107 protein-coding genes and 1 pseudogene (1 of these 108 running past the window's edge) are annotated in these 114,359 nt (G+C 60.1%); 60 read left to right on the forward strand and 48 right to left on the reverse strand.

Annotated elements, in window-relative coordinates; all coding sequences use genetic code 11:
- Window positions 1–533: 533 nt before the first annotated feature.
- Both rhtA and CAF65_RS04600 read left to right on the forward strand, forming a co-directional pair.
- Window positions 534–1,421, forward strand: a complete 888-nt coding sequence (gene rhtA / locus CAF65_RS04595) for a threonine/homoserine exporter RhtA (protein WP_085715253.1) — start codon at window positions 534–536, stop codon at window positions 1,419–1,421.
- 168 nt (window positions 1,422–1,589) lie between these two features.
- A complete protein-coding gene (locus CAF65_RS04600) occupies window positions 1,590–1,871 on the forward strand; it encodes a hypothetical protein (RefSeq protein ID WP_085715254.1) in 282 nt (93 codons plus the stop codon).
- Between the two features lie 14 nt (window positions 1,872–1,885).
- Here the strand turns inward: CAF65_RS04600 and CAF65_RS04605 are convergent, their stop codons facing one another.
- Window positions 1,886–2,446 carry a TetR/AcrR family transcriptional regulator gene (locus CAF65_RS04605; protein WP_085715255.1) on the reverse strand — a complete coding sequence of 187 codons (561 nt, stop codon included), beginning with the start codon at window positions 2,444–2,446 and terminating at the stop codon, window positions 1,886–1,888.
- Between the two features lie 94 nt (window positions 2,447–2,540).
- On the opposite strand from CAF65_RS04605, the gene CAF65_RS04610 reads away from it, so the two are divergent.
- Entirely contained in the window at window positions 2,541–3,269 is a 729-nt protein-coding gene (locus CAF65_RS04610; protein ID WP_085715256.1) for an SDR family oxidoreductase, read from the forward strand.
- Between the two features lie 36 nt (window positions 3,270–3,305).
- Window positions 3,306–3,896, forward strand: a complete 591-nt coding sequence (locus tag CAF65_RS04615) for a 2-hydroxychromene-2-carboxylate isomerase (protein ID WP_085715257.1) — start codon at window positions 3,306–3,308, stop codon at window positions 3,894–3,896.
- A gap of 90 nt (window positions 3,897–3,986) precedes the next feature.
- Here CAF65_RS04615 and CAF65_RS04620 read toward each other — a convergent pair whose 3' ends face one another.
- From CAF65_RS04620 to CAF65_RS04640, 5 genes are all read right to left on the reverse strand, one after another.
- Window positions 3,987–5,795, reverse strand: a complete 1,809-nt coding sequence (locus tag CAF65_RS04620; protein WP_085715258.1) for an aminopeptidase P family protein — start codon at window positions 5,793–5,795, stop codon at window positions 3,987–3,989.
- 65 nt (window positions 5,796–5,860) lie between these two features.
- Window positions 5,861–7,018, reverse strand: a complete 1,158-nt coding sequence (locus tag CAF65_RS04625; protein ID WP_085715259.1) for a cysteine desulfurase family protein — start codon at window positions 7,016–7,018, stop codon at window positions 5,861–5,863.
- Between the two features lie 206 nt (window positions 7,019–7,224).
- The gene (locus CAF65_RS04630) at window positions 7,225–7,839 is read right to left on the reverse strand and encodes a LysE family translocator (RefSeq protein ID WP_085715260.1); all 615 of its coding nucleotides are present in this window, start codon (window positions 7,837–7,839) and stop codon (window positions 7,225–7,227) included.
- A gap of 101 nt (window positions 7,840–7,940) precedes the next feature.
- The gene (locus CAF65_RS04635) at window positions 7,941–8,210 is read right to left on the reverse strand and encodes a hypothetical protein (protein WP_085715261.1); all 270 of its coding nucleotides are present in this window, start codon (window positions 8,208–8,210) and stop codon (window positions 7,941–7,943) included.
- A gap of 117 nt (window positions 8,211–8,327) precedes the next feature.
- Complete coding sequence (locus tag CAF65_RS04640) at window positions 8,328–8,699, reverse strand: antibiotic biosynthesis monooxygenase (RefSeq protein WP_085715262.1); 372 nt, start codon at window positions 8,697–8,699, stop codon at window positions 8,328–8,330.
- A gap of 95 nt (window positions 8,700–8,794) precedes the next feature.
- On the opposite strand from CAF65_RS04640, the gene soxR reads away from it, so the two are divergent.
- The 10 genes from soxR to CAF65_RS04690 all read left to right on the forward strand — a co-directional run bounded on the left by soxR (window position 8,795) and on the right by CAF65_RS04690 (window position 16,403).
- Window positions 8,795–9,250, forward strand: coding sequence for a redox-sensitive transcriptional activator SoxR (gene soxR, locus CAF65_RS04645; RefSeq protein ID WP_085715263.1), 456 nt, complete (start codon window positions 8,795–8,797; stop codon window positions 9,248–9,250).
- Between the two features lie 126 nt (window positions 9,251–9,376).
- Window positions 9,377–9,835, forward strand: a complete 459-nt coding sequence (locus tag CAF65_RS04650; protein ID WP_085715264.1) for a VOC family protein — start codon at window positions 9,377–9,379, stop codon at window positions 9,833–9,835.
- Window positions 9,836–10,151: 316 nt separating this feature from the next.
- The gene (locus CAF65_RS04655) at window positions 10,152–11,354 is read left to right on the forward strand and encodes a PepSY domain-containing protein (protein WP_085715265.1); all 1,203 of its coding nucleotides are present in this window, start codon (window positions 10,152–10,154) and stop codon (window positions 11,352–11,354) included.
- Window positions 11,351–11,893: a thiamine pyrophosphate-binding protein gene (locus tag CAF65_RS04660; RefSeq protein ID WP_085715266.1), complete on the forward strand. Its 543-nt coding sequence runs from the start codon at window positions 11,351–11,353 to the stop codon at window positions 11,891–11,893. The genes CAF65_RS04655 and CAF65_RS04660 overlap by 4 nt, the downstream gene beginning before the upstream one ends.
- Window positions 11,890–12,219, forward strand: coding sequence for a hypothetical protein (locus tag CAF65_RS04665; RefSeq protein ID WP_085715267.1), 330 nt, complete (start codon window positions 11,890–11,892; stop codon window positions 12,217–12,219). The genes CAF65_RS04660 and CAF65_RS04665 overlap by 4 nt, the downstream gene beginning before the upstream one ends.
- Window positions 12,216–12,791: a DUF6162 family protein gene (locus CAF65_RS04670; protein ID WP_085715268.1), complete on the forward strand. Its 576-nt coding sequence runs from the start codon at window positions 12,216–12,218 to the stop codon at window positions 12,789–12,791. The genes CAF65_RS04665 and CAF65_RS04670 overlap by 4 nt, the downstream gene beginning before the upstream one ends.
- A 35-nt stretch (window positions 12,792–12,826) precedes the next feature.
- A complete protein-coding gene (locus tag CAF65_RS04675) occupies window positions 12,827–13,753 on the forward strand; it encodes a metal ABC transporter substrate-binding protein (RefSeq protein ID WP_085715269.1) in 927 nt (308 codons plus the stop codon).
- Window positions 13,750–14,601, forward strand: a complete 852-nt coding sequence (locus tag CAF65_RS04680; RefSeq protein ID WP_085715270.1) for a metal ABC transporter ATP-binding protein — start codon at window positions 13,750–13,752, stop codon at window positions 14,599–14,601. Before CAF65_RS04675 ends, CAF65_RS04680 begins: the two co-directional genes overlap by 4 nt.
- Complete coding sequence (locus CAF65_RS04685; RefSeq protein ID WP_085715271.1) at window positions 14,601–15,500, forward strand: metal ABC transporter permease; 900 nt, start codon at window positions 14,601–14,603, stop codon at window positions 15,498–15,500. Before CAF65_RS04680 ends, CAF65_RS04685 begins: the two co-directional genes overlap by 1 nt.
- Window positions 15,501–16,403, forward strand: a complete 903-nt coding sequence (locus CAF65_RS04690) for a metal ABC transporter solute-binding protein, Zn/Mn family (protein WP_085715272.1) — start codon at window positions 15,501–15,503, stop codon at window positions 16,401–16,403. It abuts the gene before it with no gap.
- 129 nt (window positions 16,404–16,532) lie between these two features.
- On the opposite strand, the gene CAF65_RS04695 is transcribed toward CAF65_RS04690, so the two are convergent.
- The 4 genes from CAF65_RS04695 to CAF65_RS04710 form a co-directional block, all read right to left on the reverse strand.
- Window positions 16,533–16,760 (reverse strand): MbtH family protein, encoded by a 228-nt coding sequence (locus tag CAF65_RS04695; protein WP_085715273.1) that lies wholly within the window; start codon window positions 16,758–16,760, stop codon window positions 16,533–16,535.
- Window positions 16,761–16,841: 81 nt separating this feature from the next.
- Window positions 16,842–18,227, reverse strand: a complete 1,386-nt coding sequence (locus tag CAF65_RS04700) for an aspartate aminotransferase family protein (RefSeq protein WP_085715274.1) — start codon at window positions 18,225–18,227, stop codon at window positions 16,842–16,844.
- A 198-nt stretch (window positions 18,228–18,425) separates the two neighbouring features.
- A complete protein-coding gene (locus tag CAF65_RS04705) occupies window positions 18,426–19,751 on the reverse strand; it encodes an ATP-binding protein (RefSeq protein WP_085715275.1) in 1,326 nt (441 codons plus the stop codon).
- Window positions 19,748–20,428: a response regulator gene (locus tag CAF65_RS04710; RefSeq protein WP_008020398.1), complete on the reverse strand. Its 681-nt coding sequence runs from the start codon at window positions 20,426–20,428 to the stop codon at window positions 19,748–19,750. The genes CAF65_RS04705 and CAF65_RS04710 overlap by 4 nt, the downstream gene beginning before the upstream one ends.
- Window positions 20,429–20,582: 154 nt before the next feature.
- Between CAF65_RS04710 and dsbD the strand changes: the two genes are divergently transcribed.
- Genes dsbD through dsbG form a run of 3 tightly spaced genes read left to right on the forward strand, consistent with a single transcriptional unit; the run spans window position 20,583 to window position 23,916 of the window.
- Window positions 20,583–22,319 (forward strand): protein-disulfide reductase DsbD, encoded by a 1,737-nt coding sequence (gene dsbD / locus CAF65_RS04715; RefSeq protein ID WP_085715276.1) that lies wholly within the window; start codon window positions 20,583–20,585, stop codon window positions 22,317–22,319.
- The gene (locus tag CAF65_RS04720; RefSeq protein ID WP_085715277.1) at window positions 22,319–23,173 is read left to right on the forward strand and encodes a TlpA disulfide reductase family protein; all 855 of its coding nucleotides are present in this window, start codon (window positions 22,319–22,321) and stop codon (window positions 23,171–23,173) included. Before dsbD ends, CAF65_RS04720 begins: the two co-directional genes overlap by 1 nt.
- A complete protein-coding gene (gene dsbG / locus CAF65_RS04725; protein ID WP_085715278.1) occupies window positions 23,149–23,916 on the forward strand; it encodes a thiol:disulfide interchange protein DsbG in 768 nt (255 codons plus the stop codon). Before CAF65_RS04720 ends, dsbG begins: the two co-directional genes overlap by 25 nt.
- Before the next feature lie 57 nt (window positions 23,917–23,973).
- On the opposite strand, the gene CAF65_RS04730 is transcribed toward dsbG, so the two are convergent.
- Window positions 23,974–36,972 (reverse strand): non-ribosomal peptide synthetase, encoded by a 12,999-nt coding sequence (locus CAF65_RS04730; RefSeq protein WP_085715279.1) that lies wholly within the window; start codon window positions 36,970–36,972, stop codon window positions 23,974–23,976.
- 380 nt (window positions 36,973–37,352) lie between these two features.
- Here CAF65_RS04730 and CAF65_RS04735 point away from each other — a divergent pair, with 380 nt between their 5' ends.
- Entirely contained in the window at window positions 37,353–37,901 is a 549-nt protein-coding gene (locus tag CAF65_RS04735; protein WP_057396492.1) for an RNA polymerase factor sigma-70, read from the forward strand.
- A gap of 132 nt (window positions 37,902–38,033) precedes the next feature.
- Here the strand turns inward: CAF65_RS04735 and CAF65_RS04740 are convergent, their stop codons facing one another.
- From CAF65_RS04740 to CAF65_RS04750, 3 genes are all read right to left on the reverse strand, one after another.
- Window positions 38,034–39,047, reverse strand: a complete 1,014-nt coding sequence (locus CAF65_RS04740) for a GNAT family N-acetyltransferase (RefSeq protein WP_085715280.1) — start codon at window positions 39,045–39,047, stop codon at window positions 38,034–38,036.
- 75 nt (window positions 39,048–39,122) lie between these two features.
- Entirely contained in the window at window positions 39,123–39,941 is an 819-nt protein-coding gene (locus CAF65_RS04745) for an ABC transporter substrate-binding protein (protein WP_085715281.1), read from the reverse strand.
- 93 nt (window positions 39,942–40,034) lie between these two features.
- Window positions 40,035–40,661, reverse strand: coding sequence for a TetR/AcrR family transcriptional regulator (locus tag CAF65_RS04750; RefSeq protein ID WP_085715282.1), 627 nt, complete (start codon window positions 40,659–40,661; stop codon window positions 40,035–40,037).
- A gap of 176 nt (window positions 40,662–40,837) precedes the next feature.
- Between CAF65_RS04750 and CAF65_RS04755 the strand changes: the two genes are divergently transcribed.
- The 8 genes from CAF65_RS04755 to CAF65_RS04790 all read left to right on the forward strand — a co-directional run bounded on the left by CAF65_RS04755 (window position 40,838) and on the right by CAF65_RS04790 (window position 50,165).
- On the forward strand, window positions 40,838–42,640 hold the full coding sequence (locus CAF65_RS04755; protein ID WP_085715283.1) for an acyclic terpene utilization AtuA family protein: 1,803 nt from the start codon (window positions 40,838–40,840) through the stop codon (window positions 42,638–42,640).
- A gap of 12 nt (window positions 42,641–42,652) precedes the next feature.
- Complete coding sequence (locus CAF65_RS04760; RefSeq protein ID WP_085715284.1) at window positions 42,653–43,522, forward strand: SDR family oxidoreductase; 870 nt, start codon at window positions 42,653–42,655, stop codon at window positions 43,520–43,522.
- A 3-nt stretch (window positions 43,523–43,525) separates the two neighbouring features.
- Entirely contained in the window at window positions 43,526–45,142 is a 1,617-nt protein-coding gene (atuC, locus tag CAF65_RS04765; protein WP_085715285.1) for a geranyl-CoA carboxylase subunit beta, read from the forward strand.
- 25 nt (window positions 45,143–45,167) lie between these two features.
- Window positions 45,168–46,325 (forward strand): citronellyl-CoA dehydrogenase, encoded by a 1,158-nt coding sequence (gene atuD, locus CAF65_RS04770; protein WP_008020379.1) that lies wholly within the window; start codon window positions 45,168–45,170, stop codon window positions 46,323–46,325.
- Entirely contained in the window at window positions 46,322–47,119 is a 798-nt protein-coding gene (locus tag CAF65_RS04775; protein ID WP_085715286.1) for an enoyl-CoA hydratase/isomerase family protein, read from the forward strand. Before atuD ends, CAF65_RS04775 begins: the two co-directional genes overlap by 4 nt.
- 116 nt (window positions 47,120–47,235) lie before the next feature.
- Window positions 47,236–49,197 (forward strand): acetyl/propionyl/methylcrotonyl-CoA carboxylase subunit alpha, encoded by a 1,962-nt coding sequence (locus CAF65_RS04780; RefSeq protein WP_085715287.1) that lies wholly within the window; start codon window positions 47,236–47,238, stop codon window positions 49,195–49,197.
- A 71-nt stretch (window positions 49,198–49,268) separates the two neighbouring features.
- Complete coding sequence (locus tag CAF65_RS04785) at window positions 49,269–49,811, forward strand: exonuclease domain-containing protein (protein WP_085715288.1); 543 nt, start codon at window positions 49,269–49,271, stop codon at window positions 49,809–49,811.
- Window positions 49,812–49,880: 69 nt separating this feature from the next.
- Window positions 49,881–50,165 carry a pyrimidine/purine nucleoside phosphorylase gene (locus CAF65_RS04790; protein ID WP_007940055.1) on the forward strand — a complete coding sequence of 95 codons (285 nt, stop codon included), beginning with the start codon at window positions 49,881–49,883 and terminating at the stop codon, window positions 50,163–50,165.
- Window positions 50,166–50,265: 100 nt separating this feature from the next.
- Here the strand turns inward: CAF65_RS04790 and CAF65_RS04795 are convergent, their stop codons facing one another.
- Together CAF65_RS04795 and CAF65_RS04800 are read right to left on the reverse strand one after the other, a co-directional pair.
- On the reverse strand, window positions 50,266–51,072 hold the full coding sequence (locus CAF65_RS04795) for an MOSC domain-containing protein (RefSeq protein WP_085715289.1): 807 nt from the start codon (window positions 51,070–51,072) through the stop codon (window positions 50,266–50,268).
- A gap of 169 nt (window positions 51,073–51,241) precedes the next feature.
- Window positions 51,242–52,177 (reverse strand): chemotaxis protein CheV, encoded by a 936-nt coding sequence (locus CAF65_RS04800; protein ID WP_085715290.1) that lies wholly within the window; start codon window positions 52,175–52,177, stop codon window positions 51,242–51,244.
- 462 nt (window positions 52,178–52,639) lie between these two features.
- Between CAF65_RS04800 and CAF65_RS04805 the strand changes: the two genes are divergently transcribed.
- From CAF65_RS04805 to CAF65_RS04815, 3 genes are all read left to right on the forward strand, one after another.
- Window positions 52,640–53,110 (forward strand): hypothetical protein, encoded by a 471-nt coding sequence (locus CAF65_RS04805; protein WP_085715291.1) that lies wholly within the window; start codon window positions 52,640–52,642, stop codon window positions 53,108–53,110.
- A 506-nt stretch (window positions 53,111–53,616) separates the two neighbouring features.
- Complete coding sequence (locus CAF65_RS04810; protein ID WP_085715292.1) at window positions 53,617–54,510, forward strand: sensor histidine kinase; 894 nt, start codon at window positions 53,617–53,619, stop codon at window positions 54,508–54,510.
- Window positions 54,507–55,166, forward strand: coding sequence for a response regulator transcription factor (locus CAF65_RS04815; RefSeq protein WP_085715293.1), 660 nt, complete (start codon window positions 54,507–54,509; stop codon window positions 55,164–55,166). Before CAF65_RS04810 ends, CAF65_RS04815 begins: the two co-directional genes overlap by 4 nt.
- On the opposite strand, the pseudogene CAF65_RS04820 reads toward CAF65_RS04815, so the two are convergent.
- Window positions 55,150–55,515, reverse strand: a pseudogene (locus CAF65_RS04820) (lipid kinase YegS); the annotation flags it as partial. The gene CAF65_RS04815 and the pseudogene CAF65_RS04820 overlap by 17 nt on opposite strands.
- Window positions 55,516–55,741: 226 nt before the next feature.
- Here CAF65_RS04820 and CAF65_RS04825 point away from each other — a divergent pair.
- Entirely contained in the window at window positions 55,742–56,032 is a 291-nt protein-coding gene (locus CAF65_RS04825; protein WP_256578606.1) for a hypothetical protein, read from the forward strand.
- A gap of 64 nt (window positions 56,033–56,096) precedes the next feature.
- Here CAF65_RS04825 and glp read toward each other — a convergent pair whose 3' ends face one another.
- On the reverse strand, window positions 56,097–57,323 hold the full coding sequence (gene glp / locus CAF65_RS04830) for a gephyrin-like molybdotransferase Glp (RefSeq protein ID WP_085715295.1): 1,227 nt from the start codon (window positions 57,321–57,323) through the stop codon (window positions 56,097–56,099).
- The gene (gene moaB / locus CAF65_RS04835) at window positions 57,307–57,846 is read right to left on the reverse strand and encodes a molybdenum cofactor biosynthesis protein B (RefSeq protein WP_008020368.1); all 540 of its coding nucleotides are present in this window, start codon (window positions 57,844–57,846) and stop codon (window positions 57,307–57,309) included. Before moaB ends, glp begins: the two co-directional genes overlap by 17 nt.
- 81 nt (window positions 57,847–57,927) lie before the next feature.
- Here moaB and mobA point away from each other — a divergent pair, with 81 nt between their 5' ends.
- Together mobA and CAF65_RS04845 are read left to right on the forward strand one after the other, a co-directional pair.
- Window positions 57,928–58,530, forward strand: coding sequence for a molybdenum cofactor guanylyltransferase MobA (gene mobA / locus CAF65_RS04840; RefSeq protein ID WP_085715296.1), 603 nt, complete (start codon window positions 57,928–57,930; stop codon window positions 58,528–58,530).
- A 76-nt stretch (window positions 58,531–58,606) separates the two neighbouring features.
- Window positions 58,607–58,828 carry a YgdI/YgdR family lipoprotein gene (locus CAF65_RS04845; protein ID WP_085715297.1) on the forward strand — a complete coding sequence of 74 codons (222 nt, stop codon included), beginning with the start codon at window positions 58,607–58,609 and terminating at the stop codon, window positions 58,826–58,828.
- Window positions 58,829–58,912: 84 nt separating this feature from the next.
- Here the strand turns inward: CAF65_RS04845 and CAF65_RS04850 are convergent, their stop codons facing one another.
- From CAF65_RS04850 to CAF65_RS04865, 4 genes are all read right to left on the reverse strand, one after another.
- Complete coding sequence (locus tag CAF65_RS04850; protein ID WP_085715298.1) at window positions 58,913–59,803, reverse strand: pseudouridine synthase; 891 nt, start codon at window positions 59,801–59,803, stop codon at window positions 58,913–58,915.
- 71 nt (window positions 59,804–59,874) lie between these two features.
- Window positions 59,875–60,192 carry a hypothetical protein gene (locus CAF65_RS04855; RefSeq protein ID WP_008020364.1) on the reverse strand — a complete coding sequence of 106 codons (318 nt, stop codon included), beginning with the start codon at window positions 60,190–60,192 and terminating at the stop codon, window positions 59,875–59,877.
- Between the two features lie 172 nt (window positions 60,193–60,364).
- A complete protein-coding gene (locus CAF65_RS04860; protein ID WP_085715299.1) occupies window positions 60,365–60,601 on the reverse strand; it encodes a glutaredoxin family protein in 237 nt (78 codons plus the stop codon).
- Window positions 60,602–60,741: 140 nt separating this feature from the next.
- Complete coding sequence (locus CAF65_RS04865; RefSeq protein WP_085715300.1) at window positions 60,742–61,950, reverse strand: ammonium transporter; 1,209 nt, start codon at window positions 61,948–61,950, stop codon at window positions 60,742–60,744.
- A gap of 331 nt (window positions 61,951–62,281) precedes the next feature.
- Here CAF65_RS04865 and CAF65_RS04870 point away from each other — a divergent pair, with 331 nt between their 5' ends.
- From CAF65_RS04870 to CAF65_RS04905, 8 genes are all read left to right on the forward strand, one after another.
- Window positions 62,282–62,596 (forward strand): YqjD family protein, encoded by a 315-nt coding sequence (locus tag CAF65_RS04870; RefSeq protein WP_085715301.1) that lies wholly within the window; start codon window positions 62,282–62,284, stop codon window positions 62,594–62,596.
- Window position 62,597: 1 nt separating this feature from the next.
- Window positions 62,598–62,987, forward strand: a complete 390-nt coding sequence (locus CAF65_RS04875) for a phage holin family protein (protein ID WP_085715302.1) — start codon at window positions 62,598–62,600, stop codon at window positions 62,985–62,987.
- Window positions 62,984–63,325, forward strand: coding sequence for a hypothetical protein (locus CAF65_RS04880; RefSeq protein ID WP_085715303.1), 342 nt, complete (start codon window positions 62,984–62,986; stop codon window positions 63,323–63,325). Before CAF65_RS04875 ends, CAF65_RS04880 begins: the two co-directional genes overlap by 4 nt.
- 178 nt (window positions 63,326–63,503) lie before the next feature.
- The gene (locus tag CAF65_RS04885) at window positions 63,504–64,832 is read left to right on the forward strand and encodes a deoxyguanosinetriphosphate triphosphohydrolase (protein WP_085715304.1); all 1,329 of its coding nucleotides are present in this window, start codon (window positions 63,504–63,506) and stop codon (window positions 64,830–64,832) included.
- Window positions 64,833–65,010: 178 nt separating this feature from the next.
- Window positions 65,011–65,418 carry a response regulator gene (locus tag CAF65_RS04890; protein ID WP_085715305.1) on the forward strand — a complete coding sequence of 136 codons (408 nt, stop codon included), beginning with the start codon at window positions 65,011–65,013 and terminating at the stop codon, window positions 65,416–65,418.
- Between the two features lie 229 nt (window positions 65,419–65,647).
- Window positions 65,648–66,274, forward strand: a complete 627-nt coding sequence (locus CAF65_RS04895) for a response regulator transcription factor (RefSeq protein ID WP_085715306.1) — start codon at window positions 65,648–65,650, stop codon at window positions 66,272–66,274.
- Window positions 66,275–66,282: 8 nt separating this feature from the next.
- Window positions 66,283–69,924 carry a transporter substrate-binding domain-containing protein gene (locus CAF65_RS04900; RefSeq protein WP_085715307.1) on the forward strand — a complete coding sequence of 1,214 codons (3,642 nt, stop codon included), beginning with the start codon at window positions 66,283–66,285 and terminating at the stop codon, window positions 69,922–69,924.
- A 49-nt stretch (window positions 69,925–69,973) separates the two neighbouring features.
- Window positions 69,974–72,919 carry an HD domain-containing phosphohydrolase gene (locus CAF65_RS04905; RefSeq protein WP_085715308.1) on the forward strand — a complete coding sequence of 982 codons (2,946 nt, stop codon included), beginning with the start codon at window positions 69,974–69,976 and terminating at the stop codon, window positions 72,917–72,919.
- Here CAF65_RS04905 and CAF65_RS04910 read toward each other — a convergent pair whose 3' ends face one another.
- Complete coding sequence (locus CAF65_RS04910; RefSeq protein ID WP_008002666.1) at window positions 72,920–73,402, reverse strand: GAF domain-containing protein; 483 nt, start codon at window positions 73,400–73,402, stop codon at window positions 72,920–72,922.
- Window positions 73,399–74,289, reverse strand: coding sequence for an ATP-binding protein (locus CAF65_RS04915; protein ID WP_085715309.1), 891 nt, complete (start codon window positions 74,287–74,289; stop codon window positions 73,399–73,401). The genes CAF65_RS04910 and CAF65_RS04915 overlap by 4 nt, the downstream gene beginning before the upstream one ends.
- A 121-nt stretch (window positions 74,290–74,410) precedes the next feature.
- Between CAF65_RS04915 and CAF65_RS04920 the strand changes: the two genes are divergently transcribed.
- Entirely contained in the window at window positions 74,411–76,774 is a 2,364-nt protein-coding gene (locus CAF65_RS04920; protein WP_085715310.1) for a response regulator, read from the forward strand.
- On the opposite strand, the gene CAF65_RS04925 is transcribed toward CAF65_RS04920, so the two are convergent.
- The 3 genes from CAF65_RS04925 to msrB form a co-directional block, all read right to left on the reverse strand.
- Window positions 76,758–77,219: a MarR family winged helix-turn-helix transcriptional regulator gene (locus tag CAF65_RS04925; RefSeq protein ID WP_085715311.1), complete on the reverse strand. Its 462-nt coding sequence runs from the start codon at window positions 77,217–77,219 to the stop codon at window positions 76,758–76,760. The two genes, CAF65_RS04920 and CAF65_RS04925, sit on opposite strands and share 17 nt — an antisense overlap.
- Complete coding sequence (locus CAF65_RS04930; protein ID WP_008002671.1) at window positions 77,216–77,701, reverse strand: glutathione peroxidase; 486 nt, start codon at window positions 77,699–77,701, stop codon at window positions 77,216–77,218. Before CAF65_RS04930 ends, CAF65_RS04925 begins: the two co-directional genes overlap by 4 nt.
- Before the next feature lie 209 nt (window positions 77,702–77,910).
- Window positions 77,911–78,306, reverse strand: coding sequence for a peptide-methionine (R)-S-oxide reductase MsrB (gene msrB, locus CAF65_RS04935; RefSeq protein ID WP_085715312.1), 396 nt, complete (start codon window positions 78,304–78,306; stop codon window positions 77,911–77,913).
- Window positions 78,307–78,532: 226 nt separating this feature from the next.
- Between msrB and CAF65_RS04940 the strand changes: the two genes are divergently transcribed.
- Together CAF65_RS04940 and htpX are read left to right on the forward strand one after the other, a co-directional pair.
- Window positions 78,533–79,744, forward strand: a complete 1,212-nt coding sequence (locus CAF65_RS04940; RefSeq protein WP_008017190.1) for a pyridoxal phosphate-dependent aminotransferase — start codon at window positions 78,533–78,535, stop codon at window positions 79,742–79,744.
- A gap of 316 nt (window positions 79,745–80,060) precedes the next feature.
- The gene (gene htpX / locus CAF65_RS04945) at window positions 80,061–80,951 is read left to right on the forward strand and encodes a protease HtpX (protein WP_007973520.1); all 891 of its coding nucleotides are present in this window, start codon (window positions 80,061–80,063) and stop codon (window positions 80,949–80,951) included.
- A 125-nt stretch (window positions 80,952–81,076) separates the two neighbouring features.
- Here htpX and CAF65_RS04950 read toward each other — a convergent pair whose 3' ends face one another.
- Window positions 81,077–81,733: a thiopurine S-methyltransferase gene (locus CAF65_RS04950; protein WP_085715313.1), complete on the reverse strand. Its 657-nt coding sequence runs from the start codon at window positions 81,731–81,733 to the stop codon at window positions 81,077–81,079.
- A gap of 102 nt (window positions 81,734–81,835) precedes the next feature.
- Between CAF65_RS04950 and CAF65_RS04955 the strand changes: the two genes are divergently transcribed.
- A complete protein-coding gene (locus tag CAF65_RS04955; RefSeq protein WP_085715314.1) occupies window positions 81,836–82,603 on the forward strand; it encodes a class III extradiol ring-cleavage dioxygenase in 768 nt (255 codons plus the stop codon).
- 103 nt (window positions 82,604–82,706) lie between these two features.
- Here the strand turns inward: CAF65_RS04955 and CAF65_RS04960 are convergent, their stop codons facing one another.
- Entirely contained in the window at window positions 82,707–84,380 is a 1,674-nt protein-coding gene (locus CAF65_RS04960; protein ID WP_007973525.1) for a DEAD/DEAH box helicase, read from the reverse strand.
- Window positions 84,381–84,803: 423 nt separating this feature from the next.
- Between CAF65_RS04960 and CAF65_RS04970 the strand changes: the two genes are divergently transcribed.
- Window positions 84,804–85,595: a crotonase/enoyl-CoA hydratase family protein gene (locus CAF65_RS04970; RefSeq protein ID WP_085715315.1), complete on the forward strand. Its 792-nt coding sequence runs from the start codon at window positions 84,804–84,806 to the stop codon at window positions 85,593–85,595.
- A 67-nt stretch (window positions 85,596–85,662) separates the two neighbouring features.
- Here the strand turns inward: CAF65_RS04970 and CAF65_RS04975 are convergent, their stop codons facing one another.
- A complete protein-coding gene (locus CAF65_RS04975) occupies window positions 85,663–86,418 on the reverse strand; it encodes a spermidine synthase (RefSeq protein ID WP_085715316.1) in 756 nt (251 codons plus the stop codon).
- A gap of 150 nt (window positions 86,419–86,568) precedes the next feature.
- Here CAF65_RS04975 and CAF65_RS04980 point away from each other — a divergent pair, with 150 nt between their 5' ends.
- Window positions 86,569–87,915 carry a class II 3-deoxy-7-phosphoheptulonate synthase gene (locus tag CAF65_RS04980; protein ID WP_085715317.1) on the forward strand — a complete coding sequence of 449 codons (1,347 nt, stop codon included), beginning with the start codon at window positions 86,569–86,571 and terminating at the stop codon, window positions 87,913–87,915.
- Between the two features lie 87 nt (window positions 87,916–88,002).
- Here CAF65_RS04980 and CAF65_RS04985 read toward each other — a convergent pair whose 3' ends face one another.
- Both CAF65_RS04985 and CAF65_RS04990 read right to left on the reverse strand, forming a co-directional pair.
- Window positions 88,003–89,232 carry a winged helix-turn-helix domain-containing protein gene (locus tag CAF65_RS04985; protein ID WP_085715318.1) on the reverse strand — a complete coding sequence of 410 codons (1,230 nt, stop codon included), beginning with the start codon at window positions 89,230–89,232 and terminating at the stop codon, window positions 88,003–88,005.
- Between the two features lie 64 nt (window positions 89,233–89,296).
- Complete coding sequence (locus CAF65_RS04990; RefSeq protein ID WP_008017198.1) at window positions 89,297–89,512, reverse strand: DUF1127 domain-containing protein; 216 nt, start codon at window positions 89,510–89,512, stop codon at window positions 89,297–89,299.
- A gap of 95 nt (window positions 89,513–89,607) precedes the next feature.
- Between CAF65_RS04990 and CAF65_RS04995 the strand changes: the two genes are divergently transcribed.
- Window positions 89,608–90,462, forward strand: coding sequence for a LysR substrate-binding domain-containing protein (locus tag CAF65_RS04995; protein WP_085715319.1), 855 nt, complete (start codon window positions 89,608–89,610; stop codon window positions 90,460–90,462).
- Here CAF65_RS04995 and CAF65_RS05000 read toward each other — a convergent pair.
- A complete protein-coding gene (locus CAF65_RS05000; protein ID WP_085715320.1) occupies window positions 90,452–91,201 on the reverse strand; it encodes a sulfite exporter TauE/SafE family protein in 750 nt (249 codons plus the stop codon). The two genes, CAF65_RS04995 and CAF65_RS05000, sit on opposite strands and share 11 nt — an antisense overlap.
- 110 nt (window positions 91,202–91,311) lie before the next feature.
- Here CAF65_RS05000 and CAF65_RS05005 point away from each other — a divergent pair, with 110 nt between their 5' ends.
- From CAF65_RS05005 to CAF65_RS05020, 4 genes are all read left to right on the forward strand, one after another.
- Entirely contained in the window at window positions 91,312–92,268 is a 957-nt protein-coding gene (locus CAF65_RS05005; protein WP_057397244.1) for a LysR family transcriptional regulator, read from the forward strand.
- 67 nt (window positions 92,269–92,335) lie between these two features.
- A complete protein-coding gene (locus CAF65_RS05010; RefSeq protein WP_085715321.1) occupies window positions 92,336–92,797 on the forward strand; it encodes a MarR family winged helix-turn-helix transcriptional regulator in 462 nt (153 codons plus the stop codon).
- 358 nt (window positions 92,798–93,155) lie between these two features.
- The gene (locus CAF65_RS05015) at window positions 93,156–93,575 is read left to right on the forward strand and encodes an organic hydroperoxide resistance protein (protein WP_046031808.1); all 420 of its coding nucleotides are present in this window, start codon (window positions 93,156–93,158) and stop codon (window positions 93,573–93,575) included.
- A gap of 34 nt (window positions 93,576–93,609) precedes the next feature.
- A complete protein-coding gene (locus tag CAF65_RS05020) occupies window positions 93,610–94,623 on the forward strand; it encodes an alpha/beta hydrolase (RefSeq protein WP_085715322.1) in 1,014 nt (337 codons plus the stop codon).
- A 105-nt stretch (window positions 94,624–94,728) separates the two neighbouring features.
- Here CAF65_RS05020 and CAF65_RS05025 read toward each other — a convergent pair whose 3' ends face one another.
- Together CAF65_RS05025 and earP are read right to left on the reverse strand one after the other, a co-directional pair.
- Window positions 94,729–95,298, reverse strand: a complete 570-nt coding sequence (locus CAF65_RS05025; RefSeq protein WP_007983530.1) for an elongation factor P — start codon at window positions 95,296–95,298, stop codon at window positions 94,729–94,731.
- Between the two features lie 48 nt (window positions 95,299–95,346).
- Window positions 95,347–96,489 carry an elongation factor P maturation arginine rhamnosyltransferase EarP gene (earP, locus tag CAF65_RS05030; RefSeq protein WP_085715323.1) on the reverse strand — a complete coding sequence of 381 codons (1,143 nt, stop codon included), beginning with the start codon at window positions 96,487–96,489 and terminating at the stop codon, window positions 95,347–95,349.
- A gap of 124 nt (window positions 96,490–96,613) precedes the next feature.
- On the opposite strand from earP, the gene CAF65_RS05035 reads away from it, so the two are divergent.
- Together CAF65_RS05035 and CAF65_RS05040 are read left to right on the forward strand one after the other, a co-directional pair.
- Window positions 96,614–97,024, forward strand: coding sequence for a hypothetical protein (locus CAF65_RS05035; protein ID WP_085715324.1), 411 nt, complete (start codon window positions 96,614–96,616; stop codon window positions 97,022–97,024).
- A 2-nt stretch (window positions 97,025–97,026) separates the two neighbouring features.
- Window positions 97,027–97,509 (forward strand): GreA/GreB family elongation factor, encoded by a 483-nt coding sequence (locus CAF65_RS05040; RefSeq protein ID WP_085715325.1) that lies wholly within the window; start codon window positions 97,027–97,029, stop codon window positions 97,507–97,509.
- 9 nt (window positions 97,510–97,518) lie between these two features.
- Here the strand turns inward: CAF65_RS05040 and cysB are convergent, their stop codons facing one another.
- The 5 genes from cysB to CAF65_RS05065 form a co-directional block, all read right to left on the reverse strand.
- A complete protein-coding gene (cysB, locus tag CAF65_RS05045; RefSeq protein WP_008023282.1) occupies window positions 97,519–98,493 on the reverse strand; it encodes an HTH-type transcriptional regulator CysB in 975 nt (324 codons plus the stop codon).
- 113 nt (window positions 98,494–98,606) lie between these two features.
- On the reverse strand, window positions 98,607–99,110 hold the full coding sequence (locus CAF65_RS05050; RefSeq protein ID WP_008023285.1) for a universal stress protein: 504 nt from the start codon (window positions 99,108–99,110) through the stop codon (window positions 98,607–98,609).
- 95 nt (window positions 99,111–99,205) lie between these two features.
- Complete coding sequence (locus CAF65_RS05055) at window positions 99,206–100,111, reverse strand: 5'-nucleotidase (RefSeq protein ID WP_085715326.1); 906 nt, start codon at window positions 100,109–100,111, stop codon at window positions 99,206–99,208.
- A gap of 25 nt (window positions 100,112–100,136) precedes the next feature.
- Window positions 100,137–101,090, reverse strand: coding sequence for a putative 2-dehydropantoate 2-reductase (locus CAF65_RS05060; protein ID WP_085715327.1), 954 nt, complete (start codon window positions 101,088–101,090; stop codon window positions 100,137–100,139).
- Window positions 101,087–101,473, reverse strand: a complete 387-nt coding sequence (locus tag CAF65_RS05065; RefSeq protein WP_085715328.1) for a co-chaperone YbbN — start codon at window positions 101,471–101,473, stop codon at window positions 101,087–101,089. The genes CAF65_RS05060 and CAF65_RS05065 overlap by 4 nt, the downstream gene beginning before the upstream one ends.
- On the opposite strand from CAF65_RS05065, the gene CAF65_RS05070 reads away from it, so the two are divergent.
- Together CAF65_RS05070 and CAF65_RS05075 are read left to right on the forward strand one after the other, a co-directional pair.
- A complete protein-coding gene (locus CAF65_RS05070; protein ID WP_085715329.1) occupies window positions 101,472–101,915 on the forward strand; it encodes a PilZ domain-containing protein in 444 nt (147 codons plus the stop codon). The genes CAF65_RS05065 and CAF65_RS05070 overlap by 2 nt on opposite strands.
- Window positions 101,916–102,102: 187 nt before the next feature.
- Window positions 102,103–103,179, forward strand: coding sequence for a 3-deoxy-7-phosphoheptulonate synthase (locus CAF65_RS05075; protein ID WP_085715330.1), 1,077 nt, complete (start codon window positions 102,103–102,105; stop codon window positions 103,177–103,179).
- A gap of 85 nt (window positions 103,180–103,264) precedes the next feature.
- Here CAF65_RS05075 and CAF65_RS05080 read toward each other — a convergent pair whose 3' ends face one another.
- A complete protein-coding gene (locus tag CAF65_RS05080) occupies window positions 103,265–103,552 on the reverse strand; it encodes a GNAT family N-acetyltransferase (RefSeq protein ID WP_008023295.1) in 288 nt (95 codons plus the stop codon).
- A gap of 639 nt (window positions 103,553–104,191) precedes the next feature.
- On the opposite strand from CAF65_RS05080, the gene oprI reads away from it, so the two are divergent.
- Window positions 104,192–104,443 (forward strand): outer membrane lipoprotei OprI, encoded by a 252-nt coding sequence (gene oprI, locus CAF65_RS05085; protein WP_003199355.1) that lies wholly within the window; start codon window positions 104,192–104,194, stop codon window positions 104,441–104,443.
- A 123-nt stretch (window positions 104,444–104,566) separates the two neighbouring features.
- Here the strand turns inward: oprI and CAF65_RS05090 are convergent, their stop codons facing one another.
- From CAF65_RS05090 to CAF65_RS05105, 3 genes are all read right to left on the reverse strand, one after another.
- Window positions 104,567–105,541: a L,D-transpeptidase family protein gene (locus CAF65_RS05090; RefSeq protein WP_085715331.1), complete on the reverse strand. Its 975-nt coding sequence runs from the start codon at window positions 105,539–105,541 to the stop codon at window positions 104,567–104,569.
- 922 nt (window positions 105,542–106,463) lie between these two features.
- Complete coding sequence (locus CAF65_RS05100) at window positions 106,464–106,757, reverse strand: hypothetical protein (RefSeq protein WP_003226812.1); 294 nt, start codon at window positions 106,755–106,757, stop codon at window positions 106,464–106,466.
- 56 nt (window positions 106,758–106,813) lie between these two features.
- Complete coding sequence (locus CAF65_RS05105; RefSeq protein ID WP_085715333.1) at window positions 106,814–107,419, reverse strand: arylesterase; 606 nt, start codon at window positions 107,417–107,419, stop codon at window positions 106,814–106,816.
- Window positions 107,420–107,429: 10 nt separating this feature from the next.
- Between CAF65_RS05105 and CAF65_RS05110 the strand changes: the two genes are divergently transcribed.
- From CAF65_RS05110 to greB, 3 genes are read left to right on the forward strand one after another with little or no spacing between them, the layout of a single operon-like run.
- Window positions 107,430–108,113, forward strand: coding sequence for an ABC transporter ATP-binding protein (locus tag CAF65_RS05110; protein WP_007991765.1), 684 nt, complete (start codon window positions 107,430–107,432; stop codon window positions 108,111–108,113).
- Window positions 108,113–110,617 (forward strand): ABC transporter permease, encoded by a 2,505-nt coding sequence (locus CAF65_RS05115; RefSeq protein ID WP_085715334.1) that lies wholly within the window; start codon window positions 108,113–108,115, stop codon window positions 110,615–110,617. Before CAF65_RS05110 ends, CAF65_RS05115 begins: the two co-directional genes overlap by 1 nt.
- Before the next feature lie 34 nt (window positions 110,618–110,651).
- Window positions 110,652–111,149 (forward strand): transcription elongation factor GreB, encoded by a 498-nt coding sequence (gene greB, locus CAF65_RS05120; protein ID WP_085715335.1) that lies wholly within the window; start codon window positions 110,652–110,654, stop codon window positions 111,147–111,149.
- 3 nt (window positions 111,150–111,152) lie between these two features.
- Here greB and CAF65_RS05125 read toward each other — a convergent pair whose 3' ends face one another.
- The 3 genes from CAF65_RS05125 to CAF65_RS05135 form a co-directional block, all read right to left on the reverse strand.
- On the reverse strand, window positions 111,153–111,461 hold the full coding sequence (locus tag CAF65_RS05125; RefSeq protein ID WP_008001428.1) for a hypothetical protein: 309 nt from the start codon (window positions 111,459–111,461) through the stop codon (window positions 111,153–111,155).
- Window positions 111,462–111,708: 247 nt separating this feature from the next.
- Window positions 111,709–112,143 carry a DoxX family protein gene (locus CAF65_RS05130; protein ID WP_085715336.1) on the reverse strand — a complete coding sequence of 145 codons (435 nt, stop codon included), beginning with the start codon at window positions 112,141–112,143 and terminating at the stop codon, window positions 111,709–111,711.
- A 103-nt stretch (window positions 112,144–112,246) separates the two neighbouring features.
- On the reverse strand, window positions 112,247–113,668 hold the full coding sequence (locus CAF65_RS05135) for a transglycosylase SLT domain-containing protein (protein ID WP_085715337.1): 1,422 nt from the start codon (window positions 113,666–113,668) through the stop codon (window positions 112,247–112,249).
- A gap of 236 nt (window positions 113,669–113,904) precedes the next feature.
- On the opposite strand from CAF65_RS05135, the gene CAF65_RS05140 reads away from it, so the two are divergent.
- Window positions 113,905–114,359, forward strand: the 5' portion of a protein-coding gene (locus CAF65_RS05140; protein WP_085715338.1) for a TatD family hydrolase. 355 nt of this gene lie beyond the right edge of the window; only the first 455 of its 810 coding nucleotides appear in the window; its start codon is at window positions 113,905–113,907; the stop codon falls past the right edge of the window.

The following is a 114,359-nucleotide window of genomic DNA, read 5'->3' on the forward strand; positions in this document are numbered from 1 at the left end:
GTGATGCTGATAATCTGTTGACTAGCAGTCTGACTCCACAAGCACCCACACGAATTGCTTGATTCAGTTGTTAAAGAGCGGTTGGTCAAGAGCTTTTCGTCTCAACCGAGGCGCGCATTCTACAGCAGCCTCATTTGCTGTCAAGTGATTATTTTCAGAAGTTTTCAAGGAATCCTTAGCAACTTCAACCACTTGCGCTTTCGATCTCTCGTCAGCGGGAGGCGAATTCTACAGCGTTACCCGCTGCTGTCAACACCTCTTTTTCAACTTCCTTTCGGCTTCTATGACCTGAAGCAACCTGCTGCCGAAACCTGCGTAACTCATTGTTTATCAAGGAGTTTTCCGTTTCGACTGCGCCGGAAGTGGGGCGAATTATAGAGATCTGAAATCTGCCGTCAAGCACTGATTCGGGTTTTCTACCGATATGCGCAAAAACACTGCTTATATATAGACGTGCCTGTGGGGAATGCGCAGTATATTGCCCAACAGCTAGCGAAATACCCTTATTTCCTCTTTTCGGACGATGCCTCGCAATGAATGATCAGCCTCGCAGCCTAGCCTCAACTCTGTTCTCGGTTGGGCTGCTGCTCATAGCCATGGCGTCGATCCAGTCCGGAGCCTCCCTGGCCAAAAGCATGTTCTCGGTTGTTGGCCCTCAAGGGACGACAACATTACGACTGATTTTTGCCAGCGTGATCATGATGCTGATACTCCGTCCATGGCGGGCAAAACTCACCGCAAGATCCCTGCGCACTGTCATCGTCTATGGAATGGCGCTGGGCGGCATGAACTTCCTCTTCTATATGTCATTGCAAACCGTCCCGCTGGGCATTGCGGTGGCACTTGAATTCACTGGCCCATTGGCCGTGGCGATCTACGCCTCGCGTCGTGCAATCGACTTTTTGTGGATCGCTCTGGCTGCCGTCGGCTTGCTGTTACTGATCCCGACAGGAGAAGCGACCGCTGGCATCGATCTGGTAGGCGCCGGTTATGCCTTGGGTGCCGGGGTCTGCTGGGCACTGTACATTTTGTTCGGGCAAAAAGCGGGGGCCGATAATGGCGTGCAAACCGCCGCATTGGGGGTCATGATCGCGGCGCTCTTCGTCGCGCCTATCGGTATCGCCCATGCTGGTTCCGCCTTGCTGACCCCTTCATTGATCCCTGTGGCCCTCGGCGTCGCCGTCTTGTCCACAGCCCTCCCCTACACCCTGGAGATGGTCGCTCTGACCCGCATGCCTGCCAGAACCTTCGGCACACTGATGAGCATTGAGCCCGCCTTCGGCGCGTTATCGGGCTTGCTGTTCCTTCACGAATATCTCTCGCTGTCGCAGTGGATGGCAATCCTGTGCATCATTCTGGCATCCGTCGGTGCAACCATGACCATGAGCACTGCCGCCCGACCGGCAGTAGCCGCAGATTGACAACAGAAATGACACGGCTCTGGTATTTGCCGCTCAATTAGGCCATGTTTAGCCCGCACCCCAAGGCCATACCATGGACAATTTCAGATAGGGATATCGATAAGCGTCAATCGAAAGCGAATGCAGCCAGACCCGGGCACAAGATCCGGGGACGCTATAAGGACAGTAATGAAACGAATTTTGATACTGATCGCCGTACTTGCAATTGCGGGCTGCGCAGCGACATCAAAAACACAGATCAAGCACGGCAAGAAAGGGTTACACATCAACTGTTCCGGGCTGTCTTCATCCTGGGACAAGTGCTACACCAGCGCCGCCAACTCCTGCGCGCCAAAGGGATACAAAGTCATTGCCAAGTCGGGCGATGCCGTGGAAGAGCCCGGCGATTATCCGTTTGGCCTCAATCCTGCGGGTTATACCAGCCGTAGCATGATTGTCATCTGCAAATAGGCAGGGCCGTCGCGTCAGGTTCTCGGACTTGCGATCTGACGGCCAATTTCCTCGTAGCTGGACTTCAGCACGGTGCGCTGGATATCCGGACTAGCCAGCATACGCGCTACAACCAGTGCGCCAATACATTGCGACAGAATCGCCCAGGCCAGGCTGTCGCTTTGCAGAACATCCGCCCAACGTTCCTGAAGCCGACATATCCAGTGCTCTGCCTGTTGGCGGACAGTCGCGTCGGAACGGGCAATTTCCGCACCCAAAGCCGGTAATGCACAACCGGTTTCCGGATTCTCGACGTGAGACATGCTCAGGTACAGTTTCAAGCAGCGCTCAAGCTTGTCACGGTCCTGCCCTTCCCCCAATCGCGCCAGACTTTGCCCCAGCTCATGTTCGACAATGGTTGCGAACAACTCGTCTTTCGAAGAGAAGTGGCTGTAGAAGGCGCCGCCACTCAAGCCAATCGCCTTCATCAGGCCGTCCACGCCCACCGATGAAAATCCGGACTTCTTGGCCGATACAGCACTGCTTTCCAGCAGCCTTTGCCTGGTTTCCAGCTTGTGACTGGCCGAATAACGCATTGCCCTTCTCCTGAAATTGCTCACCTTGACGCCTGTCGAATCGTAGCATAACGTTCGTTTAGTTAACGATCGTTTACCAATAAGGGATTCACCCATGAATAACAAGAAGGTTGTACTGGTCGTCGGTGCAGGTGACGCCACGGGCGGCGCCATTGCCAAGCGTTTTGCCCAGGAGGGTTTTGTCGCCTGCGTCACCCGCCGCAGTGCGGACAAACTCCAGCCACTTGTAGATGCCATCAAGGCTGATGGCGGCGAGGCCCACGGTTTCGCCTGCGATGCACGTAAAGAGGAAGACGTGATCGCGCTGGTCGAACAGATCGAAAACCAGGTCGGTCCCATCGAAGCATTTGTCTTCAACATCGGCGCCAACGTGCCGTGCAGCATTCTCGAAGAAACCGCCCGCAAGTATTTCAAGATCTGGGAAATGGCCTGTTTTTCCGGTTTTCTCAACGCGCGTGAAGTCGCCAAGCGCATGGCCAAGCGCCAGCGGGGCACTATCCTGTTCACCGGCGCCACCGCAGGCATGCGTGGCGCTGCCGGGTTCGCCGCATTTGCGGGAGCCAAGCACGGCATTCGTGCACTGGCGCAAAGCATGGCCCGTGAGCTAGGGCCAATGAATATTCACGTTGCCCATGTCATAGTCGACGGCGCCATCGATACCGACTTCATTCGTGAAAGTTTTCCCGAAAAATATGCCACCAAGGATCAGGATGGCATCCTCAATCCCGAGCATATCGCCGAAAATTACTGGTACCTGCACAGCCAGCCTCGCGACGCCTGGACCTTCGAGCTGGACCTTCGCCCCTGGAGCGAACGCTGGTAACTTCTCCGACAAAACAATAAGACGAGTGCCTTGAACATGAGCAAAACCGTGGAGTTCTATTTCGACCTCGGCAGCCCCGCCACCTATCTGGCCTACACCCAGTTACCGAAGATCTGCGCACAGACCGACACCCGGTTGATCTACATTCCGCTCTTGCTGGGCGGAGTGTTCAAAGCCACTGGCAACGCCTCTCCGGTGACTGTACCGGCCAAGGGTCGCTACATGTTTCAGGATCTTGAGCGCTACGCCAAACGCTATGGCGTGCCTCTGAAATTCAATCCTCACTTCCCGATCAACACCTTGATGCTCATGCGTGCCGTAACAGGCATGCAGTTGCGCCACCCTGACCGCTTTGCTGCCTTCATCGATTGCCTGTTCAAGGCCATTTGGGTCGACGGTCGCAGCCTGGATGCACCGGCAACCGTTGCGGCAGTGCTCAGCGAAAACGGTTTCGATCCACAAGAGGTCCTGGCCCTGACCGCCGATGAAGAAGTCAAAGCCCTGCTCAAGGACAACACCGAAAAAGCCGTTAAGCGAGGCGTGTTCGGAGCCCCAAGCATGTTTGTCGACAACCAGCTGTACTTCGGCCAGGATCGACTGGATTTCGTGCTCGAAGCCTTGAGTTGAATCTCGACCGCAAACCGCCCCTTTGTCGACCATGCAGCTCAGGCGCTGGAAAAGCGCCTGAGCTGTATCGAAACAAATAGCAGCAGCCGATCAAACAGCCGCGGTGCGGGTATTCAGCCACTCCAGTGCGGCCCCCTCGACCAACGGGCTCAAGCGTTCGCGCACTTCGGCGTGGTAAGCGTTGAACCACTGTTTCTCCTCCTCGGACAACAGCGATATTTCCAGGCAACGCGTGTCGATCGGGCACAGGGTCAGCGTTTCGAACTTCAGGAACTCGCCGAATTCGCTTTTGCCCGCCTCACGGTTCATCGCCAGGTTTTCAATGCGCACACCCCAACGCCCCGGACGATAGGTGCCCGGCTCAATGGACGTGATCATGCCGGGTTGCATCGCGGTTTGCGGTGAAGGTGCGGCCTGATAGGCGATGACTTGCGGACCTTCGTGGACGTTCAGGAAGTAGCCGACGCCATGACCGGTGCCGTGACCGTAGTCGACACTTTCCGCCCAGATGGGCGCGCGGGCGATGGCATCGAGCAGCGGCGACAGAATGCCTTTGGGGAACTGCGCACGGGACAAGGCAATCACGCCCTTGAGCACGCGAGTGCAATCGCGTTTTTGCTCATCGGTCGGGGTGCCCACCGCAACCATCCGCGTGATGTCGGTGGTGCCGCCCAGATACTGGCCACCAGAGTCGATCAACAGCAGACCGTCCCCTTCGATTACCGCATGTTCTTCTTCGGTAGCGTGGTAGTGCGGCATCGCGCCATTGGCGTTGAACGCGGCGATGGTGTTGAAACTCAGCGACACATAATCCGGACGGCGCTCACGGGCGGCGGTGAGTTTTTCGTCGATGGTCAGTTCGGTGATGCGCTCGCGGCCCAGCGCCGAGTCCAGCCAGGCGAAGAATTCACACAGCGCTGCACCGTCCTGTTCCATGGCCTGACGGATGTGCTCGGCATCGGCCAGGCTTTTTTGCGATTTGGCCAGGGTCGTCGGGTTCAGGCCCTCGATCAGTTTCACCCCGTTGTCGAGGTTGTCCAGCAACCCCGCCGTGACCCGCGCCGGGTCGACTTGCAAGCTCGCGCCGCTCGGCACGGCGCGCAGTGCGGCAGCGACTTCGCTGTAATCGCGCAAGCTCACCCCGTCCTGTTCGAGGATTGCACGCAACTCGGCGCTGACTTTGCTCAAGGCGACAAACAGCGTGGCCTGTTGCTGATTGATCAGGGCGAAAGAAACAAACACCGGGTTGAACGACACGTCGCCGCCACGCAGGTTGAACAGCCAGGCGATGTCATCGAGGGTGGCGATGAAATGCCAGTCGGCACCCCGCGCCTGAAGGGTTTCACGCAGTTTGGCGAGTTTTTCGCCACGGCTGACGGTCGCCTGTGGTGGCAAGTGCTGATAGATAGGTTCGTCCGGCAGGCTTGGGCGGTCGCTCCAGACTCCGCTCAACAGGTCGATGTCGGTGCGCAGACGGGCACCACGCTCTTCAAGTTTACCGCCCAGGGTTCGTGCCGAAGCCACGGCCATGACCGCGCCATCGACCGCGACCACGCCACCTTCGGGGGTTTGCTCGGCCAGCCACTCCAGTGGCCCGGGTTGACCCGGTTGCAGCTTGACCAGATCAATGCCGCTGCCCTTGAGTTCCTTGGTCGCCTGCTCCCAGTACCGGCTGTCGGCCCAGACGCCGGCAAAATCCGGGGTCACGATCAAGGTGCCGACCGAACCATGGAAACCCGACAACCACTGGCGCCCCTGCCAGTAACCCGGCAGGTATTCGGACAGGTGCGGGTCGGCCGACGGCACCAGCAAGGCGTGAATGCCCTCCCGGCTCATCAGTTCGCGGGTTTGCGCCAGGCGCTGGGGCACCGTTCCATGGGTCGAAAGCTGCGTATTCATCGTGTCTCCTGCTAACCACTTCATCATTATTGTTGAGTGCCGATCAACGTCGGCGCTTCGTCGCCCTATTGCCAGAATGCCGGAGCACTGGCGCAGGCTGCCTTGATCAGTTGAACCGCCTGGTCGATATCCTGCTCGGTGGTGAAACGCCCGAGGCTCAAGCGGATGGTGCGACTGGCCGAGCGGGCGTCATGCCCCAGGGCCAGCAGTACATGGGATGGGGCATTGCTCGCGGAATTGCAGGCTGACGTCGCGGAAAACGCGATCGAGGCCAGCAACGCTGCCGGGTTGAACTCGCCTTCACTGAAGGTCAGGCTCAGGGTATGGGGAATGCGCCGGGTCGGGCTGCCGTTGAGACGCACGCCGGGAATGCTGTGCAATTGCTCGAGCAAGCGTTCACGCAAGCGCTCGATGACAGCTTTCTCTTCATCGAAGGACGCCGCCGCCAGGGCGAATGCCGCCCCCATGGCCACGATCTGATGGGTCGCCAGGGTGCCGGAGCGCAAACCGCCCTCATGCCCGCCGCCATGGATCTGCGCCTGCAATCGTTGTCTTGCACGCGGACCGACGTACAACGCACCGATGCCTTTGGGGCCATAGAGCTTGTGCGCGGAAAACGACATCAGGTCCACCGGCCACTGCGCGAGGTCGATCGCCACTTTGCCCGCGCCCTGCGCGGCGTCGACATGGAACAACGCCCCGCGGTCACGCACCACCTGGCCGATGGCAGGAATATCGTTGAGCGTACCCAGTTCGTTGTTGACCAGCATCAGCGACACCAGGAAGGTGTCCTCGCGCATGGCTTCGCTGACCGCTTGCGCGGTGATCAGCCCTTCGGCGTCCGGCACCAGGTACGTCACCGCTACACCGGCATCCTGCAGTTGCCTGGCGGTATCGAGAATGGCCTTGTGTTCGATCTGGCTGGTGATGACATGACCGGCGCCAGCACCGCGGGCCTGGGTCACGCCTTTGAGCGCGAGGTTGTTGGATTCAGTGGCGCCTGAGGTCCAGACGATCTGCTCGGGTGTCGCGCCGACCAGTTCGGCGACCTGGCGTCGTGCCTGCTCTACCGATTGCCGAGCCTGTTGGCCGAAAACGTGGGAGCTTGAAGCCGGGTTGCCGAAATTGCCGGTAAAACCCAGACACTCGACCATCACCTTGATGACCCGCTCATCCACCGGCGTGGTGGCGGCGTAATCGAAATACAACGGACGTTTATTCATAAAGGACTCGCAGAGCGTGTTCCGGGATCAGGAAGCTCGTGACTGTAAACGGCAAAGCGCAGCCTTGTGAGCTGCGCGCTGTTTTCAGAACGTTACCAATACCTGATCGGATGCCGTTAAAGAAGGACTACTTCATTTAATAGTGCGTAGGAACGCTCCTGAAAAGTCAGCTTAACAGGCATCGGGCAACCGGTTGAAGCAATGCGTCAGCTAAAGCTTTCGAGCATCAGCGGATAAAGCGAACCCACGAGCAGTGCAGCCATGCCCCAATTGAACAGGCGCAGCCAGCGGTGATCCTTCAGAACATTGCGCAACAGCGTGCCGCAAGCGGCCCAGACACCGACGCTCGGCAGGTTGATGATGGCAAAAACGGCCGCAATCACGATCACGTTGATGAAGTAACCCTGCATCGGCGTGTAGGTGCTGATGGCGCCAATGGCCATGATCCAGGCCTTGGGATTGACCCACTGGAACGCGGCGGCGCCCAAATAACTGATCGGTTTCGCCTCGCCCTGCGGACTCTCCGACATTGGCCCGGAATGGGCGATTTTCCACGCCAGGTACAGCAAATACGCCGCACCCACATAACGCAGCACGGTGTAGAGCAAAGGGTAAGTCTGGAACACCGCGCCCAGGCCGAAACCGACCGCCACAACCAGTACAAAGAAGCCACAAGTGATGCCGAGCATGTGCGGAATCGTGCGGTTGAAGCCGAAGTTCACCCCGGATGCCAGCAACATGGTGTTGTTCGGGCCGGGTGTGATCGAGGTGACGAGAGCGAACAGGGCGAAGCCCAGCAGCAGATCGAGTGAGAGCGTCATGGGTGGCAGTCCGTCAGGGTCGGTCAGGTGTTGACCCTATCGCACACCTTGGGCGAAACCCATGGACAGTTACGCGAAACTTGGAGCAGTACAGTTTCGCCTCAGCTTGGACGGCCGTGAAGCTGTACAGATCGCCCGGCGTTCATTTCACCCTGATTGTCGAAGCCGAACGACTTTTTCGGCTGGCCGAGCAGTTCGGCTTTTTTCGCGTGGTACTCATCGAAGGACAATCCGCGGCGGTTCAGCGCTTCCAGCGCCAGTTCCCTGCTTTCTTCAGCCGTGTAAGGGCGAAGCTCCGGGGAAACATGGCTGGCACATCCGGCGAGTACGGAGACGGCGAGCATCAGCAAAGTGGCAATCATCGGTTTCATTTCTGGCGTCCTGGCGACTGGGTTCGAGACAATGAACACAGGCTACCCGCGCCTCCCGGGCAGCAGAAATCAACGCTTTCAATAGTGGCTATCAGAAAATGGCGATCATTGCCCTGATCAGCACTGGCCCACCAGAGTGCAATGCAATGCGTTGTCGTCGCTGCGCTGCAGACTGTGGAGGACCTGGAACGATCCGAAGGTCACTGCCTTCGCCTGATGGGCGCGGATCAGCTGCCAGAAATCCAGTTCGCCGTTTTCAAAGGCTCGAAACGCAGCCTCCCCTGCTTCGCGAGTTTGCCATTGCAGAAAATTGAGTACGCGCCGGCCATCGTCGCTGGCCTGGATGCTGGCACTGAGAAAACCACGGTGCTGCCGGGCCAGATGCTCGGTCTGTGCCGACAAGGCCAATACCAGCGCAGGTTGTTGATGCGGCTCGATCTGGAACTCGATCAATTGGGTAAAGCTGCGATTCTTCTCTGAGGCTTGCATGAAATGTCCCCACTCACAGGTCAGGCGAATCTTGCGATCCGAAGGTGTGCAGGGTAAAACCTCTAGTTAACTAGAGGTCAAGAGGCAATTTTCAAATGATCACCCCGGAAAACCTGCATAAGGAGCTCACCGTCGGCCAGGTCGCGGCGCGCAGCGGTGTGGCGGTCACGGCGCTGCATTTCTATGAGTCCAAAGGACTGATCAAGAGCAACCGCAACCAAGGCAACCAGCGCCGCTATCCCAGGGAAGTGCTGCGACGGGTGGCATTGATCAAGGTTGCCCAGCGCTTGGGGATTCCTTTGGCAGAGATCGGCGAAGCGCTCAAGTCGCTGCCCGACAACCGGGCGCCGACGGCGTCGGACTGGAAAATGCTGTCGGCGCAATGGAGCCAGGAACTGGATGAGCGCATCAACCAGTTGACCCTGCTGCGCGATCGTCTCAACGGCTGTATCGGTTGTGGCTGCCTGTCGATGGAGGCTTGCCCATTACGCAACGCAGGCGATGTGCTGGGAGAACGCGGGCCGGGAGCGCACTGGCTGGAGCCGGCCTGATGGCACTTGTGTGGCATTGCTGCTCGTCGGTCGCTCGGTGAGGTGAAAGAGGCTGGCCTATATTTATTCGGCCATGTAACGGCACAGGCACTTTCCATTCACACTACAAGAACAGGGAGATCCATCATGAGCGTCAAACCCATTCCAGAGGGGTATCACAGCATTACGCCCTATCTGGGCATCAACAAGGCCGCCGACGCCATCGCCTTCTACAAGAAAGCCTTCGGCGCCATTGAAGTCATGCGCCTGAACATGCCCGATGGCGGTGTCGGTCACGCCGAACTGCGCATCGGCGATTGTCCGATCATGTTAGGCACACCGTGCGATCAAGGGCCGCTGAGCAATCCGGACAATTCGCCGTCCGTGGGTCTGCATTTGTACGTGACAGATGTCGACAAGTCCTACAAACAGGCCATCGATGCCGGCGCGACCGTTGTCTCCGAGGTCAAGGATCAATTCTACGGCGACCGCTCAGGCACCTTGAAGGATCCCTACGGGCACCTGTGGTTTCTGGCCACGCGCAAGGAAGACCTGACTCAGGAACAGATCGAGCAACGGGCGAAGGAGATGTTTGCCCAGGGTTGAAATCTTCAGGTATGAGCGGGCCTCGTCGCGAGCAGGCTCGCTCCCACATTGGGTCCCCGATCTTGCGCGGGACTTGTGACCACTGAAGGCCCCTGTGGGAGCAACTGTGCGCGGGTTGCTCCACTTCCTCTGTCACTGCCTCACTGCCTCTCGCGAAACATTTTCTTTCACTTCCCCTTTCGGGATTTCCTCTGCTCATCCGTCCTACATAGATGCAGTCCTTTCGCGTAGGCAAAAGCCACGAATGGACCTTCAGGGCGCTCATCCCTGCGAAGCCCGCAGCCGAGCTGCCTCTCATCCATGCAAGACCTCCAACATGTCAAAGAAGTCGCGTTCAAAAATCTGGTTCCTGGTCCATAGCTGGCTGGCGCTGCCGATCTGGTTTTTCGTGCTGATTGTCTGTGTGACCGGAACCCTGGCGGTGATCAGCCAGGAAATCGTCTGGCTGGCCAATCCGCAAATGCGCGCCAGCCAGCCCTCGGACGACGCACCACTGCTCAGCTATCAGCAGGTCATCGAAGCCATCAACCGGGCTGAACCGCAGACCGTGGTGCAGAGCATCAGCCGCCCCGACGAGTCGCACTTCGCCCTGGATGTCGAAGTCAGCTACCCCGACGGCCGCTCGGTGGTGATTTATGTCAATCCGTACAGCGGTGTGATCCAGGGTGTCGCGCCGGAATTCAACTTCCGCGCCTTTACCCGGGCGCTGCACGCTTGGTGGCTGGTGCCGTTCACCAATGGCTATAGCTGGGGCTGGTACCTGGTGTCGTTTCTCGGCTTGCCATTGCTGGCGTCGCTGATCACCGGGCTGGTGGTCTACAAACGCTTCTGGAAAGGTTTTTTCCACCCGACCCTGCGTATTCGCCACGGTGCACGGATTTTCTGGGGCGACTTTCACCGCTTGAGCGGCATCTGGTCGATCTGGTTCATCGCAGTGATTTCCATCACCGGCACCTGGTTCCTGATCCAGGCATTGCTGTCCGATAACCAGATTTCCATTTCCACGGAAAAGATCCTCCCGGCAATGTCCCGCGAAGCAGTGCCGCTGTCGCCCGATGGCTCGCCCCCGCCGCGTATCGACCTTGATCGCGCGATTGCAATCGCCACCCAGAGAATCTCCGGGCTGGAGGCCAGTTTCGTCAGCCTGCCGGGCAATGCCTACAGCCATCTGGATGTCGGGGGACGCGGTTGGTATCCGCTGATGTTCCAGACCGCCACCCTCAACCCGTACAACGGCGAAATCGCTGCCTCGCGCCTGATTTCGGACCGCTCGCCCCTGGAGTTCGTCACCGAGTCCATGCGCCCCCTGCACACCGGCGACTTCGGCGGCCTGTGGATCAAGTTGATCTGGGCGTTCTTCGGCCTGCTGCTGAGCATGATGGTGCTCAGTGGTTTGCTGATCTGGACCAAGCGCACGGCACTGGCCACGGCCAATGCCTTCAAGCGCGACAACAAGAAACAGCGCGGCATCACGGCGCAACCGGCCACCCGCAACGAAGCGTCGGAGGCCAACCTGTGAGCAAAGTCATTGTGATTGCACAACCCTCGCGTCTGAGCGTGTTCTGGCACAGATGGCGCTTTCACCTGAACGTCCTGTTGCTGCTGATTCCACTCGGCTTCATGCCCAAGTACTTCGCCGATGAGGCGCTGATGCGTGGCGACAGTGGCCTTGGCGAACGGGAAATCGGCGAAGTCCGGGTCGGCCCATGGAGCCTGCGGCTGGCGGAGTTGCGCAACGCCGCGCCCATGCTCGATGGCCCGGCCGGCTACATGAAGGGCTTCAACGCAGCGCTGTGTGATGCCTGTATCGGGCAGGTCAAGGCCACGTACCTGCGCATCGGCAAACCCCGCAGCCTGCGCGCGGCCGGGGTGATTTTCTTCGGCACGCCTTACCGCATGGGCGCTTCACTGCCCGTCCCGGAAAAGACCACGGCCGACGCCGAGCTGTGGATCACCATGGAAGGCTGGGACGGCGCCATGCATCAGGCATCCATTCCTTTGAGCCAGGCCTCCCCCGCCACCATCGCCTGGCTGAACAAACAAGGAGGCAAACCATGATCCCCCCTCTTCGCCCACTCAACGCCATGTTGCTGGTGTTCTGCGCCAGCTTCAGCGCCAGCGTCCTGGCCCACAACCCGATGTGTGAATGCAAGGCCATCGACGCCGAACAGATCAAGTGCACCGGCGGTTTTTCCGACGGCAGCGGCGCGCCGGGCGTAACCCTCGATGTGATCGGCTACGACGAGACCATTCTGGTGCCGGGCAAACTCGGCGCCGACTCGACCCTGACCTTCAAGAAGCCAGGCACCGAGTTCTATGTGCTGTTCGATGCCGGCCCTGGACACGTCGTGGAAATTGACCAAGCGGACATCGAGGCGCCATGAGCACTCCAACGACCCAAGTCGTGCGCCCGGCCGGGGCCGGTCACGAAACCCTCTACGTTCTGCTGCTGTGCCTGATTATTTTGGCGGTAGCTGGTTCGGTCGTGATCTGGCATGGGGAATCCCATGAGGTGAGCAGCGTCGGCAGCCATCAACTGGATGCGCGCCGTGACCTCAGTGCATCCGAGCAAGGCATCTACGCCGATTTGCGGGTGACGCTGGACGAGATCCATTTGCTGCGCCAGGAGCAGCAAACGCTGCCGACTCCCGAGGCCCTCGCCGAGGAAGGTTTTGCCCCGTTCGCCCAGGATGCCAGCGCCGTCAGCCGTGGCAACCATGCCTGGCAATTACTGGATGTCAGGGCCTACTTCGGCCAGAGCCGGACACCGACAGTCGCCGGTTCGTTTCTGCTGCGCCTGAGCGCAAACGACGATGCCGCGCCGGACATCTGGCTCAACCGCGACAACAGGCTCACGGCTCCGGCCGACCTCAGCGACGCCGCGCTCGAAAGCGCCGGCTGGCAGCAGGTCATCGCGCAATTCGATACCGGTGTGACCCGCCAGCACCGGCACTGAACCCTCGCCTTCACCCGAGAGAAGACTGCTTTCCCATGCCTATTTCAACTCAACGCTCTTTCCTGCGACTGCTGCTGGCGGGCCTGCTGGCTTGCCTGCTGCCATCACTGGTCAGCGCCGACGAAGCCAAGCGCCTGCGCATCGGCATCACCCTGCACCCTTATTACAGTTATGTGGCCAACATCGTCGGCGACAAGGCTGACGTTGTGCCGCTTATTCCGGCCGGTTTCAACCCGCATGCCTACGAACCCCGCGCCGAAGACATCAAGCGCATCAGTGGGCTGGACGTGATCGTACTCAACGGCGTCGGCCATGATGATTTCGCCGACCGGATGATCGCCGCCAGCGAAACCCCGAACGTCCCGGTGATCGAAGCCAACGAAAACGTGCCGCTACTGGCCGCCACCGGTATTGCCGCGCGCGGCGCCGACAAAGTGGTGAACCCGCACACCTTCCTGTCGATCAGCGCCTCGATTGCCCAGGTCAACAACATCGCCCGGGAGCTGGGCAAGCGCGATCCGGCCAATGCCAGGACCTATACCGAAAACGCCCGCGCCTACGGCAAGCGCCTGCGCAAGATGCGCGCCGATGCCCTGGCCAAACTGACCCAGGCACCGAACGCCGAACTGCGGGTGGCTACGGTACATGCAGCCTACGACTACCTGTTGCGTGAATTCGGCCTGGAAGTGACAGCCGTGGTCGAACCGGCCCATGGCATCGAACCGAGCCCGAGCCAGTTGAAAAAAACCATCGATCAACTGCGTGAGCTGGATGTGAAGGTGATCTTCTCGGAGATGGATTTCCCCTCCACTTACGTCGACACCATCCAGCGCGAATCCGGCGTGAAACTGTATCCGCTGTCGCACATTTCCTACGGCGAATACGCCGCTGACAAGTACGAAAAAGAAATGACCGGCAACCTCGATACCGTGGTGCGGGCGATTCAGGAGTCGGGCGCATGACCGCCAAAGAAACACTCAGTGAACCTCCTGTGGGAGCGAGCCTGCTCGCGAAGGCGTCCAGTCAGTCGCCATCATCGTTGAACGACGCACCGCAATCGCGAGCAAGTCGAATCGTCGCACCGTCGCTCCCACAGGTTCCCGGGCCGACGCTGGATTTTGCAGGCATCAGCCTGACGCTCGGGCGCACGACGATCCTCGACAACGTGACATTTCAAGTCCGACCCGGCAGCGTGCACGCACTGGTTGGCCCCAACGGCGGCGGCAAGAGTTCGCTGATCAAGACCCTGCTCGGGCAAATGCCCCACCAGGGCCGCTTGAGCCTGCAATGGTCGAGCGAGCCCGGCACCATCGGCTACGTGCCACAGGCGCTGGAGTTCGACCGGGGCTTGCCAATGACCGTCGACGATTTCATGGCTGCCATGTGCCAGCGCCGCCCGGCATTTCTCGGTTTGAGCGAACACTACGCGGCGGCGATTGGCGAGGCCCTTGAACGGGTGGGCATGCAGGACAAGCGCAAGCGCCGCATGGGCGCGCTGTCCGGCGGCGAACGGCAACGGGTGTTGCTGGCCCAGGGGTTGATCCCGTCTCCGCAATTGCTGGTGCTCGATGAACCGATGTCCGCCCTCGATGAGGCCGGCATTCAGGTGTTCGAACGATTGCTCGGTGACTGGCGAGCGGCGGGCATCACTGTGCTGTGGATCGAGCACGATCTGGAAGCGGTCGCACGCCTGGCCGATCACGTCACAGGGCTCAATCGCCGGGTGCTGTTCGACGCCACGCCGCAACAGGCGCTGACACCGGAGCGGCTGTTGACGCTGTTCTCGACCCATCCCCGGAGCCTTGCCTGATGAGTTACGAAGCTTTTCGCCTGATGGTCCAGGGCTGGGCGTCATCGGGTTATCTGCCCGAGGCGCTGGCCTATGGGTTCGTGGTCAACGCATTGCTCGCCGGACTGCTGATCGGCCCGGTACTGGGAGGTCTGGGCACACTGGTGGTGGTCAAGCGCTTCGCGTTTTTCTCCGAAGCCGTCGGTCATGCCGCGTTGACCGGCGTGGCCATCGGCATCCTGCTCGGCGAACCCTACACCGGGCCTTACGGCAGCCTCTTCGGCTACTGCCTGCTGTTCGGCATCCTGCTCAACTACCTGCGCAACCGCACCGGCCTGGCGCCAGATACCCTGATCGGTGTGTTTCTCTCGGTGTCGCTTGCCCTGGGTGCGAGCCTGCTGTTGATTCTGGCGGGCAAGATCAACGTGCACATTCTGGAAAATGTGCTGTTCGGCTCAGTGCTGACAGTCAACGGCAACGACCTGCTGGTGCTGGCCATCGTCGGTTCGCTGGTGATGGCCCTGGCGTTGCCTTTGTACAACCGCATCATGCTCGCCAGTTTCAATCCGCAACTGGCAGCGGTGCGCGGAGTGGCGGTGAAGGCCCTGGATTATCTGTTCGTGATTCTGGTGACGCTGATCACCGTCGCCGCCGTAAAGGTCATTGGTGCGATTCTGGTCGGTGCCCTGCTGGTGATTCCGGCGGCAGCGGCACGCTTGCTCAGCCAATCGCTGAAGGTTTTTTTCTGGTGTTCGGTGCTGATCGCCACCGTCAGCACGCTGTGCGGGATTCTCGTGCCGATTGTCTTCGACCTGCCAATCCCGTCCGGCGCCGCGATCATCCTCGTCGCCGGTATTACCTTCGCTCTGGCCGCCCTTGCGCGCGGCGTTGTCCCCAGCCTGAAAGGGAACCTTGGATAAATGACTTTTTCACTGCGCCAACTGACCCTCGCCGTTGCCCTGTGCGGGTTGGTCACCACAACCTTCGCCGCCGACAGCGGTAAACCGCTGCGCGTGCTGGCCGCCTTGCCGATCACTTATGGTCTCGGTGAAGTGCTGCTCAAAGACACCGATGTCAGCCTCGAACGCGCCGCCCCGGCCAACCTGCCCGGCAGCCGCCAGACCGCCTACTTCACCGGGCGTGGCGCCCCGGCGCTGGCCAAACTGGCGAACGATGCCGACGCGGTGATCGACCTGCGCTCACTGTGGCCGGATGACCCGCTGTATCCGATCTCCCGGCGCAGCAATATCCGTATCGTCGAAGTCGATGCCGCCCGCCCGGTGGATGGCGCCCTGCCCGGTATTGCCGTGCAGCCCGACAACAAGGTCGACGGGCTGAACAGTCAGCCGTGGTTCTCCAGCAATAACATGGGGCGCATGGCCGATGTGATGGCGGCGGACCTGGTGCGCCTGGCCCCCGAAGCCAAGCCGAAAATCGACGCCAACCTGGCAGCGCTCAAACAGCGTTTGCTCAAGCTCAGCGCCGACAGCGAAGCGCGCTTGGCCAATGCAGACAACCTCAGTGCGATGAGCCTCAGCGATCACTTCGGCTACCTGACCGGCAGTCTCAATCTGGAATTGATCGCACAGGACGCACGCCCCGATACCGAGTGGACACCTGAAGCGCTCAAGCAATTGGGCACAACGCTCAAGGACAATGACGTGGCGGTGGTGCTGCATCACCGGCAGCCGTCGGATGCGCTGAAAGCGGTGATTGCCGGGTCGGGTAGCCGGTTGGTGGTGTTGAGCACCGATGCCGAGGACCCGGTAGCCGAACTGGAAGGGAATGTGGATCTGCTCATCAAGGGGTTGAACGGCGTGTAACCCTGTAGGAGCTGGCTTGCCAGCTCCTACAGGTTCTGCGTCGCACATACATTTCCGGTGCACAAACTCCAGGCCTGAAAAAGCCCGCTGACTGTCACCAGTCCAGCGGGCTTCTTTTTGCGTGACGGCTCAGCCCGCCACGGACGCCTGCTCGTCCATCTTCTGTCGCAGACTCAATGGACGCATGTCGGTCCAGGTTTCTTCGATGTAGGCCAGGCACTCCTTCTTCAGCCCGCTTTTGCCTACGGTGCGCCAGCCTGGCGGCACGGCTTTGTAGTCCGGCCAGATCGAGTATTGCTCTTCGTGATTGACCACGACCTGAAAGAGGATGTCCTCGCGGTCGAATACTGACGTCATGGTGTCTCTCCATCGTTTTCGGGCGGGCTGTGCTGTGTGCGCAGCCTTTATGTAGTAGGAACGATCCGCAGGGCGGAAAATTTAAAGACTGGCGGCCAGGGCCCGGCCAAAAATCTCGGCCACGCGATCGATTTCCGCAGCGGTAATTACCAGTGGCGGCAGGAAGCGCACCACCGCACCATGGCGGCCGCCGAGTTCCAGGATCAAGCCACGCTTGAGGCATTCGCGCTGCACCAGTGGTGCCAGGCGGGCGAAGGCCGGCGGATGACCTTGGGCATCCAGCGCACCCGTCGGGTCGACCAGTTCGACGCCGAGCATCAAGCCACGCCCACGAATATCACCCAGTTGCGGGAAGTCCCGTTGCAGGATGCGCAAGTGCTCGGCCAGGCGCTCGCCCATCGCGGCGGCATGCTCGCAGACCTTGTGTTCGACCAGATAACGCATCACCGCGCAACCGGCAGCCATGGCCATCTGGTTGCCGCGGAACGTCCCCGCATGGGCACCCGGCAGCCAGGTGTCGAGCCAGTCGCGGTAGACCACCACCGCCAGCGGCAAACTGCCGCCGATGGCCTTGGACATCACCACGACATCGGGAATAATCCCGGCATGCTCGAAGGCGAACATCTTGCCGGTGCGGGCGAATCCACTCTGGATTTCATCGACGATCAGCGCGACCCCCGTCTGTTCGGTGATCCGCCGCACACCACGCAACCAGTCCATATCCGCCGGGATCACCCCGCCCTCGCCCTGCACCACTTCCACGATCACCGCCGCCGGCAATTGCACGCCGGCCTCGGGATCGTTGAGCAGGTTTTCCAGGTAACTCAGATTGGCTTTGACCCCTGCTGCACCGCCAAGCCCGAACGGGCAGCGGTAATCGTAAGGGTACGGCATGAACTGCACGCCGCTGCCAAGCAAGGCGCCCAGGGGCTTTTTCGGCCCCAGGCTGCCCATCAGGCTCAACGCGCCCTGACTCATGCCGTGATAACCACCCTGGAACGAGATCACGGTGCTACGACCGGTGGCGGTACGTACCAGTTTCAGTGCGGCTTCTACGGCGTCGGTGCCCGTGGGGCCACAGAACTGGATCTTCGCTTCAGCGGCCAGGGCAGGCGGCAGCAGACTGAACAGATCCTGGACGAACCGGTCCTTGACCGGCGTGGTCAAGTCTAGGGTGTGCAACGGCAGTTCATCGGTCAGCACTTGTTGAATGGCTTCGATCACCACCGGATGGTTGTGCCCCAGAGCCAGGGTTCCGGCACCGGCCAGGCAGTCGATGAACGTGCGGCCTTCGACGTCTTCGACGTATATGCCCTTGGCGCGCTTGAGCGCCAGGGGAATGCGTCGCGGATAGCTGCGGGCATTGGACTCCTGCCGGCTCTGACGAGCCAGCAGCGGTGATTCGTTGAATTGATAAAGCGTCTCGGCGGACGTCGCCGGCTGCTCTTCGATGGTAGCGACTGGCATCTCTCGACCCCTCAATAAGGTTTTCCTGTTCTGGAAACGCATCAGCGCTTGAGGGATTTAGGCGGTAACACGGAAACCTTTGTAGGAGCGAGCTCTGCTCGCGATGGACTCAAGAACACCGCGTTCATCCAGAAAGCACGCGTTATCGTTATCGACCATCGCGAGCGAGCTCGCTCCTACAGTGGTATGTAGCGTTTGTCAGATGGATTGCAGCGGCATCGTCAGCTCAACCCGCAAGCCGTCCGGTCGGCTATCGAAATGCAACGTGCAGCCGCAACGCTGAACGATGGCCTGGACAATCGCCAGGCCCAGGCCACAGCCTGTGCTCTGGCCGTTGCGCCAGAAGCGCTGGGTCAGGTGTTGCAAATCCTCTTCGGCAATCCCCGGCCCATGGTCGCGCACCACGAACTGCACACGATTGCCGGTGGTTTCCAGGCTTAATTCCACCGCTTTGTCGGCCGGGGTATGACGTAGCGCGTTGTCGAGCAAGTTGCGCAGCGCGGCAATCGACAGCACCGCTGGCATTTGTACAGGTGCTGCGGAGACCTTGCCCGGCACCTGAAACCTGATGCGTTGACGATCACCGCTCGCCGCGTCCTGAATCGCCAGTTTCGCCACTTGCTCGGCGTTGCATTGCACACCGTCGTCAAACGACAGACTGCCCTCGACTCGCGCCAGCAACAGCAATTGTTCGAGGGTCCGGTGCATGCGGTCCGCGCCCTCTTCGGCCCGGGCCAGGGACTGATCCCGAGCGTTGCCGTCGGTCATCCGCGCCACTTGCAGGTGGGTCTTGATCGCAGTCAGCGGGCTGCGCAGTTCATGGGCAGCGTCCCCGGTCAGGCGACGTTCGCGCTCGATAGTCTTGCCGATGCGCTGGAGCAACTGGTTCTGGGTTTCCAGCAAGGGTTGCAGCTCGCTGGGCAATGGCTGGATCTGCAAGGGCTCGAGGGAGTCGGCGCTGCGACGCATCAAGGCATCGCGCATGCGGTTGAGCGGCGCCAACCCCTGGCCGATGCCCAGCCATAGCAGGCACAGGCAGCCGAGCAAAGCCACGCCGACCGGTACCGAAGCGGCCAGCAGGATCGACATGTTCAAGGCTTCACGCTCGATCTGCCGGTCGGCGGTGGTGATGCGCAGATCGCCCCGGGCCAATGTGAAACTGCGCCACGGCGCACCGTCGATCATCTGATCGTGAAAACCCAGTTTTTCGGCCTCCAGGGTCTGCTGCGGATCGGTGTGACTGCGGGCAAGGATTTCACCGCGCAGCGAGCTGACCTGGCACGCCATGCCCCCTGGAATGTTCAGTTGTTCGGCGCTGAAGTGGGTGCCCTCGCCCTTGCTCGGCACGGGCGGCAGTTGTTCCATCAGGCCGGCGACCATGCGTGCCGACGCCACCAGGCGCTGGTCAAGGGAAAACATCATCTGATTGCGCAAATCGCTGAGCATCCAGGCCGCGGCCAGGGCCCAGATCAACGCAAATGCGGCGCCGAGCGTCAGGCTCAGGCGCAAACGCAGGCTCATCACTTCGATTCTTCTCCGCCATCAGCCGGCCCCAGGCGATAACCCAGGCCGCGCACGGTCTCGACAATGCCGTTGCCGAGTTTACGCCGCAGGTGATGGATATGGACGTTGAGGGCGTTGCTTTCCAGCTCGTCGTTGAAACCGTAGACGCTGTCCTTGAGTTGCTCGGTGGACAGCACGCGCCCACGGTTGTGCAACAAGGCTTGCAGCAGCGACTGTTCACGGCGCGACAGGTCCACCGGCTGCCCCGCGAGCGTGGTTTCGCGGCTGCTTGGGTCGTAAGTCAAAGCGCCATGTTCGATCAGGTTGACGCTGCGGCCTGCCACCCGTCGCAACAGCGTGTGCAAGCGTGCAGCCAGTTCACGCAGGTCGAACGGTTTGAGCAGGTAATCATCGGCACCGGCTTGCAGGCCATCGACGCGGTCGGTGACCGAATCACGTGCAGTGAGGATCAAAACCGGCAGTTCCAGGCCTTGATGGCGCAACTGCTGCAGCAGCTTGAGGCCGTCTTCGTCCGGCAGGCCAAGGTCGAGCACCATGACGTCGAACTCCGCGACCTTGAGCATCGCCCGGGCGGCGGATGCCGTGGCGACGTGTTCCACGGTAAGGCCCTGGGCGGTCAGGCCGGCGACAATGCCGCTGGCGATCAGCTCATCGTCTTCGCAAACCAGTACGTGCATGGGGAGCCTCGTAGAAATAAAGCCGATTAAGCCGTTGACCGATTAAGCCGACATTATGCCGCAAGAGCCAACGCCACAAGGCCGAGGCGGTTAATCATCGGTTAATCGCCACCCGCCACTGTGCATCTCAATAGCACAGGGCAAAGGCTTATCCATGCATCGTCTGTTTTTACTTTTTACCCTCATGATCGCTGGCCTGGCCCAGGCGGGAACCAATCCATTCGACACCAAACCCGAGTTTCTCCCGGTCGATAAAGCGTTCGCGTTTACCTCTGAACGCCTGGAGTCCGGTGAAACCCAATTCTATTGGCAGATCGCCGACGGCTATTACCTGTACCAGAAACGTTTGAAATTCGACGGTTTACCTGTCGCGCAGCATCCCGCGTTGCCGGAAGGCGAAGCCCACAGCGACGAGTTTTTCGGTGAACAGCAGGTCTATCGCCAGGGTCTTGAACTGAAGATCCCGGCCGGTGCCAGCGGTACGCTCAAGGTCAGTTATCAGGGCTGTGCCGATGCCGGATTGTGTTATCCGCCGCAGACGCAGGTCGTCGATCTGGGTGGCAAAGCGGCCACCGTTGCGACAAACGAAGCACCGGACCAGGCACTGGCCAGCAGCCTGCAACAACGGGCGCTGGGCTGGAGCCTTCTGGTGTTCTTCGGCCTCGGCCTGCTGCTGGCCTTCACCCCCTGTTCGTTACCAATGCTGCCGATTCTGGCCGGGTTGATCGTCGGTAGCGGCGCCACGCCCAAACGGGGATTCGCCCTGGCCGGCAGTTACGTGGTCAGCATGGCGCTGGTGTATGCGGCGATGGGTGTCCTGGCCGCCTCCCTCGGGGCGAACCTGCAAGCCTGGTTACAGAATCCCTGGCTGCTGGGCAGTTTCGCGGCGATTTTCGTGCTGCTGGCGCTGCCGATGTTCGGCTACTTCGAACTGCAACTGCCGGTGGCCGTGCGCGATCGCCTGGAAAACGTCTCGCGCAATCAACGCGGCGGCAGCCTGATCGGCGCCGGAGTACTGGGCGCCCTGTCCGGCCTGCTGGTCGGCCCGTGCATGACCGCACCGCTGGCCGGCGCCCTGCTCTACATCGCGCAAAGCGGTAACGCGTTGCATGGCGGATTGATTCTGTTCGCCATGGGCATCGGTATCGGCGTGCCGCTGCTGTTGCTGGTGACCGTCGGTAATCGCTTCATGCCCAAACCCGGTGCCTGGATGAACCTGGTCAAAGGCATCTTCGGCTTCCTGTTCCTCGCCACTGCGTTGTTGATGCTGCGCCCGGTGCTGGACGAATCGCTGTGGGTCGGTTCGTGCGGTGCGCTGCTGTTGATCGCGGCCTACAGCGCCTGGAAACAATCGGAAGGTTTCGGCCGTATCGCGCACCTGTTTGGCGCCAGTTCGTTGCTGCTCGGTTTGTGGGGCGGCCTGCTGGTGATCGGGGCGGCCGGTGGCAGTGACGATCCGTTCAAGCCGTTGCAGGTTTTCCGCGCCTCGAACCAGGCGGTGGCTGCCGTGCCTGTTGGCCACGATGCCTTCACCACCATCAAGGATCCGCAGGTACTGCAACAGGAACTCGACGCCGCGCAAGCTCGGGGGCAGTGGGTGCTGCTGGACTACTACGCCGACTGGTGCGTGTCGTGCAAGGTCATGGAAAAGCAGGTGTTCGGCAAAGCCAATGTCCTGGAGGCCCTGAACGACGTGCGCTTGCTTCGGCTGGACGTGACCGCCGACAATGCCGCCAGCCGCGAACTGCTTGGCCGTTACAAAGTGCCAGGACCACCGAGCCTGCTGTGGATTGGCGCTGACGGTGAAGAGCGGCGCAGCCAGCGCATCACCGGCGAGGTCGATGCCGATACCTTCCTGCAACGCTGGACCAACACCCGAGACGCCCATTAATGCTGACCTTCACTCTCGGCACCTTTGCCATCGCGCTTAATCATCTGCTGCTGATCAGTGCGCTGGCGCTGGCCACGTTTGTCGGCTGGCGAGTGGCCAAGCGTGGCGGCGACAACCCCGAGTCGGTGCTGTTCAGCCTGTTTCTAATGGGCATGCTGGCAGCGCGAATCGGTTTCGTGGCGGCCTATTGGGCTCACTATCACAACGATCCGTGGCAGATCATTGATCTGCGCGATGGCGGTTTCCTCGCCTGGCCAGGGATGATTGTCGTTTTGCTTGCCACCCTGTACCGCGGCTGGCGTCGCCCGGGTTTGCGCCGACCATTGGGCTTTGGCGTGGCCAGTGGCCTGGCGTTCTGGTTGTTGGCGACGTTCTCCCTGTCGATTTATGAACAAGGCACACGCCTGCCGGAAATCGCCCTGCGCAATGCCTCCGGCGAAACCGTGCAACTGGCCGACTACAAGGGCGGCCCGTTGGTGATCAATCTCTGGGCCACCTGGTGCCCGCCGTGCCGCCGGGAAATGCCGGTGCTGGAAAACGCCCAGCGACACCGGCCGGATCTGACGTTCCTGTTCGTCAATCAGGCGGAAAGCATGCAAAGCGTCGCGACCTTCCTCGAAACCCAGGGCCTGAGCCTGTCCAACGTGCTGTTCGACGGCGGCGGGCGACTGAGCCATGCCGTCGGTTCCATGGCATTGCCAACTACGCTGTTCTACAGCCCCGAAGGTCGCCTGCTGGGCAGCCATCTGGGCGAGTTGTCGGACGCCAGCCTGGCCCGCGCACTGGAAAACTTCGACACTGTACCCGCCACCTCTGCAAGGAAACTGCCATGCCCCGCCTCCGCCACCTGCTGACCCTGAGCCTCGGTGCTGCCCTGCTGCACCTGCCATCGGTGCAGGCCGAAGAATTGCCCGATGCGATCAGGAAAATCGAGGCCAAGGGCGCGAAAATCGTCGGCCAGTTCGACGCCCCCGACGGCTTGCACGGTTATGCCGCGCAATACCAGAACCGCGGTATGGCGCTGTACCTGACTCCGGATGGCAAACACGTGCTGCTGGGCAACTTGTATGACGCCGAGGGCAATGACCTGAGCAGCGCACCATTGCAGAAACTGGTGTACGCACCGATGGCCAAGGAAATCTGGGCCAAGTTCGAAACAAGCAACTGGATCGGTGACGGCAAAAAGGATGCACCGCGCGTGGTGTACCTGTTCAGTGACCCGAACTGCCCGTACTGCAACATGTTCTGGGAACAGGCCCGGCCGTGGGTCAAGGCCGGCAAGGTGCAGTTGCGCCACATCATGGTGGGCATCATCCGCGAAGACAGCCCGGGGAAATCCGCCGCACTGCTCGCGGCCAAAGACCCGGAAAAAGCCCTGCAGGAGCACGAAGCCGCTGGCAAAGGCAGCTCGCTCAAGGCCCTGAAGGAAGTGCCTCCAGTGATTCAGGCAAAACTGGCGGCCAACATGCAGTTGATGGAGGAGCTGGAGCTGCAGGCGACACCGGCGATTTTCTACATGGACGACAAGGGTAATCTGCAACAGCAGCAAGGCGCGCCTTCGCCGGACAAACTGGTGAAGATTCTCGGGCCAAAGTGACCTCATCGCCCCCTTCGCGAGCGGGCTCGCGAAGGGGGCAGTAAAGACACTAGAAAATCAAAGCCCCTCGAGTTCCGCCATCAAGTCATTCAGCCGATCCACTTTCTCCTCCGTCATATCACTGGCCGACAGGCCTTCAATGTACCCGGCCAGTTCTTCCACCGTGCTGCATTCGAACATTGCCCGCAACGGCACATCCCGTTGCAGGGTTTTCTGCACCCGCGAGGCGATTTGCGTGGCCAGCAGCGAATGCCCGCCCAATTCGAAGAAGTTGTCGCGAACGCCCACCTGCTCGACCTTCAACACCTCGGCCCAGATATCAGCCAGGGTTTGCTCAAGCTCATTGCCCGGCGCCTGATAGGCCTGACTTTGCATCTGGCCGATCTCCAGTGCCGGCAGCGCCTTGCGATCCAGTTTGCCATTGGCATTGAGCGGTAGTTTGTCCAGCCACAGCCAGTGCAGCGGCACCATGTATTCCGGTAGCTCGGCACGCAGGCGTTGCTTGATGCGCTCCAGGCATTCGGCGGGATCGAGCGCTGAATCGACAGCCACCAGGTAGCCCACCAGATGCTTGCCGTTCACCCCTTCCTGCACACCCACCGCTGCATCGCGGACTTCCGGTTGCTCATGCAGACGCGCTTCGATCTCACCTAATTCGATGCGGTAACCGCGAATCTTCACCTGATGGTCGATGCGACCGACGTACTCCAGCACACCGTCGCTGCGACGGCGGGCCAGGTCGCCGGTTCGATACAGCCGCTCCCCCGGGGCGCCGAACGGGTTCGGCACAAACACAGGGGCTGTGCGCAGCGGATCGCTGACATAACCGCGGCCGACCCCGGTGCCCGCCACGCACAGTTCACCCACCGCGCCCAGCGGCACCAGTTCCAGAGCCCCATCGAGCAGGTACAAACGGTTGTTGTCGGTCGGCGTGCCGATCGGCAGGTAGCTGCCGCGAGTCGAAGCCATATCAACGCGGAAGAACGCCACGTCATCCGAGCACTCGGCCGGACCGTAGGCATTCACCAGCCCGATCTGCGGATAACGCAACAGCCATTGATGCGCCAGTTCCGGCGGCATTGCCTCACCGGTCGGCAGCATCCAGCGCAAGCCGTCGAGGCTCATGCGCTCCTGGGCGAGCATGCCCTGGATCAGCGACGGCACACTTTCCAGCACTGTAATGCCCTGGCGCTGCACATGGGCCAGCAAGCCCTGCGGATCGTGGGCAATGGTATTCGGCACGATGTCCACCCGTGCGCCGAACAACGGCGCGGCGAGGAACTGCCACACGGAAATGTCGAAGCTTTGCGATGCAGTCTGGGCGATCACATCGGTGTCGCTCAGGTTCAGGTACGGCACCTTGCTCAACTGGTTGTTGAGCATGCCGCGCTGTTCGACCATCACGCCCTTCGGCAAACCGGTGGAGCCGGATGTGTAGATCACATAGGCCAGATTGTCCGGGCCGCTGTATACGCCAGGATTGTCCGCCGACAGCGCAAGGGCCTGAATTTCTTCCCAGACCAGCAGCCGTGGCCGATTGGCGCAGGCAAACTCGTCGAGCAGGGTCTGCGCCTGTTCACGGCACGCTTGCGTGCACACCAGCAATGGCGTGCGACTCATTTCGATGATCCGGCTCAGACGCTGGCGCGGCAGCCCCGGGTCCAGCGGCAGGTAACCAGCCCCGGCCTTGAAGCTGCCGATGATCATGCCCAGCAAATCGAGGTTGCGTTCGGCCAACAACGCCACCGGTTGATCGCACCCGACACCCGCGGCAATCAATGCATGTCCGAGACGGTTACTGCGCTGGTTCAGGTCGAGGTAGCTGTACTGCCGGTCACCACAACTGGCGGCAATGCGCTGCGGGTGCCGGGCGACCTGGCTTTCGAACAATGAAACGTAGCTCTGCTCCAGCGGATACTCGTGCTCGCTCTGGTTGCAGCCATGGATGAGGAAGTCATGCTCCTCGGCCCCCAGCAACGGCAGGTCGGCCATGTCGCCATGGAAACCCTCCACCAACGCCAGCAGCAAACGCTTGAACTCACCGAGCATGCGCTCGACCGTGGCCTCATCGAAGTAGCGCTGGTCGTAGGACAGGTGCAAGCCCAGGTCATCCCCCGGATAGCACACCGCCGTCAGCGGGAAGTTGGTGTGCGTGCGGCCCGAATCCGAGGTCGCGTTGAGGCTCTGCGCACGGTCCAGCACCGAGACTTCCACCGGGGCGTTTTCGAACACGAACAGGCTGTCGAACAGCGGCTGGCCTTTGGGCAGTTCACTCTGTTCCTGGATGTTCACCAGCGGCAGGTATTCGTATTCACGCAGTTGCATGTTGTTGTCGAGCAGACCGCTGAGCCACTGGCGCACGCTGCAACGCTGGCCGTCCTCGGGCATTTTTACCCGCAGCGCGATGCTGTTGATGAACAGGCCGACGGTGCGCTGCATCTGCGGCATGTCCACCGGACGCCCGGCCACGGTGACGCCGAACAGCACGTCGCGATCACCGCTCAAGCGCCGCAGCACCAGCGCCCACGCCGCCTGGGCGAAGGTGTTGATGGTCAACTGATGGGCCTGGGCCAGTTCGCGCAATTGCACACCGTCACGGGCATCGAGCCTTGTGTAGCGGTCGCCGACGATCATGCCGCCGCTGTCGCCGGCATGTTCGCGCAGGAACGGCCGGTCGCTCGGGATCGGTGTGGTCCGTTCGAAACCCTGCAGGTTGCTTTTCCACCACTGCCGCGCTTCGGCGAGGCTCTGATGCTGCAGCCAGCCGATGTAGTCGCGATAACGCGACACAAGCCCAAGCTGCGCTTCCCGGCCTTCGCCGAGGGCGCTGTAGAACTCGAAGAAATCGTTCATCAGCAGCGAACGGCACCAGGCATCGATGAGGATGTGGTGGTTGCTCATCATGAACCAGTAGTGCGCCGCGCCGACCCGGATCAGGCGCAAATGGAACGGTGCCTGGTTGAGCAGGTCGAACCCGGCCTCGCGTTCGGTCTTGAGCAAGGTTTGCAGCTTCGGCTCTTGCTCCGCTTGCGCGATATCACTCCAGTCGAGGTATTCGATTGGCGTGCTGCCCGGCTTGTGGATCACTTGCAGCATCTGTTCGCCGACGTTCCAGCAGAACGAGGCACGCAACGCTTCATGGCGGGCAATCACCGCTTGCCAGGCCTGGGCAAAACGTTGCGGGTCGAGTTCGCTGTTGATGCGGTAGCGGTCCTGCATGTAGTACAGGCCGGTGCCCGGCTCCAGCAAGGTGTGCAACAGCATGCCTTCCTGCATGGGGGTCAACGGGTAGACGTCTTCAATTTCAGCAGCCGGGACCGGCAGCGCATCCAGTTGCGTCTGATTGAGCTGCGCCAGCGGGAAGTCCGACGGTGTCAGGCCACCCGCGTCGTCGCACAGGCAGTGTTCGATCAGGCTGCTCAATTCACCAAGGTAGGCGTCGGCCAACTCGTCGATGGTTGACGGATCGAAGCGTTCAGCGCTGAAGGTCCAGCGCAATACCAACTCACCGCCATACACCTGACCGTCAACGCTCAGCTCGTTGGGCAACGGGGCATTGGCATCGTGGGCCGCACCGATGGCTTCATCCAGTGGACGGAACAGCGCGTCGGCACCGAAGCTCTGGTCGAACTGGCCAAGGTAGTTGAAGGTGATCGGCGCCTGCGGCAACGCCGCCATGCTGTGGCGGCTCTGCTCATCGGCGAGGTAACGCAACACCCCATAACCCAGGCCTTTGTGTGGCACGGCACGCAATTGCTCCTTGATCGCCTTGATCGACGCGCCCTGTCCGGCGGCTTCTTCGATGTTCGACGGCGTCAGACGCAGCGGATAGGCGCTGGTGAACCAGCCCAGGGTACGGGTCAGGTCGATGTCGTCGAACAGCGCTTCGCGGCCGTGGCCCTCCAGTTGAATCAGCGCCGACGGGTGACCGCTCCAGCGGCACAGCACGCGGGTCAAGGCGGTCAACAGCAAGTCGTTGACCTGGGTGCGATAGGCACTCGGCGCCTGTTGCAGCAATTGCCGCGTGCGCTCGCTGTCGAGGCACACGCTGACGGTTTGCGCATGATGGTTCTGCCGTCCGCCATCGGGGTGATCGCAGGGCAATTCTGCACCTGGCCCGGCCAGTTGCGCCTGCCACCAACCCAGTTCTTCGCGCAGGGATTCGCTGCCGGCGTAGGCCTGCAAGCGTGCGGCCCAGTCCTTGAAGGCGCTGGTTTTCGCCGGCAGTTTCACCGACTGCCGGGCGTCCAGTTGGCGATACAGGGTCTGCAAGTCATCCAGCAGTACCCGCCACGACACACCGTCCACCACCAAGTGGTGAATGGCGATAAACAAGCGTTGCTGGCCTTCAGGGCCATCGACCAGCAATACGCGCAGCAACGGCCCCTCTTCAAGGTCGAGGCTGCGCTGGGCATCGGCGAACAGGGCGGCGCATTTGTCCATGGACGCAACCCGCACCTGCCACAGCACCGGCGCGTCGGAAATCGGCTGGTGCAAAGCCTGCCACTGGCCGGCAACGCGGCTGAAGCGCAGCCGCAAGGCGTCGTGCTGTTCGATCACCGCCAGCAGCGCTTGCTCCAGGCGATGAGGTTCCAGGGCGACAGTCGGTTGCAGCAACAACGCCTGGTTCCAGTGCTGGCGTTGCGGGATGTCGGTGTCGAAGAACCAGTGCTGGATCGGCGTCAGTCGCGACTCGCCCACGATCAAGCCCTGCTCGGCGCTGACCTGCTCGCTGCAGGTTGCCACGGCTGCGAGGGTCTGCACAGTCTGGTGCTGGAACAGGTCGCGAGGGCTGAAGTGGATGCCCTGCTGCCGCGCCCGGCTGACCACCTGGATCGACAGAATCGAGTCACCGCCCAACTCGAAGAAGTTGTCGTTGAGGCCAACCTGGCCGACGTTCAGCACTGCGCACCATATCTGCGCGAGCGTAACCTCAAGCTCGTTGACGGGCGCCACGTATTGTTGGCGACCCGACTCCGGGTCCGGCGCCGGGAGCGCACGGCGGTCGAGTTTGCCGTTGGCAGTCAGCGGCATGCTCGCCAGCAGGATCAGGTGCGTGGGCACCATGTAATCCGGCAGCTGCGATTTCAAGTGTGCCTTGAGGGCTTCGCGCAATGCGGCGTGTTGCGCTTCGTTCTGTTCGGCGACGTCAGTGGCGAGGTAACCCACCAGTTGCTTGCCGCTCGGAGCATCGAGGGCCAGCACCAGCGCTTCACGAATCGATTCGTGCTCCAGCAAACGGGTTTCGATTTCGCCCAACTCGATGCGGAAACCGCGAATCTTCACCTGATGGTCGATCCGGCCAAGGTATTCCACCAGGCCATCGGTGCGTTGACGCACCAGATCGCCGGTGCGGTAGATACGCCCGCCGCCGACGACAAACGGATCGGCCACGAAGCGCTCTGCGGTCATGCCCGGACGCTGGTGATAACCCTGGGCCAGGCCCGCGCCACCCAGGTACAACTCGCCCGTCGCGCCTTGCGGCACCAACGCCAGATCACCGTCGAGAATGTAGGCCACGCGGTCGCCGATCACACTGCCGATCGGCACGCTACCGACGCCCTCTTCCAGCACTTCAGGAGCAAGGCTGGCCAGCGGCATGACCACGGTTTCGGTCGGACCGTAGGCGTTGAAGAACAGGCTCGGCTTGAACGCTGCGCGAATACGCGCCAGGTGCTCACCGGTCAGTGCTTCGCCGCCGGTGATGATCATGCGCACCGGCAAAGTCTGGTCATGGGTCGCCAGCCATTGCGCCAACTGACTGCCGTAGCTCGGCGTGAAACCGAGGACGTTGATGTGATGACGACGGATCAGCCCGCAGATTTCTTCCGCGTCCCACTGCCCTTGAGCGCGCAACACGACTTGCGCCCCACTGAGCAGCGGCACCAGCAAACGCTCGGTCGCGGCGTCGAAGTTGATCGAATAAAAGTGCAGTTCGCAATCATCGGGGCGCATGGTAAAGCGCTCGATCACGGCGCGGCAGTGCATGGCGATTTCGCCGTGGGACACCACCACGCCTTTAGGTTTACCAGTCGAGCCCGAGGTGTAGATCAAGTAGGCCTGATGTTGCGGCAAACTGATCAACGGCAGCCCGGTGGCCGGGTAATTGGACAGCGCAGCGGCGTCCTCTTCAAGGCACCAGCGGCCGACGGTCACCGGCAACTCGCCCAGGGCCTTGAACATCGCCGCATCGCTGAGCAGCAAACCGAGGCCGCTGTCTTCGATCATGTAATGCAAGCGCTCCAGCGGGTATTCCGGGTCCAGCGGCACATAGGCGCCGCCGGCCTTGAGGATCGCCAGCAAGCCGACGACCATCTCCATCGAGCGCTCCAGTGCCAGCCCCACACGAACCTGCGGTCCGACACCACGCTCGCGCAGCATCCAGGCCAGGCGATTGGCGTGGCTGTCGAGCTCGGCGTAGCTCAGGGTCTGCCCGGCGAAAGTCAGGGCCGGAGCGTCCTGGCGTATCGAGGCTTGCTCGGCGAACAGGTGATGGATGCACTGGTCCAGCCGATGTTCGCCCGCCTCGACGCCGAGGCTGTCGAGCAGACGTTGTTGTTCGTCGCACGCCAGCAGCGGCAGCTCGCTCAAGCGTTGTTGCGGATCGGCAATCAGCGCCTCCAGCAGATTGCACCAATGCCCGGCCATGCGGGCGATGCGCGGTTCGTCGAACAGATCGGTGCTGTAGGTCAGGCAGCAACCAAGGCGATGGTCGAGGTCGGTGACTTCCAGGTTGAGGTCGAACTTGGTCGCGCGGGCATCGTTGGCCAGGTACTCGACCGTCATGCCGGCCAGGGTGCGGCTTTGCTGGAACTCCCAGCGTTGCACGTTGCACATCACCTGGAACAACGGGTTGTAGGCCGCGCTGCGGGGTGGTTGCAAGGCTTCCACCAGATGATCGAACGGCAAGTCCTGATGGGACTGGCCTTCGATCACTGTATGGCGCACATGCTCGAACAGCTCGCCGACAGACATCTGCCCGTCGAGCCGGCAGCGCAGCACCTGGGTGTTGAGGAATGCGCCGATCAGCCCTTCGCTTTCCGGACGAATGCGGTTGGCGACTGGCGCGCCGATGCGCAGATCGGTCTGACCGCTGTAGCGGTACAACAGCGTCGCCAGGGCGGCGGTCATGGTCATGAACAGCGTCAGGCCATGTTGCGCATTGAAGGTGCGGACCCTTGCCGCGAGGTCGTCACTCAAGTCAAAGCGATACAACTCCCCCTGATGGCTTTGCACCGGCGGACGCGGACGGTCGGCCGGCAACTCCAGCAGCGGGTGTTCGCAGCCCAGTTGCGTGATCCAGTAATCGAGCTGGCGTTGGCGCTCGCCAGACTCCAGCCACTGACGCTGCCACACGCTGTAGTCCAGGTACTGCACCGGCAACGGCGCGAGCGGCGACTCGCGGTCGTCGACAAAGGCTTCGTACAGCGCGCTGAGTTCCCGGGCAAAGATGTCCATCGCCCAGCCTTCGGTGACGATGTGGTGCAAGGTCAGAACGAAGTAGTGTTCCTGTTCGGCGGTCTTGACCAGGCACGCACGCAACAGCGGTCCGGTTTCCAGATCGAACGGCTGGTGCGCTTCATCGTCGGCCAGTTGCTGAACCTGCCACTCGCGGCCTTCGGTATCCAGCGCGGTGAAATCCTTCCACGCCATGCGCACGCCGGTTTGCGCATGCACGTGCTGGCGGGCGACACCGTCGATGCTCGGGAACGTGGTGCGCAGGGTTTCGTGACGCAGGATCAGGGCTTGCAGTGCTGCTTCGAAACACGCGACATCGAGCACACCACGCAGTCGTGCCATGCCACCGACGTTGTAGGCCGGGCTGTCCGGCTCCATCTGCCAGAGGAACCACATGCGCTGCTGGGAATAGGACAGCGGTACCGCCTGACGGCGGTCGACTTTCTCGATGGGTGGTTGTTTGTTGGTGCTGCCGTTGGCCTGGATCAAGCGAACCTGTTCGGCAAACCTGCCCAGTTCGCTATTCTCGAACAACGTCCGCAACGGCAACTCGACGTCGCAGGCCTGACGGGTACGGGAGATAATTTGCGTGGCCAGCAGCGAGTGGCCGCCCAAGGCAAAGAAATCATCGCGCAGGCCAACCTGTGCCAAGCCCAGCACCTCGCGCCAGATACCGGCAATTTGTTGTTCCAGTTCAGTCACTGGCTCAAGGTGTTCGCGCACCTGCCACTGCGGCTCCGGCAAGGCGCGGCGGTCGAGTTTGCCGCTCGGGCCGAGGGGCATTTCCTGCAGGCGCATCAATTGCGCCGGGACCATGTATTCCGGCAATTCGGCGGCCAATGCGCTTTTCAGGTGCGCGGTTTGATTGGCCTCGTCTCCATCATTGGCCGCAGCGGTGTAGTAACCGATCAGTTGTGCACCGGCCACGGTTTCGCGCACCAGCACTACGGCTTGCGCAACGCCGTCCTGGGCTAGCAGCCGCGCTTCGATTTCCTGCGGTTCGACCCGGAAACCTCGCAGTTTGACCTGCTGATCGAGACGGCCGAGGTATTCGATCACGCCATCCGCCGTCCAGCGCGCCCGGTCGCCAGTACGGTACAGTCGCGCACCCGGCTCACCCAAGGGATCGACCACGAAGCGTTCAGCCGTCAGGCCCGGGCGGCCCAGATAGCCGCGGGCAAGGCCGATACCACTGATGCACAGTTCACCCGGCACACCAGCCGGTACCGGGTTGAGATCGTTGTCGAGTACACGGCAGACGACGTTGCCCAGCGGACGGCCAATCGGCGAACGCTCGCCATCAGCGCGGGAGCAGTGCCAATGGGTCACGTTGATTGCGGTTTCGGTCGGGCCGTAGCGGTTGTGCAGTTGCACCGCCGGCAACTGTTCCAGCACGTGGTTGCGCAGTTCGGCGGGCAACGCTTCGCCCCCGGAGAACACGCGGCGCAGGCTGGTGCATTCAGCGCTCAATGGTTCCTCGATGAACAGCGAAAGCAGCGGCGGCACGAAGTGCAGCGTGGTCACGCCATGCGCTTGAACAAGCTGCGCGATGCGGTGCGGATCGCGGTGCTCACCGGGGCCGGCGATCACCAGGCGACTACCGGTGATCAAGGGCCAGAAGCACTCCCACACCGACACGTCGAAACTGATCGGCGCCTTTTGCATCAGCACATCGGTTTCGTTCAGGCGATAGGTCTGCTGCATCCACTGCAGGCGCTCGGCCAGTGCCGCGTGGGTGTTGCCGACGCCTTTGGGCAGGCCGGTGGACCCGGAGGTGTAAATCACATAGGCGAGGTTGTCGCCCTGCAGATGCAGGCCCGGCGCATGGCTTGGCCAGTTCTCCAGATGGAGCGCGTCCATGGCTATTGCGCTGACATCCTCAGTGGCTGGCAGACGATCAAGCAATTGGGTCTGGGTCAGCAGCAACTCGACGCCGCTGTCGCTGAGCATGTAGGCCAGGCGCTCGGTCGGGTAATCCGCATCCAGCGGCACATAGGCACCACCCGCCTTGATGATCGCCAGCAGGCCTATCAGCAGTTGCGGCGAACGCTCACAGGCGATGGCCACACAGACGTCCGGACCAACGCCTTTGTCGCGCAGGTAATGAGCCAAACGGTTGGCCCGGGCGTGCAGTTCGGCGAAGTCCAGGCTACCGCCGTCCCACACCAGTGCGGTGCGCTGCGGCGTCTGGTGCGCCTGTTCGTTTAGCCATTCAGGCAGCCACTGGCTGGCCGGTGAGCACGGTGCAGTGGCCCAATCCGATTGCTGACGGTGCTCGGCAGGCGTCAACAGTGGCAGGTCGCCGATGGCGATGTTCGGTTGTTCACAGACAGCCCGCAACAGATGGCTGAAATGCTCGGCCAGGCGCTCGATGGTCGCGGCGTCGAACAACTCGCTGGCGTAGTCGAAGGACAAGGTCAGGCGACCGTTGCGGTCTTCTTCGCTATGCAACTGCAAATCGAACTTGGCTTCTCGGCTATGCCAAGGCAGCTCTTCGGCCAACAGCCCGGGCAGGCGGCGCAAAGCGCTCAGGTCCCGTTGCTGATGGTTGAACATGACCTGGAACAGACCCTGCTCGCGGGCCTGCGGGAACGCCTCCAGCATTTGCTCGAACGGCAGGTCCTGATGGACCTGGGCGTCCAGTACGGTGCGCCGGGTTTGCGCCAGCAGCTCGGCGAATGGCTGGCGTGAGTCCACCTCGGCACGCAACACCAGGGTATTGATGAAGAATCCAATCAGCCCTTGGGTTTCCAGGCGTGGACGGTTGGCATTGGGTACGCCGATGCGGATATCACGCTGGCCGCTGTAGCGGTGCAACAGGCCCTGGAATGCTGCGAGCAACAGCATGAACGACGTGGATTCATGGGCCTGGGCGGTCTGGCGGATGGCTTCGCTGAGGGCCGCGCCCAGGCGCACTGTGTGGCGTGCAGCACTGCGCAATTGTTGTGCCGAACGGGGATGGTCGGTGGCCAGGGTCAAGGTCGGGTGTTCGTCGCCCAACTGCGCTTTCCAGTAGGCCAGTTGCCGCTCGCCCTCTCCTTGCGCCAGCCATTGGCGCTGCCAGCTGCCGTAATCGGCGTACTGCGTCGGCAATGGCGCCAGCAGCGTTTGCTGGCCTTGGGAGGCCGCCGCATACAGGCGCGAGAACTCGTCGATCAGTACGTTCAGCGACCAGCCGTCAGCGATGATGTGGTGCATCGTCACCAATAACTGATGGTCTTCGTCGTCGAGGCGCACCAGCGTCACACACATCAACGGACCTTTCTCCAGATCGAACTGGGTCCGCGCTTCGTCCTCGCGGATTTGCTGCGCCCGGGCCTCACGCTCGGCGACAGGCAGGTCGCTGATATCGACCCGTTGCAAGTTGAACCCGGCAGCAGAAACGACCCGTTGCAACGCCACACCATCACGCTCGAAGAATCGCGTGCGCAAGGACTCGTGGCGCTCGATCAACTGCTGGAAACTGGCGCGCAAGGCGTCCTCATCCAGCTCGCCGCGCAGGCGCAAGGCACCGGGAATGTTGTAGGCGCTGCTGTACGGGTCGAGTTGCCAGGTGATCCACAGGCGGTTTTGCGCCAGGGATTGCGGCATCGGTTGCTGGCGCGACAGTGCAGTGATCGCGCCCTGGGCCAGGCCACCGTCCTGTTGCTGGCGGGCCACCACTTCGGCGAATGCACCGAGGGTCGGGGCTTCGAACAGCAGACGCAGATTCAACTCCAGACCGAGCTCTTCACGCAGGCGCGCCACCAATTGCATCGCCGCGATGGAGTTGCCGCCAAGCAGGAAGAAATGATCGTCGGCGCCCACCTTCCCGACCTGTAACTGCTCGCACCATAGGCGACCGATCAGACTTTGCAGCTCGGAGCCCGACTCGATCTTGCCTGCACTTTCGGTGGCGGCCGACGGGAACATCGCGTAGCTGTCGAGGCTGCCGTCCGCCAGGCGACTACGGCACGCCGAGCGTTGCAATTTGCCGCTGGACGTCTTGGGCAGCGCGCCCGGATTGAGCAGCACCACCACGCCCGGCGCTTGCTGATAAGCCTCGGCGACGGCCTGGCGAATGGCTTTGATCAAGGATTCGGGCGGCAGGATTTTCTGCACGCTGCGGCTGATTTCGGCGGCAATGCCGATGCCTTCCTGGCCATCAACCGTGACGGCGAAGGCGGCCACGCGTCCTTTGCGCACCACTTCCACTTCACGTTCGACAGTCTGCTCGATGTCCTGCGGGTACAGGTTGTGCCCACGCACGATCAGCATGTCCTTCAGGCGGCCGGTGATGAACAGTTCACCGTTGCGCATGAAACCCAGGTCACCGGTTCGCAGCCAGGTCTGACCGGCGTGCCGGACGAAGGTCCTGACGGAGGCCTCGGGGTTGCGCCAGTAACCGAGGGCGATGCTCGGCCCGCTGGCCCAGACTTCACCGACGACGTTGTCGGCCTGTTCGGTGAGCGAGACAGGCTCGATGATCAGCACGGCGTGACCCGGTTGGCTGATACCACAACTCATGATCGGGCTGCCCTCGCCCGTTTCGATACGGTTCTGCGCCAGGGCCTGATCGTCTACCCGCAGGTTGCCGATGCCTTGGCCGCGCGGTGTGCCGGCGACAAACAATGTGGCTTCTGCCAGACCGTAGGAAGCCATGAAACTGTTCGCGCTGAAGCCACAGGTCGCGAACTTCCCGGCGAAGCGTTCCAGCGTGTCGAGGCGTATCGGTTCGGAACCGGAATACGCCACGCGCCAACTACTCAGGTCAAGTCGTTCCAGGGCTGACTCACTGACCCTCTCGCAACACAAGCGATAGGCAAAGTCCGGCCCGCCGCTGATGGTGCCACCGTATTCGCTGATCGCCTCCAGCCAGCACAATGGCCGGCCGAGGAAGTACGCCGGCGACATCAGCACGCAAGGCACGCCGCTGAAAATCGGCTGCAGCAGGCCGCCGATCAGGCCCATGTCGTGGTACAGCGGCAGCCAGCTGACGATCACGTCGTCGGGGTTCAGATCAATGCCGAAACCGCGGCGAATCAGCAATTCGTTGGCCACCAGATTGCCGTGGCTGACTTGCACGCCTTTGGGCAGCGCGGTAGAGCCGGAGGTGTATTGCAGGAAGGCGATGTGATCGTCCTGCAAATCCGCCGCGATCCAGCGCTCGGCCAGGGCATCGTCGAGGATATCGACACACAGCATCGGCGGCGCCCCTTCGATTTGCTGCAACGCATCACGCAGCCCGGCGCTGGTCAGCAGCAAGCGCGGTTCGGCATCGCTGATGATCGACAACAGGCGCTCCTGATGATGACGGCGTGTCGATTCCGGCGGGTAAGCTGGCACCGCGATCACGCCCGCATACAGGCAACCGAAGAATGCCGCGACGTAATCCGCGCCACTGGGGAACAGCAGCACGGCGCGGTCACCGAAATCCGCTTGAGCCTGCAACGCGCCGGCAATCGTCCGCGCCCGCTGATCCAGCTCGCGATAACTGAGCACTACAGACTGATCCGGGGTCTCGGCGAGAAAGCGCAAGGCCACCCGGTCCGGCGTCAGGGCCGCGCGGCGCTGAAGGGCCTGGACCATTGTGCTGGGGAGTTCGAACGCGTCGGTCATGAGGTTTCCTGCCTGATTTCGGCTGTAGGAGCGAGCTTGTTCGCGAAAAAAAGGAGAACGCCGCGGAGTGTCAGGCGCCCATCGCCATCGTTGACGACCATCGCGAGCTCGCTCCTACAGGGTTATGAGGATTGCGCTGTGCCATTCACCAATGAGAACGGATGACGTCCTGAAATAATTAGGTGCCGACTGGAACACCAAGCGCACTGAAGTGAGTCAGCGTGTCGCAGTTCTCACTCTGCATCCTCATAGAGAATTAGTTATTTTTCTCATTTGACAATAATTATCATTAAGAATAATTTGTCGCTCGATGTGTAGGACGGCCCCCCCCCCCGATTCATTCGCCGCCCCACTAACCTTTTGGCAGCAGGGTGATTTCCATGATGGAACCAGTATCCACAAGCAGGTGCGATACACCTCTACTTCAGGCATTCGTCGACAATCGACTGATTCTGGTGAAGATCGCCGCCAGAATTACCGGTTGCCGCTCCCGTGCCGAAGATGTTGTGCAGGACGCATTCTTCCGGCTGCAATCGGCCCCGCCCATCACCAGTTCGATCAAGGCTCAGCTCAGCTACCTGTTTCAGATCGTGCGCAACCTGGCGATCGACCATTACCGCAAGCAGGCGCTGGAGCAGAAATATTCCGGTCCTGAAGAGGAAGGGCTGAATGTGGTGATCCAGGGTGCGTCACCGGAAACGTCGCACATCAACTTCTCGACGCTGGAGCACATTGCCGATGCGTTGACCGAGTTGCCGAGCCGCACCCGCTACGCCTTCGAGATGTATCGCCTGCACGGCGTACCGCAAAAAGACATCGCCAGAGAACTCGGCGTCTCGCCGACCCTGGTGAACTTCATGATCCGCGATGCACTGGTGCACTGCCGCAAGGTCTCGGGCAAGCGTGGGGATACGGCTGCTCGCCACTGAGATCCGATACTTCAACGCCTCCATCGCGAGCAGGCTCGCGCCCACATTTGCCCTGTGTTCGCAGGCCCCTGTGGGAGCGAGCCTGCTCGCGAAAGCTGACTCAAGACCGCGACGAATCTTGAGTCTCAAGCCTCAGGCCAGTGTGCACCGATCAAAGAACCGCTCCCGCCCCAACACCATCAAGGCCGCGCGCTTGTGCGGGAAGTCGAACTCTTTCTCGCAGTGAAAGCACTGGTTCTGCATGTACCCGATCATCTTCGCGTTATCGGCACGCGGTTCGGCAACCACGCGCTGCGTGCGCGGATCATCGAGAAACAGGTAATGCACCAGCGCCGATAACCAGCTTGCCACCTTGTGCGGGCCTCGATGGTTTTCTTCACCCACCAGCATGTGAATGCCACGGTCGTAATCGTTGGCCTCGTAGAACGGTGCGATGCGATCTTCCTTGGCCCAGTAGGCTTCGAAGTAAGCGAACGGCTGATCGTCGAAACACCCGATCAATGTCAGGGCGTGCGGATCGGCCTCGAGTTTGTTCAGGTATTGGCGATGCTGTTCGAGGCTGCCCTCCTCCTGCCAGAAACTCGCGACGCGCGGGCTATTCTGCCAACGGTTGAAGCGTGCCAGGTCTTGCTCGATTTCCAGCGTGCGCAGGGAAATCCAGGCGCCCAGCTGCGCATCGAATCGTCGATACACTTCACCCCGGGGTTTCACCGGGCGTCGCGGATGACGCTTGCCGTCGGTGATGACCATTTGCTGTGGATAGCTGCCGGTCAGGGAATGCCTCAGCCACGGCTGCGGCAACTGCCAGAACAAGGTGCGCTCGCAGTGATACTGGCCGCTGATGGAGGTCGCAATCAGCAAGCCGCTGGACACGGCTTCGTCCGGCACGTCCTGCAGTTGCCAGATCAGGCGCTGACAGTCGGGGTCGCGAGCGAACAGCCAGTAACAGGCCGCCCACAACGCTTGCCCTTCAGGGCAACTGAAACGCTCCAGCAATTGCACGTGCAACTCGGGGCCACGAATCAGCCGCAGGGTCAGCAACGGTTGCCCTTCCAGGCTGAGGCTCAGGCGGCTTTGCGTTTCATCAGCGGCAAGACGACTGCCTGTCGGCAGACACAGGGCAGTCAGGTCATTCAGATTGGACATGGGGCGGGCTCACGATAATCGTCGACAGTTCAACGAGGTGACGTCAGCCACAATGGGAAATTTAGGCAAAGACCATCAATTGGCGACTTGTGGTGCCGGTTCGTTGTGTGGGACCGGCACAAGCGCAATCTTGTACGGATCGAAAATCTTCAACATCTGGCCGTTGTCCCGCAAGCCTTGCAGCACCTTGGCGAATGCCTCGCCGCTGATGGGAGCCGTCGGGCGCAGGATGGCGTAATGGTGATAGACCTGATCGATGCGTTGGGACGCCAGCAACTCGCTGGCAACTTTTTCATTGCGCAGGAAGTAGTCGCTCAGGTACGAACGCGTGACCAGCGCGATGTCGGCCCGGCCGCGCAACACCATCAGCAGATTGCTGTCATGGGAATAGGTCAGCATGGCGTTGTAGTTTTTCTCCAGGTACTTGGGATCGGCATTGAAGTTGGCGAACTCGTAGTGATAGCCGCTGAACAGTGCCAGACGCTTGCCGCTCAGGTCGGCGAAATAGCTCTGCTGCCGATCGGGCAGGCGTTGCGCGACAAAAATTTCGGCGTCCTCCAGCCCCATGTCGACGGCGATATGGGGAATGTCTTTCCAACCCCAGGCCGGATTTTCGAAGATGGCCATGTCGACCCGGCCCTGCTTGAAGTCACCGAAGCGCCGGGGAATGGACGTGGGTACCAGGACAAACTGGTAGTCGCTTTGCGATGCGTTCATCGCCTCGACCAGTTGCGGCAGCAACCCGGTATCGACCCCGGATTCCGGGCGCACGGTGTAGGGAGGAAAGTGCGCGGCACCAATGCGCACCAGTTGTGCGGCCTGGGACGGCACCATCGCTGACGCTGCAAGCATTGCCAGCAAAAGCCGCGAGGCTTTTCGAATTGGCGAACCCATCAAAACGACCCCACTCCCCAATAAAACAGCATCAATGCTATCAAGCTAGGCGGTTTCATCCAGTTAGCCAGTTTAATGTTGGCCAACACAACTTTATTGCCGTTCTTCCAGCACCAGAATCAACGCCTCATCGGCCAACTGATCGAGGGTCATGCTGCCTCCGGCGCGAAACCAGGTGGTGGTCCAGGACAATGCGCCGGTCAGGAACCGCCGGGTGATGAACACATCGCCGCGGATAAACCCGGCAGCCTTGGCTTCGCCCAGTACTTGCAGCCAGATGCCTTCATAGATATCGCGCAGCGCCAGGACCTTGGCCTGGCCCTCTTCGGACAGCGAGCGCCATTCGTAGACCAGCACCGCCATGGCCTCGCCGCTGCCTCCCATGATTGACTGCAATTCACACCGGATCAGCGCCAGCACCCGCTCGCGCACATTGCCGGCCTCGGCGATGGCCGCACGCATCAACGCGGTGTTGTAGCGAATGGTTTCTTCCATCACGGCGCGCAGGATTTCGTCCTTGCTTTTGAAGTGGTGGAAAATACTCCCGGACTGAATGCCCACGGCGCCGGCCAGATCGCGCACGGTCGTGCGTTCATAGCCTTTATTGCGGAACAGGTGGGCCGCCACTTGCAACAGCTTGCCACGGGCGCTGTCCGGGTCGGTCAATTGGCCGTCGCTCACCAATTCGCGCATGACCCTCAGGGCTTTTTGCTCGTCCACCCGTTCTCTCCTACAGTCGATCAATCAATAACGCCGATCCCCCGAAAACACCGGAGTTGCGCGGGCAATTTAAGCTGACGGATGGCACCGAGCAAGCGCTTGGCAGAAGAAAATCAAGCCATTTACAAACCAAGCGCTTGCTTGGTAATGTCAACGCACTTCGGTTGGAGGTGGCTATGGAATGGACTGCGCCTAAAACAATTCGCATCGGTTGCGCGAGCGCCTTCTGGGGCGATACCTCGACCGCTGCCTCGCAGCTCGTGGAACACGGGCATCTGGACTATCTGGTCTTCGATTACCTGGCCGAAATCACCCTGTCGATCATGGCCGGCGCGCGGATGAAAGATCCCCGGGCCGGCTATGCGGGCGACTTCATCGAAGTCCTCGCCCCCTTGTTGCCGCAGCTCGCGCAGCACAACATCCGGGTCATCAGCAATGCCGGCGGCGTCAATCCCCAGGCCTGCGCCGCCGCCCTGCAAGCGGCCTGCGACAAGGCCGGAGTGGCCTTGAAGATCGCCGTGCTGCTGGGTGATGACCTGCAACCGCAATTCAAACAACTGGGCAGCCTGGGCATTCATGAAATGTTCAGCGGCGCGCCCCTGCCACCGATGTGCGTCTCGACCAATGCCTACCTCGGCGCACCCGGTATCGTCGAAGCCCTGCGTCTGGGTGCGGACATCGTGATCACCGGGCGCGTGGTCGACAGTGCGGTGGTCAGCGCTGCGCTGGTGCATGAGTTCGGCTGGTCGTGGCACGACTACGACAAGCTCGCCCAGGCAGCACTGGCCGGGCACATCATCGAATGCGGCGCCCAGTGCACGGGTGGCAACTTCACCGATTGGCGCGATGTGCCCGACTACGAACACATCGGTTTTCCCATCGTCGAAGTCAGCGCCGACAGCCAGTTCATCGTCAGCAAACCCGAAGGTACCGGCGGGCTGGTCACGCCGCTGACGGTGGGCGAACAGATGCTGTACGAAATCGGCGACCCGCGCGCGTATCTGCTGCCCGACGTGGTGTGCGATTTCACTCAGGTCAAACTGCTGCAACAAGGCAGGAACGCGGTACAGGTGCACGGCGCCAAAGGCCTGCCGCCGACGGCTCAATACAAGGTCAGCGCCACGTACCCCGATGGTTTTCGCTGCACCGCCAGTTGCCTGATTGCCGGCATCGATGCCGTCGACAAGGCGCGGCGAGTCAGCACGGCGATCATCAACAAGACCTCGGAAATGTTCCGTCAGCGCGGCTGGGCGCCGTACAGCGAGGTGAATATCGAGTTGCTGGGCAGCGAGGCCACCTACGGCCCCCACGGCCAGCGTCAGGACAGCCGCGAAGTGGTGATCAAACTCGCGGTGCGCCATCCGGACAAGCAGGCATTGGTCGTGTTCTCCCGGGAAATCGCCCAGGCCGCCACCGGCATGGCGCCGGGGCTGACCGGCATTGTCGGTGGCCGGCCGACGGTGTATCCGCTGATCCGGCTGTTCTCGTTCCTGATCGACAAAACAGCCTGCACGCTGGACATTGATTTCATGGGTCAGCGCCACCCGTGTGCCCTGCCCGCTCTCGATGTGCTCGACCCGCTGGACCTGCCAGCCCTGCTCGCGCCACCGAAACCGATTGGCCTGGCCGACGCCAGCGTGGCTCTGGTCAAGCTGGCGGTCGCCCGCTCCGGCGACAAGGGCAACCACAGCAATATCGGCGTCATGGCCCGCGAGCCCGAATTCCTGCCATGGATCGCCGAAGCCTTGACCCCGGAAGTAATCGTCGACTGGATGGGCCACGTCCTCGATCCAATCCACGGACGGGTAGAACGCTGGTACTTGCCCGCCAGCCACAGCCTGAATTTCCTGCTGGAAAACGCCCTCGGCGGCGGCGGTGTCGCCAGCCTGCGAATCGATCCGCAAGGCAAAGCCTTCGCCCAGCAACTACTGGAAATCCAGATCCCGGTGCCGCAACGCATCGCCGACCAGTTCAACTAGAGGATCGCCGCCATGACCTACGATTCGATTTTCAGAGCCGATTTGTTTGCCGGCCAAAACATCATCGTCACCGGTGGTGGCAGTGGCATCGGCCGCTGCACCGCCCACGAACTGGCGGCACTCGGCGCCCATGTGCTGCTGGTCGGGCGCAGGGCCGACAAGCTCAAAACCGTTGCGGCAGAGATTGCCGAAGACGGCGGCACGGCCGATTGGGCGGTTTGCGACATCCGCGAGGAAGAACCGGTGCAGCACCTGGTCAGCGAATTGATCCGCAAGCATGGCCCCATCCATGGCCTGGTCAACAACGCGGGCGGGCAGTACCCGTCGCCCCTGGCCTCGATCAATCAAAAAGGTTTCGAAACCGTGATGCGCACCAATCTGGTGGGCGGTTTCCTGATGGCCCGGGAAGTGTTCAACCAGTCCATGAGCAAGCACGGCGGCGCCATCGTCAACATGCTCGCCGACATGTGGGGGGGCATGCCCGGTATGGGGCACTCCGGCGCGGCGCGTTCGGGCATGGACAACCTGACCAAGACCGCCGCGTACGAATGGGGTCATGCCGGGGTGCGGGTCAACGCCGTGGCGCCGGGCTGGATTGCCTCCAGCGGCATGGACACCTACGAAGGCGCCTTCAAGGCGGTGATTCCGACCTTGCGTGAACACGTGCCGCTCAAGCGCATCGGCACCGAATCGGAGGTCAGCGCAGCGATTGTTTTCCTGCTCAGCCCGGCAGCGGCGTTCGTCAGCGGCAGCACCCTGCGCATCGACGGCGCCGCCAGCCTCGGCGGGCGCGCCTGGCCTATCCACAAGGCGACCAACAGCGAGTCGTATAACGGCTTCCACCGCGCCTACATACCCGACGTGTTGAAGGACAAGGAATAAGCCATGCCGGTGATTCAGTCGCAACTCGATCCCCACAGCGAGCCGTTCGCCCGGAACCGTGCGGCGATGCTGAGCGCCATCGAACAAGTGCGCGCGCTCGAACAGAACTTGCTGAACAAGGCTGCCGAAGCCAAACCCAGGTTCGAAAAACGCGGTCAGTTGTTGCCCCGCGAGCGCCTCGATCTGCTGCTGGACCCCGGTGCGCCGTTTCTCGAACTGGCGAGCCTGGCCGGCTACAAGCTGCATGATGACAAGGACGGCAGCTCCGCTGGTGGCGGTTTGATCGCCGGTATCGGCTATGTCTGCGGCGTGCGTGTGCTGGTGGTGGCGAACAACAGCGCGATCAAGGGTGGGACCATTTCCCCCAGCGGTTTGAAAAAATCCCTGCGCCTGCAACAGATCGCCATGGAAAACAAACTGCCAGTGATCACCCTCGCCGAAAGTGGCGGCGCCAACCTCAATTACGCGGCGGAAATTTTCGTCGAAGGCGCGCGCAGCTTTGCCAATCAGGCGCGGATGTCGGCCATGGGCTTGCCGCAGGTCACTGTGGTCCACGGCTCGGCCACGGCGGGTGGTGCCTATCAGCCGGGCTTGTCGGATTACGTGGTGGTGGTGCGCGGCAAGGCCAAGCTGTTTCTCGCCGGCCCGCCACTGCTCAAGGCCGCCACCGGCGAAGTCGCGACCGATGAAGAACTGGGCGGCGCCGAGATGCACGCACAAACCGCCGGCACCGCCGAATACCTGGCTGAAAACGACGCCGACGGTGTGCGTCAGGTACGCGAGATTGTCAGCCTGCTGCCGTGGAACGAGCAGTTGCCCCGACTCCCCGAACGTCGCTGGGAGGAGCCGCTCTACCCCATCGACGAACTGCTGGGCCTGATCCCGGATGACCCGAAAAAACCCTACGACGTACGCGAAATCATCGCCCGTCTCGCCGACGCTTCGAACTTTCTTGAATTCAAAGGCGAGTTCGATCAGCAGACCGTCTGCGGTCACCTGAAAATTCAGGGCCGTGCCTGTGGCTTCATCGGCAACAACGGCCCCATCACGCCAAAAGGCGCGAGCAAGGCCGCCCAGTTCATCCAGCTGTGCGATCAGAGCCAGACGCCGTTGCTGTTTTTCCACAACACCACCGGGTTCATGGTCGGCACCGAATCGGAACAACAAGGCGTGATCAAGCACGGCGCGAAGATGATTCAAGCGGTGGCCAACGCTCGCGTGCCAAAACTGACCATCGTCGTCGGTGGCTCCTATGGCGCCGGCAACTATGCAATGTGCGGGCGCGGCCTCGACCCGCGTTTCATCTTCGCCTGGCCCAACAGCCGCACGGCGGTGATGGGCGGCGCGCAAGCGGGCAAAGTGCTGCGCATCGTCACCGAGGCCAAACAGGCCAAGAATGACCTGGTGCCCGATCCGAAAATGCTCGACATGCTGGAACAGGTCACCGCGCAGAAACTCGACAGCCAGTCCACGGCACTCTACGGCAGCGCCAATTTGTGGGACGACGGTTTGATCGACCCGCGCGATACCCGGACCTTGCTCGGTTACTTACTGGATATTTGTCACGAGGCCGAGGTGCGGCCATTGCAAACCAACAGCTTTGGTGTGGCGCGGTTCTAAGCCGACTAACAGGAGAACAATAAGAATGATCTTCACCCAGGAACACGAAGCACTGCGCCGCACGGTGCGCCAGTTCGTCGAGCACGAGATCAACCCGCACGTCGAGGAATGGGAAAAGGCAGGGCGTTTCCCCATCCACGAAATTTTCCGCAAGGCCGGCGACCTCGGCTTGCTGGGCATTTCAAAACCGGAGAAATTCGGCGGCATGGGGCTCGACTACAGCTATTCGATCGTCGCGGCCGAAGAGTTCGGCACCATTCATTGCGGCGGCATACCGATGTCCATCGGCGTGCAGACCGACATGTGCACGCCTGCGCTGGCACGTTTCGGTTCCGATGAATTGCGCGAAGAGTTCCTGCGCCCGGCCATCAGCGGCGAGCAGGTCGGCTGCATCGGAGTCTCCGAAGTTGGCGCCGGCTCCGACGTCGCCGGACTTAAAACCACCGCGCGCAAGGACGGCGACGATTACGTGATCAACGGCAGCAAGATGTGGATCACCAACTCGCCAAGCGCCGACTTCATCTGCCTGCTGGCCAACACCTCGGACGATAAACCGCACATCAACAAATCGCTGATCATGGTGCCGATGAACACACCAGGCATCAGCTTGAGTTCGCACCTGGACAAGCTCGGCATGCGCAGCTCGGAAACCGCCCAGGTGTTTTTCGACAATGTGCGTGTACCGCAGCGCAACCGCATCGGCCATGAAGGCGCGGGGTTCATGATGCAGATGCTGCAGTTCCAGGAGGAACGCCTGTTCGGTGCGGCCAACATGATCAAAGGCCTGGAGTACTGTGTCGACAGCACTATCGAATACTGCAAGGAGCGCAAAACCTTCGGCAATGCGCTGATCGACAATCAGGTGATCCACTTCCGCCTGGCTGAACTGCAAACCGAGATCGAATGCCTGCGGGCGTTGGTCTATCAGGCCACCGAGCAATACGTCAAAGGCCAGGACGTGACGCGCCTGGCCTCCATGGCCAAGCTCAAGGCCGGGCGGCTGGGCCGCGAAGTCAGCGACAGTTGCCTGCAATATTGGGGCGGCATGGGCTTCATGTGGGACAACCCGGTGGCCCGGGCCTACCGCGATGTCCGGCTGGTATCGATTGGCGGCGGTGCCGACGAAATCATGCTGGGGATCATTTGCAAACTGATGGGCATTCTGCCGGGGAAAAAGAAATGAGCAGCCTGCCGGTTTGCCAGACCTTGCTGCTGGAATTGCACAACGGAGTGTTGCACATCACCCTCAATCGCCCGGACAGCCGTAACGCGATGAGCTTGCAGATGGTCGCCGAGTTGCGCTCGGTACTGGCAGCCGTGCGCGATGACCGAGGCGTTCGGGCACTGGTGATCGGCGGTGCCGGCGGCCACTTCTGCGCCGGCGGCGATCTCAAGGACATGGCCAGTGCCCGTGCTCAGGGTTCGAGCGCACACCGCGACTTGAATCGGGTGTTCGGTGCGCTGCTGCAAGAGGTGCAACAGGCTCCGCAAGTAGTGATCACGGTGCTGCAAGGCGCGGTGCTCGGCGGTGGTTTCGGCCTGGCCTGCGTCAGCGATATCGCTTTGGCCGATCATCAGGCGCAATTCGGCCTGCCAGAAACCAGCCTCGGCCTGCTGCCGGCGCAAGTTGCGCCATTCGTGGTGCAGCGCATCGGCCTGACCGAAGCCCGACGCCTGGCCCTGACCGCGGCGCGTTTTGATGGTCACCAGGCACGGCGCATGGGGCTGGTGCATTTTGTCGAGCATGATCCACAGGCCCTGGCTGAGCGTCTCGATGAGGTATTGGCGCATGTGTTGTGTTGTGCGCCCGAAGCCAATGCGATGACCAAGAAACTCCTGCTGGCGAGTGCCGGACAACCGTCGGATGCCCTGCTGGATCAGGCAGCCGAATGGTTCAGCGAAGCGGTGACCGGGGCTGAAGGCGTCGAGGGAACGATGGCCTTCGTGCAAAAACGCAAACCGGGGTGGGCACCTTAAGAGCATCGCGAGCGGGCTCGCTCCCACAGGGCTCTATGTCGCTCACAAATCCTGTGGGAGCGTGCTTGCCCGCGAAGAGGCCAGCAATTTCACCGCACAACTTGAGAGACAACTCCATGCCCGGACTCAAAAAAATCCTCATTGCCAACCGCGGTGAAATCGCCTGCCGCATCCAGCGCACGGCCCAGGCGCTGGGCTATCGCACGGTCGCCGTGTTCAGCGACGCCGACGCCGATGCACTGCACGTGCAGATGGCCGACGAGGCCGTCAACATCGGTCCAGCCGCGGTGCAACAGTCTTATTTGAACATCCCGGCCATCCTCGATGCAGCCCGGCGCACGGGCGCGGATGCGATCCATCCGGGCTACGGTTTCCTCTCGGAAAACGCCGGGTTTGCCCGCGCCTGCCAGGACGCCGGCATCACCTTCATCGGCCCCAGCCCCGAGGCCATCGAACTGATGGGCAGCAAGCGCCTTTCGAAGAACGCCATGATCGAAGCCGGTGTGCCCTGCATCGACGGTTATCAAGGCGACGGGCAGGACGACGCCACCCTGAGCCGCGAAGCCGGGCGCATCGGTTATCCGTTGATGATCAAGGCCAGCGCTGGTGGCGGTGGACGCGGCATGCGCCTGGTGCACGACGCCGGCAATTTGCTGGAACAGATCCGTACCGCGCGCTCCGAGGCCCTGAACGGTTTTGGCAGCGGCGAACTGATTCTCGAACAGGCACTGGTCGAACCACGTCATGTCGAGGTTCAGTTGTTCGGTGACCGCCACGGCAACCTGATTTACCTCGGCGAGCGCGATTGCTCGGTGCAGCGCCGGCATCAGAAAGTCATCGAAGAAGCACCCTGCCCGGTAATGACGCCTGAACTGCGCCAGGCCATGGGCGAAGCGGCGCTCAAGGCCGGGCGGGCAGTGCAGTATGTCGGCGCGGGCACCGTGGAATTTTTGCTGGATGCGCGCGGGCAGTTTTACTTTCTGGAGATGAACACCCGGTTGCAAGTGGAACACCCGGTCACCGAACTGATCACCGGGCTGGACCTGGTGGCCTGGCAGTTGAACATCGCCGAGGGGCAACCGCTGCCATTGCGCCAGGAGCAGGTGCAACTCCATGGGCACGCCATGGAAGTGCGCCTGTATGCCGAAGATCCAGCTCAGGATTTCCTGCCCCAAACCGGGCGCGTGATGGCCTGGGAGCCGGGATTGCAGGACGGCGTTCGGATCGACCACGGCCTGATCGAAGGCCAGGTCATCAGCCCCTTCTACGACCCGATGCTCGGCAAGCTCATCGCCCACGGTGCGACCCGCGAAGAAGCCCGGCGCAAACTGCTGCGGGCGGTACAAGACAGCGTGCTGCTGGGCGTGCAAAGCAATCAGCGCTTGCTCGCCAGCCTGCTGGATCACCCGCAGTTCGCCTGCGCAGATTTCAACACCGGATTCATCCCGCAGCACTTTTCCGAGCATGCCTGCCTGCAGCCCCATGCCCCAGGCGCACAGCACCTGGCCATCGCAACCGCCCTCTTCTATCAGGCTCAAGCGCAGGCTCATTCGGCCCCGCTTTGCGGGTGGCGCAACAACGCCAGCATGCCGCTGCACTATCGCATCGGCCTTGAGGACCAGGATTGGCCAGTCGGGTTGCAGGCCATCCCGGACGAGCCGTTGTGCATTCAGGTCGCCGGGCACAACCTGGAACTGAAGATCATCCATTGCGACGGACGCTGGGCCACCCTCGAAATCGAAGGCATCCGCCAACGCCACGCTTACCGTCTGGAGAGCGGGCGTCTCTGGCTGTTTGCCCGGCCGGGCAGTCTGCAGTTCGTGGATCGCACTCAGGTGCAGGTCCGCAGCCTGGCCAATGTCAGCTCCGGCACCCTCAAGGCACCGATGGACGGTGCGATTGTCGACGTCCTGGTCAACGAAGGCAGCCCAGTCACCAAAGGCCAACTGCTGGTGGTACTGGAGGCGATGAAAATGGAGCACCCACTGAAATCGGGCATCGACGGTGTGCTCAAACGCCTGCAAGTCAAAGTCGGGGATCAGGTGAAAAACCGGCAGATTCTGTTGGAGGTCGAATAAGGCGCTAGGCGGAACCGCCGGGTTTGGCTACGCTCAAACCCTATCAGGACGCGGATATCAGGAACCCTGCAATGCCTCATTGGCTGGTCATTGATCTGGAGGCCACCACCGATGAGGGTGGTTGGCCCGTAACGGATATGGAAATCATTGAAATCGGCGCCACCCTTGTGGACCGCAAGGGACGCGAACTGGACCACTTCCAGCGCTTCGTCCGCCCCTTGCGACGGCCGTTGCTGACACCGTTTTGTCGCGAGTTGACGCACATCACCCAAGCCAGCATCGATGCCGCGCAACCGCTGGGCGAAGTCTGGCCGGCATTTGAACGCTGGCTCGGCCAACACCATACGCGCCTTGAAGGCTGGGCCAGTTGGGGCGATTACGATCGCAAGCAATTGCTACAGGAATGGCAGCGACTGGGACTCGCCAGCGCGCTGGCCAACGTGCCGCACATCAACCTCAAGCAGCGCTTTGCCAAGGCCCGACGCCTGGAACGCCCGCTGGGACTCAACGGTGCCCTGCAACTGGCCGGCCTGCAGTTCACCGGCCAGCAACACCGGGCGCTGGAAGATGCGCGCAACACCGCACGACTGCTGCCGCTGGTTCTTCCGCTTTAGACAGGTGACGACACTCAGGGCCTTGTGCATACTGGCCGGCCCTTTTTAGCCCTTTTCGAGGAATCGCCCATGTTTAAAGTCAACGAGTACTTCGACGGCACCGTCAAGTCGATCGCCTTTGGCACCGCAGAAGGTCCCGCGACCATCGGCGTCATGGCTCCGGGCGAGTACGAATTCGGCACCAGCCAGCGTGAAATCATGCACGTGGTCAGCGGCGCATTGACCGTCAAACTGCCAGACAGCAGCGACTGGGAAACCTTCGCCGCCGGCAGCCAGTTCAACGTGCCTGCCAACAGCAAGTTCCAGCTGAAAGTGGCCGTCGACACCGCTTACCTGTGCGAATACCGCGGCTAAGCCCGAGGGGCTTCACCGAAGTAAAAGTCAGCGCCATAAAAAATGCCCGTGCCCAAGGACACGGGCATTTTTTATTGTGCGGGCGATGAATTGAGGGTTTCTACGCCAGAATTTCCACCGGCATGCCGACTTCGAGTCGACCGTTACCGTCGTTCACCAGGTTCTGGCCAAACATGGCGCCATCCGCCTGCGAACGGTATTTCTGCAAGGTGGCCAAGGGTTCGCGATCGTCGCTGCGTTCCCCGGTTTGCGGGTCGATGGTGGTCAGGATGCAGCGTGAACAGGACTTGACCACGCGGAACTCGACCTCGCCTATACGGATACGCTTCCAGCCGTCCTCGGCGAACGCTTCACTGCCTTCGATCACCAGGTTTGGCCGGAAACGCAGCATCTCCAACGGACGCCCGACCCGTTGCGACAAGTCCTCGAGGGAGGCCTGGCCAATCAGCAACAGCGGATAGCCATCGGCGAATGCCACCTGATCGTCATCCTTGCCGTAACCGGCCTCCGTCATCCGCGCCCGTTCAAGCGGGACCTGCACCAGACGTGTCGGTTTTCCGATGAACTGGCTGACCCAGGCCCCTGCTTCATCGCCGGCATCGGGGACTCGCAAGGTATCACGCCAGATCGTCACGCCACGCAGTGGCGCATCTCTGCCGGGCAGAGCAATGTCGATCGGCGAATGACCAGGCGCACTGAGGGTCAAGCCGCCTTCAGCATTCCACAACGCCGACAACTGGCTCATCTGCGCCACCGCACGCTGGGTCAGGAAGCGACCGCTGGCTTCATCCACCAGCATCCAGCGACGATCGCCGTCCAGCCCGAGTTTATCGAGACCGATCTGTTGCAGCACCTCGCCCTTGGCGGACTTCAACGGATAACGATACAGCGCGCTCAGACGCAACATGGCCAGCTCCCTCATAGGCAAAAACGCCACCCTATACGAGCTTGGTCAGCGAATCAAAGTGCCCCCCCTGTCGGAACGAGCTCGCTTGCGAAAAACCCAAGGACGCCGCAGGGCATCCGGTTTTACGCGTTATCGTTCAAGACCATCGCGAGCTCGCTCCTGCAAGGGCTCAGGCGGGGACGGCGTCAAGCATCAAACGCTGACGCACCACGTCGACAAGTTTGTCCGGCTGGAATTTGGAGAGGAAATTGTCGCAGCCGACCTTTTTCACCATCGAGTCGTTGAAGCTGCCGGACAGCGAGGTGTGCAGCACCACGTACAAGCCGCGCAGACGCGGATCGTTGCGAATTTCAGTGGTCAGGCGATAGCCGTCCATTTCCGGCATTTCCGCATCGGTGAAAACCATCAGCAGTTTTTCGGTCATGTCCGCGCCGGTATCGGCCCAGGCCTTGAGCATGTTCAAGGCCTTCAATCCGTCGCTGGCGATGTGCATCTTCACGCCCAACTGTCCCAGGGTATCGCGCAATTGCGCCAGGGCCACGTTCGAGTCATCCACCAGCAGCACCTCACGGCCACGGGCGCGTTCCAGTACCGGATCTTCGAGCTTGTCGCGGGAGACTTTGGCGCTGTACGGGACGATTTCGGCCAGGACCTTTTCGACATCGATGATTTCCACCAGTTGATCGTCGACTTTGCTGATGGCCGTCAGATAGTGCTGACGGCCGGCACTGCCCGGAGGCGGCAGGATGGCTTCCCAGTTCATGTTGACGATCCGGTCCACGCCACCGACCAGGAAGGCCTGAACCGAACGGTTGTATTCGGTGACGATAATCGTGCTGCCAGGCCCCGGCACCAATGGGCGCATGCCAATGGCCTGGGACAGGTCGATCACCGGCAGGGTCTGACCACGCAGGTTGACCACGCCGCACACGAAAGGATGGCGCTGCGGCATCAGCGTCAACTTTGGCAGTTGCAAGACTTCCTGTACTTTAAAGACGTTGATCGCGAACAGTTGCCGTCCGGCGAGGCGGAACATGAGAATTTCCAGGCGATTCTCACCCACCAGTTGCGTGCGTTGGTCTACCGTGTCGAGAATGCCGGCCATCAATGACTCCTGGTCTTGTTCGGATGAATTCACTAAAGAAGGTTATCGGCTGTTTTTACCGAAGCTTGACCCTCTCCAAAATGCCACGCCTGGGCATTGATGTCACATTAACATCATGCTTTACTGATGCCGTGATTACATCTGCCGCACTTCTGCGCCAGGCGACCCTGATTTGAGTGAAAGGTTCCTTTGCGTAAGGGATTCCCCTATCAACAATCAGGTGCAACCTGATATTCGCAATATCCAATAGCCATTAATGTGACGCCATTCTCATTGCATGAACGGAGTCAGGCTTTTGTGTGCGATCGCAAGTAAGTGGCCAACCACCCTCTCGTGTTCCCTTGCCTGCCTCCGGGCCAGCCGAAGCTCGCTCACCCGACGACTCGGCAATGCCGGGGTCCCGATCGCCCTCGTCGACACGCACGATATCCCCTCATTTGACACGACGTTGTGGAGATAAGTATGCCGAACGACCGTAAAGAGTGGGCCCAGCGGCTCCCGGAGTTTCTCGTCGAGGCTGAAACACTCCTGGCCAAAACCGAGGAATGCCTGAGTCATCTACAGCTGATCAGCAATGACAAGGACGCCATCGACTGCATGCTCAGCACACTGCTCAAGCTGGCCAACAAGGCCGATACCCTGGCGTTGGCGGCCGTGTCTGAATTTTCCCTGCATATTCATGGCCTGCTCAACCACGCACAAAACACGATGAGCCTGCACGACGAGGCGCTGAGCGCCCTGAAAGACTGCCTGACCCTGATTGCCTGGCAACTCGAACTCATCGACCAGACCACCGGACAGCTCAGTCTCGACGACAGCGAGCAGGTCACCCTTATCGAAGCCTTTGCCTTTCAGGTCGGGCAAAGCCGATTTAAGCCACCGGTCAATTCCAGGCCGCTCACCCTCGTATCCTATTCGGAACGACAGGCCTGAACTTGCCAAACGTGCCGTATGGCGTGTTTTGGTTATCAATACCGCGCTGTAACTTGAGTGCGCACATGTCGCAAATGAATATCTCATAGCTATAAGCGGCATGCTTTAACAACCACTGTTTGCCCATCGACAATTGCGCGCCTGTCTTGACCGGGGTATTGCCTGGTCTCAACAAAAAAAACCAAGGGACAATCGGCATTTTTTGCGACGACAACAGCCAACTAGTTCCATTATGGAACCATCGCCCAAACGACTGAATTCCTGACTTTACGGACATATATACAGACGCGACCAACGGTATCTTAAGTGCTACTATGCCGCCTATTAGTTGACGCCAATTAATGGCAGTGTGGTTGCAGCCGGACACAGCTCGCGCCAGTCCGGAGCTGAACTCTCCAACAACAAAGTACACCCCGTTGAAGTCGACGCTCCATATTAAAAAACAGGGGCCTGTCAGCCAGCATGACCGGTCAGCCCGCAGCGAACATCCATTGGCTCCATCCGCTATGCACGCCAGCCTCAAGTCAATCGCCATGTGGCCACCGTCCCGAAAAAATGCGCGCACATTCACGCTGTTGCTATGCGTCTGCTCGACGCTTGGCAGTGTGCTGGTCTATGGCCTGTCCATCCCTTTGCCTCTGTCATTGCTGGTGCTCGACATTGCTGCGCTGACCAGTGTTGCGGTGCAGTACCGCCTCTCGCGCAAATCCATCAAATTCCAGCCTCAGGAACTGGCCGACCGACTGTTACAGGTTCAGGAAAACGAGCGTCACCGGCTGAGCCGGGAACTGCATGACGACATCGGTCAATTGCTGACCGCCGCAAAACTGCAAAGTGACTGGCTCAAACGCCGGATGCCCGAAGAACTTCAGGGACAATGCTCGGTGCTCTGCGACACGCTGGAAGAAACCCTGACCAAAGTTCGTGACGTATCCGCCATTCTCAATCCCCGGCAGTTGACCAGCCTCGGGCTGGAAGCCAGTCTGCGGGCACACTTGCTCAAGACCCTGGCCAACACGCCGGTGCACTGGAGCCTGGAATGCCAGCAACGCCTGACCGGCATACCGGAGGAAATGGCCGTGGCAGCTTTCCGTATCACTCAGGAAGCGGTCACCAACATCCTGCGACATGCCCAGGCGAAGAACCTGCTGGTATGCCTGCAACGCCTTCCCCAAGGCCTGAGGTTGCAGATCAGCGATGATGGTCAGGGTTTCGCGCCCGCAACAGACCCTGGTCGTGAAGGGCAACGCGGTATGGCCGGGATGTCGGAACGGATCGATCAACTGGGCGGCACACTGACCGTTACCAGCGAGCCGGGCAAAGGCACTCAAATCGAAGCTCTTTTTCCCTGGGCGCCCCGTGCGCTCGAACGGGCCAGTTCGGATAAGGTTCTGCATTGACTTGTAATTTACTACTGGTGGATGACCACTCGCTGATCAGGGCTGGCGTGCGTGCCCTGGTGATGGATCTGCCCGGCTATGCGGTCATCGGCGAAGCCAATGACGGCTCGCAGTTGCTCGAAATGGTCGGGCATCTGTCCCCGGATATTGTCCTGCTGGATATTTCAATGCGCCAGACCGGCGGCCTCGAAGCCTTGCAGCAGCTCAAGCGAGTGCGCCCGCAGAGCAAGGTCCTGATCCTCTCGATGCACACCGACCCAACCCTCATCATGCAGGCGCTGGAGTCCGGAGCCCACGGCTACCTGCTCAAGGACACCACGGCGACCGAACTGGAGCACGCGCTGGAGGCCTTGCGCAACAATGAGCGTTATCTGAGCCCGGCCATTGCCCACACGGTGATCAATCAGGCGTTGACCCGAAACCAGAGGCAGCAACCCGAACCTGCCAACTCGCATAACCTGACGGCACGTCAGCTGGAAATCCTGCGGTTGATCGTTCGTGGAAAATCCACTCGAGAAATCGCCAATGGCCTGGGACTGAGCGTCAAGACCGTCGAAACCCACCGTTCGCAGATCATGAAGCGTTTGCAGATCTACGATGTGGCCGGCCTGGTGCTGTTTGCCGTGCGTGAACAAATCATCAGCCTTGATGACTAGACGCTTCACGGGCACGTAACAGCGGCGAATCCTCCGGCAGATACACGGGTAACGCCGCCGGGCGAACCGAGAAACGCAAGTTGTCCCCTTCCAGCGGTTCACCATCAAGGTTGATGTACAGCCCTTCCGAGACCTTGATCTCGACCCAGGGCAGGCGCGCCCGGACAAACATGTTGTCGATGCCCAACGCCAGCAGGCTGCCGCGCCAGTGAAAATCCGCCCCCTGCAATTCACCGTAGGCGGTATGCAGCTCATTGAAGCGTGACAAGCCGGTGAACAGATACGCCGCACCGCCGAGGATTTTCTTCAAATCCTCCGGAGTGTTCGCCGTGACATGGCTGCCGATGCCTTGCGATCACCCATCAGTTCACTCCTGGTTTGAATGGCATCCGGGAGATGTTGACCGCGATGCCCCCGTCAAAAGTCGCAAGAAGACAGATTATCTCCAGCCGGAAAGTCTTGATCCCCCCACACGACAGGAATTTTCTTACACATCGTGAGGAATCGGCTCAATTGACCGGGAATCTGAATTGGCAGACTTTGGGGGTTACCGCAGGACATCACAAGGACGTGCCATGCAAAGCCAAAACCTCGGTTCACCGGCCATTGTAAAAAGTGCAGACGATCGAGCTGAATGCAGCAGCACAAAAGCCACGGGAGAAATTGATATGGAACCTCGCGTCACCGAACTGGAAGCACACCTCAAGTACATACGCAGGGGCATGGACGAAATCCGGGGTGACGTCAAATCCATCAAGCACAGGCTTGCCTACTCCGCTTGCGGCACAGTCGTGATCCTTGGCCTCCTTGGCTGGATCGCCAACAGCCGTTTCGAACAGGTTATTTCATTGTTTCTGGCGCATTGAGCTGCCATCAACACAAAACCCGGTTCTATCGACCGGGTTTTGTGTGGCAAATCCGCTGAACCTGTCAGCCCAGGACTTCACTCAACGGAATGAAAAAAACGCCATCGCCCTGAACCAGCGTGCGACCTTCAAGGACTTCTACCAGTCCATCAGCCCAGGCAGCGCTACGCAGTACACCGGAACTCTGGTTTTTGTAGATCGTCGCCCTGCCGTTTTCCAGCCGTCCGCGCAAATACTCACGCCGATTGCCAGGCTGGAGCCAGTCAAACCCTGCCGGCACCTGCACCTTCAGTGGCTCAACTTCTTTTACACCCTGACGACGCAGGAGATAGGGTCTGGTCAACAAGGCAAAGGTCACGAGGGTCGATGCCGGATTGCCCGGCAAGCCAATCACCGGCACACCGCGAAAATGCCCGAACGTCAGCGGTTTACCGGGCTTGATGGCGAGCTTCCACAGCGCCAATTCGCCCTCTTCGCGCAAGGCGATGCCCAGAAAATCGGCTTCCCCCACCGATACGCCGCCGGTGGAGAGGATCAGGTCGACATCCTTCAACTCACCCAATCGGGAACGTGTGGTTTCCAGATTGTCCGGAAGGATGCCCGCGTCGACGACCTCACACCCCAAACGCTGCAACCAGCTACACAACAACACCCGGTTGCTGTTGTAGATCTGTCCCGCTCCCAGCGTCTGCCCCGGCTCAATCAATTCGTCGCCAGTGGACAGCACCGCCACACGCACCTTGCGTACGACTTCCAGCTCAGCGCACCCCAATGAGGCAGCCAATCCTTGCTCGATCGGCCCCAGCCGCGTACCTGCCGGCAGAATCAACTCGCCGACGGTCGTTTCCTGTCCTTGCGCACGGATGTTCTGGCCCTGAGTCAAGGTTCCAGTGAAACGTACTCGCTCATCCGCCTGAACCTCAGCGTTTTCCTGCATCTCGACGCAATCGGCACCGGCGGGAACAGGCGCCCCGGTGAAAATGCGCGCACAGGTTCCTGGCTGCAACGGATCAGGGGCCTGGCCGGCAAACACCTTTTGGCTGACCACCAACGGCTCTCCCGTCCAGTCGGCCATGCGCAAGGCATAACCGTCCATGGCACTGTTGGGCCAGGGCGGCAAATCGAGCGTCGACACCAGGCCTTCAGCCAGTACACGCCCCTGTACCTGCGCCAACGGCAAGCGTTCACGCTCGACAATCCTTGAGGTCTCGGCCATTTCCAGCAAGCGCGCCAGCGCCTGCTCGACAGGCATCAGGCTGCCGGTCTTGCCAGGCTTACCCACGGGATTCACAAGGCGCAGCCTGTTTGAGGTGAGGCACGAAATTGCACGGGCGGTGGCGCGAATCCAGCTGCTCGGCCAGTATGCCGTCCCAACCGGTGCGCACGGCATTGGTCGAGCCCGGCAAACAGCAAACCAGCGTGCCATTGGCCAGGCCGGCCAACGTCCTGGACTGAACGGTCGAGGTGCCGATATCGGCAACCGAGATCTGGCGGAACAGCTCGCCAAATCCATCAACCTGTTTGTCCAGCAGGCAACTGACGGCTTCCGGCGTACTGTCACGCCCGGTAAAACCGGTTCCGCCGGTGATCAGCACAACCTGCACGACATCGTCGGCAATCCAGTTGGCGACTTGCGCGCGAATCTTGTAGAGATCATCTTTGAGCAACACCCGGGCTGCCAGGTAATGACCGGCAGCGGTCAAGCGGTCGACAAAGAGCTGACCCGAGGTGTCCGTTTCCAGTGTGCGGGTATCGCTGACAGTCAGCACTGCAATATTCAGCGGTGCGAAAGGTACATCAGCCTTGGCTTTCATAGGCTCGTCCAGTTGTAGGAGAAACAGCCCGGTGTTATATCACAGCGCTCCGTTTTTTCGCCGCTCCCATGGAGACCTGCCATGACCTCGAATTCACAATTGCCACCCTGCTCCATTCTGCTCCTGGCGGGCGGGCGCGGCCAACGTATGGGGGGGCAGGATAAAGGGTTGCTGGACTGGCAAGGCGCCCCCCTGATTGCGCATCTGCACCGCAAGGCCCGCCCGCTGACCGATGACCTGATCATCTCCTGCAATCGCAATCTTGAGAAGTATGCGCCCTACGCCGACCAGTTGGTCCACGATGATGAAGGTGGCTTCCCCGGACCTCTGGCGGGTATTCGAGCTGGCCTGAAAGCTGCTCGCCATACTCATCTGCTGGTCCTGCCCTGTGACGTTCCGGGCATTGATGCGGCGTTGATCGGCACTATGCGCGAAACCGCCAACCTGCATCCGGACAAGCCGCTGATGGTGCGGCATGATGGCCACTGGGAACCGTTGTTGTGTGTAATTCCCGTGCTACACAAGGCAGCATTTGAAAATGCCTGGAACGAAGGTGAGCGCAGCCCTGGCCGGTTGATGCACAAGCTCGGGGCGACCGCGCTGCAATGCCCCGACAAGGACCCTCGGCTGGCCAACCTCAATACGCCGGAACTGTTAAGCGGTCATAAGACTGTGTCAGACTGACAATCATCAGGAACTTGCGCGGACAGTGCACGTCTCAAGTCCAGCAACCAAAGAATTCTTTTTCGGAGACACATTCATGATTCAACGGACCCTCGCCACTTTCATGCTCGCACTCGGCCTCGCCACCCTCGCCGGTTGCGCATCGCCTACGGTGATCACCTTGAATGACGGTCGCGAAATCCAGTCCGTCGACACGCCACGGTATGACAAGGACTCCGGTTTCTACGAATTCGAACAGCTCGACGGCAAACAGACCCGCATCAACAAAGATCAGGTTCGTACCGTTAAAGAGCTGTAATCCTGGCGCCGCCGGATATGAAAAAGCCCGCTTGATGCGGGCTTTTTCATGCCTGAAGAACAGCGTTTCAGGGTCGCTTCCCGGTCACCATTGCAGCGTGATTTCACTCTCGAACTCTCGCTCCCGGCCCGAGACCGGATCGATGAATTTCAGCCCCTGAGCCAGCAGTTTCAAAGGATTGGCGTAGTCATCCTGCGCATCCTTGAGCACCTCTGGGTAAAACGGGTCGTTGCAGATAGCAGCTCCCAACGCCGCCATATGTACCCGAAGCTGATGTTTCTTGCCCGTCACCGGGTAAAGACCATAACGCCAGAGATCCCCCTGTTTTTCCCTGACTTCGACCGCAGTTTCGGTGTTGCTGGCCCCCGGCCCCTCCTGCATGCGGAAGAACGGTTCGCCATCGACCAGTCGGCTTTTATGAACCAATGGAAAAACCAGGCCAGGCAACGCCCGTGCGATGGCCTCGTAGCGCTTTTCGATCTGCCGGGTTGGAAACAACGACTGATAAGCCGAACGACTCTGCGGATTGGCGGAAAACAGCACCAGCCCCGCGGTATGCCGGTCGATACGATGCAATGGCACCAGATGCGGATTGTCCAGGCGACGGATCAAGCGTCTCAACAGCGTCTGTTCGACGTATTCGCCAGCCGGCGTCACGGGTAGAAAGTGTGGTTTGTCGGCCACCACCAGATGCTCGTCCGCGTACAGGATCGTCTCGATCACCGGGATCGGCTTTTCATCCGGCACTTCGCGAAAATAATGAATCCGCAAACCTTCCCTGTAGGCCAGATCGAGGGCAATCGGCATGCCCTGCCCATCGAGGACCCGGCCACGGGCAATCCTGTCCAGCCATTGTTCACGACCGATGGCACTGAAATGCTCACACAGGCAATCGACAACGGTCTGCCACGGACCAGGTGGCAAGTAGAGCGTACTGGCCTGGCTGTGTGCCGCGGAAAAAGAAGAAATGGACATACGAAAGCTCTAACCCTCAGTGCAGAGCGGCATTATCCAACAGCAAGGGGAATGAACCTAGAGGAGATTCCTCAAGCCGGGATCTGCGTGCGCGCCGCCGCTTCGGTGTACTCCTTGAGCCAGCGCAGTACATCGACCGCTTCCCAGCGAGCGGGGTCATACAGGGCGTACAACAATCCCTGATAACCCACGACATCGAGCTGCCGGTGATATCCCGCGCGTTGAAACAAGGCTTCGATTTCTGCGAAACAGGTATTGAAATGCGTTTTGTTGAAGGGCGTTTTCCCCTCGGTAACCAGACCATCCAGACGCAACTCAAGGACGGCCTCGCGCACGACGTCTGCGGACATCCGGTTCACGCTGTTCTTCAACTGTTCGACATTGACCACGATTCATCCCTCTCACGCCCGGGCTTGCCTGCTTGCTCCCGAAAATCGGCAACGGCAAGGCAGGCACTGCGAATAACTGTATGCACATACAGTATCCGATCAACACTGAATAAGCCAAGAGGATCAATCGCAAGGTTCGACAGGCGGGACATACCGCCAGTGCAAAAAACGCTTAACGCAGGAACGTCACCACCTCATCGGCACTGAACGGCCAGCCCAGTTCAGCACCGGTATCGACGCGTCGCAGCACCGGAATACGCAGGCTGTAAGCTGCAAACCACGCTTCATCGTCAGCGATATCCACCAGTTCCACCAATAGACCGCGCTCGACAAACTCCATCAGCATGGCTTCGGCTACTTCACAGAGATGGCATCCAAGGGTGCCGAACAGCTGACATTCGGGAAGCATGAGCGCTCAACCAGATAATGAAGTGAACATTCTAGGCCTGCCCCGAAAAACCGTCGAGCCATTGAGCCCGCTGCCCTGATGCCCTGTGCAAAAAGATGCATGGCAAACCCTTGGTACCGCCGACGATGAAGTGACCCGAGTCAGTCCTGGCTCACGGCGCCGATCTTGTGGATCGACAGGTCCGCGCCGTAATACTCCTCTTCCTGGCTCAGGCGCAATCCATGCAACGCCTTGATCACGCCGTACACCGCAAACCCGCCGGCCAGTGCCACAGTGACGCCCAGTGCAGTGCCGATCAACTGGCTGATCAGACTGACCCCACCCAGCCCACCCAAGGCGCTCTGGCCGAAAATGCCACAGGCAATGCCACCCCATACGCCACACAAGCCATGCAACGGCCACACACCCAATACATCGTCGATGCGCCATTTGCCCTGGGCCGCGGTAAAGCACCAGACAAATAGCCCCCCCGCGATGGCACCGGTGACCAGCGCCCCCACCGGATGCATCAGGTCGGATCCGGCACAGATTGCCACGAGCCCCGCCAACGGGCCGTTGTGCAGAAAGCCAGGGTCGTTGCGCCCGACAATCAGCGCCGCCACCGTACCGCCAACCATGGCCATCAACGAGTTCACCGCCACCAGCCCGCTGACACCTTGCAGGGTTTGCGCGCTCATGACGTTGAAGCCGAACCAGCCAACGATCAGGATCCACGAGCCCAACGCCAGAAACGGGATGCTCGAAGGCGCGAATGCGACCAACCGACCGTCGCGATAACGGCCATTACGCGGCCCGAGCAACAGCACCGCCGCCAGTGCCAGCCAACCACCCATGGCATGCACCACCACTGAACCTGCGAAATCATGGAAACCTGCGCCAAAGCGCTCCAGCAACCAGGCTTGCAAACCCAGGTTGCCGTTCCAGACCATGCCTTCGAAGAACGGATAGACGAACGCGACAATCAACGCGGTCGCGCACAATTGCGGTACAAACCGGGCGCGCTCGGCGATCCCTCCGGAAATGATCGCCGGGATCGCCGCGGCAAAGGTCAACAGGAAGAAAAACTTCACCAGTCCATAGCCATGGTCGGCATTGAGCACGGCCGCTGGTTGCATGAACGTCACGCCATAGGAAATCCAATAGCCTATAAAGAAGTAAGCCAATGTCGAAACAGCGAAGTCGCTGAGGATTTTCGACAACGCGTTGACCTGGTTTTTCTGTCGCACGGTTCCGACTTCGAGAAAGGCAAAACCGGCGTGCATGGCCAGGACCATGACCGCACCGATCAGAATGAACAGCGTGTTGGAGCTATGGACCAGGGTGTCCACAGCGCTTTGCAGATTTTCCATGGGATGGGCAGACCTTATGGCAGAAAAAAAGCACCAAAGCAGTTCGCGATGACCGCTCATGCACCAAGTTGCAGCTTCGAAGCATCAGCGGGCCGATCTCGTTTGAACCGCTTTGGCGCACGGACACCGTCCAGGAAAAACGCGCCCCGGACGTTTACGCGAGTTTTTTGATTGTTGGTCCTGCGGTTTTACTGAAATCATGCCCGGCTATAGCGCAATGGTGCGAACCGGCGCACCACGACACAGCAAAAGTTGTACCAGTCATTTGTACTGAACCTTCGCCGAAGGCTCATACTCGAACGCATCAGAAAGCCACTTATGGAGATCCCCCATGGCCCGCACCCAGGCAAAGACTGCTCAAGAAATCCTGATGAACGACTTTCAGACACTGGTCAGTGACACCGAACGGTTGCTGGAGCACACCGCGACCCTGGCCGGCGATCAGGCCGACGAGTTGCGCGAGCAGATTCACGACAGTCTCTTGCGTGCCCGTGAAACCCTCAAACTGACCGAAGACTCCCTGCGCGAACACGGCAAGGCTACGCTCACCGCCACAGAGGACTATGTCCAGGCCAACCCTTGGCAATCCGTCGGGATCGCGGCCGGCGTGGGTTTCCTGATCGGCCTGCTGGCTAGCCGGCGCTGATATGTCGATCAGTGAATCCGGCCCGTCTGCAACGGGAACCAGCTCCTCTTCGCGGCGCCTGGGTGCCGCCTTCCTTGGGTTGCTGCACAGCCATGTCGAACTGTTCGGCATCGAACTGCAGGAACAAAAAGCCCGCACCGTCAGCCTGTTGCTGTTTGCCGGCCTGGCGCTGGTGTTTGCATTGCTGTTGCTGGTAGGGCTGTCGACACTGGTGCTTATCGTGTTCTGGGACACGTATCGCCTGACCGCCATCATCGGTCTCTGTGTGTTCTACACCCTCGCTGCCATATTTTGCGGAATGCGCTTGAGAGCGGCGATTTTCGATGAGTCCTCGCCCTTCCACGGCACGCTCGAAGAACTGGCCAACGATCGGGAGCGCCTGCTGCCATGAGCCTGCCTGAATTGCCACACAACAGCTCACGCACGGAAATGCGCAAGGCCCTGATCCGCCTGCGCATGGAAATGCATCGTCAGGAAATCCGCCACGAATCCGCGCAACTGCTGCAACCGTTGCAACGCGTGCGCGGGATGACGCAAAACCTGCAGGACGGTTTCGGCATCAAACACGCCCCTCTCTGGGGCGTGGCCGCCATCACCTTGCTGGGCTTTCTGACCGGCAAAAGTGCAAAAAACGGCGGCGGCCTAAGCAGCCTGACCCGACTGATCCGCCTCGGCACCACACTGGGGCCGCTGATCACACTGATCATGCAGGGTTCGCGCAAAGACTGATCAGTATCTTTCCGGCTGCATTCTTGCCACGTCAACGGGATGCGCCTCTCTATCGAGAGGCGCATCCCGTATGCCTGCTGCTCATCGATATTGACGCCGACGGACTGTAGTTCCGCTTGCAGGTCATGGCGCGAAACGGGAAGCTAGGCCATCAGTCACCCGACGGAGAGCCCCCGCCTTGGATTGGCACACCCTGCTTACTCGCGAACGTCTCGGAAAACCTCTGCACAGCCCTGAAGAGCTCGGCCGCAGCCCTTTTCACAAAGACCACGACCGCATCATTTTCTCGGGGGCTTTCCGCCGCCTCGGGCGCAAGACCCAGGTCCATCCGGTATCCAGCAATGATCACATTCATACACGCCTGACACACTCGCTGGAGGTCAGTTGCGTGGGTCGCTCATTGGGCATGCGGGTCGGCGAAACCATCCGCAATGCCCTGCCCGACTGGTGCGAACCCAGCGATCTGGGGATGGTGGTGCAATCGGCTTGCCTGGCACACGACATCGGCAACCCGCCTTTCGGCCATTCCGGTGAAGACGCGATCCGTCACTGGTTCCAGCAAGCCGCCGGCCGTGGCTGGCTGGATGCAATGAGTGAAGCCGAGCGCAATGACTTCCTGAATTTCGAAGGCAATGCCCAGGGCTTTCGGGTACTCACTCAACTGGAGTATCACCAGTTCGACGGCGGCACCCGTCTGACCTATGCAACGCTGGGTACGTACCTGAAATATCCATGGACGGCCAAACATGCTGACTCGCTGGGATACAAGAAACACAAGTTCGGCTGTTATCAGAGCGAGCTGCCACTACTGGAGCAGATCGCCAATAAACTCGGTCTGCCGCAACTGGAGGAGCAACGCTGGGCGCGGCATCCACTGGTGTACCTGATGGAGGCCGCCGACGACATCTGCTATGCGCTGATCGACCTGGAGGACGGCCTGGAAATGGAGTTGCTGGAATACGCCGAAGTCGAGTCACTGCTGCTAGGCCTGGTGGGCGACGACTTGCCGGAGACCTATCGCCAGCTCGGTCCCGGCGATTCGCGCCGACGCAAACTGGCGATCCTGCGCGGCAAAGCCATCGAGCACTTGACCAATGCCGCGGCCCGCGCCTTCGTCGAGCAACAGGACGCGCTGCTGGCAGGTACATTGCCCGGCGACCTGGTGGAGCACATGCACGGGCCCGCCAAGCGTTGTGTGCTGAACGCCAAGGACATGGCCCGCAAGAAAATCTTCCAGGACAAGCGCAAGACCCTGCACGAGATCGGCGCCTACACCACGCTGGAAATCCTGCTCAACGCCTTTTGCGGCGCAGCGCTGGAGCAACACAACGGTCGGACCCCGTCGTTCAAAAGCCGCCGCATCCTTGACCTGCTGGGCAACAATGCACCCGACCCTCACGGCCCATTACACACATCGTTCTTGCGCATGATCGATTTCATCGCCGGCATGACCGACAGCTATGCCAGTGACATGGCCCTGGAAATGACCGGGCGCGCCAGCCACTAAGGCGTATCGACTGATCAGCCATTACGGCATTCGTCATGGCTGATCCCCCTTTCAAACTCCAACAGCACTCAAGCTTCGTCGAATCGCCCTACAACATATGGCGAGCAAACTGATCGCTTGTCCGGCACGCTCGCGAAACAATCGCCCTCCTTTCTGTTCGACAGATGAAGTGCGCCCCATGGCCGAAGACGATCTACGCATCCTTGTGGTGGAGGACCACCCCTTCCAACTTATAGCCACTCGATACCTGCTGGAAAGTTATGGTTTCACCCGACTGACGACCACCGACAGCGCCAAAGATGCCATGCAGCAAATGCTCGGGGCCGACCAGCCGTTCGACATCCTTTTATGCGATCAATGCCTGCCCGATCTGACGGGACTCAATCTGGTCCGGTTCGCCAGCCAGCGAGGACTTATCAGACAGGCGATCATTCTAAGTAGCCTGACGACGTCTGAACTGGATGAACTTGTAAAAACGGCCACTGAGCACGGCCTGCCATTATTGGGTTATTTGATAAAACCATTGAAACAATCTGAATTTAGAGATTTGTTGACCTCGGCACAAGTGCAGAAAAAACACATCTAAAAACCGACGAACACACAGCGAAAAACTTACAAACATCTTCCTTTAAAGCCCCCACAAGCGCTAAATTTTCTCTCCTTTCCTAATAAAAAACCTAGTTAATACGTAGCCCCATTCCTTTTAATCTGTAGGACTTCTCCTATATTGTTGCTACAGCTCAGTCAGTTCATGCGTCCCCTCAAGTATCTGAGCTAAGGTGCGCGCTTTATTTGAGCTCGCATGGGACTTGATTATGAACTCCGTTTTTATTGTCGATGATCACCCGGTTATCCGCCTTGCCGTTCGAATGTTACTGGAACATGAAGGTTACAAAGTCGTTGGCGAAACGGATAATGGGGTCGACGCCATGCAGATGGTTCGCGAGTGCATGCCGGATCTGGTCATTCTCGACATCAGCATTCCAAAACTGGATGGCCTGGAAGTACTATCCCGATTCAACGCAATGAGTGCCCCTCTTAAAACACTGGTGTTGACAGCACAATGCCCAACGCTTTTCGGTATTCGCTGCATGCAATCCGGTGCATCAGGCTATGTCTGCAAACAAGAGGACATCAGTGAGCTGGTCAGCGCCATAAAAGCGGTATTTTCTGGTTACAACTATTTTCCGAGCGAGGCTTTGAACCCCGTCCGTGGAGATGAAACACGCTGCATCGAACTGGAACTGTTCAAATCCGTAAACGACCGGGAACTGATGGTCTTGCAACTTTTTGCCCAAGGTCGCACAAACAAGGAAATCGCCAAGGGCATGTTTCTGAGCAACAAGACCGTGAGTACCTACAAAAAGCGTCTCATGCAGAAACTCAAAGCCAAATCCCTGGTTGAACTCATCGAGATGGCAAAACGTAACGCGCTAGTGTGAGAGTCTGGATGCCCAGCCGTTTGAAGGTCTTTCTGATTCAAGTGACCGCAGGTCTATGCGTGAGTACCTCGTTGTTCGGGGCACCGGGCAATGAACACTACACGCTGCTCAGCCGATCGAAGGCCGGGGCGCTGGAGGTTCGACTGGATGAATCCCAGCGACAATGGATAAAACGCAAGAGTCAACTGACCCTCGGGACGTCAGCCCCGGACTATCCCCCTTTCGACCTGACCACCAGTGGCCAGGACTATGAAGGGTTTACCGCCGATTACGCCGGTCTTCTGGAAAAAACAACCGGTTTGCCCGTCAAGGTTCAGCGCTTCGATTCCCGAGGGGCCGCAATCGCTGCACTGGAGAACGGCGAAGTCGATCTGCTTGGCACCGCCAATGGATTCGAAGCTGGCAATGCCGACATTGCACTGTCCATACCCTATGCCGTCGACCAACCTGTATTGGTGACCCGCGAAGGGGAAACCCGTTCCCTCACCGATGGCCTGGCCGGATTGCGCCTGAGCATGGTTTATCACTACTTGCCGCTGGCGGAAGTCACCGCGTTGTACCCAAAGGCGATCATCACGTCCTATCCGTCCTACCAGAATGCGATCAACGCTGTTGCTTTCGATCAGGCGGACGTGTTTCTCGGTGACACCATCTCAACTCACTACATGATCAACAAGGGGTACTTGAACAACATCCGGATGGCCAACTTCGGTAAACATGAAGCCTTTGGTTTCAGCTTTGCCGTTAACAGGAACAACCCCGAGTTGCGTGGCATCATCAACACGATGATCAGGGCCATCCCCACCAGTGAACGAGAAAGCATCGCCAAACGCTGGAGTGCCGGTAGCGACATTCTGCTGACCGATCAAAAGCTGCAACTCACTGAACGGGAAGAACGCTGGCTGGCACACCACCCGATAGTGCGCGTCGTCGTCAACGAAGCCTTTGCACCGCTGACGTTTTTCGATAGCAATGGTAACTTTCGCGGGGTCACCGCAGATCTGCTTGAGCTGATCAGGCTGCGCACCGGCTTGCGCTTTGACATCCAGCACAGCCGCAGCGATGACGAGATGATCAAACAGATCAAGGACAACAAGGCCGATGTGATTGCCCCATTACTCCCGAGCGCCCAACGTCAAACCCAGCTGAACTTTACCCGCCCCTTCCTGGAAAATTCCTACGTCCTGCTGACCCGCAAAGCCGCCGACAGCCCGATCAACCTCGAGCAGTTGCAGGACAAGCGCCTGGCTATTGCCCGCGGCAATCCAATCATGGATTACCTGCGCAGAGAATTTCCCCGGATCAGGTTGATCGAGACCCCGGACACCTTCAGCGCCGTAGAGTTACTCGCCGAAGGTCAGGCCGAGGGGGCGGTGAACTCACTGATCATTGCCAATTACTTCATTTCGTCGCGGCTGTTCGAGCACACATTGCAAATCAGCACCACCATCGGCACCGAGCAGGCAGCGTTTTCCCTTGCCACCGCTCGGGGTGCCAAAGAGCTGAACGCGATCCTCGACAAGGCTTTACTGAGCATCTCACCGGAGGAGCTGAGCATCATCAACAATCGCTGGCGCGGCTATTCGGCGTCCTCGCAAAACACTTGGCGCAACTATCAAAGACTGTTCTACCAAATCGTCTTCGGTGCAGGCGTGCTGCTGCTGATTTCCATTGCGTGGAACGACTACATGCGACGCCAGATCAAGCAGCGCAAGGCCGCAGAGCGTGCGTTAAACGATCAGTTCGAGTTCATGCGATCGCTGGTCAATGGCACGCCCCATCCGATCTACGTACGTGATCGCCAGGGGCTACTGCAAAGTTGCAACGACAGTTACCTGCAAGCGTTCTGCGCCAAGCGTGAAGATGTCATCGGCAAAAGCGTCATGCAGGGATCGAAGAGCAATGCATTCGAAGCCCGGGAGTACCAGGCTGACTACCAACGCGTGGTGGCCGAGGGCAGACCGTTGATTGTCGATCGCGAGCTGCATATTGGTGGCCGACGACTGACGATTTATCACTGGATTCTTCCCTATCGGGATTCCAGCGCAAAGGTGCAAGGCATTATCGGTGGCTGGATCGACATCAGCGAACGACGGCAACTGCTCGATGATCTGCGTTGCGCGAAAGAACAGGCCGATAACGCCAACCGGGCCAAAAGCACGTTTCTGGCCACGATGAGCCATGAGATCCGCACTCCAATGAATGCAATCATTGGCATGCTCGAACTGACACTCAAGCGTCTTGATCATCAACACCCGGAACGTCCGGCCATCGATGTCGCGTACAACTCGGCGAAAGGGTTGCTGGAGGTGATTGGCGACATTCTCGACATTGCCAGAATCGAATCAGGACGCTTGAGCCTGAGCCCGGAGCGCGTCAATCCGGGTGAACTGGTGGCCTCGGCCGTGCGGATTTTCGATGGCCTGGCTCGACAGAAGGAACTCGAACTGGTGCTGGAGTTTTCATCGGCCAACCCGACCTTCGACGTGTTACTGGACCCTTTGCGCTTCAAGCAAGTGCTGTCCAACCTGATCAGCAATGCCATCAAATTTACGGAGCAAGGCCAGGTCCGGGTCATTGTCGAGCTGCACCCGGCAACGCAACCCGAGCGCGTGCAAATGCGGGTGCAAGTTCACGACAGCGGTATCGGGATCAGCGAACAGGATCAACAGCGCCTGTTCGAACCCTTTGCCCAAGCCGACAACACCATGCAATCTGCCAGGGGGGGCGCAGGGCTTGGGCTCGTGATCAGCCGCAATCTCTGCGAAATGATGGGCGGCAGTCTGCAATTACGCAGCGAGCCGGGTGTCGGCACTCAAGTGGAGTTGCTGCTGCAACTGGAAACGTTGCCGCTGCAACAGTCAGCCCAGGTGGCCGAAACGCAAATAGTCGTCGCCACAACCCCATTGAATGTCCTGGTAGTCGACGATCACTCGGCCAATCGCTTGCTCACGTGCCAGCAATTGGAGTTTCTTGGACATCGATTTACCGTCGCGGCCGATGGCCAGGAGGGACTGGAGGCATGGAAAAACCAACCGTTTGAGCTGGTGATTGCCGATTGCAACATGCCGGTCATGAACGGGTACGAGCTGACCCGAGCCATTCGCCAGCATGAACGACAAAACCATCGCCCTCCCTGCACCGTTCTTGGCTTTACCGCCAACGCCCAACCAGAAGAAGTACAACGCTGTAAACAAGCCGGAATGGACGACTGCCTGTTCAAACCCCTCAGCCTCAGCGCCTTGAGTCAATGGGTGCAAGGCATTGAACCCTCCCATGCCCCCCCTGCGTTCAGCCTCCATGGATTGAAACTGCTGACCGGGGGAAACCCGATGTTGAACCGGCGATTGCTGAACGAGTTGGTGAGCAGCAACCGCCAGGATCTGCAAACGCTGCTGTTGCTATCCAGCTCCGGAGATACGCAGGCGCTGCAGGACATTGCCCACAAAATCAAAGGCGCAGCCCGGATAGTGCAGGCCTCCCGCCTGATCGACCGCTGCGAGGCACTCGAAGCAGCCTGCCATGAGGATTTCGATCGCGCAAAAGTGACTGGATGCTGCAAATCCATGGAGCGCGCCATGCTGGAGTTGGAGGACGCGTTACTACGTCAGATCGAGCATTACGACGAAGGCAAAGTGACAGAGCCTTAACTATGCTTGGACCCTCGGCAGGGTGTTGACCATCATGGAGAAACCCGCAATGCCTGACCCACTGCGCACGGATCCACGCCGGTTTCCACTGCATGTCCATATCAGCGTGATGTTCACCTTTTTGTTGCTGCTGACTGGGGTGGTGCTGGGTCTTTTCAACTACCGGCAAACTACACAAATCATACTGTCCAGCAGTGAAAAACTGTTCAACCGCATTGAGCAGGATGTCCGCCTGGACCTGCATGCAACCTATGAACCCATTCGTCATCTGTTGAGCCTGCTGGCACTCAATCCGGCAGGCCAGTCCCCTGATCTGGAGCAACGCCTGGCACTGCTCGAACCGTTCAGCCAGTCACTCGAGGACAACCCCAATCTGGCTTCGCTGTACCTGGGCTACGACAATGGTGACTTTTTCATGGTCCGCCCGCTACGCACCCCAGAAGTCAAAGCCCTGGTCGGGGCTCCGGACACGGCGGCTTACCAGGTCTGGAGCATCGAACACACCAGCAGTGGCCAGGCCCACTCCCAGTCTTTGTTTTTCGACCGGAACCTGACACTTGTAAGCCGTCTGGAAAACCTTAAAGACACGTACGACCCGCGCAATCGTACCTGGTTTATCAGCGCCCGCAGCGAAAATGACCAGATCACGACCGAACCCTATATCTTTTTTTCCACCCACAACATTGGCACGACGCTGGCGCGCCGCAATGGCGACAAGGCAATCATGGCCGCTGACCTGACCCTGGCCGAACTCAGCGCGACCCTGGCCAAGCACGTCGTGACCCCCAATACCGAAATCGTGCTGTTCGATGCCCAAGGCAATGCCATTGCCTACCCTGACAGCCACAGACTGATCATCGATGATCAGACGTCCCGCCTGATCAAGGCGGCGGATCTGAGCCCCAGCCTGGGTACGTTGCTCAACTCCCCCCCTCAAGGCAGTCGCCTGAACGCCAATGGCCGGCAGTGGATCGTGGCGCGCAGCAGCATGCAGGAAGGTGGCCCCCAAGGCCTGCAACTGGCTCTGCTGGTACCGGAAGACGAATTGCTCGTCGACGCTTACCGGATGCGCTGGAAAGGTGCGCTCATTACCCTGGCAACGCTGCTATTGTGCGTGCCGCTGGGTTGGCTGACATCAAGAGTCCTGGTCAAACCCTTGCGCGCCCTGGTGCAGGAGGCCGATGCGATTCGCAGTTTCAATTTCAATTTTCCGCTTTCCCGTCGCTCGCCGGTGCTCGAAGTCGACCAGTTGAGTGTGTCGATGGCACGGATGAAAGACACACTGGCGAGCTTCTTCCAGATCACTGACAGTCTCAGTGCCGAAACCCGTTTCACCCCGCTGCTGGAGCGGGTGTTGTTTGAAACCGTGAAGATCGGTCAGGCCCAGGCCGGCCTGATCTATCTGCGCGAAGGTGATGGCCAGCACATGGAACCCCACGGGCTGGTCATCGATAACACCGCCGAAAATCCGCAATCCTTCGACATCCGCGGACACTCGCTCGATAACGCGCAAAGCCCCCCATGGCTGCACCAGTTGGCAAACGTCGACAATGTCGTCAGCAATCTGGGTTTCGAGCAGGCGGGTGATCTGCAGAAAATCCTGCTCGCACTGAAAAGTCCTCGGGTCCACCTGATCGGAATCCGCCTGCACAATCGTCACAACGAAACCGTGGGCCTGCTGGTGTTGCTATTGGCCGACAGTGGCGAGCAGAGCGATCTGGACAAACTGCGGCCGGACCGCATTGCGTTTCTCCAGGCGGTGTCCGGCGCAGCTGCCGTGTGCATCGAAAGCCAGCGCCTGCAAGCCCGGCAAAAACAGCTGATGGACGCCTTCATTCAACTGCTGGCCGGTGCCATCGACGCCAAAAGCCCCTATACCGGCGGCCATTGCCAGCGCGTGCCGGAACTGACCCTGATGCTTGCCCAGGCGGCGGCAGCCAGCCAGGAACCCGCCTTCAGCGCCTATCAGCCGACCGAAGATGAATGGGAGGCACTGCACATCGCCGCCTGGCTGCACGATTGCGGCAAGATCACCACACCGGAATACGTCGTAGACAAGGCCACGAAGCTGGAAACCCTGACCGATCGCATCCACGAAATCCGTACCCGCTTCGAGGTACTCAAGCGCGATGTCTGGATCAGCTACTGGCAGGCCGTTGCCCAGGGCGGTGACGAGCAATCGCTGGCAGAACTGCGCAATGCCAGCCTGGCCGGGCTGGATGATGATTTCGCCTTCGTTGCCCGCTGCAATCTCGGTGGCGAAGCCATGGACGACGCTGATCTGCAGCGCCTGCGGCGTCTGTCTGAACGCACCTGGACCCGAACCCTGGATGACCGGCTGGGCGTGTCCTGGGAAGAAAACCGGCGTCAGGCCCGAACGCCAGCCCCTACCCTGCCCGTCAGCGAACCGTTACTGGCGGACAAACCCGAGCACCTGTTCGAACGCGGCGAAAACGAAGTGATACCGCAAGATAATCCTCTGGACTTCAAACTCGACGTCCCGCCCCACAAATACAACCGGGGTGAGCTATACAACCTGAGCATTGTCCGGGGCACCCTGACGAGCGAGGAGCGTTATGTGATCAATAACCACATCGTTCAGACGATCCTGATGCTCAACCATCTGCCGTTCCCCGGGCACTTGCGCAGTGTCGCGGAAATAGCCGGCGGGCATCACGAAAAAATGGACGGCAGTGGTTATCCGAAACGCTTGAAGCGAGAAGAAATGAGCCTGCCGGCGCGGATGATGGCAATTGCCGATATTTTCGAAGCGTTGACTGCCGCCGACCGCCCCTACAAAAAAGCCAAGACCTTGAGCGAGGCGTTGGGCATCATGGCGTTGATGTGCCGTGATGCCCACATCGACCCGGAACTGTTCGGGCTGTTCATCAAGGCACAGATCCATTTGCAGTACGCCAAGCGCTTCCTCGCCCCTGAGCAGATCGATGCGGTGGACGCGTCGAGTCTGCTGGCCAAGGCAGGCCTGGCGTCTTGATCAGCAGTCGGTCAGGCGCAGGAAAATCGCCGCCAGCTGTTCGATTCCAGCCTGGTCCTGTGCGGTGAAACGCGCCAGTTTCGGGCTGTCCAGATCAAGCACGCCGATCAACCGGCCGTCCTTGACCAGCGGCACCACCAGTTCGCTGTTCGAGGCGCTGTCGCAGGCGATGTGTCCGGGGAACGCGTGCACATCTTCAACCAACTGAGTCTGCAAGGTAGCTGCCGCTGTCCCGCAAACACCGCGCCCGAACGGAATCCGCACGCAAGCGATCTGCCCCTGAAACGGGCCCAGCACCAATTCCTCATTGCGGTTGAGGTAGAAACCGGCCCAGTTCAGGTCATCGAGCTGATTGAACAGAAACGCCGAGAACTGTGCGGCATTGGCGATGAAATCCCGCTCGTCCGCCAGCAAGGACTCCAGTTGCGCGTGCAGCATGCCGTAGCCTTCGAGGCCTTGGCCGCTCTTTTGTAAATCGATCATGCCTTGTGCTCCAACAGTTTCAGCCCGACCCAATAACGGGCAAATTGATAAGCGCAACGTCCATTGCGATTGCCCCGGCCAGTGGCCCAGCGTACCGCCAGAATGTCCAGCTCTTCCGTGCGCTGCCACGCCAGTCCGGCCTTGTCGGCCAACTGGCCGATCCAGTGCTCGACGACGTTCAGGAAATGCTCCTGGGTAAACGGATAGAACGACAGCCACAAACCGAAACGGTCCGACAGCGCGATCTTGTCTTCCACCGCCTCGCTGGGATGCAGTTCGCCGTCGACCCGTTGCCAGTTTTCGTTGTCACTTTCCTTTTCCGGCACCAGGTGGCGACGGTTGGACGTGGCGTACAGCAAAACATTGTCCGGTGCCTGTTCCAGCGAGCCATCAAGGACGCTTTTGAGCACTCGGTAATCGCCCTCGCCCGACTCGAACGAGAGGTCATCGCAAAACAGCACGAAACGCTGGGGCAGCTTGGCAAGCTGCTCGACCACTCGCGGCAGGTCTGCCAGGTGATCACGTTCAATCTCGATCAAACGCAAACCGGCTTGAGCGTGCTCGGCCAACAAGGCGCGCACCAGCGACGACTTGCCGGTGCCGCGCGAGCCCCAGAGCAAGGCGTGGTTGGCTGGCATGCCATCGAGGAACTGTTGGGTATTGCGTCCAAGCTGCTCGACTTGCCGGTCGACGCCGATCAGGTCCGACAGACGCATGTCGAGGCTGACCTCCAGCGGCATCAGATAACCGCCGCGCGACTCTCGCTGCCAGCGCGCGGCCAGGCATTGTGCCCAGTCGATGGCTGGCCGGGGTGCCGGCAGCAACGGCTCGATACGGGCCAGAACGGCATCGGCGCGTTCAAGAAAAGCATTCAATCGGGAATCCACGACTTCTCCTCGGGCACGTTCACAGTAATGATGGTGATACAGCGACGAAATACAGCGTCAGACAACTGGTGCCCCACGGTACGGGCCTCGCGACAACATAAGTAGGCAGGCATGATCGACTATGCTTGAGCAGCGAAAGGAAACGAAAGTGGTTCACCCCCCGATGGATATCAAATTCACCAACCGGCTGTCATTCAAACAGGCCCGGCTTACCGTGCTGGTCGGTTTCATTCTGGGCACGCTGCTCAGCCTGCTGCAAATAGGCATCGATTATGCCAGTGAAGACGCCTCCATCAATCGTGAAATCCTTTCGTTACTGGAAATCAGCCACAACCCGGCCTCGCGAATCGCCTACAACATCGACGCCGAACTCGCCAAGGAACTGACCCTGGGCCTGCTGCGCTCGCCGGCGATCATCAGCGCGAAACTGACCGACAACAACGGCACCGTGCTGGCCAGCGTCAAGCGACCCGGCATGCAAAACGGTTACCGGATGTTCAGCGACTTCCTGTTCGGCGCCAATCGACAGTTCGAAGACCGACTTTACCTGGATAACTTGCCCAGCGAATCCTTGGGTACGCTGCAGCTGAACGTCGACACTTATGCCTTCGGCGACCGGTTCCTGCGCCGGGCCGAAGTGACCCTGCTCAACGGCTTCGCCCGCAGCCTGCTGCTGTCCGGCATCCTGCTGGCGCTGTTCTATGTGATGCTGACCAAACCCCTGGTGCGGGTCATCCGTGAGCTCAGCGGTCGCGACCCGAGCAGTACCGAACCGACGTCACTGGAATGCCCCGCCGGGCACGCCAATGATGAGATCGGTGTGCTGGTCAAGGTTGCCAGCCAGCAGTTCAAGAACATCGCCACCGAAATCCAGCAGCGGCGCAACGCGGAAAACCGCCTGACCGAGTATCTGGGCCAACTGGAAAACATCGTCTCGGCCCGTACCGCCGAACTCAAGGCGATCAATGACCGGCTGAGCCAGTCCAACCAGGAGCTGGAGGTCGCCCGCAGTACAGCCCTCGACATGGCCGACGCCCGCTCGGTATTCCTGGCCAACATGAGCCACGAAATTCGCACGCCCCTCAATGGCTTGCTCGGAATGATCGCGCTGTCCCTCGACGGGCCGCTGAATGCCGAACAACAGCAACAGCTGTCGATCGCCCATGACTCGGGCAAAGTGCTGGTGGAATTGCTCAACGATATTCTCGATTTGTCGAAGTTCGATGCCGGTCAACTCGAACTCGAACACATCCCCTTCGATCTCGGCTCACTGATCGAAGACACCGCCAACCTGTTGTCGCAGAACGCCGCCCCCAGTGTCGAACTGACCTGCCTGATCGATCCGCATTTCCCCGCACTCGTGCTCGGCGATCCGACCCGGGTCCGGCAGATCGTCAGTAATTTGCTGTCCAACGCCCTCAAGTTCACCCGCTTCGGGCGTGTCGACGTGCGCCTTTCGACGCTCGGGGACGGTGTCAGAATCGAAGTGTGCGACACCGGCATCGGCATTCCTCAGGATGCCCAGGTCAAGATCTTCCAGCCTTTCACCCAGGCCGGTGCGGGTATTACCCGCCAATTTGGCGGCACCGGGCTGGGCCTGGCGCTGACCTACAACCTTTGCAATGCCATGCAAGGGCGCCTGACGATCAGCTCCGAGCCGGGTTTTGGCAGCCAGTTCTGCGCGGACTTGCCATTGCCCGGCCATACCCGTGCAATGCCTGCTGCTTTGCTCAAGGGTAAAGTCGTCGCCATCACGACAGCCAGCAGCGGGCTGGGCGAATTGCTCAACAGTCTGTTGCCTGGTTGGGGGCTGGACTATGAACGGCGCTCCATGGATGACCCACTACTTGGCCTGACAGGCGACGTGCTCATCACCGACTGCCCCGAATGCCTGTTCAATTTGCGCCCCACCCTTGGCGCCCCGATCCTGCTGGTCACCGCTTATGGCAACTTCATGCCCGGCGAAGAGGCCAACGCCCTCACCCCTTTGCAACAACAGGCACGCCCCCTGGCACGCAATACGTTGTATCAGACGTTGCGGCGGATCCTGCAACCGGAAACCCACCCGATCAACGATGCCCGACTCGACACGCAATGCCCGCAACGCCGCGGGCGCGTGCTGCTGGTGGAAGACAATCCGGTCAACCAACTGGTGGCCAAGGGCATGCTCGGCAAACTTGGCTGCGAGGTCGCCACCGCGGCTCATGGTGCCGAGGCCCTGGATCAACTCGAGCAACGGGATTTCGACCTGGTGCTGATGGACTGCAACATGCCGGTGATGGATGGCTATGAAGCCAGCCGGCAAATCCGCCGTAGCGGACGCTGGCCCCAACTGCCCATCGTCGCCCTGACGGCCAACGCCATGTCGGAAGAGCGCGAACGCTGTCGTGCCGCGGGTATGAGCGACTACCTGGCCAAACCCTTCCGGCGAGAAGAACTGGCCGCCCTGCTGGACTTGTGGATCCCCGCTACGACAGCGCCTTGATCTGTCCCAACAGGTGATCGAGACCATCGCGCAACTCGTTGAGACGATTCAGGTCGACCCCGCTGTCGCACAATAGACGTGCCTTGAGTGGCCCGACCTGATCGCGCAAGGCCATGCCGGCCGGCGACAGGCTCAGATGCACTTCACGCTCATCGCGCGCAGAACGCTGGCGCTGCACCAGTTGCAGTTGTTCGAGGCGCTTGAGCAACGGGGTCAGCGTGCCGGAATCCAGGGCCAAACGCTCACCCAATGCCTTCACGGTCGGTTGCTCCGGGGCTGCTTCCTGCCACTCCCAAAGCACCAGCATCGCCAGGTACTGAGGGTAAGTCAGGCCCAACTGATCGAGCATTGGCTTGTAGGCGCGAATGACCGCACGGGAAGCAGCGTACAGCTTGAAACACAGCTGGCTGTCGAGCTTCAGGGAATCGACTGACAGGGTATTCATTTGAGCAGGGCTTCGATCTCGCGGGTCAGGTCCTGCGGCTTGGTCGCCGGAGCGAAGCGCTTGACCAGTTGCCCGTCCTTGCCAATCAGGAACTTGGTGAAGTTCCACTTGATGCCCTGGGAACCCAGCACACCCGGTGCGCGCTTTTTCAACTGCACGAACAGAGGGTGGGCACCGGCACCATTGACTTCGATCTTTTTGAACAGCGGGAAGCTGACACCGAAGTTCAGCTCGCAGAATTCGGAGATCGCCCCTTCATTGCCCGGCTCTTGCTTGCCGAACTGGTTGCAGGGAAAGCCGAGCACCACCAGCCCCTGGTCCTTGTAGGTCTGCCACAGCTCTTCCAGGCCTTTGTACTGCGGAGTAAAACCACACTTGCTGGCCGTGTTGACCACCAGCACGGCCTTGCCGGCGAAATCCGCCAGAGTCTTTTGCTCACCCTTGATCGTGGTGCAAGGGATGCTCAGCAGGTTGTCGCTCATGATGAAAGCTCCGGATTCGGGAAGATAAGCAAAACATAGCGAGCAATTGAATTGTGTGCAATTTAAATTATCGAACGCCAATCCACTGTAGGAGCGAGCTTGCTCCGGGAGGCGCTCCGACGATGGTCGTCAACGAAAACGCGGGAAGCCTGGTGCTCCGAGTTGTTCTCTGGTCCATCGCGAGCAGGCTCGCTCCTACAGGGCTCGCATTACTCGCGCGGCACCAGGTCCAGGCACACCGAGTTGATGCAGTAACGCAGGCCGGTAGGCGGTGGGCCGTCCGGGAACACGTGTCCCAGGTGCGCATCGCATTTGGCACAAACCACTTCGGTGCGGATCATGCCGTGGCTGACATCACGGATTTCGGTCATCGCGCTGTCGCCGATCGGCGCATAGAAGCTCGGCCAGCCGCAACCGGAGTCGAACTTGGTTCTGGAGTCGAACAGCGGCTCCTTGCAGCAGATGCAGTGGTAAATACCGTCGGTCCTGGTGGCGTTGTACTTGCCGGAAAACGGTCGTTCGGTGCCTTTGAGGCGGCACACGTTGTACTGCTCTGGATCAAGCATCGCCTTCCATTCTTCCAGGGTTTTTTCCAACTTTTCCATCATCACACCTCAGCGGCTGAAAAAGCCCGATCTGTACCTTTTCCACGGATCGGGCGGCACGTATGATTGCGCCTCGTCAAACGCCAGTCTGGCAGCCAGACCACGCGCATTCAAACGGAAATATGGGTGCTGCATCTCAAGGCGTCAGGCCTGTGTGAATACGCAGGATTCCCAGCACGGCTATCCAAACGCCGTCTGGATCGTTCATTTTCGGGAACACATCGCCATGCAGGTCAGCAAATCGAACAAGCTCGCCAACGTCTGCTATGACATTCGCGGCCCGGTGCTCAAGCACGCCAAACGCCTGGAAGAGGAAGGCCATCGCATCCTCAAGCTGAACATCGGCAACCCGGCGCCTTTTGGGTTCGAAGCGCCGGACGAAATCCTCCAGGACGTGATCCGCAACCTGCCGACCGCGCAGGGCTACAGCGACTCCAAGGGGCTGTTCAGTGCGCGCAAGGCCGTGATGCAGTATTACCAGCAAAAGCAGGTAGAAGGCGTCGGCATCGAAGACATCTACCTGGGCAACGGCGTTTCCGAGCTGATCGTGATGTCGATGCAGGCCCTGCTCAACAATGGCGACGAAGTGCTGGTGCCTGCGCCTGACTATCCGTTGTGGACCGCAGCAGTAAGCCTTTCGGGCGGCAATCCGGTGCACTACCTGTGCGACGAGCAGGCCAACTGGTGGCCGGACCTGGCCGACATCAAGGCCAAGATCACCCCGAACACCAAGGCACTGGTGATCATCAACCCGAACAACCCGACTGGCGCGGTGTACTCGAAAGAAGTGCTGCTGGGCATGCTGGAACTGGCCCGCCAGCACAATCTGGTGGTGTTCTCCGACGAGATCTACGACAAGATCCTCTACGACGATGCCGTGCACATCTGCACCGCCTCCCTGGCGCCCGACCTGCTCTGCCTGACCTTCAACGGCCTGTCCAAGTCCTATCGCGTGGCCGGTTTCCGTTCCGGCTGGATCGCCATTTCCGGCCCGAAACACCACGCCCAGAGCTACATCGAAGGCATCGACATGCTGGCGAACATGCGCCTGTGCGCCAACGTGCCCAGCCAGCATGCGATCCAGACCGCCCTGGGTGGCTATCAGAGCATCAATGACCTGGTGCTGCCGCCGGGCCGCTTGCTGGAACAACGCAACCGCACCTGGGAATTGCTCAATGACATTCCAGGCGTGAGCTGCGTCAAGCCGATGGGCGCGCTGTATGCATTCCCGCGGATCGACCCCAAGGTCTGCCCGATCCACAACGACGAAAAATTCGTCCTCGACCTGCTGCTCTCCGAAAAGCTGCTGGTGGTTCAAGGCACCGCATTCAACTGGCCATGGCCAGACCACTTCCGCGTCGTGACCCTGCCACGTGTCGATGACCTGGAGATGGCCATCGGACGTATTGGCGGCTTCCTCAAGTCCTACCGCCAGTAAGCGACCAGTCACCGTGCGACGCTCCTGCACGTCGCACGGTGATTCATCCGGCAACACTTTTTTGCACTCCGCTGCTGGCTGGCGCTGTGCCCGCTGCCAGATAACATCTTGCCTGCTCCCACCTGACAGAGGTGGGGCCTTCGACATGAACTGACTGACAAACACTTCCCGCACTCGCACCGGAAATACCCTGCAAACAGCTAGACTGTTGCCGTAGGACACAGTTTGAAATAGTCACCCGGTTGAATACCCCGGTGCAGCACCTTATATACCCCGCAGTACGCTACATCTTTAGCATGAGGAGATTTCTACAACCATGATGCGCATCCTGCTGTTCTTGGCCACTAACCTGGCGGTCGTGCTGATTGCCAGCATCACCCTGAGCCTTTTCGGCTTCAACGGGTTCATGGCGGCCAATGGGGTTGACCTCAACCTCAATCAGCTGCTGATTTTCTGTGCGGTCTTTGGTTTCGCCGGTTCGTTGTTCTCGCTGTTCATCTCCAAGTGGATGGCGAAGATGAGCACCAGCACCCAGATCATCACCCAGCCACGCACCCGTCACGAGCAATGGCTGCTGCAAACCGTCGAGCAACTGTCCCGTGAAGCCGGGATCAAGATGCCCGAAGTCGGTATCTTCCCGGCCTACGAGGCGAACGCCTTCGCCACCGGCTGGAACAAGAACGACGCACTGGTAGCGGTCAGCCAGGGTTTGCTCGAGCGCTTCTCGCCGGATGAAGTGAAGGCCGTTCTGGCCCACGAAATCGGCCACGTGGCCAACGGCGACATGGTCACCCTGGCGTTGATCCAGGGCGTGGTGAACACCTTCGTGATGTTCTTCGCACGGATCATCGGCAATTTCGTCGACAAAGTGATCTTCAAGAACGAAGAAGGCCAGGGCATTGCCTACTACGTCGCGACCATCTTCGCCGAACTGGTTCTGGGCATCCTGGCCAGCGCCATTGTCATGTGGTTCTCGCGCAAGCGCGAATTCCGCGCCGACGAAGCCGGTGCAAACCTGGCCGGCACCGCCGCGATGATTGGCGCCCTGCAACGCCTGCGGGCGGAACAAGGCCTGCCGGTGCACATGCCCGACACCCTGAACGCCTTCGGCATCAACGGTGGCATCAAGCAAGGCTTCGCTCGCATGTTCATGAGCCACCCGCCACTGGAAGAGCGTATCGACGCCCTGGCTCGCCGCCGCGGCTGAGAGGCGCCACAGCAAATGAAAAGGCCCGCAGTGATGCGGGCCTTTTTTGTCTGCTTGAATATTGAGTGTTCTTTCAGCCCTCTTCGCGAGCAGGCTCGCGAAGAGGCCAATGCAGCTAACCGTTATTACCGATTGGAAACCCGATACACCCGCTCTTCAAGCCGCGTCACACCCGCTTCAAGGAACTTCCCGCTCTCGCTCAAGACATCCTGATCCTCCAGGACCTTCAATCCCCACGAAGTCCCGAACAACCGCTGCACTTCATCATCGAGCACAGCAAATGGCGGTCCGGACATTTCAGCCTGATCGTAGTCCAGTGTGATCAACAACCCCAGAGAGCCCTTGGGCAGAATCCGCTTCAGATGCGTCGCATACCGCTCGCGCATCGATGGCGGTAACGCAATCAACGCGGCGCGATCGTAAAGCGCAGAGCAATCAGCGACATCGCCTGGTGTCAACGCAAAAAAATCTCCGCACCAAAGCTCGATGGAGCCCGCCCGATAGACGCTGAAAGGCCCTTGCTCACTGACGGCCGGATCCAGTTGATGCTCACTGAAGAAGTCCTCCACAGCCTTCTCCGACAATTCGATACCCAGGACCTCATGCCCGCAGTGCGCCAGCCACAACAGATCCAGGCTCTTGCCGCACAACGGCACCAGCACCCGTGCGCTTTCTTCCAGGCCCAGCTGTGGCCAGAACCGTTGTAGATGTGGGTTCACCTGCGGAAGGTGAAAGCCGATCTGATTCGACGCCCACTTCTTGTGCCAAAACTCCGGCTGCATAATTAACCCCGAAAATTCGATCAAAACACCCTAAAACTTATATTAGATTTAGATTAATGATCTGACTGATGATGTTGCATCTTAACTCTCAGGAGCTCATTCATGTTCCCCAGCCTGTACATATCCCACGGCTCCCCCATGCTCGCTCTGGAGCCCGGCGCCAGCGGGCCGGCACTCGCCCGCCTGGCCGCTGCAATACCAAAGCCCAAGGCCATCGTGATTGTGTCTGCGCACTGGGAAAGCAATGAGCTGCAGGTCAGCGGCAATCCACAACCGGAAACCTGGCATGATTTCGGCGGCTTTCCCAAAGCCCTGTTCGAGGTCCAGTACCCCGCTCCTGGCGCCCCACAGCTGGCAGATGAGGTAGTAGAGCTGCTTAAATCCAACAACCTCCCTGCACACATCGACAGCAAACGGCCTTTCGACCATGGCGTCTGGGTGCCTTTATCGCTGATGTACCCGCAAGCAGACATCCCGATTGTGCAGGTATCACTGCCCACCCGTGGCGGCCCCGCCCTGCAGACCCGCGTTGGCCACGCGCTGGCCAGCCTGCGCGAACACGGCGTCCTGCTGATCGGCTCCGGCAGCATCACTCACAACCTGCGAGAACTGGACTGGCATGCCGGCCCCGAGAGCGTGGAGCCCTGGGCCCTGGTGTTTCGCGACTGGATGATCGAGAAGCTCGCAACGAACGACGAAGCCGCGCTGCACGACTACCGCGCACAAGCACCGAATGCCGCTCGCAACCATCCCAGCGACGAACACTTGTTGCCGCTGTACTTTGCCCGCGCCGCCGGTGGGCAGTTCAGCATTGCCCATCAGGGGTTCACCATGGGTGCGCTGGGCATGGACATTTATCGCTTCGGTTGAGCGCAAACCGAGCCGCGAAGACCGCACCGCCGATTGAAAGGCAAAAAAAATCCCCGAACCAGTCGGGGATTTTTCATGCTCGATCAATCGGCCCGAGAGCGGATCAATCTTCGCGGTAGCGACGCAGTTTCAACTGCTTGCCGGCAACACGAGTGTCCTTCAGCTTGGTCAGCAACTTCTCAAGACCATCTTCCGGCAGCTCGACGAGGCTGAAGCTGTCACGCACCTGGATGCGACCGATCGCTTCACGCGCCAGACCACCCTCGTTGAGGATGGCGCCCAGCAGGTTCTTGGCGGCGATACCGTCACGCGCGCCCAGCGCGGTACGGCAGCGTGCACGGCCTTCGCCCAGTGGCATCGGAGCACGACGCTCGCGGTCGCCACGCTCAGGGCGATCACCGGAACGCTCTGGACGATCGCCACGCGGTGCATTGTTCGGCACCAGTGGACGCTCTTTCTCGATAGCGGCCAGGTTCAGCGCTTGACCGTTGGTAGCCTTGCGTAGCAGGGCAGCGGCCAGGGCACGCGGGCTGCAACCGATGTCGGCAGTCAGACGATCCAGCAGATCACCATGGGTCGATTCGGCCTCGGCCACCAGCGGCGACAGGCTGTTGGTCAGTTTCTTGATGCGAGCATCCAGAACGGCTTGAGCGTCCGGCAGGCGAACTTCAGCAACCTTCTGACCGGTTACACGCTCGATCACTTGCAGCATGCGGCGCTCGCGCGGAGTCACCAGCAGCAGTGCACGACCTTCGCGACCGGCACGGCCGGTACGGCCGATACGGTGAACGTAGGATTCCGGGTCGTACGGCATGTCAACGTTGAACACGTGAGTGATGCGTGGAACGTCCAGACCACGAGCGGCAACGTCAGTCGCCACAACGATGTCCAGACGGCCATCCTTGAGGGAGTCGATCACGCGCTCACGCTGGTTCTGGGCGATGTCACCGTTCAGCGCGGCGGCTTTGTAGCCTTTGGCTTCCAGGGCACTGGCCAGATCCAGGGTCGCTTGCTTGGTGCGTACGAACATGATCAGGGCGTCGAAATCTTCCACTTCCAGCAAGCTGAGAACGGCCGAAGTCTTCTGGTCAGCGTGAACCAGCAGGTGAGCCTGCTCGATCGCGGTAACGGTCTGGGTCTTGCTCTGAATCTTGACGTGCTTCGGATCGCGCAGGTGGCGTTCGGCGATGGCACGGATCGATTGAGGCAAGGTTGCCGAGAACAGTACGGTCTGACGGGTTTCCGGCATGGCCTTGAAGATGACTTCCAGGTCGTCCATGAAGCCCAGCTTGAGCATTTCGTCGGCTTCGTCGAGAACCAGGTGGTTCACGGTCGCCAGTACTTTTTCGTCGCGACGCAGGTGGTCGCACAGACGACCCGGAGTGGCGACAACGATTTGTGCGCCATTACGGATTGCTTTCAGTTGTGGGCCCATCGGCGCGCCGCCGTAGACAGCCACAACAGTCACGCCCGGCATTTGCTTGGCGTAGGTTTCGAAAGCGGTTGCAACTTGTAGCGCCAACTCACGAGTTGGGGCCAGGATCAGAGCTTGCGGCTCGCGCTTGGACGGATCAATGCGGTGCAGAATTGGCAGAGCAAAGGCAGCGGTTTTACCGGTACCGGTTTGCGCCTGACCAATCATATCGTGACCGGCGAGAATGATCGGAATCGACTGCTGCTGAATGGCCGAAGGCTCTTCATAGCCGGTAGCGACTACTGCAGCGACAATATTGGGATGAAGTTCAAGAGCGGCGAAGCCGCCGATTTCCTGGGTCATGGGTCTGCCTCTAAGTGCATCCGCAAAGACCCATGCTCCAAAGCTGCGCATGCCGTGTTGAGACTCAAGAGTCGCCCTGGCAGCTTTGTCGGCGGGGATTTGCGAAAACGAATGAATGAAAAGAATCGTCAAGGAAGAGTCCGCTGGGCGGACGTGCAGCCGAAGCTGGCTTCGGGGAATTGCGCTACCTAAACGCGGCCCGGTTAAAGGCCGGCGCGCACTATACCGGAATTCGCCAAAAAAGGGAGCTTTTTTTATCGAAAATCCGCCGGATACACCGTTGTGCCACAGGCTTTGCGAATAATCGGTCAGCCGTCTATTTTTCAAAGGCCCGGCCTTGCGGGTGATGGCGCTAAAACGGTTCACCCTTTGCAGTGCAGACCGCCGGTCTGGCACGCCTTTCCTACCCCCGAGGGTCACTTCATGAATCAGCCCAGCTCCAGTCGAGTCAGCCGCGAACGGCGTGGTCATGTGTTCCTGATCGGTCTGGATCGGGTGGCCAAGCGCAACGCCTTTGACCTCGACCTGCTCAACGAATTGAGCCTGGCCTATGGCGAGTTCGAAGCCGACAGCGAGGCGCGCGTGGCGGTGGTGTTCGGTCACGGCGAGCACTTTACCGCCGGGCTCGATCTGGTCAATGCCAGCCTCACACTCGCTGAAGGCTGGCAAGTCCCCCCTGGCGGCTGCGATCCGTGGGCGGTGTTCGCAGGTCCCAGGGTCAGCAAGCCGGTAATCGTCGCCGCCCAAGGCTATTGCCTGACCATTGGCATCGAGTTGATGCTGGCCGCCGACATCAACCTGTGCGCCAGCAACACCCGGTTCGCCCAGATGGAAGTGCAGCGTGGGATCTTCCCGTTCGGCGGTGCCACCCTGCGCCTGCATCAGGTCGCCGGCTGGGGTAATGCCATGCGCTGGCTGTTGACCGGGGATGAATTCGATGCCCGGGATGCGCTGCACCTGGGCCTGGTGCAGGAAGTCATGGCCAGTGAGGACTTGCTACCCCGGGCAGTTGAACTGGCCGAGCGGATCGCCCGTCAGGCACCGCTTGGGGTGCAGGCGACGCTGATGTCGGCGCGACAGGCCCGGTATGAAGGAGAAACCGCCGCAGCGCAAGGATTGCCAGCGCTGGTCAAGAAGTTGATGGCCAGCGAGGATATCAAGGAAGGTGTGCGGTCGATGGTGGAGCGACGGCCTGGCGTGTTCAAAGGGGTTTAGCTTTTGCAGTGGCTTTGAAGGCCCCTCCGGGCGGCGTTCCGACGAAGGGGCCCGTCCAGACAATCAATCAGGTCGCCGGGCGAATGCACTTGATCAACGAATCCAGCGAATACCCCAACCGCGGTGCCAGCGCTTCGGCGCGAGCGGTCAGACCGTCCATGTCCAGTTCCTGATCCAGCTCCGACGGCACGATCAGAATCACATTGCCCTCCTTCACCGGCAGCTCCCAGTAATGTCGATGGTACAAACCACGCAACAAGGCAGCGCCCAAGGGTTTGCCATCGTCGGTAGCCCATTGATTGATGACCAGCCAGCCCCCCGGACTCAATCGTTTCTGGCAGTTTTCCAGAAAACTCCAGGCCAGGTGCCCGACACCCGGACCGACATCGGTATAAAGGTCGACGAAAATCAGATCGGCCGACTCGGCAGTGTCGAGCAGCTCCAGCGCATCGCCAACGCGGATATAAAGGCGCGGATCGTCATCCAGCCCCAGGTACTCAATGGCCAGGCGCGGTACGTCCGGACGCAGTTCAATGGCTTCGACATCTTCCAGCGGCAGGAACTTGAGGCAGGCCTGAGTCAGCGTCCCGGCGCCGAGGCCGAGAAACAGCGCGCTTTCCGGGTGCTCATGGCACAGCGCGCCGATCAGCATCGCCCGGGTATAGTCGTATTCGAGCCAGCTCGGATCGGCGGTGAACACGCAGCTTTGCTCGATGGCATCGCCGAACTCGAGAAAACGGTAATCGGCCACTTCCAGCACACGAATCACGCCGAACTCGTCCTGTACCTCGGCGAGCAGATGCTCGACGCGCTCCTCAGTCATTTCATCTCCTGATCGTCACCGGGGCCGGCAACGCAATAACACCGCGTGTAGAGAGCGGCAAAGGCGAGATTGTCGGTGAAGCGACGGTAACAGGTCACGCACTAATTTGCTGATAACATGGAGGTCCGAGCGAAAACACTAGAGACCGTGATGAGCCAACCCTGGAGCCCCGACAGCTGGCGCGCCCTGCCGATCCAGCAACAACCCCAATACCCCGACGCCGCGCATTTGCATCAGGTCGAGCAGACCCTGGCCAGCTATCCGCCACTGGTGTTTGCCGGTGAAGCCCGGGAGTTGCGCCGTCAGTTTGCCGAGGTGACCCAGGGCCGCGCGTTTCTGTTGCAAGGCGGCGACTGCGCCGAAAGCTTCGCAGAATTCTCCGCCGCGAAAATTCGCGACACCTTCAAGGTGCTGTTGCAGATGGCGATCGTGATGACGTTTGCCGCCGGCTGCCCGGTGGTCAAGGTCGGGCGCATGGCCGGGCAGTTCGCCAAGCCGCGCTCGGCCAACGACGAAACCATCAATGGCGTGACCCTGCCCGCCTACCGCGGTGACATCGTCAACGGCATCGGTTTCGACGAAAAAAGCCGCGTGCCGGACCCCGAGCGCCTGTTGCAGTCCTATCACCAGTCCACCGCCACCCTGAACCTGTTGCGCGCGTTCGCCCAGGGCGGGTTTGCCGACCTGCATCAGGTGCACAAGTGGAACCTGGACTTCATCGCCAACTCGGCGCTGGCGGAAAAATACAGCCACCTGGCCGACCGCATCGATGAAACCCTGGCGTTCATGCGCGCCTGCGGCATGGACAGTTCGCCGCAGCTGCGCGAAACCAGCTTCTTCACCGCCCACGAAGCGCTGCTGCTGAACTACGAAGAAGCCTTCGTGCGTCGCGACAGCCTGACCAATGATTACTACGACTGCTCGGCCCACATGCTGTGGATCGGCGACCGCACCCGCCAGCTCGACGGTGCCCACGTCGAATTCCTGCGCGGGGTGAACAACCCGATCGGGGTCAAGGTCGGCCCGAGCATGAACCCGGACGACCTGATTCGCCTGATCGACGTGCTCAACCCGGACAACGACCCGGGCCGTCTGAACCTGATCGCACGGATGGGCGCGAACAAGGTCGGCGATCACCTGCCGCAGCTTATCCGCGCCGTCCAGCGTGAAGGCAAGCAGGTGCTGTGGAGTTCCGACCCGATGCACGGCAACACGATCAAGGCCAGCAGCGGCTACAAGACCCGCGACTTCGCGCAGATCCTTGGCGAGGTGAAGCAGTTCTTCCAGGTGCACGAAGCCGAAGGCAGCTATGCCGGTGGTATCCATATCGAAATGACCGGGCAGAACGTTACCGAGTGCATCGGTGGTGCGCGGCCGATTACCGAGGACGGTTTGTCGGATCGCTACCACACCCATTGCGATCCGCGTATGAATGCCGATCAGTCACTGGAGCTGGCGTTTTTGATTGCCGAGACACTGAAACAGGTTCGGCGCTAAATCGCGCCGCGCCCTTCGCGAGCAGGCTCGCTCCCACATTGGACCGCGCTCCCCTGTGGGAGCGAGCCTGCTCACGATGGGGCCAACTCAGTCACCGCCAATTTGTGAAAATGCCACCCGTAACCGCGCCGCACTCGCCCGCGGGCAATTCAACTGAACCTGCGCCAACCCCAGCCAATCCGCCATCTGCCGCAGATTGACCGCCAATGCCTGCATCCCCTCGTCGTCCAGCCCGGACTCCTCTTCATGCACCGCATGCACTGCCAAACGGCCGGCCGCCCGTTCGGCGCGCAGATCGACCCGTGCGGCAATCCGTTCGTTGTGCAAAAACGGCAAAACGTAATAGCCGTAAACGCGCTTGTCCTGTGGCGTGTAGATTTCCAGCCGATAGCGGAAATCGAACAGACGCTCCGTACGGCTGCGCTCCCAGACCAGCGAATCGAACGGCGAGAGCAATGCACTGGCCGCGACTTTGCGCGGCACTTTGGGCTCGGGCAGACAATAGGCCGGTTGTCGCCAACCCTCGACTTCGCAGGTCAGCAATTCACCGGCCTCGACCAGCTCAGCCAAACGCTGGCGACTGTCTGCAGGGTTCAAGCGGAAATAGTCACGCAAGTCCTTCTCAGTACCGACACCCAAGGCCGTTGCCGCATGCCGCAACAGGCCGCGCTGGGCGTCGTCTTCACTCAGGACAGGGTGCGCAAGAATCGCCGAAGGAATCACCCGCTCCGGCAGATCGTAGAGCCTTTCGAATCCGCGCCGTCCGGCAACGGTCACCTCACCGGCAGCGAACAGCCATTCCAGCGCATGCTTTTCCGCGCTCCAGTCCCACCAGGGCCCGGCCCGTTCCTGACGGGTCGACAGGCTCCCGGCGCCAAGCGCGCCCTGCTCCTCAACCGAAACCAGCACCCGCCGAATCGTGTCTTGCTGCTCACGCCCAAAACGCGCCAATTGCTGATAAATGTCTTCGCCACGGCTCGCACGCTGCATGCGCCAGCGCAGCAACGGGTACATGGAAAGAGGCAACAACGAGGCTTCATGGCCCCAATACTCGAATAGTGTTCGTCGACGGCCCTGACTCCAGGCAGCCTGATCGAGTAAATCGGAAGAATAATTGCCGAGGCGGGAAAACAGCGGAAGGTAGTGCGAACGCACCAATGCATTGACCGAGTCGATCTGCAAAATGCCCAGCCGTTCGATCAGGCGATTGAGCGCAACAGCCTTGATCGCCGCTGGCGGTTGCCGCCCGTTGAACCCTTGGGCGGCCAGCGCCAGACGCCGAGCCTGTTTGAGGGTAAAGGACAATGTTGCGGGCATGGGTACCTCCTTGTCTGCTCGCAACCTACCTCACCGGTAAGGGGTTTGTGTAGCGTGGCATTCATCATTTATGCATCGGATCATTCCAGAACGGTTTGATCGACTCGTTCTCCACATCCGCACGGCTCATGCCGATGTCCTTGAGCGCTTCGTCGCTCAAGCTCGCCAGCAGTTCGCGCTCGCGATGCAGTTCGTACCAGCGGCCGAACTTGTGCAGCAGATCGGATATCAGGTGAATCGAGTGTTTTTCTGCACCATGGAACTCGTGTTGACCTTTCATCTTGTTGCCCTCCGTTTGGATGGCTCCAGTCTCGCGCCGGGTCTAAGATCAATCCAACGAATGTTTCTGATGTCACATATCTCGGAGATTGATGGATGTCCGCCTACCCGAGTATCGATACCGAAGTGTTGCGCACCTTCGTCGCCATCGCCGACCAGGGCGGCTTTACCCGCGCCGGCGAAATGGTCAACCGCACCCAGTCAGCCGTCAGCATGCAGATGAAACGACTGGAAGAAGATGTGCTTCAGCGCCAGTTGTTCCAGCGCGACGGACGGCAGGTGCGACTGACGGCCGAAGGCCAGGTGTTGTTGGGTTATGCACGGCGGATCCTCAAACTGCACAGTGAGGTCTTCAATACCCTGCGTGAGCCCGACATGATCGGCACAGTGCGCATCGGTACGCCGGACGATTATGTGATGCGATTCCTCCCGGGGATTCTGCGCCGATTTGCCCAGTCCTACCCGCTGATTCAGATAGAAGTGCACTGCGAATCATCGAAACAGCTGTTGATGCGACAAGATCTGGACCTATCCATCGTGACCCGCGAACCCGGTAGCGAAATCGGCCAGTTGTTGCGCAAGGAACGTTTTGTCTGGGCCGAGGCGCAATGCTACAGCGCTCACGAGCAGACCCCGCTGCCGCTGGCGATGTTCAACAGTGATTGCTTCTGCCGCCTGTGGGCCTGCAATGCCCTGGATGCCCGGGGGCGCGATTACCGGGTGGCGTACAACAGCGACAGCCTGTCGGCGATCATGGCGGTGGTCAGCGCCGGCCTGGCAGTCACCGCGCAGCTTGAAAGCCTGATCACCGCAGACATGCGCATCCTCGGTGAAGCCGAAGATCTGCCGCTGCTGCCCGAGGCCAGCATCATGCTCGTGCGCAACCTGCATACCCCGTCACCGATCACCGAATGCCTGGCCGAACACATCATCGAAGGCTTCAAACTTTGAAGGCGAGGGTCACCGCACACGCCACCAGATAGCCGCAGAACAGCCCGCGCAGCAGCCGCTCCGGTATGGCATGGGCAATCTTCACACCCCAACTGATGCTGAGCAGCCCGCCAATCGCCAAGGGCACGCCGATCCACCAGTCCACCTGATGGTGCACGGCATACGTCACCAACGTCACGCCGGTGCTCGGCAACGCCAGGGCCAGGGACAACCCTTGCGCCACCACCTGGCTGGTCCCGAACACGCTGGTCAGCACTGGCGTTGCCACCACAGCTCCGCCTACGCCAAACACGCCGCCCATGGTGCCGGACGCTGCACCGAGTACACCCAGCCATGGCCACGCATGATTCATCTGCGAAGCCGCCGGGGCACTAGCGGAGAACATTCGTGCCAGGTTAAGGGCCGACAGCGCGATGAGGAACCCGACAAACCCTGAACGCATGGTTGACGCATCAATGCCCACGGCCCACATCGAACCGAGCCAGGCAAAGCTCAAGCCCATCGTTGCCAGCGGCAGCGCATGACGCAGCTCAATCCGGTTGCGCTGCTGATAACGCCACAGCGCCAGCATCACGTTCGGCACCACCATCACCAGTGCTGTGCCTTGGGCTATCTGCTGATCGAGCCCGAACAGTACGCCCAGCAACGGAATGGCAATCAGGCCGCCGCCGATTCCAAACAAACCGCCAAGCGTGCCCAAGGCGGCGCCGAAGACCAGATACATCAAAAACTCAATCACGGCCGATTTCTCCTCACGTCACCCTATCGATCCTACGCAGTTGCTTCTGGCGCGGAAACGCACAACGGCGCAAAATGGCTGTGCCAAATCCGCACAAGCGCAAACCTGCCATGAACCCCAATCAACTGACCGACCAACTGGCCTTGTTCCTTGATGTGCTGGAAACCGGCAGCTTTTCCGCCGCCTCGCGCCGTCATCCGATGACCCCTTCGGCCGTGGCACGGCGGATCGACAGCCTGGAAAACGCGGTTGGCAGTCAGCTGTTCATCCGCAGCACTCATGCGGTTCGTGCCACCCCGGCAGGATTGGCCTTTGCCGAACGAGCACGGCGGATCGTCGCCGAGTTGCGCCTGGCCCGGGCCGAAGCGGTTTCCTTGAGCAGCGCGCCGGAAGGTCTGATCCGTATCGATGCGCCAGCAGCCTTCGGGCGCCGGCACCTGGCACCGGTAATTGCCGATTTCCTCATGCTCTATCCGGGACTTGATGTGCAACTGCACCTGATCGACAGTTTCGTCGACATGCAAGGCCAGAACCTTGGCAAGGTCGATCTGGTGTTGCGCGCCGGACAATTGGCCGACACCCGGCTGGTGGCCACACCACTGGCGAGCATGGTGCGTATCGCTTGCGCCAGCCCTGATTATTTACGGCGTCGTGGCGTGCCGACCGATCCGTCACAGCTGATCGAACACGACGGACTCGACTGGGATGGCCTGGCCCCGCTTTTCGCCTGGCGTTTCGAGCGGGACGGGCAAATGCAGTTACACCGGCCGGCGCGGGTGCGCATGAGCGCCAACAATGCCGAGGCGCTGGTATGTGGCGCACTGGCCGGACTGGGTATCGCGCACCTGCCAACCTGGCTCGCCAGCGAGTACCTGTTGCGCGGTGAATTGCTGCCGCTGTTCTGCGATAGCGGTCTGCCGAAACCGGAAAGCGCCGGCATCTATGCCTTGCGCCTGGAACAACAACCCAACTCCCGCAGTCGTTTGTTGCTGGAGTACCTGAAAACCCGCTTCAGCCCGGTTCCGCCTTGGGATCTGGAGCTGCAAACCCATTTGCAACGGCACTGATCAGAATTATCTGGCGCATTAAAGATTCGCCCGCTAGATTCTTAAGATCACAGATCAAGGCTTCGACATGACCACCGAGCGTAACACCCCGGATAACTGCGACAACCTGCTGCTGGACAATCAGGCCTGCTTCGCACTGCATTCCACTTCGCTGATGATGACCAAGGTCTACAAACCCTTGCTGCAAGCGCTGGGCCTGACCTACCCGCAATACCTGGCGATGATGGTGTTGTGGGAACGGGACGGTTTGACCGTAGGCGAAATCAGCACGCGGTTGCTGACCGACCCTGGCTCGTTGACACCGCTGCTCAAGCGCCTGGAAGCGGAAGGCCTGCTCAGCCGAACCCGCAGCCGTGAAGACGAGCGCGTGGTGATCGTCGAGCTCACCGAACAGGGCCGGGCGTTGCGCGACAAGGCCCGCGATATTCCCCAGTGCATCCTCGGCGCCAGCGGGATGACACTGGAGCGCCTGCAAAACCTGCAAGCGGAACTGCAAGCGCTGCGCAGTCACCTTCAAGACAGCCTGTAATTTCAAGCCCCCTCTGTGGGAGCGAGCCTGCTCCGGGCGGCGTTCCGACGATTGCAATGTCACATTCAACATTGATGTTGGCTGACACACCGTAATCGCGAGCTGGCTCGCTCCCACAGTAGCTCCGCGACCTACCAGAAAATCGGATTCGCCACCTCCTCCTGAAAAAAATCCAGGCTGAAAAATCCCCCGCTGATAGCTCTAGCTCAACGCTTCCAACCAAAACTGTCTCGCAGCCCTTTGGATTTTTGCAAAATTTATCTTGTGCGCTAAATATTTGCGCGATACATTTACTTCGCACTTACTTAGCGCGCAAACATTTTGCGTAAACACACAAACTCCGAACGAGGTTTTCACCATGCAAACTCTCTACACCGCAATCGCAACTTCCACCGGTGGCCGTGACGGTCGTGCGGTTTCCAGCGACAACATCCTCGACGTCAAGCTCGCCACGCCCAAAGAACTCGGCGGTGCTGGCGGCGCAGCCACCAACCCGGAGCAACTGTTCGCCGCCGGCTATTCCGCCTGCTTTATCGGCGCCTTGAAATTCGTGGCCAGCCAGACCAAGCGCAGCATCCCGAACGACGCTTCGATCACCGCCCACGTCGGCATCGGCCAGATCCCTGGCGGATTCGGTCTGGACATCGATCTGCACATCAGCCTGCCGGGTCTGGAACAAGCCGATGCACAAGCACTGGTCGACGCGGCCCACCAGGTCTGCCCGTACTCCAACGCCACCCGCGGCAACGTCGATGTGCGCCTGCACGTGACCGTCTAACCGCCCACTACTCAGGCCCGAACAGGAAACGAACATGAACACTTTCAGCAAAGTCGTGACCGGTACCCTTCTCGCCCTGTCGATCAACGGCGCATTCGCAGGTGATGGTGTTGAACACAACACCCAGGCGTTCCTGGATGTGCTGAATGCCGGCACCGGCAAACCGCTTGAACAGCTCAGCCCGAAAGATGCCCGCGCCGTGCTGGTGGGCGCGCAGGCCGGGGTGAAGCTGACCCTGCCAAAGGCCGATGTCACCCAGAAGACCATTCAAGTGGGCGGCCAACCGCTAAGCCTGACCATCGTCCGGCCGGCCGGGGTCAAGGGTGAGCTGCCCGTGTTCATGTTCTTCCATGGCGGCGGCTGGGTACTGGGAGACTTCCCGACTCACGAGCGGCTGGTACGTGACCTGGTGACGGGTTCGGGAGCGGCAGCCGTATTCGTGAACTACACACCATCGCCGGAAGCGCATTACCCGGTGGCGATCAACCAGGCTTACGCCGCGACCCAATGGGTGGCCGAGCACGGTAAAGAGATCAACGTCGATGGCAAGCGCCTGGCGGTGGCCGGCAACAGTGTCGGCGGCAACATGGCGGCCGTGGTTGCGCTGATGGCCAAGGACAAGGGCACACCGGCGATCAGGTTCCAGGTGCTGTTGTGGCCGGTGACTGATGCCAGCTTCGAAACCGCGTCCTACAACCAGTTTGCCGAAGGGCACTTCCTCACCAAAAATGCGATGAAATGGTTCTGGGACAACTACACCACCGACGCCAATCAGCGCAACGAGATCTACGCCTCCCCCCTGCGCGCGACCACCGCCCAGTTGAAAGGATTGCCTCCAGCGCTGGTGCAGACCGCCGGTGCCGACGTTTTGCGCGACGAAGGCGAAGCCTACGCCCGCAAACTGGACGAGGCCGGTGTGCCGGTCACTGCTGTTCGCTACAACGGCATGATCCACGACTACGGTTTGCTCAACGTGGTGAGCCAGGTGCCAGCGGTGCGTTCAGCAATGCTGCAGGCGTCTGAAGAGCTGAAACAACACCTGAAATAACACTGCCCCCCTGTAGGAGCGAGCATGCTCGCTCCTACAGGGGGAACCTTCAGGCACAAAAAAGCCCGACTCAATGGTCGGGCTTTTTCATTCCTGAAGCTGTGCTTATTTGGCACGGCCTTTGTAGGAACCGCCTTCGCGGGTATCAATCTCGATCATATCGTCGATATTGATGAAGTCAGCAACCGACAGCTCGGTACCGTTCTTCAGTTTGGCAGGCTTCATCACCTTGCCAGAAGTGTCGCCGCGAGCGGAACCTTCGGTGTAGGCAACCTGACGCACGATGGTGGTCGGCAGTTCTACGGAAACCAGACGGCCTTCGAAGAACACGGCTTCGCAAACGTCGGTCATGCCTTCTTCAACGAACGGCAGAACGGCTTCGATGTCTTCGGCGTTCAGCTCGTACATGGTGTAGTCGGTGGTGTCCATGAACGTGTAGGAGTCACCGCTGATGAAGGACAGGGTCGCTTCCTTGCGGTCGAGGATCACGTCGTCCAGCTTGTCGTCCGCACCGTATACGGTTTCGGTCTTGTAGCCGGTCAGCAGGTTTTTCAGCTTGGTCTTCATGATCGCGCTGTTACGACCGGACTTGGTGAATTCAGCTTTCTGAACCAGCCAAGGATCGTTGTCGATACGGATCACGGTACCGGGTTTGAGTTCTTTACCAGTTTTCATTGCGAATATCCGAATTTGGATGGGATTTACAAAAATCTAGGCCGCGTATCATATCCAATTTCCATAAAACTGTACCAGCGCCGTGGCAAGATCGGCCTGCAAGGCTTGTTCCAGACACCACGCCTCGGCGTGTTTTTCCAGCTCTGGCCAGTGTTTACGGGTGAATTGCCAGTGGTCGGCCATTTTCTCACCGACGTTCCACGCCCGCCAGAGACCGCTGATCGCCTCCCGCGCCGGGTCCGAAAGCCCCTTTATATAGAGTTCGAGGAAGGCGTCGAGTTTGTCCAGATGGATATCTTCTTCCTGCCGGTAAATGTGCCACAAAAATGGCCGGCCGGCCCATTGAGCGCGTACAAAGGAGTCTTCGCCGCGCACGGCATTGAAATCGCAGCACCACAGCAACTCGTCGTATTGGTCCTGGCGGACGAATGGCAGCACTTGCACGGTCAAGGCTTCACGCACATGCACGGCTCCGGCCGCCAGCCCCTCCACACCGAGCCAGCGTTCGACGTCACCGAGAATCCGCCCTTCCGGCACCAGCAGATGAGTGGACGTCGAATCGCCTGCCATCGCATCGAGCCAACTGGCCAGCCCGGTGTTTTCATAGGCAAACAATGAGATCAAGTTTGCATCGGGTGCACGATCAACTCCCAAACCTTGCAGGAATACTTTTTGAGCCTGTGGGTCTTGCTGAAATTGCCGACGACGCTCAAGCAGCCCGCTCTCCCGTATCAGCCCGCCTGTGCCCCTCTGGAACCCCGGAAAGAAAAAGAACTTCTGTACACTTTTGTACTTGACCGAGGGCAGACCGTGACAGCCGATCACCCAGTCTTCGGCACTCAGGTAGTCGAGGTTCATCCACAGTGGTGTCTTTTCCCTTTCGGCCATGGCGTCCATATAGGCGCTCGGCAACTGGCAGGCAAATGCGGCAATCACCACATCGGCGGCTTCCGTCGGCTGCCACTCGGCTGGCCATTGCCGCACTTCGACGCCTTGCTGCCACTGCTGCGCGGCGTGGGTGTCGATTTCCGGGCAAAGGCGCTCGAATGCTCGCAGATCATCGACCCATAGACGTACCGCCAGCCCATGTTCGGCCACCAGTTGCCGGGCCAGTCGCCAGGTCACGCCGATGTCGCCGAAGTTATCGACCACAGTGCAAAAAATATCCCAGCGGGTTTTCAATTCAGGCATTCCAGGCTCCCGTTGGCAAAGGCGCCGATTGTCCGCATAAATTACCCCGTGCAGAAGAGCCGACGGCGATTATTCTTCATGCGACAATCACCGCTCGCCAGTGACCTTTCGCCAGGAGGCAACCATGCCCCACCGCCCCACCCCGCGCCGATTCTTCCCATTTCGCCTGAGCGCCCTGCAGTTGACCGGCAGCATCGCCCTCGGCATGTGGCTGGGATTCATTGCCATTATGCTGACCTGCTGGCTCGCTTCGCGCCTGCTTTTCAGCGAACAACTGGCACCTGTAGCGGCGGCTGTGGAGCAACTGGCCAAACCACCGGTGGTGGTTCAACCGATACCGGACATCCCGCCCCAGAGCCCGCTGTTCGAGCAATACGAAGAAAACCTGCGCAAGAACGAGCAGCAGCAACGGCTCGATCAGGCCCGTAGCAGCAGTCGCAATCTGTCCAACCCAAGCTGTCAGTTCTGGCTGCAACAGGACCGAACTGCACCCAGTGAAAAAAGCCGCGCCAACGTCCTGCAATTCTGCGATTGATCATGAATAAACACAGCGTCCACCAACTGATTCTCGACAGGCTGCGCATCGATCTCGACATCGCCGAACGGGCCGCGCAAACCGCTTACGAAACGGCGACCCATGAAGAAAACATCGCCGAGAACAAGTACGACACCCTGGGACTGGAGGCTTCGTATCTCGCGGCAGGACAAGCCAGAAGGGTCGAGGAGATTCGCCAGTCACTGACCCTCTGCCAGAACCTGGCCCTGCGCCCGTATGACGATCAGCGGGGCATCGAAGTGGGGGCGCTGCTCGGGCTCGAGGACGAAAAGGGCCGCGAACAATGGCTGTTTCTCGCCCCCGATGCGGCCGGGCTGAAGGTCGATCTGGTGGGGCAACTGATAACCGTCATCACCCCGCGCTCACCGCTGGGCAAAAGCCTGCTGGGCAAGTTCGCGGGCGATGAGGTGGAGATCATGGTGGCGGGTGCTCGGCAACAGTTCGCTGTCACCGAGGTGGTTTAGGACACTCTGTCAGTGAACGGGCAGTTCGACGCCGTCGAACAGCTCTTCCAGTTCCTGCTTGTTGTGGCATTGAATGGCCTTGGCCATGACTTCGCGGGTAAGGTGCGGCGCGAACTTCTCGATGAAGTCGCACATGAAACCACGCAGGAAGGTGCCGCGACGGAAGCCGATCTTGGTGATGCTGGACTCGAACAACTCACTGGCATCGAGCACGACCAGGTCGCTGTCGAGTTTGGGGTCGACGGCCATTTTCGCCACGATGCCCACGCCCAGCCCCAGGCGAACATAGGTCTTGATCACGTCGGCGTCGGCGGCGGTGAACACGACTTTCGGCGTCAGGCCACGATGGCTGAACGCTTCGTCGAGTTTCGAACGGCCGGTAAAACCGAACACGTAGGTCACAATCGGGTATTCGGCCAGCGCTTCGAGGGTCAGCTTCGACAATTTGGTCAACGGATGACCCTGAGGCACAACCACACAACGGTTCCAGCGATAGCAGGGCATCATGACCAGATCACCGAACAGTTCGAGCGCCTCGGTGGCGATGGCGAAATCCACGGTGCCATCAGCAGCCATTTCGGCGATTTGCATCGGCGATCCCTGATGCATGTGCAGGGCAACGTCCGGGTATTGCTTGATGAAGTTGCTGATCACCGGCGGCAACGCATAACGCGCCTGGGTGTGGGTGGTGGCAATCGACAGGGTGCCTTTTTTCTCGTTGGAGAATTCCTGGGCGATCTGCTTGATGCTTTCAACCTTGCGCAGAATCTCGCCGGCAGTGGTGATGATGCGCTCACCGGCCGGGGTGACCCGGGTCAGGTGCTTGCCGCTGCGGGCAAAAACCTCGACGCCCAGTTCGTCTTCCAGCAGACGGATCTGTTTGCTGATGCCCGGTTGAGAGGTGTAAAGGCTTTGGGCTGTAGCGGAAACGTTGAGGTCGTGGTGCGCCACTTCCCAGATGTAGCGCAATTGTTGAAGCTTCATATGAATCCCTCAAAGCAGGTAGACGCCACGGGCATCAGCGACGATATATAACTATATTAATGGCATGAAGAATAAATCTAGAACTTTTTTATCGGATTGCCACTATTCGTGTTCTAGAGATCCCCTTGGCGACGACGTTGCACCAGCGGCACCAGATAGACCGGCACCTTGGACAGTTGCAACACACGGGCGGCGGTTCGGCCCAAAGGCGTTTCCGCACCGGCACCGTGGCTGTGACTTCCTACGATCAACAAATCCACGGAGAGTTTCTGCGCCTGGTCCAGAATCACCTGCGATGGGTCGCCCTGCAGCACCCGTACGGCCTGAATCCGCTCCAGGTCGTGCTCCCCTTCATCCCCCAGTTCCTCACGAAAACTGTCGAGCACCCGCTGTTCGATACTGGCAATCACCGTATTCAGGCCCTGGCTGTGAAACTCATTCAGCGCCTGCTCATCGAGATAACTTTGCAGCACCGATTCGGCAAACAACCCCATGGGTTCAACCGCATGCACGACATACAAATTGGCATTGAAGGTCCGGGCCAGCTCCAGGGCATGCTGCATCACCACGGGCGCGTACAGGCCAAGGTCTGTGGCATACAGCATCGAACGAATCATATGACCTCCTCAACTGCCAACATGGCGGAGATTTGATTCAGCTTAGCAGTGCCTTGGCGACTGCGACGTCCGGCGCAACGCATTGAATGGCGGGCTTAAACCTTTTGCTCGTTGCTTATGCCATGGGGCACATGACCGGTGGCGACGACTTCACGGGCCAATTCACAGTGGCCGGCCTGATCGTCGAAAAACACGTCGGCCGCAAAGGCTTCGAGAAAGGCTGACTTGGTCAGGCCGCCAAGGAACAGCGACTCATCGAGCCGGATGTTCCATTCGCGCAACGTGCGAATGACCCGCTCATGGGCCGGCGCCGATCGCGCCGTGACCAACGCGGTACGGATCGGACAGGCGTCCTCCGGGAACTCACGCTGCAGCAGATTGAGGGCCGCGAGAAAACCCTTGAACGGCCCACCGCGCAACGGCTCGCGGGCGGCCTCACGCTCGCTGGCCTGAAACGCTTCCAGACCACCGGCCTGATAAATGCGCTCCGACTCATCGGAAAACAGCACCGCGTCTCCGTCGAAGGCAATGCGTAACTCGTCGCTGGCCGCACGGCTGGCACCACCCGACAGAATGGTCGCTGCCGCGAAACCGGCGTCCAGTGCATTGCGTACGTCTTCGGCGTGGGTCGAGAGAAACAGGTCGCAACCAAAGGCCTTGAGGTAGGGATACGGACTGCGCCCGCCGACAAATGCCGCACGGGAAATCGCCAGTCCGTAGTGGTCAATCGAGTTGAACACCCGCAGCCCGGTGTCGGCGCTGTTGCGCGACACCAGAATCACCTCGACCCGGGCGCGACCGAGGCTGTTGTTGAGGTTCAGGAGCTTCTGCACCAATGGAAAGGCATCGCCGGGCTGGAGGATCTCGTCTTCGTGTTCGATCTGATACTGCCGGTAGGCTTCGACGCCGCTCGACAGATAAACCTTGTGGCTTTCGCTCAGGTCGAACAGCGCCCGCGAAGAAATCGCCAGCACCAGCTTGTCGTCAATTGTCTTCGGCATGCCCTTCCCCCTCAGGTCGGTCGACTCAGGTGTTGCGTCGATCAATGAAACTCAAGCTGCGATACAAGGCCTCGATGCGCGGCATTTCAAACCCCGCTGCCTTGGCTGCCGCCAGTGGCCGGGCGTAGATTGCGGCCAGCTCCAGCGGCCGCTTGTGCAGGAAATCGTGGTACATGCTCGGCCAGTAGTCGGGCATTTTTTCGGTCACCATGAACAAATGCTCGGCATACCCCGCCGGTACATCGTGCCCGCACGCGACTGCGCCTTGCACCACTTCAGCCATCAGCGCCTTGATCAGTTCGCGACTGTCGGCATCCGCCATCAACGGTGTGGTGCTCGCTCCAAGCAAAACCGATAGCCCGTTGTAAGGGATATTCCAGACCAGTTTTTGCCAACGCGCCTGATGCAGATTCGCCATGGCCTGGGAATCGAGGCCGGCACTGCGGAACAGACCGACGCCCTCCTCGACAATGGCGCTGCGTGTCAGCCCATCGGCGGGACCGCTGTGATAACCGACATGCACCGCGCCCAGCGCCTGATGAGTGATGACGCCCGGCGCCTCGCGATGGACGCAGATGTAGCAGAGCCCGCCGAGCACATGCAGCGAATCGGGAAGCAACTCGCGCAGGCTGTCCTCAACGTCCAGGCCGTTTTGCAACAGCAGTACCTTGGCGTTCGGTGCCGCCGCCTGCAGGATGGCGGGTGCCAGGCCTGCATTGCTGGTGGTTTTCGCACCCACCAGCAGCCAGTCGCAGGGCGGCATGTCTTCAGCATTCGAATAGGCCTGCACCGGGTTCAACGTCAGTGCGCCGTGGGGTGCGCTATCGACCCGCAACCCATGCTCGGCCACCGCAGAGAATTCGCTGCGCAGCAGAAAATGCACATCAAAACCGGCACGCGCCAGCATCACCCCGTAGAAACCGCCGATTGCACCGGTCCCAATAATGCCGATCGTCGGCCTGGCAATTGTCCCCATCATGGCAACTCCTCTGCTGTTCGACTCAGCGCCTGGCGCACCGCTCGATTGAGCTCGGTGTCGGTCAGACGCGATTTCAGTGCTCCGAAGAATTCGCCGTCGCGCACAATAAACAGCGCCGGCAAGTGAAAGACCTGATAACGCTCGACCACCCCGCCGTTATTGCCGGCATCGATCCAGCACAGTCGATCGACCGCCAGATCGAGTGCCGGCAATTGCTCGCGGGCAAAACGGCAACTGGCGCAGCCGACACTGGTGAAAATAACCAGCGAAACACCGCTCATCGCCAGCAGCCGTTGGTCGGCGTCAAAATCGGTCAGTTCCAATTCGACCACTATACTGGGGGAAACAATGTCAGATGGCCGACACATGGAGTCTGTGTTCATGGGACGTTTTATTCCTCACCCTGACGATGTGCCCGTCGAATTAACGTTGCTGAAACCTGAGTGTATTTCGCGACGACAGCTGCACACTATCAGTCTCGGGGGCATGGCTTGCAATTATCACCGCGCGTGGCGCTACGGCACGGCACTGGAAGTACGCATGCCGACCGTGAACCCGGACATGCGCTACCTGGGCTATGTCGCCTGGTGCCTGCGACGCAAACGCGGTTATCTGGTGGGCATCGCCTTCGTTGACGAACAAACGCTGTTCAGCGCCCGAATGGGCGAACAGGTGTGCCAGATCGAGCGCTACTGCCGCCTGCATGACGCCCACGACGACTTGCAGGATATCCAGGCCCTGGCTCTGGAGTGGGTTCAGGAGCATGCCGACGAGTTCTCTCACGAATCGGTGCGCAAGGCTTTTGCCGAGCCTGTGCCGGATTAGGGGCATTGCCGAAGTGTTTGCCGGTCACTTTGGGGAAACTGAGCGAGAATGGCCCCTAAACCGGTGTCTGCCCATTGTCGAGCCACGGTGTAACGCGCTAAGGTTCGGCTCCCCGACGCGCTTAATTTGCTGTGCTCCGCCGCGCGGGTTCGCTGGCGGCCGGCACCCGTGACCTGACGAGTAAACGATGGCTGATTTACCGATCAACGACCTAAACGTCGCCTCCAACGAGACACTGATCACTCCTGATCAGCTCAAGCGCGATATTCCCCTGAGCGACGCCGCACTGCGCACCGTCACCAAGGGCCGCGAAGTCATTCGCAACATTCTGGATGGTACCGACCACCGCCTGTTCGTCGTCATCGGGCCTTGCTCGATCCACGACATCAAGGCCGCCCACGAATATGCCGACCGACTGAAGGTTCTCGCTGCCGAAGTGTCCGATACCCTGTATCTGGTCATGCGCGTGTATTTCGAGAAGCCACGTACCACCGTCGGCTGGAAAGGCTTGATCAACGACCCGTACCTGGATGACTCGTTCAAGATCCAGGACGGCTTGCACATTGGTCGCCAGTTGCTGCTGGACCTGGCTGAGAAAGGCCTGCCAACCGCCACCGAAGCCCTCGACCCGATCTCCCCGCAATACTTGCAGGACCTGATCAGCTGGTCGGCCATCGGCGCGCGCACCACCGAATCCCAGACTCACCGTGAAATGGCGTCCGGCCTGTCCTCGGCCGTCGGCTTCAAGAACGGTACCGATGGCGGCCTGACCGTGGCGATCAACGCCTTGCAGTCGGTTTCCAGCCCGCACCGTTTCCTGGGCATCAACCAGGAAGGCGGTGTGTCGATCGTGACCACCAAGGGCAACGCCTACGGTCACGTGGTGCTGCGCGGCGGCAACGGCAAGCCGAACTACGATTCGGTCAGCGTTGCGCTCTGCGAGCAGGCGCTGAACAAGGCGAAGATCAAACCGAACATCATGGTCGATTGCAGCCACGCCAACTCCAACAAGGATCCGGCCCTGCAACCGCTGGTGATGGAAAACGTCGCCAACCAGATCCTCGAAGGCAACAAGTCGATCATCGGCCTGATGGTTGAAAGCCACCTGAACTGGGGCGCCCAGGCGATCCCCAAAGACCTCGCCGACCTGCAATACGGCGTGTCGATCACCGACGCCTGCATCGACTGGACCGCGACCGAAAACACCTTGCGCAGCATGCATGCCAAGCTCAAGGACGTGCTCCCCAAACGCGATCGCAGCTGATCGACTGATTGGCTGCACAAAAAGCGCAGACAAAAAAACGCCGGGCAGAACCCGGCGTTTTTTCATGCATTCGTTTTATTGAAGGTCACTGGCTCAGCTTGGCCGCATGCCGCTGGTGACGCTCCATGTAGCGCTCGACATAGGAGCACGATGGAATGACGGTGTAGCCCATTTCGTCAGCGTACTCCAGCGCCTTCTCGGTCAAGGCTGCTGCAATACCGCGACCACGCAATGCGTTGGGTACGAAGGTACGATAGATATCCAGGGTCTGCTTCCCCAGATCCATATAGGTCAGATAGGCACGATGACCGTCCACAATGGTCTCGAACTGATGACCAGCCTGGTCATGGTGGATGGACAACGCCTCGCTCATCACTACTCCTCGCGGGTCTGGATTTCCGACCCCTACCTTACCGATGTTTTTCCGGCGAAGGAACATCTACGCCACCCCGTGCCTGAATGGACACCGAGAAGAGCTGCACCGATCTCGCGCTACCGAGCACGTACAAATAGTAGGCACCATCGACAGAAATGCTCAAGGTGCGCTCGTCATCATGCAGGTTGGCGGGTGCTGCTCCGGATCACGCAGGAATGGCTCGACCGAAGGTCACTACGGGTCGATAGCCTGAACATTGCCGGATGTTGAGACTTAAGACGAGCGCCCGCTGTTAAAGTCACCTGAACATCGAGAAAGATATTGGGAGGCGCTACGCAGAAGCCGAACAAAAGTGTAGACGAATCCATGTAGGCGGACTTTAGCCAGACGGGGAAAAGAGTGGTGTACCGAAGGAACTTTTTCTCGCCGGTTCGCTCAGCCACGGGCCTTGCAGCTGGATATTTTTTAAACAATTCAGTTAAAAGTTGCTCGAAAAAGAATCAACGCCTACAATTTTTTTTGCTTCTTGCGTCACGTCAGTTTTACTTACTACAAGTAATGGGTAGTATGTACGCCGGCTATTTCCTCAATCGGAGGAGATAGCTACTTAATAGAAAGTCCTTGAAGGGGAACACGATGAACAACGTTCTGAAATTCTCTGCTCTGGCTCTGGCCGCAGTTCTGGCTACCGGTTGCAGCAGCGCATCGAAAGAAACCGAAGCACGTCTGACCGCTACTGAAGACGCAGCTGCTCGCTCCCAGGCTCGTGCAGACGAAGCTTACCGTAAAGCTGATGAAGCTCTGGCTGCTGCTCAAAAAGCACAACAGACTGCTGACGAAGCTAACGAGCGTGCTCTGCGCATGCTGGACAAAGCTAGCCGCAAGTAATAATCCTTCGGGATTGTTATCAAGCCGATCCATTTTTTGGGTCGGCTTTTTTATTGCCCGGGGTTTCTCCAGGCAACAAAAAACCCGTCGACGCGATCCGCGTCGACGGGTTCTTTGCAAGCGTTACTGCATCGGGTCGATCGGAGTGCTCGACACCATCGGTGCGGCGCCGTTGCCCGGCACAGCGATCTCCACCGGCAGGCCGTCTTCAGCGGCAACCACATCACGCACCACATCCCAGTTCATGCGCAGGTTGTTGGTGATGTCTTCACGCTTGAGCATCGCATTGATGACCGCAGTGTGCTTGTCGACCACCGACGGGTTGCCCTTGTCGTCCAGCGGCGTATGCGCCTCCAGATAGACCTTGCCGCCACTCATGCCAAACTTGTACGGGTCGTTGATGATCCGTACCGACGTACCGACCGGCACCATGCCCGCCATTTCCAGCACGTTGTTGTTGAACATGCGGAAGCAGCCGTGGCTGGTGCGCATGCCGATACCGAACTTCTTGTTCGAGCCGTGGATCAGGTAGCCCGGTGTGCCCAGGGTGAACTTGAACGGCCCCAGCGGGTTGTCAGGGCCGGCCGGCACGACGTTGGGCAGCGGATCACCGTCTGCTGCGTGCTCGGCCTTGATCGAAGCCGGAGGCGTCCAGGTCGGATTAGGTGTCTTGGCGGTGATGCTGGTGTGGGCAATTGGCGAGCCCCAGCCTTCACGACCGATACCCAGCGGGAACGTGTACACCACGTTCTTGCCCTTCGGGTAGTAGTAGAGGCGGTACTCGGCCAGATTGATCACGATGCCTTCACGCGGGCCTGGTGGCAGGATGAAGCGGGTCGGCAGAATGATTTCCGTGCCGGCGCCAGGCAACCATGCATCGACACCGGGGTTGGCCGCAACCATTTCCGTGTAGCCCAGATCGTAGGCAGTACCAAGGTCGGCGAAGGTATCTTCGTACTTGGCCTTGATCACCTGCACCTGGCCAATGATGTCCTCACCGGGCGGTGGCAGGGGAAACTCCAATGCTGCAACGGGGCCGGCCACAAAAAGGGCGGCGAGAGTCAGGCAGCGGGTGACGGCAGGAAAGCGCGACAACATCCGGAAAATCCTTCGCATGATCAACTGAGATATAAGAAAGCGATTGTACACCGCTGTCTGTTATTTCGGGGAGATCACCCGATTGCAGGCAATGCGAGGCGCATATTGAGATTATCCCCGATCCTGTGTGGGAGCGAGCCTGCTCTCGATGGCTATGTGTTGGGCGACGTGTCTTTTGCCGGTGTGCATATCCGTTGCTGCGGTAACGGCTGCTTATGGTTCCGCCCTGACGGCGGGTTACTTGGAAGAGCCCCAAGTAACCAAGGGCTCTTGCCCCTGACGTTCGGTGCCTCGCCAAGGCTCGGCATTCCCTCGCTCCGGTCCTGCTCCGTGGGCCCGCCGCGATCGGCCATCCATGGCCGTACGCGGCTAACCCGGCATCCATGCCGGGTTGCCCACTGCGCAGAACCGGAACGAAGCCTCTCGACGGGGCAAGAAGATCAAAAGCCAAAGCAAAAGCAAAAGCCAAAGTGAGGCGGCCTGCCGGCCTGATCTAACATGCCCCCTGTAGGAGCGAGAAGAGCAGAGCAAAGCGGCGGCGTACACCCACGCTCTTCACCACTCAACAGGCCGAGCGTTAGCTCGCCTGCCGCTCTTGATCTTGATCCACCCGCCCCCTCGGCAGGCTGAGCGGAGGTGTTCATCCGGGGACTGGCGCGCAGCGCCGTTCGACGCAGTCGAACCCATTGCATGTAGGTCGCGCGCAGCCGACCGGAGGGCAAGGCCCCCGGATGAATACCGGAGCGAAGGAACCCCGAGCCCTGGCGAGGGGCCGGACGTTCGGGGCGAGCGCTTTTTTTGCTTACTTTTTTTGAGGCGTTTGTCAAAAAAAGTGAGTCGCCGTAAGGGCGAAACCGCCAGCCGCCGTTACCGCAGCAACGGATATGTACACCAGATAACAGGGCCAACCCACAACGACAGATCAAAGCTCGAAACGCAATTCCGGCCAGATCGGCGAAGTACCGCGTTTCTGCGATTCAAGGATGGCCCTGCACAGCGAACACAGCCGCTGGTCCTGGAACACCCGACGATCAACACTCGACCAGCGAGGTTGTGCCGGCAACAGGCTGCCGCACAGGGTCCGGTCCGCCGAGCCACCCAACTCCAGTTGACGGGTCACCAGATGTACCCGCACTTCCTGGCAGGCGAACAGATCCAGCTGTTCGTCAGGCTCGATCAGTTGGTAGGCAAATAGTGACCAGGCGGGACGCGGCATCGGGGGCTCCAAATCGGGGGCGCCACCTTAGCCGAAAGCCTGCGTCTAGAAAAGTGTCATAACAGCGGTTTTAGAGTAGGCCAGACATTTTCCAGTAACTTCTCCTGAGCCCCGGCTGCCGGGTGTATGCCATCAGCCTGCATCAAGTCCGGGTGACCGCCCACGCCATCGAGGAAAAACGGCACCAGCGGGATCTTTTTCTCATCGGCCAGGTTGCTGTAGACCTCGGCAAACGCCTTTGTGTAACGCGCACCGTAATTGGGTGGCAATTGCATGCCGAGCAGCAACACCTTGGCACCGCTGGCCCGGGAGCTGTCGATCATTGACGCAAGATTTTGTTGCAATTGCGTTGGCAGCAATCCGCGCAGGCCGTCGTTGCCGCCCAATTCGAGGATCACCAGTTCCGGTTTGTACTCTACAAGCAGCGCAGGCAGGCGCGCCCGGCCTCCGGCGCTGGTGTCGCCACTGATGGAGGCATTGATCACTTTGTCGTCGAAACCTTCGCGCCTGAGCCGTTGCTCAAGCAGCGACACCCACCCCTGCCGGGTATCCAGCCCGAAACCGGCGCTGATACTATCGCCAACGATCAGGACTGTACCCGCCGCTGCGTTTTGGGCCATGCATAACAAGGCCAGGCCAGCACTCAAAAACCAGACACGCATCGGACTCTCCATGGGCGCAAGCATTCTCATCGCGAAGGACCTTAGCAAAGTGGTTCCCAGCGCGGAAGGTGAACTGACCATCCTGCACGAACTCAGTCTGGAACTGAACAAGGGCGATAGCCTGGCCATCGTCGGCGCTTCGGGCTCCGGCAAATCCACCCTGCTGGGCCTGCTCGCCGGCCTCGACCTGCCGAGCAGCGGCGAAGTCACTCTCGCCGGGCAAGGCCTGAGCAACCTCGATGAAGACCAGCGTGCGCGCATCCGCGCCGAGCACGTGGGTTTTGTGTTCCAGTCATTCCAGTTGCTCGACAGCCTCAATGCCCTGGAAAACGTCATGCTGCCGCTGGAACTCGATGGCCGCAAAGACGCCCGCGAACGCGCCACCCAATTACTGCAACGCGTGGGGCTGGGCCAGCGCCTGACTCACTCGCCGCGCCAGCTCTCGGGAGGCGAGCAACAACGCGTGGCGATTGCCCGCGCATTTGCCGCCGAGCCCGATGTGCTGTTCGCCGACGAACCGACCGGCAACCTCGACAGCCACACCGGCGAGCGCATCAGCGACTTGCTGTTCGAGCTCAACAAGGAACGCGGCACGACCCTGGTGCTGGTGACTCACGATGAACGCCTGGCCCATCGCTGCCGGCGCCTGATCCGTCTTGAAGCCGGCCTGCTGGTCGCCCCTCTGGAGCCTTGATGGCACGTCTGCCGCTGTTGCGCCTGTTCAGTCTCGCCATCCGCCAATTGCTGCGCGACGCCCGCGCTGGTGAATTGCGCGTTTTGTTTTTCGCGTTGCTGGTGGCCGTGGCCGCCAGCACCGCCATCGGTTACTTTGGCGCGCGCCTGAATGGCGCCATGATGTTGCGGGCCACCGAATTCCTCGGTGCCGACCTGCTGCTCGAAGGCAGTTCGCCGGCGCGTCCCGAGCAAATGAAAAGCGGCACCGAACTGGGTCTGGAACACGCTCAAGTAGTGGAGTTCTCCAGCGTTATCGCCACCGACCACGGCATCCAGCTGTCCAGCATCAAGGCAGCCGATAGCACCTACCCGCTACGCGGTGAACTGAAAAGCGCACCCGCGCCCTTTGCCGTGGAGGAGCCCGGTGGAGGACCGAAATCAGGGGAAGCCTGGGTCGAGGCACGCCTGCTGACCGCTCTGGACCTGAGGATCGGCGACAGCATCGATGTCGGCATGAAAACCCTGAAACTGACGCGGGTGCTGACGTACGAACCCGACCGCGCCGGCAATTTCTACAGCCTGACGCCGCGAGTGCTGATCAATCTCGGCGACCTTGCGGCCACCGGTGTAGTGCAGCCCGGCAGCCGGGTCAGCTATCGGGAGTTGTGGCGCGGCGATACCAAGGCGCTGGAAACCTATCGGCAACTCATAAAGCCGGGCCTCGCCGCCAATCAGCGCCTGCAAGACGCCCGTGACGGCAACCGGCAGATCGGCGGCGCCCTGGGCAAAGCCGAACGCTACCTGAACATGGCCAGCCTGGTGGCGGTGTTGCTGTCCGGCGTAGCGGTGGCGCTGTCGGCCACCCGTTTTGCCAGCCGTCGATTCGATGCCAGTGCGTTGCTGCGCTGCCTCGGGCTGTCACGCCAGGAAACCCTGATGTTGTTCAGCCTGCAACTGACTGTCCTCGGACTGCTGGCCAGCATCAGCGGCGCCCTCTTCGGCTGGCTCGCACAACTGGGGTTGTTTGCCCTGCTGCATGATTTGCTGCCGACCGACGTGCCTGCGGGCGGGCTGTTTCCGGCTGTTGCCGGGATCGGCACCGGACTGGTGGCGTTGGCCGGTTTCGCCTTGCCGCCGCTGGCGGCTCTGGGCCGGGTTCCGCCATTGCGCGTATTGCGTCGGGACATGCTGCCCATCCCTTCCAGCACCTGGATGGTCTACGGAGCAGCACTGGGCGCCCTCGGCCTGATCATGTGGCGCCTGAGCCTGGACCTGCTGCTGACCTTTGCCCTGCTCGGCGGCGGCGTGATTGCAGCGCTGGTGTTGGGTGGATTGTTGCTGCTGCTGTTGAAGAGCCTGCGGCGCATGCTCGCTCGTGCGCCCCTGCCCTGGCGCCTGGGACTCGGGCAACTGCTGCGTCATCCGCTCGCTGCCGCGGGCCAGTCCCTGGCGTTCGGCCTGATTCTGCTGTCGATGGCGCTGATTGCGCTGCTGCGCGGCGAGTTGCTGGATACCTGGCAAAACCAGTTGCCAAAAAACGCGCCCAATTACTTCGCCCTGAACATCCTGCCCGCGGACAAACAGGCCTTCATCGATCACCTGATCGCCGTGTCGGCGCAATCGGCACCGTTGTACCCGGTGGTGCCGGGGCGCCTGATCAGCATCAACGGCGAAGCGGTGCAGCAGATCGTCACCAAAGAATCGGCAGGTGATCGGGCAATCCAGCGCGACCTGAGCCTGACCTGGGCCGCGAACCTGCCGTCGGGCAACAAACTCACGACCGGCAATTGGTGGAACGAACAGACGCCGGACGATGTTCCCGGCGTGTCGGTGGAAGGCAAGGTCGCTGAAAGCCTGAAAATCAAGCTTGGCGACCATCTGGTTTTCAGCGTTGGCGGAGTCAATCGCGAGGCGAAAGTCACCAGCCTGCGGGAGATCAACTGGGACAACTTCCAGCCGAACTTCTTCATGATCTTCCAGCCCGGCACCCTGAAGGATCTGCCGGCGACTTACCTGACCAGTTTCTATCTTGCGCCGGGTCATGACCAACAGATCGTCGACCTGTCCCGAGCCTTCCCGGCAGTGACGATCCTTCAGGTCGAAGCCTTGCTGGAACAACTGCGCAGCATTCTCGCCCAGGTCACCCTGGCGGTGGAGTATGTGTTGCTGTTCGTATTGGCGGCGGGGATGGCGGTACTGTTTTCCGGCCTGCAGGCGACGCTGGACGAACGCATTCGCCAGGGCGCCCTGCTGCGAGCGCTGGGGGCCGAACGGCACTTGCTGGTCACGGCGCGGCGCATCGAGTTCGGCTTGCTTGGTGCAGTCAGCGGTTTGCTGGCGGCACTGGGATCGGAACTGGTGAGCCTGGTGCTCTACCGCTACGCCTTCGACCTGCCATGGCATCCACATCCATGGCTGTTGCTGCTGCCACTGGTGGGCGCCTTGCTGATCGGTGGTGCCGGGGTGTTCGGCACCCGTCGGGCATTGAACACCAGCCCGCTGACAGTCCTGCGCGAGGGTTGATAGACTCCAGCCATCCTCACCACAAGAAGCTGTCATGAGCCGTTACCGCCCTCCCCGCACCGCCGGCACCGCGCTGATCACCCCCGAGGGCGAGGCCCGGATGCGTGCCGAGTTCCATGAACTGTGGCATGTACGTCGACCCCAGGTTACCCAGGCTGTCAGCGAAGCCGCAGCCCAGGGTGATCGTTCGGAGAACGCCGAATACACCTATGGCAAAAAGATGCTGCGAGAGATCGACAGCCGCGTGCGTTTTCTCACCAAGCGCCTGGAGGTGCTCAAGGTCGTCAGCGAAAGACCCAGCGATCCGAACAAGGTCTATTTCGGCGCCTGGGTCACGATCGAGGACGAGGACGGCAAAGAGTCGCGCTACCGCATTGTCGGGCCGGATGAACTGGACCTCAAACAAGGCCTGATCAGCATTGATTCGCCGTTGGCCCGCGCCCTGATCGGCAAAGCACTGGACGCCGAAGTTCGAGTCCAGACACCGACCGGTGAGCAATGTGTTTATATCGTGGCGATCGACTACCTGTAGAACTCAACGGCGGGTGATCAGCCCTTGACGGGCGACGCGAGTCAGTTGCCTGATCACTTCTGGAGCGTCTTCGAGGCTGGGGGATTGAATCACTGCCAGATCGAAACTGTCGTCGGCGAAACGAGCGAGCGACTCACCGTCTTCGACAAACTGGATCAGGAAGGCAGCGGGACCGCCGGTACGACGTGGCCAGCCATCGAGATAACGCAAGAGCGTCGGCTGATGTTTACCGCCAAGCAGGATTTTTGGATTGCGCTGGGTGAGATGTGCCGTGATCGGCGCGGGACGTACAACGGGGTTTAGTGCATTCATTGTGTCGTGTCTCTGCCTCAAAAGTCTGCATGGCAGGTGAGAGGCAACACCGAACCAGCGCTTTAGCGGTATTTCGAGGCCTGTACCGGCCTCTATCGGCAACTGAATGAGTCACCTGGCGCCCCGCAAGTAGCTGTTTAAATCGGCGCATGAGCAACATCCTAGATAAGCTGACTGGACAGTGTCAAGAATGACGCCCAACAAAAAAAGCCCGCACAATGCGGGCCTTTTCGTTGAGCCAGAGCGGTCAACCGGCGATGGCACGGTCCGCCGAGAGTTTGCCCGCACCTTCGATCAATACCGCGATACTGCCACCGAGCAACGCCAGGGCGAATTCATAACCGTTGTTGGCCATGAACAGACCGTTACTGATGTGCACCGTGAAAATCGCGACCAGCGACAGTAATGCCAGGCCAAATGCGGCCGGGCGAGTCAGCAAGCCGATGATCAGGGCCAGGCCGGCGAAGAATTCGATGCCGCCCGCCATTGCCGCCATCAGGTAACCGGGTGTCAGCCCGACGCTTTCCATGTACTGCGCGGTTCCCGCCAGACCATAACCACCGAATGCCCCGAAGAGTTTCTGCGAACCGTGAGCGGCGAAGACAATACCGACAACGATGCGCAGAACCGTCAGGCCGTAGCCAGCGCGAGTGGACAGTACCTTGTTGATCAGAGTGCTCATTCTGTTTCATTCCTTGCTGATGTGTGTTGGTTGGCCGCTATATTAATCAATAAATCATATGTTAAAAGCGCAAAAAACCGGCAATAACAATCAGATTAGTTGATTATTTGCGTGAGGCAACCTTTTGCCCCTGGGGCTCCAACGACTCCCGCTCCCGGTCGAACGCCAAGTAGTACTTGTTCACGCTATTAACATGGCTGACGGGCCCCATGCCCACTTGCTCCATGGCAACGCGTTCGACCTGGAAGAACCACTGGTTGGGATTCAACCCTCGCCGCCGGGCTTCGGCGCGCATACCCTGAACCCGCTCCGGCCCGATGTTGTAGGCTGCCAGCACAAAGGCCATGCGTTCACGCTCGTTGAGTTTCGGGCTGGCAAAAAACTTGCGCCGAATCATCGCCAGGTACTTGGCCCCGGCCTGCACATTGCCGTCTACGTCCTGGATATTGTTGACCCCCACCCGCTGCGCCGCAGAAGGCGTGATCTGCATCAGACCGGTCGGGCCACCGCCACTCCGGGCTGCGGGCTGCAACGCTGATTCCTTGAACGCCAACGCCGCCAGGTTCAGCCAGTCCATGCCCTGGGCATCGGCGTGTTTTTGCAGCACCGGGCGAAGTTTTTCCAGACGCTGCCGGTCGGCCTTGGCCAGTGGGTAGTGCACTTGATACAAACGCCGATAGATCCGCAGGAACGCAGCGTCCTGATCCGACGGTTTTTTGTAACCGGTGAGGAAGCGATCAATGCTGGCCCGCAGCATCGAGGCATCACGGCGCACGAACCAGAACTCCTCTCCCGGCTCGCTGATGAGTACCTGCTTGTCGAAACGCAACTTGGGCAGGATCTTGCCCCAGCGTTCGGCGATCGGCTGCTCGACGATGGTCAGGTGGAAGATCCCGCCCTGCACCATTTCCAGCACGTCCTCGACGGCAAGGGTCGGATCGACCCATTCGATTGTGACCGGTGGCAGCTTGTGCAAGGCGAGTTTCTGATTGATCTGGCTGACAGCATCCCCGGCGGCGCTGCCGGCAGGCAAGGCCAGGGTCTTGCCGGAAAGCTGTTCAAGCCGGGTGTAGCGGCGTTCGCCCTTGATGCCCACCAGGACCAACGGGATGTTGCTGGCAATCGGCTCACTGGTGCTGACGGCGAAGCCGGGTTGCAGATCGAGCAACTCTCCCGGCGCCACCAGATCCCCCTCCCCACGCTGCAATGCGCCGAGCAGTTGATCCTTGGCCTTGGGAATGATCTTGAGGGTGATTTCCTGACCGTCGCGGGCGTAGCCGTTGAGGTATTGCTCGAACGCTCTGAGGCGATGGTATTCGACCCCGATCGCCTGCCCCTGGACTTCGCCGGAACTGTTGCGGCTCTGGTTGACCAATACCCGCAGCACACGGCTGCTGCGGATTTCCGCAAGATCGCGCACCTTGCTGGCCGGTACGGCTTGCAGCGGCCCGGGCAGACGCGCGACCGCCGACATCGGCAGTAGCAGCGAACAGCACAGCAGTAGCAAAACCGGGGGACGAATCATCCACTCTCCGGAAAGAATATGAGGCACGCTTCAATGACGAATGGCATCAAGCGCAGCGACAAAACAGAGCGCCCAGGGCGCTGGCAACGTGCGAAAGACTGGCACAATGATGGCAAAACTACCAACCCGGTCTGTCCCGAGGTTCAAGAGACAGCGTTAACCCGTTGTAGTTCTTGGCTTTTCTTATAAATCCACGGCTCTGATATGCTTTCCGGCCTTTGGGCCGAGGTAGCACCATGCAACTCATCGATATCGGCGTCAACCTGACCAACCCCTGTTTTGCCGACAAACACCAGGCCGTGCTCGACCGTGCCTACGCGGCCGGTGTATGCCAACTGGTGCTGACCGGCACCAGCATCGAGGGCAGCGAGCAAGCCCTCGAACTGTGCCAACAACTGGACGAAAGCACTCAGCGCCTGTTCGCCACCGCCGGTATTCACCCTCACTGCGCCAGCGACTGGAACGCCGACAGTGCCCGACGTTTGCGCAGCTTGCTCAAGGAGCCAAATATGGTGGCCGTGGGTGAATGCGGGCTGGATTTCAACCGTGACTTCTCGCCGCGTCCGCAGCAGGAAAAGATCCTCGAAGAACATCTGGCCATGGCCGTTGAATTGCAGTTGCCGGTCTTTCTGCACGAACGCGACGCCAGCCAGCGTTTGCTGGAAATACTGCGCGACTTCCGCGACCGACT

The organism is Pseudomonas sp. B28(2017), assembly GCF_002113025.1.
GTDB lineage: Bacteria > Pseudomonadota > Gammaproteobacteria > Pseudomonadales > Pseudomonadaceae > Aquipseudomonas.

Coding starts and splice junctions, on each gene's coding strand:
- CAF65_RS04625 (WP_085715259.1), bottom strand. CDS start 7,018: ATGAATAAACGTCCGTTGTATTTCGATTACGCCGCCACCACGCCGGTG.
- CAF65_RS04745 (WP_085715281.1), bottom strand. CDS start 39,941: ATGGGTTCGCCAATTCGAAAAGCCTCGCGGCTTTTGCTGGCAATGCTT.
- dsbD (WP_085715276.1), top strand. CDS start 20,583: ATGCATCGTCTGTTTTTACTTTTTACCCTCATGATCGCTGGCCTGGCC.
- CAF65_RS04910 (WP_008002666.1), bottom strand. CDS start 73,402: ATGATCGATTTACAAAAGAGCGGCCAAGGCCTCGAAGGCTACGGCATG.
- CAF65_RS04880 (WP_085715303.1), top strand. CDS start 62,984: ATGAGCCTGCCTGAATTGCCACACAACAGCTCACGCACGGAAATGCGC.
- CAF65_RS04775 (WP_085715286.1), top strand. CDS start 46,322: ATGAGCAGCCTGCCGGTTTGCCAGACCTTGCTGCTGGAATTGCACAAC.
- CAF65_RS04790 (WP_007940055.1), top strand. CDS start 49,881: ATGTTTAAAGTCAACGAGTACTTCGACGGCACCGTCAAGTCGATCGCC.
- CAF65_RS05070 (WP_085715329.1), top strand. CDS start 101,472: ATGGGACGTTTTATTCCTCACCCTGACGATGTGCCCGTCGAATTAACG.
- cysB (WP_008023282.1), bottom strand. CDS start 98,493: ATGAAGCTTCAACAATTGCGCTACATCTGGGAAGTGGCGCACCACGAC.
- CAF65_RS05020 (WP_085715322.1), top strand. CDS start 93,610: ATGAACACTTTCAGCAAAGTCGTGACCGGTACCCTTCTCGCCCTGTCG.
- CAF65_RS04995 (WP_085715319.1), top strand. CDS start 89,608: ATGTCCGCCTACCCGAGTATCGATACCGAAGTGTTGCGCACCTTCGTC.
- dsbG (WP_085715278.1), top strand. CDS start 23,149: ATGCCCCGCCTCCGCCACCTGCTGACCCTGAGCCTCGGTGCTGCCCTG.
- CAF65_RS05010 (WP_085715321.1), top strand. CDS start 92,336: ATGACCACCGAGCGTAACACCCCGGATAACTGCGACAACCTGCTGCTG.
- CAF65_RS04955 (WP_085715314.1), top strand. CDS start 81,836: ATGTTCCCCAGCCTGTACATATCCCACGGCTCCCCCATGCTCGCTCTG.
- CAF65_RS04895 (WP_085715306.1), top strand. CDS start 65,648: ATGAACTCCGTTTTTATTGTCGATGATCACCCGGTTATCCGCCTTGCC.
- CAF65_RS05135 (WP_085715337.1), bottom strand. CDS start 113,668: ATGATTCGTCCCCCGGTTTTGCTACTGCTGTGCTGTTCGCTGCTACTG.
- CAF65_RS04860 (WP_085715299.1), bottom strand. CDS start 60,601: ATGCTTCCCGAATGTCAGCTGTTCGGCACCCTTGGATGCCATCTCTGT.
- CAF65_RS04870 (WP_085715301.1), top strand. CDS start 62,282: ATGGCCCGCACCCAGGCAAAGACTGCTCAAGAAATCCTGATGAACGAC.
- CAF65_RS04670 (WP_085715268.1), top strand. CDS start 12,216: ATGAGCACTCCAACGACCCAAGTCGTGCGCCCGGCCGGGGCCGGTCAC.
- CAF65_RS04720 (WP_085715277.1), top strand. CDS start 22,319: ATGCTGACCTTCACTCTCGGCACCTTTGCCATCGCGCTTAATCATCTG.
- CAF65_RS04890 (WP_085715305.1), top strand. CDS start 65,011: ATGGCCGAAGACGATCTACGCATCCTTGTGGTGGAGGACCACCCCTTC.
- CAF65_RS04905 (WP_085715308.1), top strand. CDS start 69,974: ATGCCTGACCCACTGCGCACGGATCCACGCCGGTTTCCACTGCATGTC.
- CAF65_RS04620 (WP_085715258.1), bottom strand. CDS start 5,795: ATGAATACGCAGCTTTCGACCCATGGAACGGTGCCCCAGCGCCTGGCG.
- CAF65_RS04695 (WP_085715273.1), bottom strand. CDS start 16,760: ATGACGTCAGTATTCGACCGCGAGGACATCCTCTTTCAGGTCGTGGTC.
- CAF65_RS04970 (WP_085715315.1), top strand. CDS start 84,804: ATGAATCAGCCCAGCTCCAGTCGAGTCAGCCGCGAACGGCGTGGTCAT.
- oprI (WP_003199355.1), top strand. CDS start 104,192: ATGAACAACGTTCTGAAATTCTCTGCTCTGGCTCTGGCCGCAGTTCTG.
- soxR (WP_085715263.1), top strand. CDS start 8,795: ATGATCACCCCGGAAAACCTGCATAAGGAGCTCACCGTCGGCCAGGTC.
- CAF65_RS04755 (WP_085715283.1), top strand. CDS start 40,838: ATGGAATGGACTGCGCCTAAAACAATTCGCATCGGTTGCGCGAGCGCC.
- CAF65_RS05065 (WP_085715328.1), bottom strand. CDS start 101,473: ATGAACACAGACTCCATGTGTCGGCCATCTGACATTGTTTCCCCCAGT.
- CAF65_RS05035 (WP_085715324.1), top strand. CDS start 96,614: ATGCCCCACCGCCCCACCCCGCGCCGATTCTTCCCATTTCGCCTGAGC.
- CAF65_RS04825 (WP_256578606.1), top strand. CDS start 55,742: ATGCAAAGCCAAAACCTCGGTTCACCGGCCATTGTAAAAAGTGCAGAC.
- CAF65_RS04865 (WP_085715300.1), bottom strand. CDS start 61,950: ATGGAAAATCTGCAAAGCGCTGTGGACACCCTGGTCCATAGCTCCAAC.
- CAF65_RS05025 (WP_007983530.1), bottom strand. CDS start 95,298: ATGAAAACTGGTAAAGAACTCAAACCCGGTACCGTGATCCGTATCGAC.
- CAF65_RS05060 (WP_085715327.1), bottom strand. CDS start 101,090: ATGATGGGGACAATTGCCAGGCCGACGATCGGCATTATTGGGACCGGT.
- CAF65_RS04610 (WP_085715256.1), top strand. CDS start 2,541: ATGAATAACAAGAAGGTTGTACTGGTCGTCGGTGCAGGTGACGCCACG.
- CAF65_RS05055 (WP_085715326.1), bottom strand. CDS start 100,111: ATGCCGAAGACAATTGACGACAAGCTGGTGCTGGCGATTTCTTCGCGG.
- CAF65_RS04950 (WP_085715313.1), bottom strand. CDS start 81,733: ATGCAGCCGGAGTTTTGGCACAAGAAGTGGGCGTCGAATCAGATCGGC.
- CAF65_RS04930 (WP_008002671.1), bottom strand. CDS start 77,701: ATGAGCGACAACCTGCTGAGCATCCCTTGCACCACGATCAAGGGTGAG.
- CAF65_RS05080 (WP_008023295.1), bottom strand. CDS start 103,552: ATGAGCGAGGCGTTGTCCATCCACCATGACCAGGCTGGTCATCAGTTC.
- CAF65_RS04760 (WP_085715284.1), top strand. CDS start 42,653: ATGACCTACGATTCGATTTTCAGAGCCGATTTGTTTGCCGGCCAAAAC.
- greB (WP_085715335.1), top strand. CDS start 110,652: ATGAGCCGTTACCGCCCTCCCCGCACCGCCGGCACCGCGCTGATCACC.
- CAF65_RS05100 (WP_003226812.1), bottom strand. CDS start 106,757: ATGCCGCGTCCCGCCTGGTCACTATTTGCCTACCAACTGATCGAGCCT.
- CAF65_RS04980 (WP_085715317.1), top strand. CDS start 86,569: ATGAGCCAACCCTGGAGCCCCGACAGCTGGCGCGCCCTGCCGATCCAG.
- atuD (WP_008020379.1), top strand. CDS start 45,168: ATGATCTTCACCCAGGAACACGAAGCACTGCGCCGCACGGTGCGCCAG.
- CAF65_RS04900 (WP_085715307.1), top strand. CDS start 66,283: ATGCCCAGCCGTTTGAAGGTCTTTCTGATTCAAGTGACCGCAGGTCTA.
- CAF65_RS04650 (WP_085715264.1), top strand. CDS start 9,377: ATGAGCGTCAAACCCATTCCAGAGGGGTATCACAGCATTACGCCCTAT.
- CAF65_RS04975 (WP_085715316.1), bottom strand. CDS start 86,418: ATGACTGAGGAGCGCGTCGAGCATCTGCTCGCCGAGGTACAGGACGAG.
- CAF65_RS04805 (WP_085715291.1), top strand. CDS start 52,640: ATGCCGAACGACCGTAAAGAGTGGGCCCAGCGGCTCCCGGAGTTTCTC.
- mobA (WP_085715296.1), top strand. CDS start 57,928: ATGACCTCGAATTCACAATTGCCACCCTGCTCCATTCTGCTCCTGGCG.
- CAF65_RS04795 (WP_085715289.1), bottom strand. CDS start 51,072: ATGTTGCGTCTGAGCGCGCTGTATCGTTATCCGTTGAAGTCCGCCAAG.
- CAF65_RS04990 (WP_008017198.1), bottom strand. CDS start 89,512: ATGAAAGGTCAACACGAGTTCCATGGTGCAGAAAAACACTCGATTCAC.
- CAF65_RS04735 (WP_057396492.1), top strand. CDS start 37,353: ATGATGGAACCAGTATCCACAAGCAGGTGCGATACACCTCTACTTCAG.
- CAF65_RS04710 (WP_008020398.1), bottom strand. CDS start 20,428: ATGCACGTACTGGTTTGCGAAGACGATGAGCTGATCGCCAGCGGCATT.
- CAF65_RS04600 (WP_085715254.1), top strand. CDS start 1,590: ATGAAACGAATTTTGATACTGATCGCCGTACTTGCAATTGCGGGCTGC.
- moaB (WP_008020368.1), bottom strand. CDS start 57,846: ATGAAAGCCAAGGCTGATGTACCTTTCGCACCGCTGAATATTGCAGTG.
- CAF65_RS05040 (WP_085715325.1), top strand. CDS start 97,027: ATGAATAAACACAGCGTCCACCAACTGATTCTCGACAGGCTGCGCATC.
- CAF65_RS04925 (WP_085715311.1), bottom strand. CDS start 77,219: ATGAATACCCTGTCAGTCGATTCCCTGAAGCTCGACAGCCAGCTGTGT.
- CAF65_RS05075 (WP_085715330.1), top strand. CDS start 102,103: ATGGCTGATTTACCGATCAACGACCTAAACGTCGCCTCCAACGAGACA.
- msrB (WP_085715312.1), bottom strand. CDS start 78,306: ATGGAAAAGTTGGAAAAAACCCTGGAAGAATGGAAGGCGATGCTTGAT.
- CAF65_RS04605 (WP_085715255.1), bottom strand. CDS start 2,446: ATGCGTTATTCGGCCAGTCACAAGCTGGAAACCAGGCAAAGGCTGCTG.
- CAF65_RS04940 (WP_008017190.1), top strand. CDS start 78,533: ATGCAGGTCAGCAAATCGAACAAGCTCGCCAACGTCTGCTATGACATT.
- earP (WP_085715323.1), bottom strand. CDS start 96,489: ATGCCTGAATTGAAAACCCGCTGGGATATTTTTTGCACTGTGGTCGAT.
- CAF65_RS04785 (WP_085715288.1), top strand. CDS start 49,269: ATGCCTCATTGGCTGGTCATTGATCTGGAGGCCACCACCGATGAGGGT.
- CAF65_RS04665 (WP_085715267.1), top strand. CDS start 11,890: ATGATCCCCCCTCTTCGCCCACTCAACGCCATGTTGCTGGTGTTCTGC.
- CAF65_RS04685 (WP_085715271.1), top strand. CDS start 14,601: ATGAGTTACGAAGCTTTTCGCCTGATGGTCCAGGGCTGGGCGTCATCG.
- CAF65_RS04730 (WP_085715279.1), bottom strand. CDS start 36,972: ATGACCGACGCGTTCGAACTCCCCAGCACAATGGTCCAGGCCCTTCAG.
- CAF65_RS04850 (WP_085715298.1), bottom strand. CDS start 59,803: ATGTCCATTTCTTCTTTTTCCGCGGCACACAGCCAGGCCAGTACGCTC.
- CAF65_RS05090 (WP_085715331.1), bottom strand. CDS start 105,541: ATGTTGTCGCGCTTTCCTGCCGTCACCCGCTGCCTGACTCTCGCCGCC.
- CAF65_RS05115 (WP_085715334.1), top strand. CDS start 108,113: ATGGCACGTCTGCCGCTGTTGCGCCTGTTCAGTCTCGCCATCCGCCAA.
- CAF65_RS04615 (WP_085715257.1), top strand. CDS start 3,306: ATGAGCAAAACCGTGGAGTTCTATTTCGACCTCGGCAGCCCCGCCACC.
- CAF65_RS04810 (WP_085715292.1), top strand. CDS start 53,617: ATGCACGCCAGCCTCAAGTCAATCGCCATGTGGCCACCGTCCCGAAAA.
- CAF65_RS04655 (WP_085715265.1), top strand. CDS start 10,152: ATGTCAAAGAAGTCGCGTTCAAAAATCTGGTTCCTGGTCCATAGCTGG.
- CAF65_RS05005 (WP_057397244.1), top strand. CDS start 91,312: ATGAACCCCAATCAACTGACCGACCAACTGGCCTTGTTCCTTGATGTG.
- htpX (WP_007973520.1), top strand. CDS start 80,061: ATGATGCGCATCCTGCTGTTCTTGGCCACTAACCTGGCGGTCGTGCTG.
- CAF65_RS05105 (WP_085715333.1), bottom strand. CDS start 107,419: ATGCGTGTCTGGTTTTTGAGTGCTGGCCTGGCCTTGTTATGCATGGCC.
- CAF65_RS04690 (WP_085715272.1), top strand. CDS start 15,501: ATGACTTTTTCACTGCGCCAACTGACCCTCGCCGTTGCCCTGTGCGGG.
- CAF65_RS05130 (WP_085715336.1), bottom strand. CDS start 112,143: ATGAGCACTCTGATCAACAAGGTACTGTCCACTCGCGCTGGCTACGGC.
- CAF65_RS04700 (WP_085715274.1), bottom strand. CDS start 18,227: ATGCCAGTCGCTACCATCGAAGAGCAGCCGGCGACGTCCGCCGAGACG.
- CAF65_RS04920 (WP_085715310.1), top strand. CDS start 74,411: ATGCTTGAGCAGCGAAAGGAAACGAAAGTGGTTCACCCCCCGATGGAT.
- CAF65_RS04630 (WP_085715260.1), bottom strand. CDS start 7,839: ATGACGCTCTCACTCGATCTGCTGCTGGGCTTCGCCCTGTTCGCTCTC.
- CAF65_RS04675 (WP_085715269.1), top strand. CDS start 12,827: ATGCCTATTTCAACTCAACGCTCTTTCCTGCGACTGCTGCTGGCGGGC.
- CAF65_RS04640 (WP_085715262.1), bottom strand. CDS start 8,699: ATGCAAGCCTCAGAGAAGAATCGCAGCTTTACCCAATTGATCGAGTTC.
- CAF65_RS05125 (WP_008001428.1), bottom strand. CDS start 111,461: ATGAATGCACTAAACCCCGTTGTACGTCCCGCGCCGATCACGGCACAT.
- CAF65_RS05110 (WP_007991765.1), top strand. CDS start 107,430: ATGGGCGCAAGCATTCTCATCGCGAAGGACCTTAGCAAAGTGGTTCCC.
- CAF65_RS04960 (WP_007973525.1), bottom strand. CDS start 84,380: ATGACCCAGGAAATCGGCGGCTTCGCCGCTCTTGAACTTCATCCCAAT.
- atuC (WP_085715285.1), top strand. CDS start 43,526: ATGCCGGTGATTCAGTCGCAACTCGATCCCCACAGCGAGCCGTTCGCC.
- CAF65_RS05015 (WP_046031808.1), top strand. CDS start 93,156: ATGCAAACTCTCTACACCGCAATCGCAACTTCCACCGGTGGCCGTGAC.
- CAF65_RS04800 (WP_085715290.1), bottom strand. CDS start 52,177: ATGGCCGGCATTCTCGACACGGTAGACCAACGCACGCAACTGGTGGGT.
- CAF65_RS04680 (WP_085715270.1), top strand. CDS start 13,750: ATGACCGCCAAAGAAACACTCAGTGAACCTCCTGTGGGAGCGAGCCTG.
- CAF65_RS04740 (WP_085715280.1), bottom strand. CDS start 39,047: ATGTCCAATCTGAATGACCTGACTGCCCTGTGTCTGCCGACAGGCAGT.
- rhtA (WP_085715253.1), top strand. CDS start 534: ATGAATGATCAGCCTCGCAGCCTAGCCTCAACTCTGTTCTCGGTTGGG.
- CAF65_RS04845 (WP_085715297.1), top strand. CDS start 58,607: ATGATTCAACGGACCCTCGCCACTTTCATGCTCGCACTCGGCCTCGCC.
- CAF65_RS04780 (WP_085715287.1), top strand. CDS start 47,236: ATGCCCGGACTCAAAAAAATCCTCATTGCCAACCGCGGTGAAATCGCC.
- CAF65_RS04635 (WP_085715261.1), bottom strand. CDS start 8,210: ATGAAACCGATGATTGCCACTTTGCTGATGCTCGCCGTCTCCGTACTC.
- CAF65_RS04875 (WP_085715302.1), top strand. CDS start 62,598: ATGTCGATCAGTGAATCCGGCCCGTCTGCAACGGGAACCAGCTCCTCT.
- CAF65_RS04985 (WP_085715318.1), bottom strand. CDS start 89,232: ATGCCCGCAACATTGTCCTTTACCCTCAAACAGGCTCGGCGTCTGGCG.
- CAF65_RS05050 (WP_008023285.1), bottom strand. CDS start 99,110: ATGATTCGTTCGATGCTGTATGCCACAGACCTTGGCCTGTACGCGCCC.